Consider the following 108,034-nt stretch of genomic DNA (forward strand, 5'->3'; position numbering starts at 1 on the left):
CGATGGCCAAAAGCGAGCACCTCGCGGACGTCGAGTACCTGCTCGCGCTGCACATCGGCCTCGATCACCCGACCGGCGAGGTGGTCGCGGGGATCGACGACTTCCTCGCAGTGTCACATCTCCACGCGGAGTTCTCGGGCCAGCCCGCCCACGCCGGTGCCGAACCCGATGCCGGCGAGAACGCCGTCCAGGCGATGGCCGCCGCGATCCAGAACCTGTATTCGATCCCCCGACACCACGACGGCGCAACGCGGGTCAATGCGGGCCAGGTCGGCGGGGGTACCGCCTCGAACATCGTTCCCGAGTCGGCCTATATCGAGGGCGAGGTTCGCGGCCAGACGACCGAACTGATGGAGTACATGCGCGAACGCGCCGATCGCGTCCTCGAAGGTGCCGCCGCGATGCACGGCTGTGAGGTCACCGTCGAGACGCGCGGCGAAGCCCCCAGCGCGAGAAGCGACCAGCAGCTCGTCGACGTCGTCTCCAGCGTCGCGCGCACCCGCCCGGGCGTCGAGCGCGTCCTCGAGCGGGACGCACTCGGCGGCAGCGAGGACGCGACCTATCTGATGCAGGAGGTCCAGAAGAACGGTGGGTACGCCTCCTACGTGGGGATCGGTACGGACCACCCCGGCGGCCACCACACCGCGACGTTCGACGTCGACGAGGAAAGTATCGCCATCGGCATCGACGTGATCAGCCGCTCGATCACCGAAATCGCGGCGACCCGCCCCGAGTAGCTACCAGTCGTCGGTCACCGGGTTTTTCGGCTTCTCGCTACTCAGTACGCGTGCGACATCTCCCGAAACCTCGCGAGCGAGGTCCGCGCGGGCGGACTCGGAGTACCAGCCCGCGTGCGGGCTGAGAAAAAAGCGTGATCTGGTGGGTGAGTCGACGACCGTCAGTCGGCCGCGGCGGGCTGGGCCTCGACCCGTTCCAGAACCGCCGAGAGCCACGCGGGCAGGTCGTCAGGATATCGGGCGGTGATCAGGTTCTCGTCGACCACGCACTCCTCGTCGACGAACGTCGCGCCGGCGTTCTCGATGTCGACTTCGATCGGCCAGAAACCGGTGGCCTTTCGACCCGTCAGGATATCGGCGCTGATCAGCAACTGGGCACCGTGACAGACCGATGCGATCGGTTTGTCGCTCGCGTCGAACTCCCGGACGAGCGTGATCGCCTCCTCGGCCTCGATCCGGAGGTCTTCGGGAGCGTTGCCGCCCGGGACGACCAGTAGGTCGTACTCGTCCTCGCTGGCGTCGGCGATGGCGAGATCGGCGTCCATCTCCTCGCCGATCTTGCCCGTGACGCGTTCGCCGTCGGGCGTGGCGAGTGCAACGTCGATTCCGGCCTCCTGCAGGCGGTAGTACGGGTAGGTGAGTTCGCTGTCCTCGAACCCGTCGGTGGTGACGATGAGTGCGTCCATAGCGCTTCCACGTAGGGACGCCAGCCACGAAACGACCGCCGTGGCAGTGGCACCGTCTTTATGACCCCCGCCGAGTCGCCCGTTCGCATCCCTCACTATCACCCTCGTTCATTTCAAAATAGGTATTTATTCCTTGAGTGCATAGCGATTCCGATGGCAGAGCTGGGTAACGCGGCGCGGTCGTACGCGGAGATTCCCGAGGAGCACCGGCCATCGCTCGGACAGGCGCTGGTCCCGGTCGTCGGGATGGTCGTCTTCCTGTTGGTCGGGTCTGTCGGGTTCGGTCTCGACCCGCACATGCCGCTGTTGTGGGGCTGTGTGCTGATCGGGCTGGTGGGGCGATACTGGCTGGGATATACGTGGGACGACCTCTTCGAGGGGGTCTCGGCGGGGCTTTCGATGGGGATCCAGGCGATCCTCATTCTGTTCGTGATCTACATGCTGATCCCCGTCTGGATCGGCGCCGGGACCATTCCGGGCCTGATCTACTACGGGCTGGGGCTGCTCACGCCCGCGGTGTTTCTGCCGGCGACCGCGTTGATCGCGACCGTCTCGGCCTTTTCGATCGGCTCGTCGTGGACGACGGCCGCGACGCTTGGGGTCGCGCTCATGGGAATCGGACAGGGACTCGGGGTTCCGGCCCCGATGACCGCCGGGGCCGTTCTCACCGGCGCGTACACCGGCGATAAGATCACGCCGCTTTCGGATACGACGAACCTCGCGGCGGCGGTCACCGGGACCGATCTGATGGAGCACGTCGACACCATGCGCGTCGGCACCGGCCTCGCACTGGTGATCGCGCTGGTCGCCTACGCCGTCCTCGGATTGCGGATCTCCGGGTCGATCCCCGCAGGGCAGGTCGAGACGATCCGGACGGGGATCCTCGCGGGCTACGAGATCAGCCCGCTGGTCTTCTTACCCCTCCTGATCACGTTCGGGCTGGCGCTGGCGGGCTATCCGGCACTGCCGGCGCTGGTCGCCGGGGTCTTCGCGGGTGTCGGGACGATGCTGCTCGTCCAGGGGGCGGGCTTCGCCGAGGCCTGGTCGGTCGCCCAGGCGGGTACGGCCCCGGAAACGGGCACGGCGCTGGTCGACGACCTGCTCGCGAGCGACGGGTTGAACGGGTCGGCGTGGACCGTCTCGATCGTCGCCGTCGCCCTCTCGCTCGGCGGGCTGCTCGAACGCACGGGTGTGCTCGCGGCGCTCGCGAACTGGATCGAAGAGGCTATCGACAGCGTCGCGGGACTGACCGTCGCCACGGGCGTCTCGGCGTTCGCGATGAACGGGCTCGCGGGCCAGCAGTACATGAGCATCGTCGTTCCCTCGATGACCTTTCGGGGGGTCTACGAGGAGTTCGGCCTCGAGAGCAAGAACCTCTCGCGGGCCGTCGAGGCCGCCGGCACGACCACGAGCGTGCTGATCCCGTGGAACGCCGGCGGGGCCTTTATGACCGCGACCCTCGGGGTCTCGCCGCTCGCCTACGGGCCGTACTACTTCCTCGGGTTCCTCTCGCCGGCGATCCTCTTCGTGATGGGGCTGACGGGTTGGGGGATCAGCTATCGGAACGACCGGTCGCCCGGGGAGGAGGGCCCGTCGCCGAAACGGGCACCCACCGATGGGGACTGAACCGCCACCGCTGGGGCCGTGTCGGATCCTCGAAAGCGGTGTCGATGGCGAAGCCGCCGGCTGTCCGTGAGCACCGGAGTATGAACGGTCTTTTTCCTACCCCGTTTTCGGAGTGAAACCGTGAGTGTCCCTAGTACTTCGCCTCGGCACCGGTCGTCTCGTAGACCCGATCCATGATCGCGTCGCGCTCGCGTTGCCAGCCCGCGAGCGCCGAGGGTCGGTCGGGGTAGCGCTCGTACTGCTCGAGGAGTTCGTCTGCGTGGCGCTTGGTCTTATAGAAGTCGAGGATCGTCCCCCAGTGGCCGAAGCTCCCGATCGCGGCCTGGAGCTTCAGTTTGAGACCGAAGTCGGTGCTGCCCGAGTACAGCGCCTCCGCGAGGTTCTCGCCGGGCAGGGAGACGAGCAGGCTCGTCAGTTCCGAGACGTCGACTGCGGTCGCCATGACGTTGTAGACGTCGAGTGCGGCGTACCGACCGCCGTAGTGGTCCATCACGCGCTCGTTGTAGTCCCAGAGCGCCGCCTCGCTCACGTCGCCGGACTCCAGTGCCCCGATCGCCTGCTCGCCGGCGTACTCCCCGGCGTAGGCCGCCCCCGCGATCCCGCCGCCGGTGGTGGGGTTGACGTGGCCGGCCGAATCGCCGACGGCCATGAACCCGGGGGCGACCGCCGAATCGTAGGGCCGTCTGGTCGGGAGTGCGGCGCCGAGTTTGTCCTCGACGGTGGCGCCCTCGAACTCCGGGCGGGTCGCCAGGTCGCGCTTGAGGTCCTCGACGAGTTTCATCGGCTGTTCGTTCATCTGGAAGCCGAGCCCGGCGTTGATCTCCGTGCCCGTTCGCGGGAAGTACCAGAGGTAGCCCGCCGCGCGCTGGGTCGGCTTGAACACCAGCGCGTCCTTCCACTCGACTTCCTCCTCGACGTGGACGACCTCGCGGTAGGCAGAACAGAACTGCGAGTAGGTGACGTTGGTGTCGAAGGTCGCCGCAGAGAGGTCGGCCTTGTCCTGAAGGATCGAGAGCGCCCCCGCCCCGTCGATCGTGATCTCGGCCTCGACGGTCAAGGGATCTCCCTTTCGTTTCGCCCGGACGCCCGTGATCCGGCCCTCGTCCTGGCGGACGTCCTGGACGACCGTGTCGTAGGAGAACTCCACGCCGGCCTCCTTTGCTCCCCGGATGATCGCCTTCCCGTACTCGAAACGGTCGATGACGGCCAGTTCGCCCGGCACCGGGATCTCGAGAACGGTGTCGTGTTCGGGCAGTTCGAACCGGCCGTGATCCACCTCGGTGTTGGTCATCGCGGGTTCGAGGGTGGACTTCGGGATCGCCCCGGGGAACTCGTCGGCACCTTTCAGGGCGTCCCCGCAGGCGATGTGTCCGGCCTCCTCCTCGGTCTTTCGTTCGAGCACGAGGACGTCGTAGCCCGCCTCGGCGATCGTCGCCCCCGCATAACAGCCCGCCGTGCCGGCCCCTACTATGGCGACGTCAACCTCGCGTGTACTCATACCCGGAGTGGCCGCGCGACCGGCAAAACGTTTTAGGTCGAATTCGGTCGTTCTGTCGGCGACAGGACGGGAAATAAAACGTTTTGGGCGAGTTGACTGTAGGGGTGGCTATGGCCACCTACACCGTCGAGTTCGTCGGCACGGGGGAGACGATCGAGGTCACTGACAAACAGACCATCCTCTCGCGGTGTCTCGAGGAGGGCATCGCTCAGGAGTACTCGTGTCGGGTCGGGATGTGTCTCGCCTGCACCGCCGAGATCGTCGAAGGCGAGGTGACCCAGCCTGCCGCTCGCGGGCTTAGCGAGGCCGAATCCGAGGCGTTCGCCCTGACCTGTATGGCCCGCCCGCAGTCGGATCTGAAACTCGACCGCGGGAAGTACCCCCCGAGCATCGCGGTCGACGAGCGGGCGAACCACACCGTCAACGGGTCGGGTTCGGGGGTCGTCGCCGACGACGACTAATCGCCGTCCTCGCGCCGACGGATCGCCGCGACCGTGTTCTGGACGTACTTGATCGCCGTCGCGATCGCCATCAGCCCCGCCATGAGTTCTTGCTGGCTCGCGCCGTCGGCGTAGATCCGGTGTTCGAACTGGATCGAGTCGAGGGTCGGGAACTCCGTCGAGGTCCCCTCCTCGTCGAGGAAGGTGTAAAATCCGGGTGTCGCGGCGAACACCGGGCCGATACGCGCGAGCAGTTCGTAGCGCTGGTCGGGGTTTTCGATCACCGCCGCGGTTCGCTCGGTGTCGAAGGCGGCCCGCCCGACGATCCGCAACGGGCCCCACGTGTCCTCCTTGATGACGTTCAGCGGGATGTGCGAGAGGCGACACTGGATACTGAACGCCGCGGCGTTCTCCGTCGTGCGCTCGACGTCCCGAACGACGCGGTCGTCGAGCCACTTCTCGACCTGCTCGGCGGTGACGTGATCGACCATACCCATCCCCTTTGCGGGCCGAGCCTAAAGGCCCGGTCCTGCACCTGCCGGTGTCCGGGTGAAGGCTATGGCACCCGAGCCCCTAGCCGACCCATGACACGGGTCAACCAGCTGTTCGTCGCACGCGAGGATTCGGCTCCGATGGAGTCGAAAGAGTACGTCGAGGCCGTCGAGGGCGGACTGGAGGGGGATCGCTACTGTACGGGCAATGGGTATTACTCGCCCTTCGACGTCTGCGAGGTGACACTGGTCGAGGGCGAGGCGATCGAGGAAATAGGAGACGAGTTCGACATCGACCTCACCGACGGGCGACACCGCCGCAACGTCGTCACCCGCGGGGTCGCGGTCCACGACCTGCTGGGGGCGACCTTTTCAGTGGGTGAGGCGGTCCTGCGGGGGACCCGCCCGCGCCCGCCGTGTGCCCACGTCGAGCGGGTCGCTGGCGAGAAGGGGGTTGCCCGCGCACTGAAGAACGGACGCGGCGGGATCTGTGCGTCGGTCGTCGAACCCGGCCGGATCGAAGTGGGCGACGAAATCGAGGTCATAGAGCCCGACGCCCGGACGATGGGCCGGAAGATCGTCGACAGGCTTGGGTTCTAGTAGCAGACGGAAGACACTTTTTTCGTTTAGATCTATTCGTGACACTTGTGGTATGGGCAGCTAAAGGAAATTCCAGTTAAGCCAACAGGTGTCGATAAATCACCTGTACAAATCCAATCGCTGCTATCAACAGAAACCCGAACGCACTGAGCGCTATCCAGATATTACCGTCGCCACTAAGAAGCATAGCTACCATGCTACCTCCAGCGACAACGGCAGCCGTAGTAACGAGGAGGATGCGCTTGGTTGACTCCGTTGTATCGTTCATATCATGGTGAAGATATATACGATGATGAGTCTTGTCCAGTTCGTACAGCGATGAAATGAATCGGTCTATTCGGAATGCTATTACCGACGACTGTTAGTTCTCGGGAAAGATACTCTCGGGGACGTAGGCGGTGACCGTCCAGTTGGGCGCGTCGACCACCTCGCTGATCTTCAGGTCGACCGCCGCCGAACAGAGGATGTACGCCTCCCCGCGGGTGAGGTCGTGCTCGCGTTCGAGGTGGTCGATCATGTGGCGGATCGCTTTTTTCGTCGCCTCCATCAGGTCGTCGCTGATTCCGGTGGTGCCGTACATCGGCTCGTCCTCGCCGGTGGCGGTAAACGGTCCCGTCGTCTCCAACTGAGGCTGGGCGAAGCCGGCGTCCTTTTTCAGACCGAACCGTGCGGTGACGAACATCGGCGCTTCGATCCCGGTGACACAGACCTCGCCGTCGCCCTGTGCGACGTGGCAATCGCCCGTCGAAAAGAGCGCGCCCTCGACCTCGACGGGGAGATACACGGTCGAACCGGCAGTCATCTGCTTGACATCCATGTTCCCGCCGACGTCGCGGGGCGGAAGGGTGTCGTGCTCGCCCGCCTGGGCGGGGGCGTTACCGATCGTCCCCGGGAACATATCCACCGGAATCTCGATGCCGTTGACGAACTCGGCAGTTTCGCCCGCCAGATCCCAGACGTACAGTCCCGCCTCCTCGAACTCCTCGGGCAGGAGTCCGAGCCCCATCTCGCCGGGCATAAATCCCGTAAAGCCCCAGCCCTTGTGCTCGAAATCGAGCAGTTCGACGACCAGCGCGTCACCCGGTTCCGCACCCTCGACCGCGACGGGGCCTGTCAGCGGATGAACCGGGTCGAAACTCGCGTTCGCCAGGTCCTCGACGCCCGAGTCCGGGCCGACCTGTCCGTCGAGGGCGTCCCGGCACTCGAAGCGGACGACCTCGCCGGGCTCGACCGTCAGGACGGGATCGAGCTCGTTGTCCCAGGCGTTGTGGATGTTCTCCTCTTTGTCGCTCAGTTCGTGGTCGATCTCGTAGTCCGCGGTCGTCATGACAATTGGTATCACGTGTTGTCGGGCGATAAAACCGCGTGTGGCGGCGAGGAAAGTCGGATCTTAGATCCGAACGATCCCGTCGTGGCGTAACGAGAGCGATTCGATATATCACAGAGGATCGGTATTTATGTGGCAAGCTGTGTTGAACCAAGGCATGGAACGGGGTACGACCAGACGGCGATTTCTGCAAACAGTAGGAACAACGGCGACGGGAATCGGGTTAGCCGGGACGACAAACGCCTCGGGGGATTCGATGGGAACGGGCGCGCGGTACGCGGCGTTCAACGTGATCGAGCTGGAAACCGAGCAGGTCCAACAGCCGGGCGACGAGCAGGCCGAGGCCGCCGCCCGGATCGTCCAGGAGGTCCGCCCGGACGTGCTCGTCGTCAACGAACTCACCAACAACCTCCAGGAGGGGGAGTACACTGACACCGCGAACATCGATGCGTTCGTCGAGAACTACCTGAGCGTGCCCCAATGTGAACACCTGGAGGGGATCGACTACCCCCATACGCTCCAGCCGGCGAGCAACACGGGCGTGCTGCCCGACGAGGAGTTCGACTTCAACAAGGACGGACGGGCGGGCGAGCGACCGGGCGACGCCTACGGCTTCGGCGAGTACCCCGGCCACTACGCCTTCGCCGTCGCGAGTCGCCATCCCATCGACGAGGACGGCATCAGGAGCTTCCGGGAGTTCCGCTGGGCGGACATGCCGGACAACTTGCTCCCCGTCGAGGGCGACGGCGTCGACGAGGACGGGCTCTACCTGACCGAGGAGGAGACCGAGGTCTATCGGCTCTCCTCGAAGACCCACATCGACATGCCGATCTGCGTCGCGGGCGAGACGGTCCACGGCCTATTCGCCCATCCGACGCCGCCGACGTTCGACGGGGAGAACAACTTCAACGGCCGGTGGAACCACGACGAGGTCCGTTTCTTCGCGGACTACGTCGCCGGCGAGGGATACATCTACGACGACGGCGGCACCGCGGGCGGACTCGCCGATGACGCCTCGTACGTGCTGCTGGGCGACATGAACGCGGCCCCCGACGGGGACCGTCCCCTCGACCCCGCCGGGAAGTTCCTCTTCGAGAACGAGGACTTCACTACCGATCGCCTCCCGACGAGTCCGGGTGGGGCCCAACGAGGCAATCGGTACGCGACGCGGTTCGGCGGCGACATCGAGGGGGTCGTCGAGCAGATCGATTACGTGCTTCCGTCGCCGGACCTCTCAGTTCGGGATTCGGCGGCGGTCTGGCCGAGCGAGGACTCGGACGAACGGGGCCTCCTCTCGGACGTGCGTACCGCCTCCGACCACCGGCTCGTCTGGGCCGACATCGAGGCCTGACCCGCGAGCGACGGCGGGGCCGGATCAGGCAAGCGGGAGCACCGTCGACAGGACCAGGACGATGAGCAGTCCCATGACCGAGACGAGCGTCGTCAGGACGGTCCAAGTCTTGAGCGTCTCGGCCTGGGTCAGTCCGCAGATCTCCTTGACGAGCCAGAACCCGCTGTCGGGGTACCACGAGAAGATGTTCCCGCCCGCGCCGATGACCATCACGAGATACACCGGATTGACCGAGAGGCTGCCCGCCAGCGGCGCCATGATCCCGGCGGTGGTGAGCATGGCGACGGTCGCCGACCCCTGTGCGATCCGGATCGCCGCCGCGATCAGCCACGCGGTGACCAGGAAGCCGATCCCGATCTCCCGGAGCCCGCCCGCGAGGTAATCGCCGATGCCGGCCGTCGCGAGCATCCCGCCGAAGGCGCCGCCAAGACAGGTGATGGCGGCGATGTGCCCACCGTCACGCAGGGCATCGACGATCTCCTCGGCCCACGTCTCGCGCGGGAGGTCGTCGTAGCGATAGAAGGTGTAGGCCGCGACCAGCGCGGCGGCGGTCAGCGCGAGGCTCGGGGCACCGAGAAGCGTCGTGGTGGCGGCGACGGGCCCCGATTCGAGCCCGAGGAGGTTCGAGGTGACCGTCCCGGACATGACCAACAGCACCGCAACGAAGATCGGCAGGGCCGACTCGAGAAAGCCAGGGAGGTGGTCGGACGATCGCTCTGCGACCTCGTTGAGTTCGTCGACGTCGGTTCCCATCGCCTCCCGGAGCGGGATCTCCATCCGACGGTTGATCCACCGACCGTAGCCGACGCCGGCGACCGCGGCCGTGGGGACGGCGACGGTCAACCCGACGGCGATGGTGAGTCCGAGCCCGACGCCGGGGATCTGGCTCGCGACCGCCAGCGGACCGGGCGTCGGCGGGACGAACACGTGGGTCGTCGCCGCGCCGGCACCGACGACGACGATATACAACGGGTAGTTCTTCCCGATGCGCGCACGCATCGAGCGGGCGAGCGGCGCGAGCAGGTAAAAGACGTTGTCGAAAAAGACGGGGATCGCGAGGAAGGAACTGCTTCCCCACAGCGCGATGTCGGCGTTGTCCCGACCCAACACGTCCGTGAACCCGCGGACGATCCGCTGGGCCGCCCCGCTTTCCATCATCGATTTGCCGATCACCGCGGCCATCAGGATCGGGATCCCGATCCCGGCCATCTCCTCGCCGAAGGCCGTGACGATCTGCTCGGGGATCGCGGAGGGAGCGACCCGCGGGGTCACGAGACCGACGGCGAACGAGGCAACTAGCAGGCCGAACACCGCCGGCAGATCGAGATACGCGAGCAGGAAGATCACGACGGCGATACCGACGAGAAACGCCACCAACGGACTGTGTGGATAGGGCATGTCTCCAGTTCCCAGAACCCCGACCGGGGACTTGAGCATTGTGAAGAAAAGTTATTAATGGAAATGATAGGCGTATATTATGAACAAACGTTAATAATTAGGACAGCTATCCACACATATATCGAGATACGTATCGGTAGTCGGGCCGAACGAACTGCAGTTCGAAAGGACGACAGGGATCCCCGGTCCGCTGGGTCGAGGAGGTTACGCTTGGTCGGATACCGTAGAGAGAAACTCCACGGACCTGATGAGACTACCCCTCATCGAACAGCTCCTCGCCCTCGACCATGTGCGCCTCGACGGTATCGAGGTCGAGCGTGAGGCCGAGTCCCGACTCCTCGGGAACCTCGATGGAACCCTGCTCGATGACGCTCTGCTCGACGAGGTCCTCCCACCAGTCCAACTGGTAGGAGTGGTACTCCACCGCCAGCGAGTTGGGGATCGCACTGGCGACGTGGGCGCTGGCCATCGTTGCCACCGGCGAGGAGACGTTGTGCATCGCGATGGGCATGTAGTAGGTGTCAGCGAGGTCGGCGATCTTGCGGGTCTCCCTCATTCCGCCCACCTTCGGGAGGTCGGGCGCGAGGATGTCGACGGCCTGCTGGTCGACCAGACGGCGCTGGCCGTGCTTGCGATAGACGTTCTCGCCGGCGGCGATCGGCGTCGAGGTGTGTTGGGTGACCTCGCGCTGGACGTCGTGGTTCTCCGGGGGAACGGGGTCCTCGAGCCACCAGATGGGGTACTCCTCCAAGCGTGCGGCCAGCCGTTTCGCGCTCCCGCCGGTAAACGACCAGTGACAGTCGAACGCGACGTCCGCCCGGTCGCCGACACGGTCGGTAACCGCCTCGACGATCTCGACCTTGTGCTCGATTTCTCGATCACTCAGGTGGCGGTTCGCGCGGTCCTTCTCCTTGCCGCTCGGTACGTCCAGATCGAACTTCAGGGCGTCGTAGCCGAGTTCCTCGACGACGCGTTCGGCCTCGGCGGCGTTGGAGTCGGGTTCGCTCTCGTCGCCCGCGTGACAGTCACAGTAGACCCGCACCTCGTCACGGTATTTGCCACCGAGAAGCTGGTAGGCCGGCACGTCGAGGATCTTCCCCGCCAGATCGTGCAGCGCGATCTCGATGCCCGCGACGGCGGTGACGGTCACGCCGGCGATCGATCCCTCGCCGGACATCTTCTGGATCAGGTGTTCGTAGAGTCGGTCGATATCCAGCGGGTTCTCGCCGACCAGAAACGGCGTCATCCGGTCGATCAGTTCGGGAACGCCCGCCCCCCAGTAGGCCTCGCCGGTACCGACGATCCCCGCGTCGGTGTAGATCCGAACGAGAGTCCACGGGAAGTTGCCGTCGATCATCGTCGTCTGGACGTCCGTAATCGAAACGTCACGTCCCCCGCCACGCTTGGCGGCAAGTCCCATCGTATCGGCCGAGAGCTCTCGCATCGTGTACTCCGCGTTGGGGTCGTGTAGTTTCCTGTAGTCTCGAACCATATCCTCACTGGTTCACTCATCGCTAAAACAGTAGGGGGTTCGGAGTTACTACTCGGATCGGAGTGAACCGAGTTCCGGTAACTCTGCGAGGAGATGGCGCGGTTTCAAGGCGTCTGCGATACCCGAACGTGATATGGAACTCGTCGAAGACACGCTGGCGGTCGATCTCGACACCTTCCTCGCCCGCCCGCTGTTCTGTTTTCTCGCGACCGCTTCCTCCGAGGGGCCCCGCGTCTCGCCGCTGTGGTACCTCTGGGAGGAGGGGGCGATTTGGATCGCCGTCAATCCCGAACTGAAGAGCTATCCCGGTCGGATCGAGGAGGACCCGCGGACCGCGCTCGCGGTCGTCGACTTCGACGCTTCTCGGGGATTGGTCCAGCACGTCGGCATGCGCGGCGAAGCGAGCATCGAGGCGTTCGACCCCGAGAAGGCGACCCGGCTGTTCGGTCGGTATCTCGGGCCCGAGGAGCGCTGGGACGGGCGCTTTCACGCCGTCTTCGAGCGGAGCGAGCGCTATCGGTTCGTTCGGTTCGAACCCGAGACCGTCGTCGCGCGCGATCAGTCCTACGCGCCGGTGGGACCGGGGTTATAGCAGGTCGAGCGCTTCGAGATCCGTGACCATCGCCCGTTCGTTCTCCTCGTCCATCAGCCGCAGCGGGCTGCGAAGCGGGCCGGCCTCGAAGCCAACGTGGGGCAGCGCGCTCTTGACGCCGGCCATGTACGAACCGTACTTGATCGCGTCGCGAACCTCGTAGACGTCGCTCTGGAGGTCGCGGGCGCGTTCTTCCTCGCCGTTGTCGTAGGCCTCGAAGAGGTCGACGACGAGGTCGGGATAGATGTTCGCGACGGCGCTGACCATGCCCGAACAGCCGATCTCGAGGCCAGGGAACAGAAGCGAGTCGGATCCTGCAAGGAAGGTGAGTTCGGGGTGGGCGTCGATCGCCTGTGCGAGCCACGGCACGTCCTTGCTCGAGTCCTTCACGCCGGCGAGGTTCTCGATCTCCGCGAGCCCTTCCAACGTTTCGAGCGACAGTGCGTTGCCGGTCTTGCTCGGGATGTGGTAGACGTAGATCGGGAGGTCGACCGCCTCCGCAACGCGCCGGTAGTGGTTGATGGCGGCCTCGCCATCCAGTGGGTAGTAGTAGGGCGTAACGACCACGAGGCCGTCGGCGCCGGCCGACTCGGCGTGTTCGGCGTGTTCGACGGTTTCGTAGGTGCTGGGCGCGCCGACGCCGGCGATCACCGGTACTTCGTCTACCTCCTCGACGACGGCCTCGACGACGCCCTTTCGTTCTTCGTCCGTGAGCAAGGGGAACTCGCCGTTGGTTCCGAGCGGGAAGACGCCGTGGGCGCCGCCGTCGACGACGTAGCGCGCGTGGGCCGCAGTGCGTTCGTAGTCGACCGACTCGTCGTCGTCGAAGACGGTGATCGTCGGCGGGATCACGCCGGACAGCGCCAGTGGGTCGTCCGAACCGGTGTGCATACCGAAGCGTCGCCGGCCAGTCCCTTAATGGGTGACGGTCTCCTCGGCGACGGCCAGTCGACGCGAGTCGGGCGGTCGGACGATCTCCTCGGGCGAGAGGGCGCTCTGATCGGCGAGCGCCGAGAGCCACGTCTCGACGTCGTGTACCCGAAGCTTGAGACGCACCGAACAGGGATGGAGTTCGGGCGAGTCGGGCAACAACGAGCGATCGAGGTCGTACTCCTCGTAGACCGAGCGCCGGTCGGGCCACGGGTTGTCGAACGGCGACAGCGGGAGCGGGAGGTTGCGCCGGCAAAACCCCTCGATCTGGTTGAGGATCGAACTCGTCCGCGGGCGATCGGGCGGGCGGTAGCGAAGCACGTTCGGGTCGAGTTGCTGGATCGCGGCGAGGAAGGTCTCGGTGCTTCGGTACTCGGGCGGGGTCGTGAGGTGCCAGTCGATCAGTTCGCTGTCCGCACAGAGAAACGACTCGGTGAACTGATCGGCCAGATGGATCCGGAAGGACTTCGAGGGGAGGTTCTTGATCCCGAAGACGCTGGGGAGGTCGTAGGCGCGCTGTACGCGCCCGCGACAGCGATCCAGTTCGCGTTCGAGGCGCTCTTCGAGGACGGCGTCGGGGTCGTCGACGTACTCCGCGAGCAGGGTCGGACTCTCGGGCATGAGCCCGAGTTTGCGGTCGGTGAGGAAGTCGATGGCGTCGGGTTCCTCGGCCAGCCCCGAGAGCTTGACCGACTTGCCGAAGGCGCCGACGCGCTTTTTCTGGACGAAGAACTCCTTCAACAGCGAGTCGATCGCCCAGCCGTGGTACATCACGTCGACGTCGGCGAGCTGTTCGATGCCCCGTTGGTGGATGTGGATCGACTCGCCGATCCCGTTGGTGTAACGGACCGTGTCGATGTCGGTGACGAAATACGAGCCATCGACCCCCAGCGTCCGGTGGGTCGCGCCGTACTGGTCGGCGAGTTGCTTCGCGACCCGGATCTCCGCGGAGTCCTCGCCGCCGACGGTATAACAGCACTCGATGTCGGGGATCCCCGCAAGCAGCGTCCGGGAGTCGTAGCCCGCCCCCAAGAGCAGTCCCTTCCGTCCCTGCAGGTCCGCCCGCCGCGACAGAGCCCGTTCGAGACGCGCGGCGAGTTCGCCCGCGTAGTCGAACTCCTGTGGACGGTAGACGAACCGGTCGAGTTGTTCGGTCGATGTCGGCCCGAGGACGCCGTCAAAGGGGATTCGGGAGACCTCCTCGAAGAGGGTGCGGTCGTCGAGGACGACGCTGAGGTGGGTGAGTTCGAGCAGCGAGTCGGGGTCGAACGACAGCTCCGGGCGCGCCCGACAAACCCGCGAGGCGTCGGTGCCGAAGGCGCGCGACCCGCCGGCGTCGGTGTAGAAACACTCCCACGAGCGGATCGGGTCGGTGTAGACCGCCGCCTCGGACCCGTCGTCGATCGCGACGAGGTACGAGCCGTTGAGCGCCGAAAGCGCCGCCCGTCCCTCCTCGCGATAGCGTTCGAGCAGCCAGCGGGCCGGTCTAGCGACGCCGTCGGGCGTGTAGACCTCCCCCCAGATCACACAACAGCCCGTCGGGTCCTCGTGGGCCGAACTCCGGTGTGGATCGCCGAGGTCGGGATCCCGGATTCCGACGGTCAGGGACTCGGTCGAACAGATCCGATCGAACGACGCCTCTTCGCGGACGACGCCGAACGCGTCGGCCCCGCCGAACACCCCGAACAGTTCCTTGTTCATCATTGCGGATCCCCCGGTCACCCGCCGCGCCGTAGGCTTTCGTGGAGCGTGTTTCCCGAAGACAGTTAAGTATTCTAGAAACACGATCCGTCCGACCGACCCGGGCTCGCCCTAGGCGTCCGTGCCTCGCGACGGCGATGTCCCCGGTCGGTCGATGCGGGCTCGGTTACGTATCGACACCTATAAATTCCCATACAATATCAAACTACCGATGTCTTCGGAACGGGACCGACCAGCAACGCTATCCGGCACATCGACGTATGTTCCTCTATGGCACGCGAGATCAGCGCCGAGCGCGTCGAGCGAATGCAGCGTGCGGGCGAGGCGTTCACGCTCGTCGACACCCGGCCCGAGGGGAGCTTCGAGGCGTGGCACATGCCGGGGGTGGTCAATTTCACCTTCGGAAAGGACGAATCGCTCGCAGGGGAGCGAGCGGCGACGTTCGAGCGGCAGGTAGACGGGGATCACCCCATCGTCACGGTCTGTGCGAAGGGGATCTCCTCGCAACACTTCGCGGACGAACTCGCCTCGGCGGGCTACGACGACGTCGCGGTGATCGAGGGCGGGATGGAGGCCTGGAGCGCCGTCTACGACGTCGTCCCGATCACCCTCGACGGGGTGGAGATCCTCCAGATCCAACGGCGCGCGAAGGGCTGTCTCGGTTACGTGGTCTGTGATCCGGAGTCGGGGGAGGCGGCGGTCATCGACGCCACCCGCCACACCGACGAGTTCCGCGAGGCCGCCCGCGAGCGCGATTACGAGATCACCGCCGTCCTCGACACCCACGTCCACGCCGACCACGTCTCGGGTGGGCGCGGGCTCGCTTCCGAACTGGGCGTTCCGTACTACCTCGGTGAGCGCGCACGCGATCGCGGGCTGGCCTACGAGTATACGCCCCTCGGGCGGAACGACGTCCTGGAGATCGGCGAAGTAGAGCTCAAGGCGCTCTTCGCACCCGGCCACACCGGCGAGATGGTGAACTATCTCATCGGACGCGAAGCGCTTCTGAGCTCGGACACCTTGTTCGTCGACGGGACGGGGAGAACGGAGTTGGAGTTCAGCGAGGACGCCGGCGAGCGGGGCGCGCGCATGCAGTACGAGTCGATCCACCGAACGCTGCTGGCCGAGCCCGACTCCATCACCCTGCTTCCGGGCCACGTCACCGTCACCAGCGAGGGCGAGTTCGAGGGCGGGACGCCGGGCGAGGCGATCCGCACGACCGTCGGCGAACTCCGCACCGGCCTCGACGTGCTGGCGCTCGACGAGGCGGCGTTCGTCGAACGCAGTCTGGAGACTCTCCCCGAGAAACCGCCGAACTACGAGCGGGTGATCGACATCAACCGAGGTGTGGAGATGGTCGACGATGAGGAGGTCGTGGAGCTCGAACTCGGGCCGAACAACTGCAGCGCGTAGTCCGAAAACGACGGGTAAATGCCCGCTCGGCCCTAGCCAAAAGCCATGACCGAGCCCGTGGTCGGACAGCTTCGGGATCAGGAAACCCTTGTAGCGCGCGTCGAAAGCGGGGCGGCACCCGACTGGGTCGAGGACCACTGGCGGACCTTTCGCGGCGGGCTGTTGGGTGAACGAAACGGCAGCCCGTTCCCCTGCTTTTTCGGTGCCGAATCCGTCCGCGAGGGCGATCCCCTCTACACGGCGATCCCCTCGCTGACCGACAAGGACGCGCTGTTGGGACTGGGTGAGACGCTCATCGAATACCTCGACGTCTACGAGGACCACAACGACCGGGCGTCACTGGTCACGTTCTTCGAGCCGCCCGAGCGCTCGCTGTCCGAACGCGAGTACCACGAGGCGCTCTGGCATATCCTCCAGTTCCTACACGTCCACGATCCCGCGCCCTGGCCCGACGACATCCCGACCGATCCCGACGACCCCCACTGGGAGTTCTGCTTCGGCGGCGAGCCGATGTTCCCGACCTGTCGGGCGCCGTTCTACGAGGATCGAAAGAGCCGCTACTGCCCCATCGGGCTCGAGATCACCTTCCAGCCGCGCGCGCTGTTCGAGGACCTGAACGTCACCGGCGACACCGCAGCCGGCAAACACGCCCGCGAGGTCATTCAAGAGCGCCTCGTCGAGTACGACGGCGTCTGTCCCCACGCCGACCTGGGCGACTGGGGCGTTGCGGGCGACCGCGAGTGGACGCAGTACCTGTTCTCCGAGGACCCCGAGCAGGCACCCGATACGTGCCCGATCACCATCTCACGGGAGCACCCGAAGGCCGCACCGCCGCGACCGACATCCGTACCGAAACCGGAGGCCGCGGATGACTGACGACGCGCCCGTCCTGCTGCTCGTCGACCTCCAAACGGGGCTGGACGATCCGAAATACGGCGAGCGCAGCACGCCAGACGCCGAGTCGAACGCCGCCCGCCTGCTCGAGGTCTGGCGTGAACACGACTACCCACGCGTCCACATCCGCCACGACTCCACCGAGCCGGACTCCCCGCTTCGGGGCGACGGGCCGGGGTTCGCGTGGAAGCCCGAGACCGAGCCACGGGAGGACGAACCGGTGTTCACCAAACGGGTCAACTCGGGGTTCATCGGCACGGGGCTGGAACCGTGGCTCCGTAAGCAGGACTACGACTCGCTCGTCGTCGTCGGTCTCACTACCGACCACTGCGTCTCCACTACCACGAGAATGGCCGAGAACCTCGGGTTCGACGCCACCGTCGTCGCCGACGCCACGGCGACGTTCGAACGTGACGGTCCCGGCGGCGAGCGCTTCTCCGCCGACGAGATGCACCGGACCGCGCTTGCACACCTCGCCGGCGAGTTCGCGACCATCACCACTACCGACGAGGCTCTCGCCGATCTCGACCGCTGCTGACCGATGTTGACTTTCATATTCTCTAGTACTCACTAAGAAAGTGTTCGACAACTAATGCAGAGAATTATAGTGTATTAGAAGGATGTCATGCCGATTTGCTGTTCATACAACACCCCCATCAATTGCTACGGGGACGATATGATACGGCATGACGGATGGAGAAACGAACGATGCCTAATCTACGACCCGTTGTCCCGAACTCGACCAACCGGCGTGTGTGATCGATTCGAACCCGCGACCGCCACGGGTGATGCCCGTCGGCGGTCCTTTTACCTCCCGTGTGTCTAGCGCTTCTAGCCGGCACTACTCGAGTTCTACGAGCCGGTTGAGCGCGTAGACCGTCCGCAGCATATCCGCCGCGCGACCCCGATCGAAGACGAGTTCGTCGGTTTCCCGAACGAACGTGAGGACGTCCGCCGAGGCGTGTTCGGGTGCAGCACCGAGTCCCGAGTCGTTCTCGGCGACCCACTCCATCACTCGCAGGTCGCTTTTCGAATCGCCCATCACGAGCGCGAACGGGTCGTCGACCCCCAGCACGGAGAGAGCGACCTCGACGCCGACGATCTTGTTGAGTTCCAAGGAGCCGACTTCGGCGGCATCGCCCTCGTAGTAGGCGACGTCGATGCGTTCGAACAACGCTTCGATCTCGTCGGGGGGCTCTCCGGGATCGGGGACCGACTCGGTATCTCCCAGAACCCCGCGGATCTCGGGGTCGCTGTCGGCGTAGAACGCCCGTGCGAGTTCGCTGACTCGTTCGGGGTCAGTGTCGGTCTCCGCGACCTCGGCGACGGCCTCGCCCAGCAGGTCGAGTTCGTAGACGAGCGCCTCGTCGATGATCTCGACTGCGTTCTCGGAGCCGATCTCGAAGTTGGGCTTCATCGTGACGTTGAACTCGTTGCCTTGGAGGTGACAGCCCCGCCGGAGTGTCTCGGGGGCCTCCCGGAGCACGCGCGAGCGCACGTAGTCGAACACCGAGACGATCTCCTCGTCGAGGTCCTCGTACAGCAGGTGCTTGGTATCGGCACCGTGACCCGGCGTGAACACCCCCGTCCCGGCCTCGTAGACGATCGAGAGCTCCCCCGAGTGGACGAACTCGCTGCCGAGCCCCTGGATCATGAACCCCTTGACGTTCTCCAAGGTCTGGCCCGTACAGATCACGATCGGAACGCCCGCCTCGTGGAATTCCGTCAGCAACGAGAGGGTCTCCCGGGGGATCTCGTTGTCCGTGTTACCCGCCGATCGTAGCGTCTCGTCGACGTCGAGCACGAAGACGTTCGCCGCCCGGCCGTACTTCGAGTACAGGTCGAGGGCAGTAAAGGCCTGCTGGCGGGTCGCGTGGGCCGCGATCTCGGCGTAGTCCTCACCCGCGTGAAAGTCGGTTTCGATGGCTGCCTTACGCCGGTCGAGCTCCTCGCTCGCGCGCTCCCAGTGTTCGAGCGCGACCCGCGAGTCGACCGGCGGAAACAGATCGACGAGGTCCTGATAGGCCTTCAGCGTGTCGGCGGGGAACTCCTCGTAGAGGCGATACAGCTGGTCGTAGCGTTCCATACCCCTGCTGGTCAGCCGAGTGCCAAAAGCGTAGGTGGGTATCGTCGGCACGCGTCCCGGGCAGGACTGCTCACCCACCGTATAGATATTTACTCGAAAGAGAATAAATGTTTTGTCCCCTCGAATCCTACCGATTTACATGGACGCACTGGTCGTTCGCGAGGGCGAACACGAACCGAGCGTGATCGACGTGCCCGAGCCCGTACCCGAGGCGGGCGAGGTGCTGGTTCGGACCCTCCGGGTGGGGGTCGACGGCACGGACAGGGAGGTCTTGGAGGGGGGCCACGGTGAGTTCCCCGCAGGCGAGGAGTATCTGGTACTCGGTCACGAGGCCGTCGGCGTCGTCGAGGATTCGAACGGCACCGACTACGAGGAGGGCGACGTCGTGGTGCCGACGGTCAGGCGGCCGCCGAACGGCGAGAACAGGTATTTCGATCGGGGCGAACCCGACATGGCCCCCGAGGGACAGTACCACGAGCGCGGCATCGTCGGCGCACACGGGTTCATGGCCGAGTACTTCACGAGCCCCGCCGAGTACCTCGTCGAGATCCCCGCCGAGCAAGCGCCGCTTGGCTTTCTGATCGAGCCCATCAGCATCACCGAGAAGGCCCTCGAACACGCCATCGCCTCGCGTTCGGCCTTCGAGTGGCACCCCGAGAGCGCCGCCGTCCTGGGTAACGGGAGTCTCGGACTACTGACGCTCGCGATGTTCGTCCACACCCATCCCTTCGAGCGCACCTACTGTGTGGGACGGCGCGATCGCCCGGACCCGACCATCGAGATCATCGAGAATCTGGGGGCGACCTACGTCGATTCACGGGAGACGCCCGTCGACGAACTCCCCGCCGAGTACGAGGGGATGGACCTGGTCTACGAGGCGACGGGTTACGCGAAACACGCCTTCCAGACGATCGAGGCGCTCGCGCCCAACGGCGTTGGCGCTCTCTTGGGAGTGCCCGGTCCCTGGGAGTTCGAGATCGATGGGGGGACGCTTCACGAGGAGCTCGTCCTGCACAACAAGGCACTGGTGGGCAGCGTCAACTCGCACGTGAGTCACTTCGAGGCCGCAAGCGATACCCTTGGGTCGCTTCCCGAGGACTTTCTCGACTCACTCGTGACCGGGATCCACGGACTCGACGACTGGGAGCGGGCCTTCGCGGATGACGATACGACTATAAAAACGGCCGTCGAATTCGCCGCGTATGAAGAACGTTGACGACCTGATCGAGAGCGCCGCCGAGTTAGCCGAGGGCGGCCTCTCGAAGGGCGAGATCGCGGACGAACTGAACGTCTCCCGGGAGACGGCGAGCTGGCTGGTCGAGCGAAGCGGCCGCGCCGAGCCGCCGACCGAGCCCGAACCGCGGGGCAAGCCCGCCGACATCCACGTCGACTGGAGCGCGGTCGGTCGCGACAGCGCCCGCCTCTCGTACGTCTCGCGGGCGATGGCCGACCTGCTTCGAAAGCAGGGCGAGGAGATCGACCTCACAGTCGGGATCGAGAAGGCCGGCGCGCCGCTTGCGACGATGGTCGGGCGGGAACTCGATACGGACCTCTGTACGTACGCGCCGCGCAAACACCAGTGGGAGGAGGGTGACATGGCCGACCTCGGCGGGAGCTTCTCCAGGAATTTCGCGGCGATCCGCGACAGGGAGTGTTACGTGATCGACGACACGATCACGAGCGGCACCACGATGAAAGAGACCATCGCGGCGATCCGCGAGCAGGGCGGCGAACCCGTCGCCTGCGTGGTCCTCGTGGACAAGCAGGGCGTCGAGGAGATCGAGGGCGTACCCGTCTACTCGCTGATACAGGTCATCCCCGTCGGCAGCGACGAGTAGGAAAACCGCTTTCCCCGTTCGCTCCCTAGGACGGGTATGACGTTCCAACCGAACCAGGGGCTCTCCCAGGAAGAGGTCACTCGACGCGTCGACAGCGCCATCGAGGACAACGAAGTAGTGCTGTTCATGAAGGGCAACCGGCTGATGCCCCAGTGTGGGTTCTCCCAGCGCGCGCTCGATCTCATCACCCAGTACCGTGAGGACGTCGAGTGTGTCGACACGCTCGAATCGCTCGACGAGTACCGCGCGGCGCTTTCGGAACACAGCGGCTGGGAAACGACGCCCCAGACGTACGTAAACGGCGAGTTCATCGGTGGGAGCGACGTGCTTGCGGAAATGGACGAGCGCGGCGAACTGAGACCCGCACTCGACAGCGAGTAGGCTGACGCGACCGGGAGCGAAGCGACCTGACTGTGCAGCCACCACCTTTTTGTAGGGAAAGGCCATATATGTCTGGAGCGCTTACTGTAACCTGCACGAGCGCGGTTACGGGTCGACAACCACGCGACGAGATTCATCCACCAACAATGTCAGGGCGCGTATATCAACTTCACTCGACGCTGGAACTGCCCCTCGAGGACGTCACCGAATACTTCGAATCGGATCCGGAACTCCCGGAGCAGATCGAAGACATCGACATCACGAGGCGAAACAACACGCTTATCATCAAATCCGTCGCCCGCGAGGGGGCGGTAAGCAAGTACACGCCGACCGCCCAACTCAAGGCGAGCGTGGCCGAAACCCGGGTCTACGAGGAGGAACCCGAGACGGGCCCGGGCGCACCGCCCGCCTGGGGCGAGGAAGAAGAGGAGATCCCCTCGGAACTCGTCGAGTTCGCCGCGTTCAAGGGCGATCGGGAGACCGTCCTCCAGAACACGGCGCTCCAATTCCCGATGTTCGAGGTACTCTGTGCCATCGCCCAACAGGCCGAGAAGGGCACGCTGACCGCCATCGCCGAGCGCGACGGCGAACTCGAGGCCACCAAGATCGTCGACGGTGAGAAACGCCCCGCGACCGTCGAAGTCGTCGAAGGACCCGGCAAGGAGAGTGCGCCGGCCAACGGGATCAACTGGCGGGACAACAAGTTCATCTCCTGATCGAGCACCCTGTCATCACACCTCATGACAGGCCGTAAACCCTTTGTGCGTCCTAATTAAATCTCATTAGCGAACACCATGCCCGAAGGCTTTCCCGACTACTTGGACGTCGATTACAGCGACGGCGAGGGACAGACCCCCGAGGAGTACCCCACCCTCGATACGAAACTCGAGAAGGCGATCGAGGTCACCCGCCGGGGACTCGAACAGTACGAGAACCCCGCGGTGATGTGGACCGGCGGGAAGGACTCGACGCTTACTCTCTACTTCATCAAAGAGGTCGCAGAGCAGTTCGATCTGGAGGTGCCCCCGGCGGTCTTCATCGACCACTACCAGCACTTCGACGAGATCCACGAGTTCGTCGAGAAATGGGCCGACGAGTGGGACCTGGAGGTCATCTACGCGCGTAACGACGACGTCGGTCAGTACGTCGATTCCCATGGTTTGGAGCCCGGCGACGACATCGATATCGGGGAGCTCAACGAGCAGAACCGCCACCACGTGCGTGATCTCCTCGAGTACGAGGAGGAGACCTTCCCGTTCCTGCTCGACACCTACGTCGGCAACCACCTGCTCAAGACGGTGGCGCTGAACAACGCCCTTGAGGAGTACGACATCGACGGCGTCATCTCGGGCGTGCGCTGGGACGAACAGGAGGCCCGCGCCGACGAGACGTTCTTCAGCCCGCGTCACGACCCCGAGATCTACCCGCCCCACGACCGTATCCAGCCCATCCTGCACTTCGACGAGCGCGCCGTCTGGGACGCCTTCTGGTACGTCGTCGTCCCCGAAACCGTCGAGGGCTACCCCGAGGAGGGCTACGTCCCCGAGGGCTACGACGACCTGCCCGAGGGCATCTCTCAAGAGGACATCCCGATCTCGCCGAAGTACTTCGAGGGCTTCCGGTCGCTCGGCAGCGAGATCAGCACGCAGAAATCCACCGACGACCCGGCCTGGCTCCAGGACGTCGAGAACACCGTCGAGCGCGAGGGTCGCGCCCAAGACAAGGAGGACCTGATGGAGCGCCTGCGCGATCTCGGCTACATGTAGGCGCTCAGACGGCTCGGTTCGACGCCCCACGCGCCGTGGCGGCGTCCGTGTGGACTCCCGATGCCGTTCGTTTCGAGTGCTCGCGAACGACGTACCGTAACAGCCGTCTTCGCGGGTCGCGTGTGTGGGTGAAACGTGCCTTAGTGACGTCCTACACCCGTGAGAGGGGCTTTCAGAGAATATATTTACGGAGCCGGTCCCTACCGCACATATGAGACGATCGACCCGTTCGCGGAGCCTGTCGAACCGATTCAGAGATCCCGAAGTGACGATCGCCGCCGGACTGTTCGCCATCGGCGCCGCGATTTACGCGATCGAGACGCTCTCCCCGACGCTGTTGCTTGACGACGGAAACCCCGCCACGTTGGCCGCGAGCTTCGGCGTTCTCGGTGCGTTCTATCTCGCGGTCCTGTTGCTCTCGGCGGCGACCGGCAACACGGGCCGGTCCGTCGGCCGGGAGTGATGATCGGGCGGCGATTCGATCCGGTTCGAGCACGCTCGAGAAGTACCAACATAGATTACGGCCGGACGCGTCGCTGTCGGTGATGGCCCCTTTTCCGACGTACCTGGATGTCGATTACAGCGACGGCGAGGGACAGACCCCCGAGGAGTACCCCACTCTCGATACGAAACTCGAGAAGGCGATCGAGGTCACCCGACGCGGCCTCGAACAGTACGAGAACCCCGCGGTGATGTGGACCGGCGGGAAGGACTCGACGCTCGTACTCTATTTCGTCCGCGAGGTCGCCCGCGAGTTCGATCTGGAGGTGCCCCCCGTGGTGTTCATCGATCACTTCGAGCACTTCCCCGAAGTCCTCAGGTTCGTCGAGCGGTGGGCCGACGAGTGGGGTCTCGATCTACGCTACGCCCGAAACGAGGAGTTCGTCCGCCTGGGCGATCCCGGCGACGAGATCCCGGTGGAGGCCCTCGGCACGGAGAACGAACGGGAACTGCGCGACCGGCTCGGCCACGAGGGCGAGACCTTCGTCTTTAGCGCCGACAGCTACGAGGGTAACCACCTGTTGAAGACCGTCGCCCTCAACTCGATCATCCGCGAGGAGGGGTTCGACGGCGTGTTCTCGGGCGTGCGCTGGGACGAACAGGCCGCGCGCGCCGACGAGACGTTCTTCAGCCCGCGCCACGACCCCGAGAAGTACCCGCCCCACGACCGGATACACTCGATACTGCAGTTCGACGAGGCTGCCGTCTGGGACGCGATGTGGACCCACGTCGTCCCCGACGCGGTCGAAGGCTATCCCGTCGGCCACGTTCCACAGGACTTCGACGACCTCCCCGTCGGAGTCGAACCCGAGGACCTGCCCGTGAGCCCGAAGTATTTCGAGGGGTTTCGCTCGCTGGGCAGCGAGCGGGGATCGGCGAGAAGCGACGACCGCCCCGCGTGGCTCCAGGACCTCGACGGGACGACCGAACGCGCGGGCCGCTCCCAGGACAAAGAAGACCTGATGGGACGCCTGCGCGATCTCGGCTATATGTAGCCCGGACGAGCGACCGCCAGCCGAACGTTCAAGCCACTTGGCCCCCTAAAACGGCCGAATGCGACTCGACGAGTACATCGAGGGGTTCGAGCGCGACGAGGCCGCAGAGCGCCGCCGGCTCGCCCGCGAGAAGTCCTACGGGATCACGCAGTACCTCGACGAGGTCGAGGACCGCTTTTCGGAGGCGCTCTCGGGCGAGTCGCTCGTGGGCTCGACCGCCCCCTCGATCTTCGTCGGTCACTCGAACTATCCCCGAGTCTCGACGGGGCTGCTCTCGCCGGTCGGCGACGAGGACCGTGCCGCCGAGTACGCCACCGACGGCGCGTGGTACCGCCAGGGGCTCTCGATCGACGACGTGGTCCAACTGCGCACCGGACTGCTCAACGCCAACCGCTTTACCGACGTGCGCTCGGCCGGGGGGAACACGGCCGTCCGGGGATCCGGTACTCCCGCGGTTCACGACGTCTGGGACGGCTTTATCGGCACCCAGCGGGAAGTCGCCATCGCCGATCGGCCCGTCGACGTCGAGATCGGGCTCTCGGACTCACGACTTGACTTCGATCTCCCCGACGACGACACCGCCGCGCCACGCGGGCCGCGTACGGGCGCCGAATCCGCGACGCTGACCGAGAACCCCCACGTTCCGCGGGCCGTCGAGAAGACCTTGGAGGACGACGACTGGCGCGCAGAGGGCGCGATGGCCTATCTGTATCGACGGGGGTTCGACGTCTACGAGATCAACCGCATCCTCTCGGCGGGCGCGCTCGGCGAGGCCGAAACCCGCCGACTGGTCCCCACACGCTGGTCGATCACCGCCGTCGACGACACTGTCGGGAAGTTCCTCCGGGGTTCGATCAGGTCGAATCCGAGCGTCGACGAGACGCGGGTCTTTTCGAGCGAGTACATGGGCAACCGGTATTGGGCGATCCTTTCTCCGGGTAACTGGGAGTTCGAACTCGTCGAGATGAAAGCACCCGGCAGCGTCTGGAACCCCGTCGGGTCGGACGTCTGGATCGCAAGCGACCACGAGGGCTACGAGGGCCGAACCAAGTATGTCGACGGCGGGACCGCCGGTGCCTACTATGCGACCCGACTGGCCGCGCTCGAACACCTCGAGGAGATCGGCCGACAGGCGAAGGTGCTCGTTCTCCGGCACGTCTCCGACGAGTACTGGGCGCCGGTAGGCGTGTGGCAGATCAGAGAGAGCGTCCGGGACGCCCTCGGAGGCGAGAGCGGCGTTGCCGAAACCTTCCACGGGGCGGTTCGCGGGATCGAACCGCACCTCCCGATCTCGACGGGCGATCTCCGGCGGTCCTCCGAGCTGGTCGCTGGCGTGCAGGCCTCGCTCGCGGATTTCTCGACCTGATTCGACGCAATTCGACGAACGCGCTCCGGACGGCCACAAGCGCTATCGGAGTCCGTGTACCGATCTGACCATGCTTCTGTTCGGTCCGACTCCTGGCGGTGTCGAGTTCACCGTAATCCTGTTGACGATCTTCATCTTCCTCGCGCCCGTGGTTCTCGCTATCGTGGCGTTCAAACGGTATGTCGGAACCGATCGTGAGCGTCTCAGCGAACTCGAAGAGCTCCGCGAGCGGGTCGAGGAGTGACGGGCGAACGCTTATTCGCTCGTCACACCTACTCGGGATATGGACGTGCTGGTCGCCGCTGGCTCCTTTTCGCCCGTCGAACTCGGCCTGCTCGCGTTGATCGTCATTACGCTCGTTCTCCCGGTCGTACTGGCGCTGGCGCTCGAACGGTTCGTTTACAAGGGGAGGGTGGCGGATCCGGTCGGGTTCGCGGAACTCGAAAACCGGTTCGACAACGGGAAGATGTGGGCCGAACGGCTCCGCGAGGATCGGGAGGACTAACGGGGACTGCCGCCGGCACCTTCCCGTTTGCCGCCCTGCGGGCCGCGTGGTTTCTCGCCGCCCGATCCCTGCGTGTCGAGGTTCGACATCGCCTCCTCGACCAGTTCGCCGGTTTCGGCGACGATCTCCGCCCACTCGTCGTTGTCGGGCGCGAGCGCGACGAGGCGGGCGATCTTCATGATCGAGACGTGATAGACCCGCTGGAGGCCGGGTTCGATCTCCCAGACGACGACGTTACAGGGAAAGATCGCACCGATCTGCTCTGTTACGTCGAGCGCCTTGTCGGCCATTCGCGGGTTACACGCCCCCAGGACGTAGTACGGATCGCGATCGGAGCCGACCTTTTCGCGAAGCAGTTCGGAGGGGGAGAACTCGACGGGGACACCAAAGCCCGCCGCCGTGAACGCCTCGCGGACGTGTTCGACCGCCTCGTCGTGGCCCATCGTGAGGGTGACGCTTCGTTCGCCGACGTCCTCCGCGGTCAACTGCTCGGGATCGATTGGGAGGCTCATGGTCGATCTATCGGACGACGCCCTCAAAAAAGACCCGCCGGCTACAGCGGCAGGGGAAGCCAGGCGAGCCATCGGAGGACCGCCTCGGGCGAGACGAGCGGCTCGTGGAGGACGAGCCAGTCGAGCAACACGAGCCCGCCGCCGTGGGCGACCGTCGAGGGCAGAATCGAATCGGCGTGGTAGTCGACCGCGCCGAACAACACGTCCGTCGGCCCCGAGAGTGCGAGTTCGATCGGCGGCTTGTGGACGTGGAGCAGCGCGTAGACGACGGGACTGATGAAGACACACTTCGCGCCGAGGTCCCGGACCCCGACACAGAGCAACCCCCTGAAGTACGTCTCGGTGGCGAGCGCGAGGACGAACAGCTGGATCGCGTGAGGGACGAACGCCCCCAGTGCGGGCGTGGTCTCCCACAGCGGGTAGAACTCCCGGACGCTCGGGAGGGTCGAGCCGACGAGGTAGAACGGAAGGACGAACGCCGAGAGCACTAAGGTATCGCGGATCGCCCGGCGGTCGACCCGCCAGCCGACGTTCCGGCCGTGGACGAGCCCGAGCCCGAGAGGGACCAGCAGGTACAGCAGGGTGTCGCGAACGACCCGCCCGGTCAGGGTGGTCGTCGACCAGTTGACCCAGACGAGGAGAACGACGCCACCGACCAGGAGCGACTGGTGAACCCACGAGAGCCGTCCCGGGATCGACATCTACTCGGCGCTCGGAACCGGTCCATCCCCGATCACGTCTCGACAGGCATCGACGAACTCCTGGCGGCTCTCGAAGTAGGTGATATCGGTTCCGTCGAGGAGCTCCTCGACCGACGTGGGCCCCTCGGCGGTGCGGACGACCGTCTCGCCTTCCTTTCGCCGGATTTCGCTCCGCTGGACGGGCCAGTACAGGCGGGAGGCCACGCGCGCGATTGGGGCGCCCTCGACCGGCGTTCGGTCGCCGAGTTCGACGAGCGGGGCCTCCTCCTCTTGGGCTTCGTCTTCGTCGCTCATGGGGCTGGATTCGCGAGGGGCGCGATTCAAGCTTTCGATCGCCGTGAAAGGCTTTTACTGCAGGGCGATCCAACTCCGGGTATGTACGTCCGGGGTGCCAAGAAGCGAGAAGAGGTCTGGCTCCTCGACGAGATCGAGCGACTGGGCCTCGACGAGGCCGCGTTTCGCTCCCGCGAGTACGTCATCGCGCTCGACGAGGAGACGGGCGAGAAGGCCGGGTTCGGTCGGCTCAGACTCTACGACGAGGTCTGTGAGATAACGAGCCTCGGCGTCGCCGAAGCGTGGCGCGGGCAGGGCGTCGGCGCACACGTCACCGAGCGCCTCGTCGATCACGCCGGCGACGAGGGGTTCGAGCGGGTCTACGCGCTCGCGCCGGAACCCGACTACCTGCTGCAGTTCGGATTCGAACCGATCGAGCGCTCGGGGCTTCCCGAACCGCTCGGGGAGCGACTCGACGCCAAACGCGAGCACCGCGAGGAGGTGATCGCGACCGCCCTCGCCACCGAATCGTTCTCGATGCCCGAGCGGCTCCGCGAACGCTTCAAAGCGGCCTCGCCGGCACCGACGGGCGACGAAAGCGAGGAGACGCTTCCCCCCGAGGAGTTCGGGATCGATCCCGACACGGCGACCTACAAGTACGACACGGGCCGTCAGTAGTTCTCGTTGTCGCTGACGAAGCCGCTCTTGAACGCGATCCACGTCAGCACGCTCATAAAGAGGATCGGCGGGAGGATCGCAAAGCCCCAGATCGGGTTGAGTCCCCAGCCGATGACGAGGATCACGTCCGCGATCCCCAGCGCGACGAAGGGCAGTGTGTACTTCGCGGCCCGGAGGCGGTCGCTGCGGTCCTCGGTCGGGATCGGCGACCCGTCGCCCTCGTCGGGCGCGACCGGCGTGTCCATACGCCCGTATGGACCCCGGCGGGGAAAAGCGACACGGAGCGAGTTAAGAGCCTGCGCGAGGTAGGGTCTCGCATGTTCGACCAGGAGGATCTCGAATCGATCCGCGAGGGCAAAGAGCGGTGGGGAGAGGAGACGCGCGGCCCGACCGTCGAGCGCTTCGGGGAGCGAAAGGAGACGTTTACGACCGACACAGCCGGCCACGAGATCCAGCCGCTGTACACGCCCGATGACGTCGCCGATCTGGATTACGAGGAAGATCTCGGGTTCCCCGGCGAGGACCCCTACACCAGGGGTGTGTACTCGACGATGTACCGCGGTCGCCTGTGGACGATGCGCCAGTACGCCGGCATGGGCAGCGCCGTCGAGACCAACGAGCGCTATCACTACCTGATGGATCAGGGCCAGACCGGCCTCTCGATGGCGTTCGATCTACCCACGCAGATGGGCTATGATTCGGACGCCGACATGGCCGCCGGCGAGGTCGGCAAATCCGGCGTGGCGATCGACTCGCTCGACGATATGCGGACCGTCTTCAAGGGTATTCCCCTCGACGAAGTCTCGACGAGCATGACGATCAACGCGCCCGCGAGCGTCCTGCTTGCGATGTACATCGCCGTCGGCGACGAGCAGGGCGTCCCCCGCGAAGAACTGCGAGGGACGATCCAGAACGATCTGCTGAAGGAGTACATCGCCCGCAACACCTACATCTACCCGCCGGGGCCCTCTATGAGAATCATCACCGATATCTTCGAGTTCTGCGCCGAGGAGGTGCCGAACTTCAACACGATCTCGATCTCGGGCTATCACATCCGCGAGGCCGGCGCCTCGGCGGCCCAGGAGCTGGCCTTCACCCTCGGAAACGGCATCGAGTACGTCGAGGCCGCCCTCGATGCCGGTCAGGACGTCGACGAGTTCGCCCCACAGCTCTCCTTTTTCTTCAACGCCCACAACGACATCTTCGAGGAGGTCGCCAAATTCAGGGCGGCCCGCCGGATGTGGGCGAGGATCATGGAAGAACGGTTCGACGCCGACACCGAGGCGGCAAAGCAGCTGAAGTTCCACACCCAGACCGCCGGCTCGATGCTGACCGCCCAGCAGATCGAGAACAACGTGGTGCGGGTCGCCTATCAGGCGCTCGCGGCGGTACTGGGCGGGACCCAGAGTCTACACACCAACGGGAAGGACGAGGCGCTTGCGCTCCCGACCGAGAAATCGGTCCGAACGGCTCTCAGGACCCAACAGATCCTCGCCCACGAGTCGGGCGCCGCCGACACCATCGACCCGCTTGCGGGCAGTTACTACGTCGAGGCATTGACCGACGAGCTGGAGGAGGAGGCCTTCGAACTCATCCGCGAGGTCGACGATAGAGGTGGGATGTTGCAAGCCGTCGAGGACCAGTGGGTCCAACGCCAGATCCAGGACGTCGCCTACGAGCGCCAGGAGGAGATCGAGGACGGTCGTAGAGTGATTGTCGGGGTCAACGAGTACGAAGTCGACGAGGAACCCGAGATGGACATCGAGGAGGTCACCGAGGAGGACCAGCAGCGCCAGATCAGCCGGCTGGAAGGGGTCCGCGAGGAGCGCGACGACGGGGCCGTCACCGAGGCGCTGGCGGCGCTCGAGTCGGCCGCAGCGGGCACGGAGAACGTCATGCCGTACATCCTCGATGCGGTGAAAGCCGAGGCGACGACCGGCGAGATCTGTGACGTGCTTCGAGAGACCTTTGACGAGTATCACCCCGGCAGCGCGCTCTGAGCCGGGCTTTCGGAGGCCGACCGACTGGCCGCATCCCGAACGCCTATCCGTCGCTCGCCCCTGTTTCGGGTATGGACTCACCGACCAGTGACGACGTAGCCAGCGTGAACGGAATGCCGATGCTCGGGCTCGGCACCTGGGAGAACGAGGACGAAGAGGAATGTGCAGAAAGCGTTCGAGCGGCCCTCGAGACGGGCTATCGCCACATCGACACCGCCCAGGCCTACGGCAACGAGGAGAGCGTCGGCGAGGGGATCGCCCGCGCGGGCGTCGACCGCGATGAGGTCTTCCTCGCGACGAAGGTCTGGATTGAGAACCTCGCGCCCGAGGACGTGATCGAGAGCACCGAAGAAAGCCTCGAGAAACTCGGCGTCGACTACGTGGATCTGCTGTACATCCACTGGCCCGCAGGCGAGTACGACCCCGAGGAAACGTTCGACGCGCTCTCGACGCTCGTCGCCGACGGGCTCGTTGAGAACGTCGGCGTCTCGAACTTCGAGCCCGAACAGCTCGACGAGGCCCGCGAGGTAAGCGACGTCGAGATCTTCGCCAACCAGGTCGAGTGTCATCCCCTCCTCCCACAGGAGACGCTCCGGGAGTACGCCGACGAACACGACCTCCCGCTGGTGGCCTACTCGCCGCTCGCGCGCGGGGAGGTCTTCGACGTGCCCGAACTCGAAGAGATCGCCGAGAAACACGACGCCAGCGCCGCGCAGGTTAGCCTCGCGTGGCTCCGCGAGAAGGGAATCACCGCGATCCCGAAGGCCACCGGCGAGGAGCACATCCGCGACAACTGGGAGTCCCTGTCGCTGGAACTCGACGCCGAGGACGTCGAGACCATCGACGGAATCGACCGGGAGGAACGGCAGGTCGATCCGAGCTTCGCGCCCTGGTAGGCTATTTGTTGTTGCCGAAACAGTAAAGTAATTTTATACTAATTGAGCGGTATGGCAGTGCGGTCACACCGCTCCGGAACCGTCGGGGCGATCCGTCTCGATCTGAGGCGGTTACACGAGAGTTGGATGGAACTGTTCTTCCCTCGCCAGCGCGGCGGCGCGCACTCGGTGCTGGGAAAGTGGACGCCGAGCACGGCGGGCGGCCGGGTCGCCTACAACGGCTGGGCCGGCGTCGGCGCGCTCGTCGTGGCGCTGTTGTACCCGCTCGTCCTGGTCGGGTTCGCGCTGCGATACTACACCCGTCGCATCGACCGGGCGGCCGCGAGTCTCGGGCTTCTCGGCGTCGTCGGTCTCTCGGCGGTCGTCTGGGGGGGACTGACGATCGTTGCTCACCTGCAGTTCTCCCGACGAGGCTTTATCGCGGTCGCGGCCGCGGCGGTCGTCGCGACGGTGGCGGCGGGCGCTGCCGTCGGGTTCGCACGCGCGGGCGGACGCGGGACGACCATCGTCTTCGCCTATCCCTCGGCGATGACCGCGCTGTTCTTGCCGCCGGTGGTCGCCGCGCTGTTTTCGGTGACGCTCGGGTCGGTGATCCTCCCGGGGAGTACGGAACTCGCGGTCCGGCTGCTCGACGGGCCGCTCGCGACCGCGGGTGCAAGCGAGTTCCTGCGGGAGAACTACACCCTCGAAGGGGCGGCCTACGTGGGGATGTGGTTCGCGATCGCCGTCCCCGTGGGGTGGGTGTTTGGCTGTGTCGTCACGCTCGCGAACCTGGTTCGTCCCACCCGGTGACGAAACCTAACGGTTATTGTGTCCGAGCGAGGAGGAGCGTAGCACCATGATCATCGACACCGTTCGGACCTATCTCGGCGGGACGGACCAGACCGTCTCGGAGTGTCGACACTGCGGGACGACGGTCGAATCGAAAACGGAGCGCTGTCCCGAGTGTGACCACGAGACGATCGTTCGATACCACGTCGGATAGAACGGCCGCGTCGCGGAACCCTTATTCTCGCCGCGACGAAGGGCCACATATGGAGTTCGACTTCCCCAAGACGGCGGCGGTCTTCGCCGCGCTGATCGCTCTGGGCGTCGTCGGCACGACCCCAATGATGGGTACTAGCACCGTGTTGATGATGGTCCTGCCCTCGATGGTCGTCTTCGGCCTCGTGGTCCTTGCGCTGGGCGTCAAACACGGCGAATACCGCGCGACCAGACGATAACCGGGGGGACGGAGCCTCTAGCTGTGGATGCCCATCGCTTCGATCTGTTCCTGATAGCGGTTCCTGATCGTGACCTCCGTCACCTGCGCGACGTCGGCGACCTCGCGCTGGGTTTTCTTCTCGTTACAGAGTAGGGAGGCAGCGTAGATGGCCGCCGCGGCGTAGCCGGTGGGTGATTTGCCCGAGAGCAATCCCTCTTCGGCGGTGGTTTCGATGATCTCGTTGGCCTTCGACTGTACCTCCTCGGAGAGTTCGAGTTCGGAGCAAAAACGGGGAACGTACTTTTTAGGGTCGACGGGGCGCATTTCGAGGCCGAGTTCCTGGGAGATATACCGATAGGTGCGGCCGATCTCCTTTCGCTCGACCCGCGAGACCTCGCTGATCTCCTCCAACGAGCGGGGAATGCCCTCCTTTCGACAGGCGGCGTAGAGCGCCGCGGTGGCGACGCCCTCGATCGAGCGTCCACGGATGAGATCCTCTTTCAGGGCGCGTCGGTAGATCACGCTCGCGACCTCCCGTACCGATCGAGGCACACCGAGCGCGCTTGCCATCCGGTCGATCTCGGAAAGCGCGAACTGCAGGTTGCGCTCGCCGGCGTCCTTCGTACGAATGCGTTCCTGCCATTTGCGCAGTCGGTGCATCTGGCTTCGTTTCTTCGAGGAGATCGAGCGTCCGTAGGCGTCCTTGTCCTTCCAGTCGATGGTGGTCGTCAACCCCTTATCGTGCATCGTCTGGGTCGTCGGCGCGCCCACCCTGGACTTGCTCTGGCGTTCCTGGTGATTGAACGCCCGCCACTCCGGCCCGGGATCGATGTTGCCCTCCTCGACGACCAGACCACAGTCATCGCAGATGAGTTCGCCCCGATCAGAGCTCTTGACGAGGTTGTCTGAGGCACACTCCGGACAGGTGCGTGTCCCTTCTTCCTCCTGAGTTCCCTCGGATCGCTCCGTCTCGTGTTCGCGCTCCCGCTGGCGGGTGGACCGTGTCATCGCACTTAAATAGTAGTGTAACCAACGCACTTAAACCCTTGGTCCGTTCCGGAACCCAATACGTCCGGTCGAGCCGACCGATTCCGGCGAAGAACGGTCGTATCCACCGTTCTCGGGCCGTTCTGCTGATAGTCGGGGATCAGAACGGCTATATCCCAGAATCAGCGAACGTCAGACAATGCCCTCTCTATCCTGCGATCCGGACGAGGCACTCGAAGAACTGAAAGCCGCGGGAGCGAGCGTTTCGGCCGGAAACACCGCCCACGAACGGTGGCGCGCGGAACTCGGCGAGGCCAACGCGATCGCCTACGACGACACCGTCGTCGTCCAGGGCGCGCGCCCCGCCGACATCGAATCAGTCCTTCGAGGGGGTAGCGGGCGGGTCCACCTGTACTTCGACGGGGGCAGCCGCGGCAACCCCGGTCCGGCAGCGATCGGCTGGGTGCTCGTCTCGAGCGACGGGATCGTCGCGGAGGGCAACGAGCGGATCGGCGAGACGACCAACAACCGCGCGGAGTACGAGGCACTCGCCCGCGGGCTCGAGGTCGCCCGCGAGTACGGTTTCGACGCGGTGGAGGTCCGCGGGGACTCCCAGCTCGTCGTCAAGCAGGTCCGCGGCGAGTGGGACGCGAACGATCCGGGGATGCGAGAGCGCCGGGTTCGCGTCCACGAACTGCTCTCTGCGTTCCCGGAGTGGTCGATAGCCCACGTACCGCGGGAGATAAACGAGCGGGCGGACGAACTCGTAAACGAGGCGTTCGAGGATGGCTGAACTACCCGATGAAACGGTGACGGAGGCGACCCGGCTGACGAAACTCGCACGCGAGGCGGTCGACCCCGACGAGGCGGCGGCCTACCGCGAGCACCGGGCGGACCTGCTCGCCGAACACGGGTTCACCGCGCGCGTCCGCGAGGACGACGCCACGGCGACCCTCGTCTTGCATCCCGACGACTGGGTCGAGGACGGGACGATCCGCCCCGAGCGGGTCGCGGACACCGGGCGGGCGGTCGAGGTGCAGGTCGCCGGCCCCGAGAGCCCCGACGACTGGGATACCGTCGAGGAGCACAACCGCGCGGTCGCACGGCGGGTGCGGGCGAACCAGGGGGCGATCCACGGGGCAAACGCCGACGCCTTCGCCGATTTCATGGGGAATCACTACGCGAAACCCGTCGAAGACGCCACCCCCGAGGAGCGCGCGGAGTTCCTCGCGGAGTACTTCGTCCGCAACGCGTGGCCCAGTGAGGACCAGAAAGAAGCGATAGAGCGGTCGCTGGAACACGTCCAGCGGGTGGGGAAAACGATCCGGCGTTAGTGTTGCGCCTCGATCAGACTGCTTACGTCGTCGGCGCGGTCGTCGCCGGTGATGAGCTTCGAGAAGACCCAGTTCAACTGGCCCAGAACCGTCTCGTAGCCGTCGTCGGTGAGCTCGTACTGGTTGGTCCGCTTGTCGAGTTCACTCTTTGCGACCAGCCCGCGCTCGACCAGGTCGTCGAGGTTCGGGTACAGCCGGCCGTGGTTGACCTCGGTCCCGTAGTAGCTCTCTAGTTCGCGTTTGATAGCCAGCCCGTACATCGGCTCCTCGGCGAGGATGACCAGGATGTTGTGCTGAAACGCGGTCAAATCGTGTGCCGTCTGCTGGGTGCCCGGAACTGCTTGTGCCTCTGACATCAGCGTAGAACATGTCATCCGGCTATTTAACAGTTGTCAACCATTCCGTTTGTTTCCGGAGATATAACTGGATAGTATCGACATATCTGACAAATGAAATATGTTATATATGATATTTATTCGATATTTGTGGAGGGAAAGATTCGGGCGGTGTCGAAAGGACTTTTTCCTCGCCCGGTACAGGTCGAGGTGGAATGACGAACCTCTGGGAAGACCTCGAAACCGGACCGAACCCGCCAGAAGAGATCTACGCGGTCGTCGAGTGTCTCAAGGGCGAGCGGAACAAATACGAGTACGACAAGGACGTCCCCGGAGTGGTCCTGGACCGGGTGCTTCACTCGAACGTCCACTACCCCTCGGACTACGGGTTCATCCCCCAGTCGTACTACGACGACGAGGACCCCTTCGACGTGCTCGTGCTCGTCGAGGACCAGACCTTCCCCGGGTGTATCGTCGAGGCCCGCCCCGTCGCGTTGATGAAGATGGACGACGACGGCGAACAGGACGACAAGGTCATCGCCGTGCCGGTCGAGGACCCCCGATACGACCACATCGAGGACGTCGAGGACCTCACCCAACAGACCAAAGACGAGATCGACGAGTTCTTCTCGACGTATAAGAACCTCGAGGAGGGCAAGGAAGTCGAAACGCTCGGCTGGGAGGACCGTCAGACCGCCTACGACGCGATCGAGCACTCCCAGGAACTCTACGAGGAACAGTTCGGCTGATTCCCGGCGGTAATCACACCCTTGACGCAGGATGTTTTATGATTATGGGTAATTATTTGAGAACGGAGAGCGTCGCTACTCGTATGGGAGCACGCACGCCGGCGGTAGGGATCGCCCACCCCACGGTCGTCCCGACGAACTTCGAACCCGACGACGGGGAGGTAGCCGAACCCGAAGAGACCGCCGGCGATCGGTGATCGGGGCGTGAAACGAAGGTTCTTGTAGGGGACGACAGTACAGGGGAGCATGGGTCTCTTCGATCGGATACGTGGCGGCGAAGACCTGCCTCGTGTCGCGTTTATCGGCATCGACGGCGTTCCACATACGCTTCTCGCGGAGCATCCCGAGGAGTTCCCGAACTTCGCCGCGATCGCCGAGGAGGGCACGGCCAGCGCGATCGAGAGCATCGTTCCCCCCGAGTCGAGCGCCTGCTGGCCCTCGTTGACGACCGGTCAGAATCCCGGCGAGACCGGTGTCTACGGCTTCCAGGACCGTGAGAACGGCTCCTATGATACGTACGTTCCGATGGGACGTGACGTCCAGGCGACCCGTCTCTGGGATCGCGTCACCGAGGACAGCCGGAAGGCAACGGTAATGAACGTTCCCGTCACCTTCCCGCCCCAGCGCACGGTACAGCGCATGGTCTCGGGCTTTCTCTCGCCCGGCCTCGATAAGGCGGCCTATCCCGACGAACTCCGCGAGACGCTCTCGGGACTGGACTACCGGATCGACGTCAACGCGAAACTCGGCCACGACGAGGACAAACGCGAGTTCATCGAGGACGCTCATACGACCCTCGATGCGCGCTACGAGGCGTTTTCGCATTACATCGACGAGGACGACTGGGACCTCTTTTTCGGCGTGTTCATGACGACCGACAGGGTGAATCACTTCCTGTTCGAGGACTACGAGAGAGACGGCGAGTACCACGAGGAGTTCATGGACTTTTACCGGAAGCTCGACGGGTACATCGGCGACCTCCGGGAGAGCCTCGCCGACGACGTCACCCTCGTGATCGCGAGCGACCACGGCTTTACCACGCTCGACTACGAGGTCCACTGCAACCAGTGGCTCGAGGAGGAGGGATGGCTCTCCTTCGAGGACGAGGATCACTCCGAGCTCGGCGATATCTCCTCGGAGGCGCGGGCGTACTCGCTGATCCCCGGACGGTTCTACATCAACCTCGAGGACCGCGAACCGCGCGGAAGCGTTCCCGAGGAGGAGTACGAGGCCGTCCGCGACGAGCTCAAAGCCGACCTCGAGGCGCTCGAAGGCCCCGACGGTCGGAAGGTCTGTGAGCGCGTCGTCGAGAAGGAGGACGCCTTCCGTGGCGACCACGCGGACATCGCGCCCGATCTGGTGGCGATTCCCGCTCACGGTTTCGACCTCAAATCCGGCTTCAAGGGCCACGGTGAGGTCTTCGGGAAGGGGCCGCGAAACGGGATGCACAGCTTCGACAACGCGACGCTCCATATCGACGGCGGGGCGACCATCAGCGACGCCAACCTCTTCGACATCGCGCCGACCATCCTCGACCTGATGGAAGTCGAGTACGACCGCGGAGAGTTCGACGGCGCGAGCCTCGTCTGAACGGTCGACCGGAGGCTTTCTTCATCCCGAGCCCGTAGGCCCGGTATGCTCTATCGCGATCTCGACGGCAGCGAAGCCGAGAGTCCGGAGGACCTCCGCGAACAGTACGAAACGGAGCTCGCCGGCGTGGTCGAGGCGGTCGGCGTTGCGGACGCCGCCGACGAAACGGGAATCGACCGGGAGCGACTCGACGCGCTCGTCGCGGGCGAGTCGCCCGAACTCACCGTCGAGGAGGCCTGTGAGATCCTTGCGCTCGAACCCGAGGAACCCGACGCCGAGATCGTCCGCGCGGAGGTCGAAGACCGCCTGCTTTTGGGGATGACGACCGCCGTCCTCGACGTCGATACCATCGCCGCGAACCTCGATGCGGACCTCTCGGGCAAGGAGGTCCACCAGCGCGTCGAGGGCCGCGCGCCGATGACGCTCGCCGAATACGCCGAGATCCACCACTTCATCGGGGAGCGAAAGCGATAATGCGCGTCGCTATCCTCGGCTGTGGCTACGTCGGGCTCGAACTCGGAAGACAGCTCACCGCCCGCGGTCACGAGGTCCGGGGCGTGCGGCGCTCCGACGGAGGGGTCAGGGCGATCGAGGAGGCCGGTTTCCAGAGTGTCCGCGCCGACGTTACCGACCCCGAGGCGCTCTCCCGGGTGCCCGACGTCGACGCGATCGTCTTCGCCGCGAGCTCTGGCGGGCGCGATGCCGACGCCGCCCGCGAGATCTACGTCCGTGGGCTCGAAACCGCGATCGAGCAGTTTGCCGGGCGCGAACATCCACCCGAGCGGCTCGTCTACACCTCGAGTACCGGCGTCTACGGCGATCACGGCGGCGACTGGGTCGACGAGGCGACCCCCACGGAGCCGACCACCGAGAAGACACGCGTGCTCCGGGAGGCAGAAGAGATCGCGCTCGGCTCGCCCATCGAGGGCACTGTCGTCCGCTTTGCCGGGCTGTACGGGCCCGAGCGCTACCGCCTCGAACGCTACCTCGAGGGGCCGGTCACGGAGGGGTATCTGAACATGCTCCATCGGGACGACGCTGCGGGCGTGATCCGCTACCTTCTGGAGGAGGACCTCGCCCGGGGCGAGGTCGTGCTGGCGGTCGACGACGAGCCGGTCGGTAAGTGGGGCTTTGCCGACTGGCTGGCCGAGCAGTGTGGCCTGCCGGCGCCCCCCAAGGAGACCAAGACCGAGCGCCTCTCGGAGCCGAACCTCTCGGAGCCCGCCCGGCGGCGCATCGAGACGAGCAAGCGCTGTTCGAACGCGAAACTCGGAGAACTGGGCTACGAGTTCTCGTATCCGACCTTCCGGGAGGGGTATCGTGAGGCGGTCACAGCTTATTCGAGCCGGTAGGAGCAGACAGTATATTCGCCTCGCGCCGATAGTCACCCCATGGCGACTGCAGACGGCACCTGGGCCTATCGGGACCGCTTCGGGGAGGAGTTCGGTCGAACCTACTTCCGCCGCTTTGGCGACGGCGTGGTCTCCAGTCTGGGGCTGGGGACCTATCTGGGCGAGCCGACCGACGCGGTCGATGCCGAGTACGAGGCGGCGATCACGGCGGCGCTCGAAAATGGCTGTAACGTACTGGATACCGCGATCAACTACCGCCACCAGCGAAGCGAACGAGTCGTCGGACGGGCGCTCGCGGAGACGGACGTCGAGCGCGAAGCGGTACTGGTCGCGACCAAGGGTGGCTTCCTCCCGTTCGACGGCGAGCGCCCCGCCGACCCCGGCGAGTACGTCCGCGAGGAGTACGTCGAGAGCGGGATCGTTTCCCGCGAGGAACTGGTGCGGGGCAGCCACTGTATCGCCCCCGAGTTCATCGACGATCAGTTCGACCGGTCGCTGTCGAACCTCGGCGTCGAGACGATCGATCTCTATTACGTCCACAACCCCGAAACGCAGCTAGAAGAGCGCTCCCGGGAAGCGGTGTACGACCGGCTCGAGGAGACCTTCACCCGCCTCGAGGAGCGCGTCGCCGCGGGCGACCTGCGCTACTACGGGGTCGCGACCTGGGACGCCTTCCGGGTCCACCCCGAACACGCGAAGTACCTCTCGCTGCCGGAGGTCGCCTCGCGAGCGCGGGCAGCGGCCAAAGGGGCTGGAAACACCGCGACTCACCTCCGGGCGATCCAACTGCCCTTCAACGTCCACATGGCCGACGCGTTCACCGTCGAGGCCCACGACGGGGCAGCGGGACCGGAGAGTGCACTCTGGTTCGCCCAGAACGCCGGGCTGAACGTCGTTGCAAGCGCGAGTCTCGGGCAGGGACAACTCGTCGAGGGGGTTCCCGAGTCGATCGCCGAGCGCTTGGAGGGCGAGTCGCCCGTCCAGAAGGCGATCAACTTCGCGCGAAGCGCGCCGGGGGTGACGAGTGCGCTCGTCGGGACGCGCTCGGTCGAACACGTCCGGACGAACCTCGAGGCCTGCGGGTTCGACCCGATGGGTGCCGACGCGTTCGACCGGGTCTTCGAGTGAGTCCGTCGGGGCGATTACGCGAACCGCGAGAGGTCCACGCCCGCGACCCGACCGGCCTCGCACGCCGAGTCGTAGGGACGACCGACGACGACGTCGCCCGCCGTCGACGTCCCGAGCCCCGGGATCGCCGTGAGTTCGTCCATCGTTGCCTCGTTGACGTCGAGCGGGTACGGAACGCCCGTCACCGATCGGTAGCCGTGATCGACGATCGCGACGTCCATCGCGCTCCCGAGTTCGTGCTCGCCGGGCACCCCGATCAGAAGCGAGTAGGTGCCAAGTTGGCGCCCGAAGGTCCGGCCGTTCTCGTGGTACTCCATGTGAACGTCCTCCAAGACGGTTCCTGCGGGCGCGACCCGCTTGAGCATCGGGTTGTCGATCTCCTCGCGCACCTCGCGCTTGTAGGGTTTGAATTGTCGTTTGTGCTCGCGAGCGATGTCCGCCCCCGTCTCGGCCATCTCCGTGCCCGCAAAGGCCATCACCTGCCGGATGTTGATCCGCCGGACCATCAGCCCCTCGTCGTAGACGTCCTTGAGAAACCGCTTGTTGTGCTCGTAGGTCTCGGGTCGCTCGCCCATCAAGCCGTGGACGAGGTTGATCCCCGGAAGCAGCTTGGGGAGGCGGTCGCCCGCCTCCTCGCCGTGGGACGGCCCCAGTACTCGGTCTCGTGGCAGGGCCGCTCGACCGTCCGAGGCGCGTCGCGCCTCGCTTCCCTCGCCCGGTCGCCACCCCCCCTCCTCATTGACCACTCGAACGGCCTCCAAACATTCCTCGGCGCTCACGAGCAGGTTGTTCTCCTCCTGGACGACGGGGTCAGCACTCTCTAATCCAAATGCTGCCGTGTCGCCGGGCGTGTTGTGCTCGGCGATGATCCTAATCCCCTCGCGCGATTTCTCGGGGTACTCGACGATCGTCACGGGGTTCATGTTGTCCAGATGGAGCGTCCCGAGATCCGGCACCGCCTCGCGGATCCCGCCGTAAAGCTCTCTGAGAGCGTCGGGGTTTGGCGCTTCGCCGTCGCCACCGAACGCGAGGATGTCGGCTTGGCGGCCCAGCCGGAAGTGCCGGGCGCCCCGCTCGGAGAGGTTCGAGACCTCGCTTACGACCGACTCTGCGCTACGGAACGTTGGATTGCCGTACAGCGGCTCGGTACAGAACGAACACCGGTAGGCACAGCCTCTCGACGTTTCCATCTCGCAGATGAGGTAGTCGGGGTGGTTGGGGTGCTGTTCGATCACGAACGCGCCCTTCCGGCTCCAGCGGTCGATCTCGCGGTTGTCGCGCATCCGATCGCCAAAGCCCTCCAGTCCGGAGGCGACCAGATCGTGGGCGGCGGCCTCGACGTCGCCCTTCGCGACGAAGTCGTAATCGAGGTCCTTTCGCTCCATGTCCTGGGCGCCGGCGTTCTCCTCACCGACGCCGAACTTCACGGGCCCGCCCATCAGACTCGTTCCGCGAGCGACCCACGCCAGTTTCTTCACCTCGTCGGGCTCGGCGGGCGTGCCCCCGACGTAGTTTCCGGGGACGGTCATCCCGCCGATGTAGACCATGAGGTCCGCCTCCTCGATGTCGCGCCATTTCGCCTTGTCCTCGCGCAGTTCGTCGATCGTGTGGTAGGTGACGTTTTCGAGGGAGACGCCCGCGTCGACGAGCGCGCCCGCGGTGTACCGGGGGTACGTCGAGATGTAGGGCGGCACGCCGAAGTGCGCCGGCTCGTCGACGTAGCCGTCGACGAGCGTCACCGAGAGTTCGGAGGGGTCGGTCATATCCGTCCTAGCCACCCGAGCGACAAAAGCCGTTACACCCGACGGAACTCGAGTTCGTCCGCCGCGGTGTCGACGATCGCCACCGTCCGGTGCTCGTCGGGGACGGTCGGAAAGTGCGCGCCGGGGTTGATCACAGTCGTCTCGCCGACCGGCCGCTCCTCGCGCTCGTGGTGGTGACCGTAACAGACGTAGTCGTACTCGCCCGACTCGGCGTAGTCTTCGATCTCCGCCTTCGATTCGCCGTGGAGCATTGCGAAACGCTTCCCGCCGAGTTCGAGGGCGGCAAACCGGCCGTGGAGTTCGCCCCCGATCGCCTCGAAGCCCGCCTCGAGACCCGCGACCTCGCCGTCGTTGTTCCCGAGCACGCCGTGAATCGAAAACCCCTCGAAAAAGGGGAGCACGGGCGGGGCAACGAAGTCTCCACAGTGAAGCAGCGTCTCGACACCTGCCTCGCGAAACAGGGCGGTCATGCGCTCTACGGCCGCGACGTTGTCGTGGGTATCGGCAATGATCCCGACTCGCATACCGACCGATCGGCCCGCGGCGACTTATGCCCTACCCACGGCATTGATAATCGCGGCGACCCTACACGCTTGCATGCCCGCGACCCTCGAAGTCGTCTGCACCGACGACGACTGCGAACTCGACATGTTCGAACTCCACTACACCTACGACATGCCCGACGACGTCGGCGTCGGGGACTTCGCGTGTCCGTACTGCGGCGGGGTCGACTGTCTCGAAGCCGTCGAACTATGAGCATGAAGGTCTGGGAGATCGGTAAGTCGGTCGGCAACCACGTTGCAGAAAGTGTCGGGCGGGTCTCGAGTCGCATCCAGGAGTCCCGGCCACTCGCGGCCGACCTCCTCGAGAGCGACGAGGCCTACCTCGCCGTCTTCGACGCACCGGGGGTCTCCAGTGGCGACGTCCAGGTCCGGTTCTCGAACGGCGAGGTGCTCGTCCGACTCGAGCGCTTTCGCGAGTTCCACGACGGGTTCGAGATGCGCCTGCCCGGCCGGGGGCTCTCGCTCGACGGCAGCGTCCGGCTCCCCGAGGGCGCCGCCATCGACGCTGAGGCCGCTACCGCGACGCTGAAGGAAAACGGCACACTCCACGTGCGCATCCCCAAGGGCGAAAGCGACGCCACGACGGTCACGATCGAGGACACCGAATCGATCGACGCCGAACCCGACGGGCGAAGCGACGACACCCCGGTCTAGAGGACCATCCCCTCGACGATCGGGAACTCCTCCTCGCCGGTAAAGCGCGTCGGATCGAACGCCTCGATCCCGGGACCGCCACGCACCTCGCGAGCGATGAGCTCTCCGAGTGCCGGCGCGCGCATGAACCCGTGGCCCTGCCAGCCGGTCGCGACGTACAGGTCCTCGGCGAGCCAGCCGAGTAGGGGATCTCCGTCGGGCGTGGCGGTACACAGCCCCGCCCACGCCCGCGCGACGCTCAGCTCCCTTTCGAATCGCTCGCTCGCCCGTTCGAGCGCCGACGAGACGAACGTCCCGTCGGCCTCGCGGGTCCACTCGTCGGGATCGCTCTCGACATCCTCGGTGCCGTCGCCAACGAGCAGCCCGTCGGGATGGGGGCGGAAATAAAACCCCGCGCTCGCGTCGTAGCCCATCGACGTCTCGACGGTCTCGGCGGTCGTCAGCGCCTGCACCCGGTAGGGCTTCATCGCGATCCGGTGGCCGGCGTTTTCGAGGACCCGTTTCGTGTATGCGCCCGCCGCGACGACCACCGTTTCGAAGCGCTCGCGCCCGCCGTCGGCCCGTATCCCGCCTTCCGCGAGTGCCGCGGGCGTGTCCGTCCTGATCTCGGCACCCGCCGCGCGTGCCGTTGTGGCCATCGCCTCGGCGTAGGTCGACGGGTCCGTCCAGCCCGCGTTCCGGGCGATGGCGGCCACGCCGACGTCCTCGGTCGCGATGGCCGGGGCGAGGGCCGCGAGGGCCGTCCGGTCGAGCAGCCGGGCGTCGATCCCGTGCGAGCGCATCCCGGCGACCTGCTCGCGGATCGCCTCGGCCCGCCGGTCGTCGTCCGCGCGGGCGAACCAGACGTAGGGGGTCTCGTGGAACGCGAAGCCGCGCTCGCCCGAAAACGCTCGAAAGCGCTCGATCGCCCGCCGCCCGATCCGCGCGTCGACGTCCTCGGCATAGGCGTCGTACAGTACGCCCGCCGCCCGGCCCGTACTTCCCGACCCGACCTCGCCGCGCTCGAAAACGGTCACGTCCTCGCCGGCACTCGCGAGGTCGGCCGCGGCCGTGAGTCCGACCGCCCCGCCGCCGATCACCGCGATCCGTTCCATGGGCCCCGTCCGCACGCCGGGTACTTGACTCTCGTCCCGACGGATTACAGGAACGTACCGATCCCGCGGGCGGGATAGCCGACGACCGTGTCCGCGCCCGCCTCCCGCAGGGTCGCGACCTGCTCGGCGACCGCTTCGGGGGTACCGACGAGCGCGAAGTCGCCGCTGGCCGCGAGCAACACCTCGCGGGCGCGGCCGGGTCGCGCTCGCGTCCGTCGGCGCACCCTCGGGCAGCGCGCGGGCGACCGGCCGCCTACGGGCGACGTAGGCACCCAGCGCGTCGAGCACCGCCTCAGGGGCGTCGGTCAACACGGTCGGGGCGTAGACGGCGATCTCCCCCGAGAAGCCCGCGGCCCGGAGCGCCCGGATGTCGTGGGTCGTCGAACGGCCCAGCAGTTCGAACTGGGTCGCGCCGGTCGCCAGCGCGAGGCGCTCGACGCCCTCGGTGCCGACCCACGCCCCCGACGCTCCCTCGACGGCCGCGCCGAGTCGTGGTGCGAGCGCTTTGTTCCGTTCGTCCTCGCTCAGATAGGCACCGTGGCCCGCGACGAGCACCCGGTCGACACCCTCGGGGATCCCGTCGAGCAGCGAGTCGTCGCCAAGCGGGTCGAACCCGTCGGCCCGGACTGGCGTCGTGAGGTAGACCTCCTTTTCGCTTGCGAGCGTTTCGAGCACGTCCGAATCGGGGAGGTGCTCGCGCCCCTCGTAGTCGATCACGACCGTCCCGACGGGGAGATCGAGCCCGCGGGCGGGGTCGCACTCGGCGGGCTTGAGTGCGGCGGCGTCGAGGCCCGTCGCGTCCACCGGCGTTCCGGTCAGCATCGCCTCCTCCGAGACCCCGTTCACGGTCGGAGGGAACCGCGATTCCCCGCGGCCCGCGCGGGTCGTCGTGTCGGCGTCGGTGCGGTCATATCCGCTCGTAGGGAGACTGGGCCGCAAAAGCGTGTCGTTCGCTCTATCCGTAGGATTCGGGATCGAGGCGCTCGGGTGCGCGCCAGTCGGTGACGAGTTCGAGAAACTGGACGACGATCCGTCCGGTTGCCCCCCAGACGGTGTAGCCACCGACGCGGAAGTAGTGGATGACGATCTCGCCGTAGTAGGGGTGCTCGCGGCGTTCGAGTTCGTGGTTCGCGTCGTTGACGAGCCCCGCGATCGGGAGGACGGCGATCTCCGCGACCTCGCGGTCGTTGGGCTCGTAGGTCCGGTCGGGAATCTCGACGACGAAGGGCGTGATCGAGAACTCCGTTACGGTGCGGATGTCGTCAAGTTGGCCGACGTACCCGACCTCCTCCTCGCGAAGGCCGATCTCCTCGTGTCCCTCCCGCAGCGCGGTCGCGTAGATGTCCGCGTCGTACGTTTCGCGTCCGCCACCGGGAAAGCTCATCTGGCCCGGGTGATCCGAGAGGTCCTCGGCCCGTTTGGTAAACAGCACGTGTGGTCCCTCGGCCCGACGGACAACCGGAACGAGCACCGCCGCCTCGCGCTCCTCGCCCGTGACCCGTCGCGGCTCCCGTCCGGCGACCCGACTGAGGTCCATTGGTGGTTCTATCGGCTCGTGGATTATAGCCGTTCTTGCTCGCCTTCACGGACCGCACTCGCGTCGACCGGCGCCCACGCCTCCAGATCGTAGCTCACCTCCCGTGCCAGCTCGGTGTCCTCCTCGGCCGCCAGCGCCGCCAGCACCGCCTCGCCTGCCGCCTCGCGGTCGACCTCGCGGTCGGGAGCCTCGAGGATGTGCGGCAGGTCGCTTGCACCCTCGGGCAGCGTCGGGAACGCGGCGGGTCCCGCAAGCACCAGCCCGTCGTGTTCGACCAGTGCGTACGTCGAAAGCGCCGCCTCGATGCGCCCCTCGGGACCGGCTTCCTCGTCGCGCCGGAAGGCCAGTTCCGAGCGTGCGCGAGCCAGTTCCTCGCGCGTCAGTGCCCCGAAGAGGTCACAGATCCCCGCGAGTTCGTCGTCCGTGAGCATGGGCCGCCTATCGAGCGCCGCGGTGAAGAACCCCCGACACAACGGCTTTGTTCCCCTCGTCCCTGTCCCCGCTATGGACGACACCGCACTCCTGGCCGCGCTCGGCGAGGTCGAACCCGCGAGCGCCGGGCGGATCGCCGCCGTCCTCGGGGCCGAACACGCCGCGGTCGCCGGACGCCTCGAGGACCTCGAGCGCGCGGGGCGGGTCAGACGCGAGGATGGAGAGTGGCGCCTCGCCGAGGATCCGCGCCTCGATTCGAGCGCCGAGCAGATGGCCGATCGCCTCGGGCGCGAGCGCCGGTAGCCCGCTCAGAGCGCGTCGATCGCCCGTCCGCTCGCGTCCAGTACGGCTCCGGGATCGAGATCGGCGTCGGCCCACGCGGGGAGTCGGTCGTCGCCCTCGGCGGGGGAGATCGCCTCGGCGTAGGCGTCGACCTGCGAGCGTTCTGCCGCCCGGTCGTACGCCAGCCCGTTGAACGCGGCGTCGGCGGCGTAGCCCGCGAGAAATCGCTCCGCGACCTCCCGATAGCGTTCGGCGAGCGTCTCGAACTCGGGGTCGATCCCCCGCTCGTCGAGCACGCGAAACAGCGCGCCGGCGACGTGCTCGCTCATCCCCGCCAGGCCCGTCTCGCCGCTGACCGCGCGGTGGTCGTGTTCGTGGACCCCGAGATCGACCTGGACGGTGCCCCCGAATCCGGCGGTCCCGAAGGCCTCCCCGAGCAGGCCGGTTTCGAGCCCCCAGGCGGGTTCGGGGCGGAGCCGGCGGGCGACCGTCGAGGTGAACCCCATTTCGCCGGCCAGTGCGTAACGAAACGCGCCCAGGTATTCGAGGATCGGCTCTGGGTGGCGCACGGCGAGGGCGGCGACCAGCGGCTCGTAGAACAGCCGGAACAGTCGCCCGTAGAGCCGGTCGTTCTCGACGCGGGCGTAGTAGCCCTTCGCGAAGTCGAACTCCTCGAGCGGCGCGAGCAACCGGGGGACCTGCGAGGCGTCGTAGTTCTTCACGTCGGCGTCGTGGAGCGCGACGAACTCCTCGCGGGCGGCCGGCCCCAGCCCGAGCCAGACGTCCCGTCCCTTGCCCGCCGGAGCGTCGATCCCGGCCCCGTCGAGGAGCGCCTCGACGGCCGGTGCGTTACACCACAGCGGGGTCAGCGGAAGGTCGAACCCCGAGAGCCACGCGACGAACGACTCGACGCGGTCGGCGGGCGCGCGGATCGGGACGATCACGCGGGCGGGGTCGACGTCCTCGAGCGCCGAGAGCGTGCGCTCGGGAGCCAGCCCGGCGTACTCGCGGTCGGTCATGGGGACGACGACGGCCGCCCGGTCGACGGGCGCGTCGGGGACGCGACCGGTGAGGTCGTGGACCGTCGCAATCCGCTCTTGGACGTACTCCATCGAGCGACCCTTCGGGCGAGCGGGTAAAAGCGGGCCGTTACGCGATCGCGACGGGGAGGCGACCCGCGAGTCCCAGCACGGTGAACGCGAACAGGAGGACCCCGAGTCCGAGCGCGAGCCCCTGGAAGAGCACGTCGTAGGCGATCCCGTACTCGACGAGCGCCCCGACGAACCAGCTTCCCAGCGCCTGCCCGAACATCATCCCGCCGCTGAAGGTGGCGTACGCGCCCCCGCGGTGTTCGTCGGGAAACGACGACAGCAGGAAGGTATCGGCCGCGGGGAACATGCTGTGGATGACGTAGCCGATCAGCGCACTGAGGACGACGATACCCAGAAGCCCCTCGGTCAGCGTCAACAGGAACACGCCCGCGGCGAACGAGGCGATGACGGCGAGCAGGTACGGTACCGTCGGCAGGCGGTCGACGAGCCGGCCGCTGATCCAGAAGGCGGGCACGCCGGCGGCGAAGGCCACCGTCAGCAGGTTTCTTGCCAGTTCCGGATCGAACCCACGGGCGGTCTCCATGTAGGAGGGATAGAAGTTGAACAGCCCCTGCCAGAGGAAGCTCGTCGCGCCGAAGACCAACACCCCGAGCGCGATGAGGCGCCACTGGGCCCGGATCGCACCGACGAAATCGCGGTCGACGCCGCTGGCGGCGGGGAACTCGGTCCGTCTCGCGATCCGGTAGAGCACGGCGGTCGCGCCGAGTGCCGCGATCCCGACAAGCGCGAAGACGACCCGCCAGGAGACCAGCAGCGAGAGGCTCACCAGCGGTGCGGCGATCACCGCCGCCAGCTGGGTCGCGGTGCCGTGGATCCCAAGCATCCGGCCGACCTGCCCGGCATAGAGTTCGCTGATCAGCGGGTTCGCGGCGACGAAGTAGCCGCTGGTGGCGGTACCGATCAGGAAGGTGCCGACCGCGAGCGTGAGAATCGAGTCCGCGAACGTCGCCAACAGCGACGACCCCGTCAGGGTCGCCCCCGCCAGCAGGACGACCCGGTGACGGGGGACGATGGTCAGCAGGTAGCCGATCGGGATCCGGGGCAGCGCGCTACCGGTCCAGACGAGCGTCACCAGCAGGCCGACGGTGCCCGGGCCCACCGAGAAGGCCGCCTGCAGGGGTTCGACCAGGGGCGCGTAGACGACGCGCACGAGGTTGATGAGAAACGCCATCGAGCACAGCGAGACGAACAGGCGGGTCGGTGCCACTGTCGCTACGGAGACGGGGATGGGGGGCAACCCTTTCGGAACGCGCCGGAGTTGCCGGGGAACCGGTCCCCACAATGGGGACCGACCGGGTAGGTGTTAGATCGATTCCTCGATGATCTCGCCGACCGCGAAGTTCGACTTGACCTCGCTGATCTCGACTTTCACTTGCTCGCCGATCTCGGCACCGGGGACGATGATGACGTACCCGCGCTCGACGCGGGCGATCCCGTCACCCTGCTTGCCGATGTCCTCGATTTCGACGTAGCGGATCTCGCCCTCCTCGACGGGGGGTTGGGGTTCGCTCGAGGGGCGCCGTTTCGTGGAGGTATCGGTCCCCTCGCGTTCGGTCTCGCGGGAGATGAGCGCGACGCGGTAGGTCTCGCCGGGTTCGATCGACCCGGTTTCGACCTCGCTTTCGGGGATCCGGACGACGTACTCGTCGTCGCGTTCGGCGAGTTCGGCGTTGAACAGACACAGGAGTTTATCAGAGATTTGCATGGAGAGATCTCCACGCTAATCGTGGGTGTCGCCCCTATTAGTAGTGTCGGCACCGACGGCGCTTCCATCCGGTCGTTTCGGCCCTTCCGAATCGTAGACCACCGTCGATCCCTCCACGGGCCGATAGTTCTCGCGGACCCCGATGGCCTCCTCGAGTTCGCGGACCGCCCGCTCTTTGAGCGCACGCGCCAGCTCCTCGGCCTCCTCACGCGAGATGTCACGGCCCAGCCCCTCACACTCGTGGGCACGGACCATTCCCTCCCCGTCCACGGCCTCGCCCATCGGCTGGCTGGTCCCGCCGAGCGCGACGCTGAAGGGATACGTCCGACAGATCAGCGGCCGATCCCCGTGGACGGTACAGGCACCGACCCCGGCCTCGTCCTCGGCGTAGAAGGTACAGTCCCCACAGCCGTCGGTTTGCAGCGCCCACTCGAAGGTCTCGCCCTCGCCGTCGTCGAGCCCGTAGGGCATGGGTCGGGCGACGTCGCGCCAGTCTCGCGATCGCTGTGAGCGAGCGTCAGGAGCGGGCTCGTCGCTTCGTGACTCCGTCGCGTCCCGTAGCTCTCGTACCTCGTCGGGGAACACCGTCGCGGTGTGGGGCTCGTCGGCCTCACTCGTACAGCAGGCCCCACACCGGGTACACTCGAAGCCGATCGACTCGATGGCGTCCGCGAGCTCGCCGACCTCGAGGTCGCGGGCGCGTTCGAGTTCCGATTCCAGCGATTCCACGGTGAGTCCTCGTTCCGATGGCCCAAAAGCCCGTCGTCAGGGCCGGGTTCGGGCGCGCTCGCCGTCCCACTCGATGTTACCCTCGGCGGTGAGCTTCTCTAGATGGGCTTCGACGGTCAGCGTCGCGAGGTCCTCGACGCCCGCGAGGTCCTTCTCATAGGCCGCCTCGCGGATCGTTTCGATCCCGTGGTTTCCGGCCTCGATCGCCCGCAGAACTCGGCGTTCGCGCTCCAGACGGTGCTCGATCAGCCAGTCGATCCGTCGCGCCGGCGCGTCGATCACCTCGCCGTGGCCCGGATAGAGGGTTCGCGGGTCGCGGTCGCGAAGCCGTCKGAGCGAGTCGAGATACCGCGTCATGTCGGCGCCGTCGCCGCCGACGAAGGTGCTCCCCTCGGCCATCGCCAGGTCGCCACAGACGATCGCCCCGTCGATCACGAAGGCGACGTGATCGGGGGCGTGCCCGGGGGTCTCGAGGACGGTCAGGCCGGCGAGACGATCGCCCGCCGAGAACGTCGCGTCGGGGGCGACGCCGGTTGCCTCCTCGAAGCGCGCCTCGTGGCCCGACAGAACCCATACCGTCCGCGAGTCGGCGTACTCGGCGATCGCCCCGACGTGGTCCGGGTGGGTGTGGGTCACGGCGACGTGGCTCGCCGACTCGGCGGCGGCGTCGAGGGCGTCGGTGCGGGTCGCGGGGTCGATCAGGAGATCGCCCACCCGGTAGGCGTTGGTCGTCCCGGTCGGCGCGCGCGTGGGCGTCGGGACCGAGAACCGGTCGAGGTCCATACACGGAGTTGGTCGCGCCGGATCGAGAACCTACCGGCGCAGGAAGTAGACCTGTTTTCTCGCGTCCCGGAAGCTATAGCGCGAGGCGACGATGTCGACTTCCTCCAGCCGGTTCAGCGCGTAGCGGACGGTTCGGTCGGGCAACAGCGATTCCTCGGCGAGTCGGCCCTGTGAAAGCGGCGCGTCCGTCTCGAGGACCTTCGCGACGAGTTTGGCACTCGGCGGCAGTTCGACGAGCCGTTCGGTGTACTCCTCCTCCGAAAGAACCGCTTCCGTCCCGCTCAGGCCGTCCGCGCGTGTACTCATGGGCGACTATCGCGCGGGACCCGTGGTAAACATTGGCTATAGTTATATGAAAACAATATAGACACACTAAGGAGTATAATTGTCATATTGAGGAACGGCTTTCGGCCCGTCGGTCCAATCGGGGGTATGGCATCGATCCCCGAGGAGTACGAGGGGCTGTTCGGCCGGAAGACGTTCGCACACGTCGCGACGCTCATGGACGACGGCACCCCGCAGGTGACGCCGGTCTGGGTCGACTACGACGGCGAGTACGTCCTGATCAACACGGTGCGGGGCCGCCAAAAGGAACGCAACCTGACGCGCGATCCGAAGGTCGGCCTCTCGATCCTCGACCCCGAGGACCCCTACACGTACCTCTCGATCCGGGGGGAAGTCGCGGAGGTGACCGAGGACGGCGCCGTCGAGCACATCGACTCGCTGGCCCGCCGGTACATGGACGTCGAGGAGTACCCCTATCACGACGCCGAGGACGAGCCGCGCGTCATCGTCAAGATCCGCCCCGAGCGGGTGGTCACGGGCCAGTGATTCAGTAGGATTTTATCCCCCGACCGAAGTAGTGAAACCGTGAAGGGCAAGGAGTGGTACCAGACGGCCGAGGTCGCCGAGGAGTACGAAGACAAGCGGTTCTCCAGGGGCGGCCGGCTGATCGACCGCCGCGAGAAGGAGGCGGTCAGCTCCGCGCTTGGCGATCTGGAAGGCAAGAAGGTCCTCGAGATCGCCTGTGGGACCGGTCGGTTCACCGCGATGCTCGCCGCCCGCGGTGCGGAGGTCGTCGGCCTCGACATCTCGGACGCGATGCTCTCTCAGGGGCGCGAGAAGGCGCGGGTGGCGGGTCTCTCCGAACGCGTCGAGTTCGTCCGAGGTGACGCCGCCCGCCTACCGTTTCCGGACGGTCACTTCGACGCGGTGCTGGCGATGCGGTTTTTCCACCTCATCCCGAACCCGGATCGGTACCTCCGGGAGATCCGTCGGGTAACCGATGGACGACTCGTCTTCGATACGTTCAACACGCCGAGTACGCGCTCGATCTACAACTGGCTGTTGCCGATGGGATCGCGGCTGTACGCCGACGAGGACGTCCACGCGATGCTCGACCGGACGGGCTATAAACTGGCCGACTCCAGTCACGATTTCCTGTTGCCCTACGGGTTGTACCGGGCGATCCCGCGCGCGCTGGCCGACGGGTTCTACCGGATCGAGTCGGAGCTTCGCGCCACCGAGTTCCTCGGGGAGTTCCCGTCCGTTTCCTACTGGAGCGCTCGTGTCAGCTAGCTATCTATAGTTCGACAGGTGTCGGTCCACCGTATTTTTAGTGTTCGGGCGCGGTATCCGGTGGTATGGAGTTGTCCGTCGTGGTTCCGACATTGAACGGTCGGCGACAGCTCGTGGGCTGTCTCGACGCGCTCCGCGAGCGCCTGCCGGCCGTCGAGACCATCGTCGTCAACGGACCCTCGACGGACGGCACGAGCGGCATGGTCCACGAGCGCCCCGACGTGGACGTACTCGTGGAGATCGCCGACCGGAACATCAACGTCGCGCGAAACGCCGGCCTGGAGGTCGCGAGCGGCGAGGTGGTGGCGCTGCTCGATCAGGACCACCGTATCGAGGACGGCTGGGCGGGGGCGATCGAGGCCGGGATCGCCGGCAACGACATCGACGCCGTCACCGGCCCGACCCACCGGCCGATCCGCGGGGGCCACACCACCGAAGCCCGGGAACGCCGGACCATCGCCGGGCGGGAGGTCACCTACTTCAACGGCGGGAACGTCGCGCTGACCCGGGCGGTCCTCGACGAGTTGGACGGGTTCGACGAGTACCTCGAGACCGGCGGGGCACGCGATCTGGCCCACCGGCTCGCGGGTCAGGGCCGGGCCGTGAGCTGGCAGTCGGCAATGGGCGTCCGCGAGGGGGTCGAAACCGACGGCGGGGACGACACCGACCCACGGATCGTCCACCGGGCCAGCAGCTTCATCGGCAGCGAGGCCAGCCAGCGCTGGGGACTCAAGTACCGGGCGTTGGCCTACCGGCTCGCGAAGAACTACGGTCCGCGACCGACGGTGCTTCGGCGGCTGGTCGGCCATACGGCCGCCGACGGCGTCACCTCCGCACGGAGCGTTCTCCGAGGAAGCGTGCGGCCCACCGCGTGGGTCGGCGGCGGGAGCGCGGTGACGGCAAACACGCTCGTCGGGCTGAAAGACGGCCTGCGGGCACGCGTGAGTGACCGAACGCCGCGGCGAAACCCCCACGGGATCTCCGGGCGACGCGATCGGGCGATCGAACGGTACGACTGGCGATAACCCCGCCGGAGGGGATTGTCACGTCCTATCAGGGATGTAAAGAATAGAAACTATTATATAGAACCGCTAACGACCCCTATCTGAGGAGTACATATGTCACAAGCATCACAGCGGCGCATGGGCGGACAGCCGGTCTTCATTCTCAACGACGACAGCTCCCGGACGCAGGGCAAGGACGCACAGTCCTCGAACATCGCGGCGGGCAAGGCCGTCGCCGAGGCCGTACGCACGACGCTCGGCCCGCGCGGGATGGACAAGATGCTCGTCGACAGTTCGGGCGAGGTCGTCATCACCAACGACGGGGCAACGATCCTGAACGAGATGGACATCGAGCACCCCGCGGCCCAGATGATCGTCGAGGTCGCCCAGACCCAGGAGGACGAGGTCGGCGACGGGACGACGACGGCCGCGGTGCTCGCCGGCGAACTGCTCGCACAGGCCGAGGACCTCTTCGAGGACGACGTCCACCCGACGACGATCGTCGAGGGGTATCACGAGGCCGCCCGCATCGCCCAGGAGGCGATCGAGGAGATCACCGTCGAGGGCGAACTCGATGACGAGCACCTCCGCGCGGTCGCTGAATCCAGCATGACCGGCAAGGGCACCGGCGACATCGGCGCCGAACGGCTCGCGGAGATCGTCGTGGAGACGGTCAAGCAGGTCCGAACCGACGAGGGCATCGCGCGTGACGAGATCCGCGTCCAGCCCCAGGTCGGCGGCTCGTCGAGCGCGACGAAACTCGTCGAGGGCGTCATCGTCGACGAGGAGCCCGCAAACGACAACATGCCCCGCTCGGTCGAGGACGCGACCGTTGCGGTGCTCGACATGGAACTCGGCGTCCGAGAAGCAAGCATCGACGCCGAGTACAACATCACCGATATCGACCAGCTCAACGCCGCCATCGAGGCAGAAGAGGGCGAGCTTCGGGGCTACACCGAGAAACTCTCGGCGGCGGGCGTCGACGTCGCCTTCGTTACCGACGACATCGAGGACCGCGTCGCGAGCGCGCTCGCGGAGGCCGGCATTCTGGCCTTCGAGAACGTCGGCAACAAGGACGCCCGCGCGATCGCGCGAGCGGTCGGCGCGAAACGGATCGGTAGCCTCGAGGACCTCGACAGCGAGGACTTCGGGCACGCCGAATCGACCGCCGTCGAGAAGTACGGCGACGATGAGCTCGCGTTCGTCGAGGGTGGTGCCGAGGCCGAGGCCGTCACGCTGTTCCTCCGTGGGGGCACCGAACACGTCGTCGACGAGCTCGAACGCGCGCTCGACGACGCGCTCGACGTCGTGACCGCCGCGCTCGATTCGGGCGGGATCGTCCCCGGCGCGGGCGCGACCGAGATCGCCATCGCCGAACGAGTCCGCAGCGAGGCCGCCGGCATCTCCGGGCGCAAACAGCTCGCCGTCGAGGCCTTCGCCGACGCCGTCGAAGTCCTGCCCCGGACGCTGGCGCGCAACACCGGCATGGATCCCATCGACGCGCTGGTCGACCTGCGCGCCGAGTACGATTCTAGCGGTCGGGCGGGGATCATCTCGAAGGGTCAGACCGGCGAGGTCGCAGACCCCATCGAGGAGGGCGTCTTCGACCCCGCCGCCGTCAAGCGCGAGGCCGTCGAGAGCGCCACCGAGTCCGCGACGATGATCGTCCGCATCGACGACATCATCGCCGCCGACTGAGCGCACGCACTTTTTTACACTTCGGGTGTCCTCACACGCTTCGCGTGCTTCGGACACCACTCGGTGCAAAAACCTGCACTAAAAAAGCCGCTCGCGCCTGCGCCGCTCACGGGTGCAACGGAGGACCGCTACACCGTCGGCAGCCGCCAGCCCCGACGCAGCGCGAGCAGGCGAAGGACGAGAGCCGCCCCGGCACAGCCGAGCGTCGCGGTTCCGACGGGGATAGCGATCGAGACGGCGATCCAGAAGACCACGCCGCCGACGACGGCGGGCGTCGCATAGAAGTCCTCGCGGAGGACGACCGGGACACGGGTGAGTAAGAGATCACAGAGGCTGCCGCCGCCGACGGCGGTCAGCGTGGCGAGGACGACGATCCCGAAGGGGGTAAGGCCGGCCTCGTAGCCGACCGAGGCGCCGGTCGCGGCGAACGCGGCGAGTCCGACCGCATCGGGAAGCACCACGAGCGGGTGCTCGCGGAGGTCGCCGAACCGTCGGATGAGGACGAGCGCGAGCGCGACGCCGAGGAGCACAACCAGCACGTCGGTCGTCGCGCGGAGCGCGAGGGGGACCCGCCCGACGAGCGTATCGCGGACGATCCCGCCACCGAGCGCGGTTAGAACCCCGAGGACTGCGACCCCGAACAGATCGAGATCGGCCTCCGCGCCCTTGAGCGAGCCGACGATCGCGAAGGCGAGCAGCCCGATCACGTTCATCAGCGCGAAGGCGTCGCTCATGCAGTCGGTGTCGAATCGGCCCCGCGTAATCACCCGTTCGGTACGAACTGACCACCCGAGGCGAGCGCCCGATCACGAATCCACCCCGGTCATCCGCCAGCCGGCGAGGGCGATGGGCGAAAGCCCGGGGACGACCGAGCCCGTGGGCTCTAAACGCACCGGTAGCGGCGATCCGAATGAGCCTTCCATCGCAACGAACACCCTCAACAGCGAACCAGGAGTATCGCGGGTCATGACCAGTCAGGAAGCCCGCGAGAAGGCAGCGGCGATCGAGGCCCAGGAACAGGACCGCCAGCCCGGCCTCGAAAGCGAGATGCAACCGCCCGCGGAGTTCATCCGCGAGGACTACGAGGGCAGCGGCAAACTCGAAGGGAACGTCGCGATCGTCACCGGCGGGGACAGCGGGATCGGTCGCGCGGCCGCGGTGCATTTCGCCCGAGAGGGGGCTGACGTCGCCGTGCTGTACCTCGACGAGGAGGCCGACGCCGAGACGACCGCTGAAATGGTCGAGGACGAGGGCCAAGAGAGCCTGACGATCGCGGGCGACGTCCGCGACAGCGCGTTCTGCCAGGTGGCCGTCGAGGAGGTCGTCGAGGAGCTCGGTGATCTGAACGTCCTGGTGAACAACGCGGCGGTCCAGGTCGTGAAGACCGATCTGACCGACATCACCGACGAGCAGTGGGAGGAAACGTTCGCAACGAACATCCACGGCTACTTCTACATGACCAAGGCGGCGCTGCCCCACCTGCAGGACGGCGATACGATCGTCAACACGACCTCGATAAACGCGTTCAAGGGCAACGACACCCTGGTCGACTACTCGACGACCAAGGGTGCGATCGTCGCCTTTACCCGCTCGCTCTCCCAGCAACTCGCGGGCGAAGGGGTTCGCGTCAATCAGGTCGCACCGGGGCCGATTTGGACGCCGCTCATCCCGGCGACGATCGGCCAGTTCGACCCCGAGGCGGTCGCCGAGTTCGGCCGGGACGTCCCGATGGGCCGGCCGGGCCAGCCGAGCGAACTCGGCCCGGCGTACGTCTATCTGGCCTGCGAGGATTCGTCCTATATGAGCGGCCAGACGCTCCACATAAACGGCGGGTCGATCATCGGCGGGTAAGTGAGTAAGCGAAACGCTTCGCTCAGAACGAGATCGTCACGTCGGAGCCGACGCCAACACCGAAGGCGTCGTCGCCGCGGCCGACGTTGACCGCGAGCTCGACGTTGCCGTGGCTGCCGACGGTGACCAGCCGGTGGCCGGGTTCGACACCCGCGTAGCTCCGCTCTGCGGGGACGGCGGTGCCGTTGACGGCGACCTCATCGCCGAAACGGTCCTCCAGAAGGCTCCCGGGGATGTTGGTGATCGCGTTCCCGAAACGATCGGTGACCAGTACCTCACCGCTCGCCTCCCGGCCCCGGAGGTCGGGTTCGGGGAAGCGAAGCTCCTCGGGGTCGTCGAGCGCCGAGAGCCACCCGAGTCCCTCCAACTCGTCGACGCCGGTTTCGTGGACCGCCGCGACAGCAGGTGCAAAAACGTCCCGGCCGTCGAAGGTGCTCCCCTCGCCGCCGGTGGCGGGGAATTCCCCGTGGTGGGGGTCGATCGCGAACACCTCAGGCTCGCCGAGTTCGCGTGCTGCGGGCATGAGGACGCCGTTGTCCGGTCCCACGAGGGCGCTCTCGCCGGCCCGGACGACGAGCGCCGCCCGGTCGGTTCCGACGCCGGGGTCGATCACCGCGAGGTGGACCGCCGGGGGAAACCACGGCAGGGTTTCACGGAGCCAGAAGGCGGCGGTGCGGGGCTCCTGTCGAGGGAGGTTGTGGGCGACGTCGACCAGTTGGGCGTCGGTGCGCGAGAGCAGGACGCCCTTCATCGCCGCGGGGTACGGCTCACCGAAATCGGAGGCGAGCGTGATCATATCCCGTTGGCGTCGGTCTCGCTGACCCGCTGGATGCGCTCGATGCCGTCGGTCTCGGAGATCACGTCGGTGACGGGTCCGGGAACGAGACTCTCCCAGTCCTCGTCCTCGATCATGCGTTCTCGCACCTCCGTCCCTTCGAGTTCCTCGCGGTTGAACATCGGGGACTGGCGGACCTCGACGCCCGCCTCCTCGAAGAGTTGAATCACGAGGGGGTTGTTCGAGTAGGCGACCTCGAAGTCGGGGCTCATGCTCTGGACGTGACTGACCCAGACGGAGTTGCGATCGAGGTCCTCGATGGGGACGGCGTAGGTCACCAGATCGTACTCGACGAGCGACTTGGTGATCATCATGATGCGCTCGCCGGCGGTAAAGGGATCGTGCCTGGAGTGTGAATCGCCGGCACTGCCGATCCCGAGGACGAGTTCGTCGACCTCGCTCGCGATTCGGTCGACCATGCGGTGGTGACCGTTGTGGTACGGCTGGAACCGACCGATATAGAACCCCCGTGTCATCGTCCTGTCGAACCCGACAGGACGTGCCACCAAAAGCGTAGCGAGTCCGCCCAACGGCAGGGAGAAAGTATATCAGTTGCGCAACCTTCGTTTTCATCAGCGACCAGATTCTATGAGCAACGAGAGAGACACCGAAGATCGCCCCGTAGACGGGGCGAGCGAGTCGTCGGACCACGACCCCGGGCCCGACGACGTCGAGGAGGAGTCCACGCCCGAGGACTCGGGTGGCGGGTTCGGCAGCGACGTCGATGTCGAGTTCGACGCCGAGATCTCCGAGGACGACGACGACTTGCTGGGTGGGTTGCGAGTCGAGTCGACCGAGGACATCAAGGTCCCCGAAAAGCTGGTCGATCAGGTGATCGGCCAAGATCACGCCCAGGAGATCGTCCGCAAGGCCGCCAAACAGCGCCGACACATCCTGATGATCGGCTCGCCCGGGACGGGCAAGTCGATGCTGGCGAAAGCGATGACCCAGCTCCTCCCGAACGAGGACCTCCAGGACGTCCTGATCTACCACAATCCCGACGACGGCAACGAGCCGAAGGTCAGGACAGTGCCCGCCGGAAAGGGCGATCAGATCGTCGACGCCCACAAGGAGGAAGCCCGCAAGCGAAACACGATGCGGACGATCCTCATGTGGCTGATCATCATCGTCATTCTCGGATATTCGCTGTTCATCGGGAACATCCTGCTTGGGATCATCGCCGCCGCGATCATTTACCTCGCGTTCAAGTACGCGAACCGCGGCAGCGACGCGATGATCCCGAACCTCCTGATCAACAACGCCGACCGCACCACCGCGCCCTTCGAGGACGTAACGGGTGCCCACGCCGGCGCACTGCTGGGCGACGTCCGTCACGACCCGTTCCAGTCGGGCGGGATGGAGACGCCGAGTCACGATCGCGTGGAAGCGGGTGGGATCCACAAGTCCCACCGCGGCGTGCTGTTCATCGACGAGATCAACACGCTCGACGTCCGCAGCCAGCAACACCTGATGACCGCGATCCAGGAGGGCGAGTTCTCCATTACTGGCCAGTCCGAGCGCTCCTCGGGTGCGATGGTCCAGACCGAGCCGGTCCCGTGTGACTTCATCATGGTCGCAGCCGGGAACCGCGACGCACTGGAGAACATGCATCCTGCACTGCGGTCGCGGATCAAGGGCTACGGCTACGAGGTGTTCATGGACGACACCATCGAGGACACCCCCGAGATGCGCCGCAAATATGCGAGGTTCGTCGCCCAAGAGGTCGAAAACGACGGGCGGCTGCCCCACTTCACGCGCGAGGCCGTCGAGGAGGTCATCCTCGAGGCCAAGCGCCGGTCGGGGCGCAAGGGTCACCTGACGCTTCTCTTTCGGAGCCTCGGCGGGCTGGTTCGGGTCGCAGGCGACATCGCCCGGGCGGAGGACGCGGAGTTCACCACCCGTGATCACGTCCTGCAGGCGAAGAAACGCTCGCGCTCGATCGAACAGCAACTCGCCGACACGTACATCGAGCGCTACAGCGACTACGACATGACGATGAACGAGGGCGGCGTCGTCGGCCGCGTCAACGGCCTTGCGGTGATGGGCGACGACAGCGGCATCGTCAAGCCGATCATGGCCGAGGTCACCCAGGGCCACGGCGAGGTCATCGCGACCGGGAAGCTCCAGGAGATCGCCCAGGAGTCGGTTCAGAACGTCTCGGCGATCATCAAGAAGTTCACCAACCAGGACATCAACGAACTGGACGTTCACATCCAGTTCCTCCAGAGCTACGAGGGCGTCGAGGGCGACTCGGCGTCGATCTCGATCGCCACAGCAGTGATCAGCGCTTTGGAGGAAATCCCGATCGCCCAGGACGTCGCGATGACCGGCTCGCTGTCGGTCCGGGGCGACGTCCTGCCCGTCGGCGGCGTCACCCACAAGATCGAGGCCGCCGCGAAGGCCGGTATCGATACGGTGATCATTCCCAAATCCAACGAACAGGACGTGATGATCGAGGACGAATACGAAGAACAGGTCGAGGTCGTCCCCGTCAGCCACATCAGCGAGGTGCTCGAGATCGCACTGGTCGGCGAACCCGAAAAGGACGGGCTGGTCGACCGCCTGAAGAACATCACGACCGCGCTCGAACGGGATCGGCAGGTCCCGAGCGGCTCGCCGACGCCGCAGTAGCGTGCCCGAGTGGGCGACGTTCGTCGGACTGTCGGGCGTCGTCACCGGTTTACTTCTCGCGCTGTCGCGAACGTCCCAGTCGACACTCGAAGAGCCCGACCCCGATGTCGAACTCACGAGCGGACTCATGCTGGCGAACGTCGCGCTCTCACAGGGACTCTTTCTGTGTCTGTTGCTCGTGGCCGCTTGGTACACGCAGATACCACTCGAAGCACTCGGTATCGGGACGAGCACGGCGAGGACGACGCTTTCGGTCGGTGTGGGACTCGGGGTCGTCCTCTATCTGGCGTCGGAACTCGGTGGCGCGACGGCCGAGCGACTGGGAGGCGAGTACGACGAGGGGTTGCGCGAACTGCTGGCACCCGGTTCGGCCGGCGGGTGGGTCGTCCTGCTCGGGGTCGTCCTCCCGGTGATCGCCGTCTTCGAGGAGTTCCTGTTTCGGGGCGTGCTGATCGGCGTCGTCTGGGCTGGCTACGGCGTCTCGCCGTGGCTGCTTGCCGTTCCGTCTTCGGTCCTCTTTGCGGCCGGTCACAGCGCACAGGGAATCACGGGTGTCCTCGTTACGGGACTGCTGGGGCTCGCCCTCGCGGTGGCGTTCGTCCTCACGGAGAGCCTTCTAGCCGTGGTCCTCGCCCACTACCTCGTGAACGCCCTCGAATTCGTGATTCACGAAGGGCTCGGCGTCGAGTGGACCTAACCGCCCGCTTCGATCGCTCGGAGTCCGCGGTCGAGACCGCCGGGGAGAACGTCGGGTCCGTCGACGATCCGGTGGCTCGGAATCAGGATCGGAACGGGGTTCGCCTCCAGTGCGGTTCTGACGGCGTTCTCGTCGTCCTCGTCGAACCCCGGCGTTCGTCGGGCGAGGCTCGCCACGTCGGTCGTTTCGCCGTACGGTATCTCGCACACCCGTTCGAGGACCGCCCGGTGGTCGGTCGGGACGGTGAGCGCGATCGGGACGTCCTCGAAGTCATCGGGTTCGCCGTCAATGTAGTCCTCGATCCGATCGAGTAGCGCGTGCTCTCGCGTCGCCTCCTCGGAGGGGGCGTCGGGTATCGAGAGGCTAATCACCCGACCGGAGGCGATCCCGATCTGTACGACCCCCACGTCACCGACCTCGCGGGCGTAGATCCCTGTCTCGCTTTCGTCCATATCCGACACAAGTCGGAGGGAGACTTCAACCCCGGGTCGCAAGTCTTATGTGCAAATCAGTACGTTATCGTACAGTAATGAACACTAGCGAGCCGATCGCGCCGACCGTCGAGTCCATCCTCGCGGCGGCGTGCGAACGCGAAGGGGGCAAAGAGCGCCTCTCGGTCGAGGCCCGATCGTTCCCCGAGGCGGTCGCGGAGGCCGAGAAGGACGGACGAACGCCGGTGATCGCCGAGGTCAAACCGACCAGCCCGACGACCAAGGGCGTCCGCGAGGACGATCCAGTAGAACTGGCCCGGGAGATGGTCGCTGGCGGGGCAACGGCGCTGTCAGTACTCACCGAACCCGAGCATTTCGGGGGATCGCCCGAGACTCTACGGCGGGTTCGTGAGGCGGTGGACGTCCCGGTGCTGCGCAAGGACTTCCTGCTGCGCGGGGAGCAACTCGACGTCGTCGAGGCCGACCTGGTCCTCCTGATCGCCCGGTTCGTCGACGACCTCGCGGGGCTCGTCTCGGCGGCCAAGGAGCGGGGGTTCCAGCCGCTCGTCGAGGTCCACACCGCGGCGGAGCTCGGGGAAGCGATCGAGGCCGGCGCCGACGTCGTCGGGATCAACAACCGGGATCTCGCCCAGCTGGAGGTCGACCTCGCCACCTTCGAATCGGTCGCGAGCGAGGCGCCCGAGGACGTGCTGTTGGTCGCCGAAAGCGGGATCGGCTCGAAAAAGGACGTCCGTCGGATGCGCGAGGCGGGCGCGGACGCGCTGTTGATCGGCACTGCCATCATGGACGGCGACGTACGCGAGAACACGAGGGAGTTCACCACGACATGAGCCAGAGCAAGTTCGGACGCTACGGCGGCCAGTACGTACCCGAGGCGCTGATGCCCGCGATCGAGGAACTGGAGGACGCATATCAGAGGTATATCCTCGAGAACGAGGACGGGTTCATGGACGACTTCCGCACCCGGCTGCGCGATTTCGGGGGGCGGCCCACGCCGCTCCAGCACGCGGAGGCCCTCTCCGCGCGCTACGACCGGGAGGTGTATCTCAAGCGCGAGGACCTCCTTCATGGGGGTGCGCACAAGCTGAACAACGCGCTGGGCCAGGCCCTACTGGCGAAGTACATGGGCAAAGAACGGATCATCGCCGAGACCGGCGCCGGGCAACACGGCACCGCCACCGCGATGGCGTGTGCTCACTTGGGGCTCGACTGTGAGATCTACATGGGCGAGCGCGATATTAACCGCCAGCGACCCAACGTCTTCCGGATGCGCCTCAACGGTGCCGCGGTCAACCCCGTGACGACGGGCCGGGGAACGCTCAAGGAGGCGATCAGCGAGACGATGCGCGACTGGGCTACCTCGGTCGAGGACACCCACTACGTGATCGGCAGCGTGGTCGGCCCGCATCCGTTCCCGCGAATGGTCCGGGACTTTCAGGCGGTGATCAGCGAGGAGGCCCGCGGGCAGGTGATCGAGAAGACCGGGGGACTCCCAGACAGCGTGCTCGCGTGTGCAGGCGGGGGCTCGAACACGATGGGGGCGTTCCACCAGTTCGTCGGCGAGGAGGGGGTGGAACTGTACGCCGTCGAGGCCGGCGGGAGTAGTTTAGAGGTCGACGAGGACGGTGGCGTCGCGCCCAACTCCGCGTCGCTTTCGACTGGCTCGGAGGGAGTCCTCCACGGCGCACGAACCAAACTGCTTCAGGATTCCGACGGTCAGATCATGGAATCCCATTCCGTTTCCTCGGGGCTCGATTACGCCGGGGTGGGTCCGGAACTCGCCTACCTCGTCGACGAGGGTCGGGTCACGCCGGTGAACGTCGACGACGACGGGGCCCTAGAGAGCTTTCATCGCCTCTCACAGCTGGAGGGGATCATCCCCGCACTGGAGACGGCCCACGCCTTCGCCTTCCTCGAAGAGGAGTACGAGACCCTCGGCGAGGTCGTGATCGTCAACGTCTCCGGGCGGGGCGATAAGGACCTCGAATCGGTGATCGAAGAAACCGCGGAACGCGACATCGAGAACGCGCCCGAAATGGACGTGTTCCGGGGTGGACTATGAGCGGGAGTCGCATCGACGAGGCCCTGCGGGGGGAACCGGCGTTCATCCCGTATCTCGCTGCGGGCGACCCGGACGTCGAATCGACCAAAGAGTACGTCCGCGCGCTGGTCCGGGGCGGGGCCGATATCGTCGAACTGGGGCTTCCCTTCTCGGAACCGATCGCCGAGGGCTCGACAATCCAGAACGCGATCGTCCGGTCGCTGGACGGCGGGATGACTCCCGACGCCTACTTCGATCTGGTCGAGGATCTGGACGTGGAGGTGCCGATCGTCTGCATGACCTACTACAACCTGATCTATCGGTATGGTTCGGAGGAAGGGCCCGAGTCGTTCGTGCGCCGGGCCGCGGAGGCCGGGATCGACGGCTTCGTCGTCCCCGACCTGCCCGCCGAGGAATCGGACCCGCTCCGGGAGGCCTGTGATTCCTATGGGTTAGACCTGGTCTTCATCGTCGCGCCGACGACGCGCGGCGACCGCCTGAAACGGATCATGGACCAGGTCTCGGGCTACGTCTACGTCCAAGCGCGCCTCGGGACCACGGGTGCACGGACCGACGTGAGCGAGCAGACCGACATGAGCCTCGGACGGCTAGAAGAGTGGGACGTTCCGAAGGCCGTGGGCTTCGGGATCAGCGAGCGTGAACACGCAGAACGCATCGTCGCGGGCGGGGCCGACGGGATCATCGTTGGGAGCGCGCTCGTCGATATAGTAGCCGAGGGCGATACGGACGACGGAACGGTCGCCGAGCGCCTTGAACGAAAAGCGAGGGAACTGAAGGAAGGCGCACTCGCGGGTGCGGAAAGCCGGCCGCAACCGGAACGTCCATAACCGCTCCATGCCGGAGTGTCTCATACTATGACCGCGGGATTCGACGCACGACTCGACAGGATCGGCACCGACGGGAACTACCTCATCGTCCCGATGGACCACGGGATCACCATGGGCGCGGTGAAGGGCCTAAAGGACATCGAGGGGACGATCGACGCCGTAACTCGGGGCGGGGCCGACTGTGTACTCACCCAGAAGGGGATCGCCCCGCGGGTCCACCCCAACACCAACGGCGCGGGCTACGTCGTCCACGTCAACGGCTCGACCACCATCGGCCCCGACGAGAACGACAAGCGGGTGACCTGCACCATCGAGGAGGCGATCCGCGCGGGCGCGGACGCCGTCTCGTTCCATATCAACGTCGGCTCCGACTACGAGCCGAAACAGATCGAGGGACTCGCGGAGTTGACCGGGGAGGCAGAACGCTTTGGCATCCCCGTACTGGCGATGGCCTACGCGCGCGGGCCAGGGATCGACAGCGCCGACCCCGAGGCGCTGGGCCACGCGGTTCGGCTGGCGGAGGAACTTGGTGCGGACGTCGTCAAGACGGGCTACTCGGGCGACGCCGAGAGCTTCCAGCACGTCGTCGAATCGACCCGACTGCCCGTCGTGATCGCCGGCGGCGCGCGCGGGACCGACCGGGCGACCCTGGAGAAGGTCCGCGGGGCGGTCGACGCCGGCGGCGCGGGCATCTCGATGGGCCGGTCGATCTTCCAGCACGACGACCCCGAGGCGATCACCAGAGCGGTGTCGGCGGTCATCCACGAGGACGCGAGCGCCGAGGAGGCCATCGAGGAGGCGGGGCTCGCGGTCGAAGCCTGAGACGACGACTGCAGGCACAACGCCTAACGCGGGCGGCGGCGAACCGCCGTCCATGCCGCGCGAACTCCGTCCCGGTGGAGAGCCACCGCTCGACGAAGAGTTTCCGAACCTCGCAGTCCTCTCGAAATCGCCCGAGAACGCCGAGGTCGCATCCCGATCGGACCTCGACGGGCTGTTGACGCCCGCGGGGACCCACTACATCCGCAACCACTACCCGACCCCCGAGACCGACGCCGCGGGGTGGGAGATATCGTTAACGGGACTGGTCGACGGAAGCGGGGAGACGGGACCGGACGCCGAGGGCCCCACCGTCGGGTTCGAGGAGCTGCGCGAGGACTATCCTACGGAATCGGTCGTCCACACCATGGAGTGTTCGGGCAACGGGCGGGCCTCCTTCGAACCGGACGCGGAGGGCCATCAGTGGACCGACGGGGCGGTGAGCACCGCCGTCTGGACAGGCACGCCCGTGCGGGCGCTGCTGGAGGAGTACGGGGCGACCGACGAGGGCTGGGTTGCGGTCGTGGGCGGGGACGCCCCCGAGGGCGAGGAGGTCTTCTGTCGGTCCCTGCCGATAGGGAAAGTGAGGGAGGACTGCGTGCTCGCCTACGAGATGAACGGCGGGCCGCTGCCGCCCGATCACGGCCATCCGGTGCGCCTGCTGGTGCCGGGCTGGTTCGGCAACAACAGCGTCAAGTGGGTCGACCGGATCCACGTGGCCGATTCGATGCCCACGGGCGAGGAGTGGGAAGGGTATACCAAATACCAGCAGCTGGAGTACCGTCTGCGCTTCGACGACGATGACGAGCCCGAAGAACTCGACTCGGTCGAGACGACGGACACCGACGAGCAGATGGCGGCCGAGGAGCCACGCCACGCCTACTTCTTCGACCAACTCCCAAAGTCGCTGATCACCGCCCCCACCGACGGCACGAGCCTGTCGGCCGACGAGACCGTCGAGATCCGGGGGCTAGCGTGGGCCGGCGAGACCCCCGTCGAGCGCGTCGGGCTCTCCGTCGACGGCGGCGAGACGTGGACCGACACGGACCTCGGGGAGCCGGCGCTGGGCCGGTACGCCTGGCGGCGCTTCCGGACCGAGTGGTACCCCGAGGCGGGCGAGTACCGCCTGCTCGCGCGGGCGACCGACGCGAAGGGGCGAACCCAGCCGGCGCGGATCGCCGACCCCGACCCCGAGCAGACTGGGATCGCCGGGGACGCCTACCCGTGGAACACCCAGGGCTACGGCAACAACGCCCACGAGCCGCTGGGGGTCTCGGTGCGCGTCGGGCTCGACGGCGTGTGATCTCGACTGCAGGCACAACCGATTTGCCCGACGAACGAGGTCCCGCTAGCATGGGCGACGTACACTTCGACTTCGCCGACGAGACGGTGATCGTTACAGGAGGGTCCTCGGGTATCGGCCGGGCGATCGCGCTCGGGTTCGGAAACGCGGGGGCGACCGTGATCGTCGCGGATCAGCGCGAAGAACCGAAGGACCCCGACGCACAGCTCCCGACCCACGAAGCCATTGAGGAATCGGGAGGGGAAGCCGAGTTCGTCGAGACTGACGTCGCCGACCCCGAGCAGGTGCGCTCGGTGGTCGAGGCTGCACGCGATTATGGCGGCGTGGACGTGATGGCCAACAACGCCGGCGTGTTCGTCGGCGGCTCCTTCGTTGACTACGACTCGAAGGATCTGGATACGGGCTACGAGGTCAACGTCCGAGGAATGTTCGTCGGCACGCAGGCCGCCGCAAGCGACATGATCGAGCGCGGAGTCGAGGGTTCGATCGTCAACACCGCCTCGATCAGTTCGAACCTCGCCCAGCACGGCCAGGTCGCCTACGACACGACCAAGGGCGCACTGCGGATGCTCACACGGGGCGCAGCGCTCGAACTCGCTTCCGAGGGGATCAGGGTCAACGCCACCGCGCCGGGGCAGATCGCCACCGAGTTCACCGAGAACGGCACCGAGAGCACGCAGGAACGCGCCGGCGACGGGGAGTTCTTGAAACCGATCCCAATGGGGCGGGCGGGCTTTCCCGAGGACGTCGCCGACGCCACGCTCTATCTCGCGAGCGACGCCGCCGGCTACACGACCGGCGAGTTGCTCTCGGTCGACGGTGGCTGGCAGATCGCATAGGGACCGTTTTACTCCTCGGATACGCTCGCCCCGTTTGCGTACCCCTCGAAGCAAAAGCCTCCTCGAAAAACCCGGTGCGGCGGAGCCACACCGGTCCCGCTATCGCAGCCGACCCCAAACCGCTATAATTCCAACCGTTCAGCGATCCGCTCCAAGGACTCGACTCCGTGGACCTCGCCGGTCTCGTCGGGGACAGTCACGATCTCGAACGCCGGGAACGTCTCGTGGATCTCCGCGAGGCGCTTTCGGTGCTGGTCGCGCCGAGTGCGACAGCGCGAACAGCCCTCGTCGACGTCCTCTAGGACCTTGTTCACGACGAGCGTCTCGACGGGCATCTCGACCTCGTGCAGGCGCTCGACTAAGCGCTCGGTCTCGGCGATCGCCATGCGCTCGGGGATGAGGACGGCGCGAAACGCCGTGCGCTCGGGGTCCCGAAGCACCTCGCGGGCGCGCTCCATTCGCGCTTTCAGTTCGGCGAGTTCGTCCTCGCCGCCCTCGCGCCCGAAGTAGGCGGCGGGGCCCATCAGCATGCTCCGGGTCGAGGTCGCCATCCGGTGGAGCTGGCCCCGCACGGAGTCGGTGGTTTCGAGCGCGGCGTCGAGCACGTCGGGCAGTTCGAGCAGCCGAAGGGTATGCCCCGTCGGCGCGGTATCGAAGACGATCCGGCCCCAGTCGCCCGAGTCGACGTACTCGGCGAGCACGTCGAGGGCGGCGGCCTCATCACCTCCCGCAGGAATGCCCGAGCCGAACAGGCGCTCGACCTCGTCCTCCGAGAGGCTGATCCCCACGGCCCGGAGATCGCTCGCGATCGCCGAGACGATCGACTGGTAGCGGTCCGCGCGGCTCTCGGGGTCGATCTCGACCGCGAAGAGGTTCTCTCGAACGGCGCTCGGCTCCCCGTCGAGGGCGAGTTCGAACGAGTCCGAAAGCGAGTGGGCCGGGTCCGTCGAGACGACGAGGGTGCGCTCGCCGCGCTTTGCGGATGCCAGCCCGGTCGCGGCGGCCATCGTCGTCTTTCCCACCCCGCCCTTCCCGCCGTAGAGGACGTGTTCTGTCACGCACACGCTACGGGCCCCAGCGCTAAAGCTCCCACCCGGCGCCGAAAAGGTTGGTTTCAAGCCCGCCCCGTACGAGCGACGAGACATGACACGATCCGTCTGGCTGAAGGCCGACGACGCGGTCGGCGACTGGGACGCGCGCAGACGACGAATCACCGCCGGTCTGGAGGCCGGCGTCGACTGGGTGCTCGTCGACGAGGCCGACGTCGAACGGGTGCGCGAACTCGGCAGCGTGAACGTCGCCGCCTTCCGCTCCGGCGGCGACGTCCACGTCATGGACGCCGAGGAACCCGAAACCGACGCCGAGCCGGATGCGGTCGTCGTCGGCAAGAAAGGCGAGGGCGACGGCACCGTGGACCTCCCACAGGACTTCTCGGGCTCGGCGGACCTCTCGGCGCTGCGCCGGGAGGAGGAGGCCGAAACGGGCGCCTATATCAGGATCCTCGACGAGTACTACGAGGCGTTCGCCGAGCAGGCGGCCGATGAGGCCGACTACACCATCGTGATCGGCGAGGACTGGACGATCATTCCCCTCGAAAACCTGATCGCGAGGATCGGCGAGGAGACCGACCTGATCGCCGGCGTGCAGAGTGCGGAGGAGGCCCGCACCGCCTTCGAGACGCTCGAACTGGGTGCCGATGCCGTCCTGCTCGATTCGGACGATCCCGATACGATCCGCGAGACGGTTGCCGTACGCGACAGCGCCGAGCGCGAACAGCTCGATCTGGAGTGGGCGACGGTCACCGAGATCGCCCAGACGGGGAGTGCGGATCGAGTCTGTGTCGACACGGGCAGCCTGATGGAGCACGACGAGGGGATGCTCGTGGGCTCGATGAGCCGAGGCCTGTTTTTCGTCCACGCCGAGACCGCAGAATCGCCATACGTCGCCTCCCGGCCCTTCCGGGTGAACGCCGGGGCGGTCCACGCCTACGTGCGCACGCCAGACGGCGGCACGAAGTACCTCTCGGAGCTCGAAAGCGGCGACGAGGTCCAGCTCGTGAACACGGACGGACAGACCCGCGAGGCGATCGTCGGCCGGGTGAAGATCGAGAGCCGGCCGATGTTCCGCGTCGAGGCCGAAACCGAAAGCGGGGATCGCGTCGCGACGCTGCTCCAGAACGCAGAGACGATCAAGGTCCGCACCCGCGAGGGGCGGAAAGCGATAACGGAGCTCGAAGCGGGCGACGAGGTGTTGTTGTACTACGAGACGGTGGCTCGCCACTTCGGCGAGGCCGTCGAGGAGCGGATCATCGAGAAGTAGCGTCGTCCCCGGCCAGCGGTTCGGTACACCAGTGACAGAACTCCAGATCGAGCTCGTCGACCTCGCGCCCGCAGTTCGGACAGCGCCGACCCGTCTCGTGGCCCGCCGTCCGGTCGGCCTGCCAGTAGGCGTCGGCGGCGCTGAAGGCGATCACGACGAACAGGGCGATTTGGGCCTCGAAGGGCAGGTCGGCCGAGACCGCCATCGCGTCGCCGATCGAGGTGACGCCCTCGACGAGGTCCTCGGGGACGAACAGGACCGCCGAGAGGACGACCATCCAGAACCAAAGCAGGGCTCGCATCCAGGCATGGAGGTAAACGTGGCCGAGACCGGGGAACGCGATCGACAGAAAGGCCGCGAGCCACGGTCGCTTGTGCGAACCCTCGCTCATGGGGCGGACCTCGGACCCAGGGGTACTTAACCGACGCGGTCTCAGCGCCCGAGCACACGCAAGAGGACGCCCAGACCGACCACGAGCAACCCGAGTCCGATCCCGATGCCGGGGATAGGAACGGGAAGCAGGCCGATACCGAGAACGATGCCGACGACGATCACGACCGTCGAGATCCGGACCATGGTCGGTGGTTCCGCGCAACGTCCAAAGGGCTTGGGCCGGCGAGTGCGCCGGCGGCGCTCAGTAGCCGGCTTTCCACGCGAGGGCGCCGGCGACCGTCACCAGCAGCCCGAACAGGAGGCCGGTCCCTGGAAGCGGGACGATCCCGAACAGCACGCCGACGATACCGACCGGAACGAGCACCGCAGAAGCCTTGACCATGCACGACCCATCCGGCGGCAGCCCAAAGGCGTTTGCCCGGCGACTGCAGGATCACCACCGCTAAGTACCACAGCATCATTGCTGGACCCATGAGCGATCTGGGCAAGGTAGACCGCGCCTTTTTCGACGAGCACATCTACCCGAACCTCGGCGCCGATCGGGAGGACGTGCGACTCGCACCACAGCACGGCGTCGATTTCGGGGTGATCGACGCCGGCGAGCAGGTCCTCGCGCTGGCGACCGACCCCGTGTTCGTCATGCCCTCGCTGGGGTTCGACCGGGCGGCGTGGTTCGCGTTTCACATCCTGATGAGCGACGTCGCGGTCTCCGGACTCCGGCCGACGCACCTCTCGATCGACCTGAACCTCCCCGCCGAGATCACCGACGAGCAGTTCGCGACCGTCTGGGAGCGAATGCACGAGGAGGCCGAGGAACTGGGCGTCTCGGTCGTAACCGGCCACACCGGTCGGTATGCGGGCTGTAACTACCCGATGGTCGGCGGCGGCACCGCGCTCGCGGTCGGTGACCCCGACGCGCTGGTGCGCCCGGACGGCGCGCGCGCGGGCGACGCGGTGATCGTCACCAAGGGGCCCGCGATCGAGGCGACCGGGCTTCTCTCGATCCAGTTCGAGGACCTGCTCGACGGGGAGGACCTCGCGGCGGCCAAAGAGCGCTTTTACGACATGAGCCCGGTGCGTGACGCGCTCGTAGCCTCGGCGGCCGGGCCCGTGAGCGCGATGCACGACGCCACCGAGGGCGGGGTCTACGGCGGCCTCCACGAGATAGCCCGGGCCGGCGAGGTGCGCATCGACGTCGAGCGCGAGGCGGTGCCGGTCATGGACGGGGTCGAGGAGACGTGTGCGGCCTTCGACATCGACCCGTGGATCTCGATCAGCGAGGGGACCCTGCTCCTGACCGTCGAGAGCGACGGCGCCGAGGCCGTGCTCTCGGCGCTCGAATCGGAGGACATTCCGGCGGCGGTCGTCGGCGAGGCCTCGGCGGGCGAGGGCGTCTACTTCGACGGCGAGCCCGTCGAGCGCCCCGAACGCGACCCGTTCTGGGCGGCCTTCGAGAAGGGGATGGCAGAGCTGGAGGAGGCGCGATGAGCCGCCAGCCGGCACCCCAGTCCCGGCCCGTGGCGCTCACCGTCGCGGGCAGCGACTCGGGCGGCGGGGCGGGCGTGCAGGCCGACATCAAGACCATGGAGGCCCACGGCGTCTTCGCGACGAGCGCGCTCACTGCGGTGACCGCCCAGAACACCCGTGGGGTCGAGCGCTCGCACGTCCTCCCCACGGCGGAGATCGACGCCCAGATCGACGCGGTGCTCGACGATTTCGAGGTGGGCGCGATCAAGACCGGCATGCTCGCGACGGGCGAGGTGGTCGAACTGGTCGCCGACCGACTCGCGGCCTACGACGGATCCATCGTAATCGACCCGGTGATGGTCGCGACGAGCGGGGATCGTCTGCTCGAACCCGAGGCCGAGGCGGCCTACGAGGCGCTGATCGGGGAGGCCACCGTGGTGACGCCCAACGCCGACGAGGCCGCCGTCCTGACCGGAACCGACCCCGAAGACGCAGACGACGCCCGCGAGGCCGGCGAGGCGCTCGTGGGGATGGGCGCCGAGGCGGCGCTACTCAAGGGCGGGCACCTGCCGACCGAGGACGTACAGGACGTACTGGTGACCGACGCGGGGAGTCGGGTCTTCGAGCACGCGCGGGTCGATACCGAGGCGACCCACGGTTCGGGCTGTACGCTGGGCTCGGCGATCGCCGCCCGCCTCGCACGCGGCGAGGCGCTCGACGGAGCGGTCGCGGGCGCGCTCGATTTCATGGAGCGGGCCGTCAGGTATCCGCTTGCCGTCGGCGAGGGGCCGGGCTCGATCCACCACCTCGCTGCGCTCCGAAACCGCGCGGCACGCGAACCGACGGCCGAGGAAGTACAGGAGATCGTCGAGCGGTTCGTCGCGGCGGACCTCCGAGGACTCGTCCCCGAGGTGGGCCTGAACGTCGTCGGAGCGACCCCCTACGCCGAGGGAGTGAGCGAGACCGCCGCCGTCGAGGGACGGATCACCAAAACGATGTCGGGGATCGCACCCAACAGAGGCGTGCGCTTCGGCGCGTCGAGTCACGTCGCACGCTTCCTGCTGTCGGCCCGCGAGTTCGCGCCCGACCTCCGATACGCGGTGAACTGCCGGTTCGACGAGGACGTGGAAGGGGCACTCGACGCGCTCGACGCCCCGGTCACGGAGTTCGACCGCGCGGCGGAACCCGAGGACGTCAAAGCAAAGGAGGGCAGCACGATGGGCTGGGGTGCCCGCCAAGCCTTCGACGTCGCGGAGACGCCCGCGGCGGTGATCGACCGCGGCGAGGTGGGCAAGGAGGCCATCGTCAAACTGGTCGCGCCCGACCCCGAGACGCTGATCGAGCGGACGCTTACGGTTCACGGAGCGCTCGACGAAACGGTGTGACTGAGAGCCTCAAGGATTTTTTGTCGGAATAACGAGTGGGGATCGTGGAGATACGCTACGAACGACAGTTTCAGTTGGTCGCGGTGGTGCTGCTCGCAGTTCTCGGGCTGATCGCGCTGGGGTTCGCCGGCGTGGTCTCTGAAGCGACTGTTCGCGGAGTCCTCGTTCCGGCCAGCACCGTCGCGGTCGTCGTGTGGCTCGGCGCGTGGCTCTGGAGTCGGTTCGGATAACAGGCGAGTCAGGACTCGATCACACCCAGTACGGGAATCTCGTCGATCCGCTCCTTGGAGAGCGCGCTCCAGTCGATCCCGGTCGGTTTCTCCCCGGCCTCGGTTCGGACCACCCCCTCGGGCGAGACCACGAGGTCCATGGGCACGTCGTGGGCGTCGGGGTCGGGGGCCTCGGGGACCATCTGGATCCCGTGAACGGTCGTCGCCGTCGGTGTCTCGTCGCCCACCAGATCGAACTCCCGGAGGACCGCGAATTCGAGGTCGGAGTAGCCCTCGCCCTTGCCGATGCGGGTTCCCTCGGCGGTGACGGCCACGCTACCCGAGACGATCAGGTCTATTTCGGGTATCCCGTCGGGGCCCACCGGGACGCCGTGTTTGGAGACCCCCGAGACGGTCGTCGCCTCGTCGATGTCGCGCACCTCGGCGGGATCGAGCTCGAGGAAGGGTTTCTCGCTTTTGAGCCGGGGCTGGGCCATATAGAGGGTCTTTCCCTCGCGAAGCGCCTTCCGACGCACGGGGAGCTGTGGCGCGTCGGGATTGGCCTTGATCGTTTCCGCTTGCCGCCACTCGGGCGTTTCGGCCAACCGGTCTGCGGCGTCGTCGGCTCCGGCGAAGTTGGGGATCCGACCGTGGGGCGGGAACGGAAAGCGCGCGATCCCCTCCGATTCGAGCGCGTCCCAGATCCGCTCGCGCAGGTCCTGTTTGTCCATGCGGGCGATAGAGGGATGGGGGCCAAAACGCCGCCGGTCGCCGCCGGAGTTTTTTAGTGCCGGGCCGCGACTGATCGGCGTATGTCCGACGGCTACAGCGCTATCGACATCACCGACGCGGACCGAACCCCCTCGGCCTCGTCGGGGACCGACAACGTGGACCTCGTCTCAGAGCTCGGCTGTACGGAGATGCGCCCGCGGGTCTGGGAACTGGCGCCGGGCGACGCGATGAGCTATCACCGCCAGCGCGAACAGGAGGAGTTCTACTACGTCCTCTCGGGGCCCGCCCGGCTCCGGATCGGTGACGAGCGCCTCGACGTCCCCGAGGGAACCGCGCTCAGGATCCCGCCCGAGACGCCGCGACAGGTGTTCAACGACACCGAACACGATCACCAGTGGCTGATCGTCGGGGCGCCGCCAGCCGAGGACGACGGCGTGGTGCTGGAGGACTGAATGGACCGGCGCTGTCCCGATTGTGGCGTGACGATGGACGCCGGAACGCTCGTCAGTGCGGTCGACCGCGAGGCGGTGAAGCTCCGGACCGAGGAGTCGGCCGGCGGCGTGCTCGGGAAACTGGGGATGCGCGAGACGCTGCCGGTCGAGGCGCGGGCCTGTCCGGAGTGCGGGCTGGTTCGACTCTACGCCGAGTCCGAGTAACACGAACCCGACACGGTTTTGGCCCCCACGGACGTTCCTCGGATATGACAGAGGGCGGAATCGTCGGGGAGTTCCTCGGGCTGAAGGAGGAAACCGACGCCGATCTGCTGGCGATGCAGTGTGGGGACTTCTACGAGTTCTTCGCCGACGACGCCGAACTGGTGGCGGAGGAACTCGACCTCAGGGTGTCGGAGAAGTCCTCCCATGGCTCCTCGTATCCGATGGCCGGGGTTCCCCTCTCGGAGCTCACGCCCTATCTGAAGGCGCTGGTCGAGCGGGGGTATCGGGTAGCTGTCGCGGAGCAGTACGATACCGAAGACGGCCACGCCCGCGAGATCGTCCGGGTGGCGACGCCGGGCACCCTCATCGAGACCGCAGCGGAGGACGCCCGATATCTCGCGGGGATCGTCCGCGTCGCTGAGGACTGCTACGGGCTCGCGTTCGCCGAGGTCACGACCGGGCGCTTTCTGGTCACCCGGATCGAGGGCGAGGACGCCGCCGCCCGCGCGATCACCGAGTGTTACCGCTACGATCCCGTCGAGATCCTGCCGGGGCCCGACCTCCGCGAGGACGAGGCGTTTCTCAGTTCGCTCGCCGAGCGTACCGACGCCGAAGTGACCCGCCACGAGGCAAACGCCTTCGCGCCCGGCGCGGCGACCCACACGACGAGGGAGCAGTTCGGCCGCGAGACGCTATCGAGCCTCGGGCTCGAACCCGAGGGCCCGGCGGTTCGGGCGGCCGGTGCGGTGCTCTCGTACGTCGCCGAGACCGGCCTCGGCGTGCTGCCCTCGATGACGCGGCTCCAACCCTACGGCGCCGACGACTTCGCCTCCTGTGACGTGACCACCCAGCGCAACCTCGAGATCACCGAGACGATGACCGGCGCGGGTCAGTCGCTCTTTGCGACGGTCGATCACACCGTCACGAGTGCGGGCGGACGGCTCCTGAAGGAGTGGCTCGGTCGCCCGCGGCGCTCGCTCGGCGAACTCCGCCGTCGTCAGGAGTGCGTGACAGCACTTTCCGAGCGTGCGCTCGCCCGCGAGGACCTCCGGGAGATCCTCGGGGAGGCCTCCGACCTCGAACGGCTCGCGAGTCGCACGACCCACGGCAGCGCCGACGCGGGCGCTCTGCTGAGAGCGCGCGACAGCCTCGCGCTCGTCCCCGAACTCGCGGACCTGATCGCGGGCGACGACCGGCTCGCGGACTCGCCCCTATCGAAGGTCGTCGAGCGCCCCGATCGCGAGGCGACGGTTGACCTCCGGGAGGCGCTCGACGAGGGGCTGGCCAACGACCCACCCAAGACCCTGCGGGAGGGCGGGCTGATTGAACGAGGCTACGACGCCAACCTCGACGAGCTGGTCGAGCGCCACGAGGAAGCGCTGGAGTGGATCGAGGAACTCGGCCCCCGCGAGAAGGACGCACACGGGTTCGCCCACCTGCAGGTCGACCGCAACAAGACCGACGGCTACTACATCCAGATCGGAAAAAGCGAGGCCGAGGACGTCCCCGATAGCTACCGGCAGGTCAAGACGCTGAAGAACTCGGTGCGCTTCAGCACCGACGCGCTGGAGGAGCGCGAACGCGAGATCCTCCGGCTGGAAGAACAGCGCGGCGAACTCGAGTACGACCTGTTCTGCGAACTCCGCGAGCGGGTAGCAAAGCGCGCGACCCTGCTACAGGACGTCGGGCGCGCGATCGCAGAACTCGACGCCCTGGCGAGTTTCGCGACCCACGCCGTCGAGAACCGCTGGCGTCGCCCCGAACTCGAGGAGTCGCGCGCGCTCGACATCGAGGCGGGGCGCCACCCGGTCGTCGAGCAGAGTACGGAGTTCGTCCCCAACGACCTCTCGCTAACCGACGAGCGGGAGTTTTTGATCGTCACCGGCCCGAATATGAGCGGCAAATCCACGTATATGCGCCAGGTCGCGCTGATCGTTTTGCTGGCCCAGGTCGGCAGCTTCGTCCCCGCCGAGCGCGCGCGGGTCGGGCTGGTCGACGGCATCTATACGCGTGTGGGCGCGCTCGACGAACTCGCACAGGGGCGCTCGACGTTCATGGTCGAGATGAGCGAACTCTCGAACATCCTCCACTCGGCCACGGAGGACTCGCTGGTGATCCTCGACGAGGTGGGTCGGGGCACGGCGACCTACGACGGGATCAGTATCGCGTGGGCGACCACGGAGTACCTCCACAACGAGGTCCGCGCGAAAACGCTCTTTGCGACCCACTACCACGAGCTGACGGCGCTCGCGGAGCACCTCCCGCGTGTCGAGAACGTCCACGTCGCGGTGGACGACAGCGGCGACGGGGTGACGTTCCTGCGGACGATCCGCGAGGGGCCGACCGACCGCTCCTACGGCGTGCACGTCGCCGAACTCGCTGGCGTGCCCGGTCCCGTCGTCTCGCGGTCGGACGAGGTGCTCGAACGCCTGCGCGCGGAGAAGGCGATCGAGGCGAAAGGCGGGGGCGGGGATAGGAAGTCGAGTGGGGAGTCCGGCACCCAGCAGGTGGTCTTCGACGTCGGGTCGGGCGAGATGCGGACCGCCTCCGCCGACGGAGGGAACGATCCCGGACCGGAGCCAGACGGCGAGGACCCGCTCGATCCCGAGACCGAGGCCGTCCTCACGGAGCTCTCGGAACTGGAGCTCGCAAGCCTCTCGCCGGTCGAGTTGATGGGACGGGTTCAGGAGTGGCAGGGGTGGATCGACGAATGAGCCCCGAGAGAACCGAGATCCGCGCGCTCGATCCCGAGACGGTCGATAAGATCGCCGCGGGCGAGGTGGTAGAGAGGCCCGCCTCGGTCGTCAAGGAACTCGTCGAGAACAGCCTCGACGCCGGGGCGACGGGGATCACCGTCGCGGTCGGTTCGGGAGGACGCGATCGGATCCGCGTCGCGGACGACGGGGTTGGCATGAACGAGGGGAGCGTTCGGAAGGCCGTCGAACAACACACCACGAGCAAACTCCGGGACGTTGCGGATCTGGAGCGGGGCGTTTCGACGCTTGGCTTCCGGGGCGAGGCGCTCTATACCATCGGCGCGGTCTCCCGACTGGCGATCACGACCAAACCCCGCGGGTCGGAGACGGGGACGAAACTCGTCCTCGCGGGCGGCGAGGTCGAGTCGGTCGAGCCGGCGGGCTGTCCCGAGGGGACCGCCGTCGAAGTGACCGACCTCTTTTACAACACGCCCGCGCGCAAGAAGTACCTCAAGCGCGAGGCGACCGAGTTCGACCACGTCAACACCGTCGTCACGCGCTACGCGCTTGCCAATCCCGGCGTGCGGTTCGCGCTCGAACACGACGGCCGGGAGGTGTTCTCGACGACGGGCCAGGGAGACCTGCAGGCGACGGTCCTCTCGGTCTACGGTCGGGAGGTCGCCCGCGCGATGGTGCCCATCGAGGGGCTCGCGGCGGGACCCTTGGAGGGGCTCTCGGGCTACGTAAGCGACCCCGAGACGACCCGGTCGAGCCCTGCCTACGTCTCGACGTACGTCAACGGCCGGTATGTGCGCTCGAAACCGATCAGATCGGCCGTCGTCGGGGCGTACGGCACCCAGCTGGCACCCGATCGGTATCCCTTTGCCGTCCTCGACCTCGACGTCTCTCCCGGGACGGTCGACGTAAACGTCCATCCTCGGAAGATGGAGGTCCGTTTCGGGGACGGGGAGGCGATCGAGGCCCAGATCGAGAAAACGGTGAGAGAAACGCTGCTCGATCACGGGCTGATCCGATCGTCGGCCCCCCGCGGGCGCTCGACGCCCGAAGAGACCGAGATCGCCCCGTCGGCGGACGGGACCGACGGAACCGACGGGGCGGCCGGATCGAACGACACCCCCGAACCGGGCTCCGGGGCGGGCGGCGACCGGCCAACGGGCGCAAGTCGGCAGGCGGGCGAGGCCCTCAAGCGATCCAACGATGCTGCCGACGGGGCGAACGATACCCCGCGTTCGGCCGCGTCGTCTCCGCCGGTCGAACGCGAGGAAAGTACAGAAAAACGATTCTCGTCCCTGACCCGACAGGCAACGTTCGGAGAGCCCGACGAACCCAACTACGAGCGCCTGCCCGACCTGCGGGTGCTCGGGCAGATACAGGACACCTACGTGCTCTGTGCGGCCCCAAAGGGACTCCTCGTCGTCGATCAGCACGCCGCCGACGAACGGGTCCACTACGAGCGCCTGCGGGCGGAACTCGCGGGCGAGACGACCACACAGACGCTCGTCGAGCCGGTCGAACTCGAACTCACCGCCCGCGAGGCCGAACTGTTCGACGCCCACGAGGGGGCACTCGCTCGGGTGGGGTTCGCCGCGACCCGGGAGGGCCGAACGGTGCGGATCGGGGCGGTTCCGGCGGCCTTCGACGCGACGCTTTCACCCGAACTCCTGCGGGACGCGCTGTCGGCGTGTCTCTCGGGTGACCCCGGCGAGACCGTCGAGGCCACCGTCGACGAACTGCTCGGGGACCTCGCCTGTTATCCCGCCGTCACGGGCAACACCTCGTTGAGGGAGGGATCGGTCGTCGACCTGCTTGGGGCACTCGACGGATGTGAGAACCCCTACGCCTGCCCGCACGGCCGGCCGACGGTGATCCGGATCGACCGCGAGGAACTCGCCGAGCGTTTCGAGCGCGACTACCCGGGCCACGCGGGACGCCGGGAGCCCTAGGAGAGCGTCTCGCGAACGTAGGCGTCCTCGGCGCGGGCCGACCGGCGCTGGAGACGATCGAGCAGGCGATGCTCGCGGTAGGCCTGGAGCCCCAACAGGGGGACGGCCCCGCCGAACAGTGCCACCGCGACGGGAACGTCGAGCAGCGCCGCACCGGCCGTTCCGAGCGCGCTACCCGCACAGAGGCCGGCCCCGACGTACAGCCGCCGGCGGGTCCGCTCGATCGCCCCTCGTTCGTGCTCGGTGCCGTCGATCGGGAACATGGCCCCTAGTAGGCGCGCGACCGTTAAGAGACCCCGCCAAGCGGAGCGAAAGTGAAACCGCGGGACTCGCTCGGGGTCGCTTCGGGACGGCGGGATGACGGAGATTTTTAGCGTGGCGCGAGAAGGACGGTCATGACCGACCTCGTGACCGTCGGCGAGACGATGTTGCGCCTCTCGCCGCCGGACAACGAACGCCTCGAAACGGCGACCGAACTCGAACTCCGGGCGGCGGGCGCCGAGAGCAACGTCGCGGTCGCGGCCACCCGACTGGGTACCGACGCGGTCTGGACCTCGAAGCTGCCCGACTCGCCGCTCGGTCGGCGGGTCACGAGCGAACTCGAGAGCTACGGGCTCGAAACCGCCCCCGTCTGGAGCGACGAGGGCCGTCAGGGCACCTACTACATCGAGTTCGCGGGCGAGCCCCGTGGAACCGACGTGATCTACGACCGGGCGAACGCGGCGGTGACGAGCGCCCGCGCCGAGGAACTGCCCACCGGGCGCATCAGGGAAAGCGAGTGGTTCTACACCAGCGGGATCACGCCCGCACTCTCCGACACCCTCGAAGAGACCACCGAGACCCTGCTGTGGACGGCCACAGACGCCGGGACCAAGACCGCCTTCGACCTGAACTACCGGAGCAAGCTCTGGTCGCCCGAGGCGGCCCGCGAGACGCTGACCGACCTGTTCGAGCACGTCGACGTGCTCGTGACCGCGGTGCGCGACGCAGAGAACGTACTCGGAGTCGAGGGCAGCGACGAAGCCATCGCGCGCGAACTGGCCCGAACGTGGGAGTTCGAGACGGTCGTGTTGACGCTCGGCGCCGAGGGCGCACTCGCACACCACGACGGGGAGATCACCCGTCAGCCGGCCTTCGAGACCGAGACCCACGATCCGATCGGCACCGGCGACGCCTTCGTCGGGGCCTTCCTCGCAGAGCGGATCGCCGGTGGGGACGTCGCGTCGGCCCTCGAATACGGGGCAGCGACGGCGGCGCTCAAACGGACGATCCCGGGCGACATCGCCATCGTCACGCCCGACGAAGTCGCGGGCGTGATCGACGCGGAGGGAAGCGGGATCTCGCGGTAGGGCGCGAGCGGGACACGAGCGGGCAACGGATAAACCGAACGCGGCCGAAAGGGAGGTATGACACACGTCGCAATCGTCGGGGCGTACGGGAGCGCGGGCGTGGCAGTCGCCGAGTCGCTTGCGGACGCCGAGGAGGACGTCGAACTGACGCTGATCGACGACGGCGACCCCGGCGGCGGCCTCTGTATCCTCAGAGGGTGTATGCCCTCGAAGGCGGTGCTCTCGGCGGGCGCCCACCGGTTTCAGGCTCGCCACGACGACCGCCTCTCGGGGGTTCCGGAGGTCGACCTGTCGAGCGTGGTCGAGACGAAAGACGAGCAGGTGCTCGGCTTTGCGGAACACCGTCGGGCGGCGGTCCACGACCTCGCAGAGCGCGAGGACGTCGAGTTCCTCCACGAGACCGCCCGCTTTACCGGCCCGCACACGCTGGCGGTCGGCGACCGGGAGATCGAGGCCGACTACGTCGTGATAGCGACGGGGTCGACGCTAAACGTCCCCGATCTGCCCGGGATCGAGGAGGTCGATCCCATGGGTAGCGCCGAGGTGCTCGATACGACGGCCTTCCCCGACTCGGGGATCGTCATGGGATTCGGTTACGTCGGGCTCGAGCTCGCACCCTATCTCGCCGAAGCGGCCGGCATGGACCTCACCGTGATCGAACACGACGAGCGCCCGATCGACGAGGCTCCACCCGAGTACGGCGACGCCGTCCTAGAGCTCTATCGCGAGGCGTTCGGGATCGAGGTCCTGACGAACGCGCGCGAGCGCTCGGTCGAGGCGACCGCCGAGGGCGGCGTCCGGATGGAACTCGACTGCGAAGGGGAGCGAGAAACGATCGAGGCCGACCAGCTCTTTACGTTCACGGGTCGAAAGCCGAACCTCGATCGGCTAGGCATCGAGACCACCGAGCTCTCGCCGGAGGCGGGCTGGGTCGAGGAGACGATGCAGGCCCGGGACGACCCTCGTACGTTCGTCGTCGGGGACGTCAACGGCCACGAACCGATCCTTCACGTCGCAAAGGAGCAGGGCGTTCGGGCCGCAGAGAACGTCCTCGCACACAGCGAGGGCCGCGACCTCGAACCCTACGAGAACGTCCACCACCACGTGATCTTCAGCGGGCTGGGCGTCTATCCGTTCGCCCGCGTGGGCCACACCGCCGAGAGCGCCCGGGAGGCGGGCTACGACCCGATCGAGGTGAGCCGGCAGGCGAGTGACGACGGCGTGTTCAAAGTGAAGAACGTCCCCGAGGGGCTCGCGACGCTCGTGGTCGCCCGCGACGGGACCGTACTCGGCTATCAGGGACTGCACCACCACGCCGACTCGATGGCCAAGACGATGCAGATCGTCGTCGAACTCGGCCTCGACGTGCGCGAGCTCCCGGACCGAGCGTATCACCCGACGCTTCCCGAGATCCTCGACGGGCTGTTCCGGGAAGCGAGTGCCGAGGTCCGCGAATAGGGGAAGAGAACGGAAAGCGGTGCGGTGGCCGGTACGAACGTGGGCGGCACTTTCGCCGCCCGCGTTCGTAGGGCGGGGAAAGGCTGGTCCCGGAAGTGCCGTGTAATCGCATGGCACGACTGCAGGCCTGGTGGTCATAAAAAGGGCGAGGGCTGGCTGCCAAGCCAGCCCGAGGGGTTTTCAGCCGAAGTTCTCGACTTTCGCGTCGTCGAGATCGCCGCCCGCCTCTTCGAGGGCTTCTAGGGCCTCGGTGACGAAGTCCTGAAAGCCGTAGACGAAGACCTGCCCCCCGTCGTAGTAGCTCGCGACGTGGTCTTCGAGTTCGTCGGTGACAACCACGGTCACATCCTCGTCTCTGAGCGCGTTCAGACGCTCCTCGTGGACCGGCTCGTCGTCACAGTAGACGATCGTTACCGTGTTACCGTCCGCGAGCGCGCGCTCGCCGATCCCGACCGCGGGGCCGACGCCGGGCCCACCGGCCAGTATCAGCGAGTCGTCCTCGTCTTCGTAGTAGGCACTTCCATATGGGCCCTCGACGGTGACGGTTGCGCCCTCGGCGTCGGCGATCCACGGGCCGAGTTCCCCCTCGGGATCGATCCCGATGGTGATCTCGATGGTCCCGTCCACGTCTGGCGAGGAGAGGGTGTAGAATCGCGAGACGTGCTCGCCGTCGATGGTGGTCGAGAGCTTGAGGAACTGGCCGGGCTGGGCGTCGAACCCGTCGGGCGTTTCGAGATCGACGGCGACGGTGTCGGCACCCACCTCGCGGACGGCGGTGATCGTGGTCCGTGTCGGCTCCATGGAGGGGGTACTCGCCGGCGAGGAAAAGCCCTTGCTCTTGGCGACGGATCCCCGGCTGTAGGTGGTTACGCAAGGCTTTTTGTCCGCGGCGGGACTATCTCGACACCACATGCCTGAGGACCTAAACTGGGCCGTCGGCGGGGAAGCCGGCGACGGGATCGATTCGACGGGGAAGATCTTCGCCCAGGCTCTCTCACGGGCTGGACGGCACGTCTTCACATCCAAGGACTTCGCCTCGCGGATCCGCGGCGGGTACACCGCCTACAAGATCCGCACGTCGGTGGACGAACTCAACAGTGTCGTCGACCGGCTCGACATTCTCGTTGCGCTGACCCAGCGTACCATCGACGAGAACCTCGACGAACTCCACGAGGACAGCGTCGTCATCTACGACGGCGAGCGCTCGTGGGACGCGGAGGTCCCCGACGAACAGATCGACCTCGACGTCCCCCTGAAATCGCTCGCCGAGGACGCCGGCGGGGCGATCATGCAGAACGTCGTCGCGCTCGGGGCGGCCTGCGAGGTCGCGGGCTTCCCGATCGAACACTTAGACAGCGCCCTAGAGAAGCGCTTCGGCGACAAGGGCCAGAAGCTCGTCGACAACAACCAAGAGGCTGCCCGGAAGGGGCGCGATTACGTCCAGGAGAACTACGATCACGACTTCGGCTACAGCCTCGACACCACCGACAACGACTACGTCCTGCTCAACGGCGACGAGGCGATCGGCATGGGTGCGCTCGTCGGTGGCTGTCGTTTTTATGCAGGGTATCCCATCACGCCCGCGACGAACGTAATGGAGTACCTCACCGGTCGGATCGACAACTACGGCGGCACCGTCGTGCAGGCCGAGGACGAACTCTCCGCGATCAACATGGCGCTGGGCGCCGCGCGCGCGGGGGCCCGGTCGATGACCGCGACCTCGGGTCCGGGGATCGACCTGATGACCGAGACGTTCGGGTTGATCGCCACCAGCGAGACCCCGATCGTCATCGCCGACGTGATGCGCTCGGGCCCCTCGACGGGGATGCCGACGAAACAAGAACAGGGCGACCTGAACATGACGCTGTACGGTGGCCACGGCGAGATTCCGCGGTTCGTCCTCGCACCGACTACCATCGCCGAGTGTTTCCACAAGACCATCGAAGCGTTCAACCTCGCCGAGAAGTACCAGACCCCCGTCTACCTCGTTTCTGACCTGGCGATGGCCGTCACCGAGCAGACGTTCTCGCCCGAGGAGTTCGACATGGACGAAGTCGAGATCGACCGCGGTAAGGTCGTCGACGAGGACTCCATCGACCAGTACCTCGACGAACAGGGCCGATTCCAGCCCCACTACGACGCCGCCGACGGCGTCAGTCCCCGGGCGTTCCCCGGCACCGAGCAGGGCGCACACATGACCACCGGCCTCGAACACGACGAACTGGGCCGGCGCACAGAGGACACCGACGAGCGGGTCCAGCAGGTCGACAAACGGAACCGGAAGGTCGAAACCGCCCAGAACGAGGAGGATTGGTCGCCCCGGGAGTTCGGCGACGAAGACGCCGAGAACCTCGTGTTGACGTGGGGTTCGAACGAGGGTGCAATCAGGGAAGCGATGCAGGACCTCGACGTCGACGTGCGGCTCATCTCGGTGCCGTACATGTTCCCGCGGCCGGACCTGACCGAGGCGGTCGAGGCGGCCGAAAAGACCGTGGTCGTCGAGTGTAACGCGACCGGGCAGTTCGCCGACGTCGTCGAGCGCGACACCCTTACACGGGTCGAGCGCATCAACAAGTACAACGGGGTTCGGTTCAACGCGGACGAACTCGCAGAGCGGATCACGGAGACGTTCGCGGCCGAATCGGAGGCGAAAGCATGAGCTCTCAGGCACACTTCACCGACTTCAAGTCGGACAAGCAACCCACGTGGTGTCCCGGCTGTGGCGACTTCGGGACGATGAACGGCATGATGAAGGCGCTCGCGAACACGGGCAACACCCCCGACGACACCTTCATCTGCGCCGGTATCGGCTGCTCGGGCAAGATCGGCACGTACATGCACTCGTATGCGCTCCACGGCGTCCACGGGCGAGCGCTGCCGGTCGGAACGGGAGTGAAGCTCGCCAACCCCGACCTCGAAGTGATGGTCGCGGGTGGGGACGGCGACGGTTACTCCATCGGCGCGGGTCACTTCATCCACGCCGTGCGCCGGAACGTCGACATGACCTACGTCGTCATGGACAACCGGATCTACGGGCTGACGAAAGGCCAGTTCTCGCCGACGAGCCGCGAGGAGTTCGAGACCTCGACCTCACCCGAGGGGACCAAACAGTCGCCGGTTCACCCGCTGGCGCTGGCGATGGCCGCCGGCGGCAGTTTCATCGCCCAGTCCTTCTCCTCGGACGCGATGCGTCACACCGAGATCATCGAGCAGGCCATCGAACACGACGGCTTCTCGCTGGTCAACACCTACAGCCCCTGCGTGACGTTCAACGACGTCGACACCTACGACTTCTTCCGGGATTCGCTGGTCGACCTCGACGAGGAGGACCACGACCCCACCGACTACGATCAGGCACGCCAGAAGATCATGGACTTCGATAACATCTATCAGGGTGTGCTCTATCAGGACGACGACAGCGTCGGCTATGAGAAGCGCCTCGGTATCGAGGAGCCGATGAATGAGATCCCCGAGGGCGCCCCCGAGGGTGCGATGGACCTCGTCCGCGAGTTCTACTAAGTACTCAAGGCGGGTCGGTGGCGGGAAGAGCGCGATCGGCTCGCGCGGGGCGTGTCCGTCGCCCGCCATTCCGTCGTCTCCGTCAGGTCGTGTCCGGGACGTGTCAACGCAAGTATTACCACCCATTTTTATGAGACCGTCGTCTAGCCGGTGGCATGAGCGAATCGTACGACATCGTCGTCGTCGGGGGCGGCACCGCGGGTGCGTTCGCCGCCGCGACGGCCGCTGGCAACGGTCTCTCGACGGTCCTCATCGAGCGTAAATCTCGAGAGGAGGCGGGCCACATCGCCTGCGGGGACGCCATCAAGGGAAAGAGCACGTTCCCGGACGTGATGGATCTGGAGTACCTGCGCGAGGAGTCCTTTACGAACCAGAACATCCGGCGGGCACGCTTCGAGAACCCCCGCGGCGGGGAGATCGACATCGAGTTCGACCAGGCGGGGTCGGTACTGGACCGCAAACGCTACGGCGAGGTCATCCTCGAAGAGGCCGAACGCATCGGCGCGGAGATCCACTACGACACGGTCGTCCAGGACGTCCGTCAGGACGAGGGCCGGATCACGGGCGTCCGGGCGAAACGAAAGGGCGAGGTCCGCGAGTACGACGCCGAGATCACGGTCGACGGGGCGGGGGCGCTCTCGATCCTCCAGGACAAGGCCGACCTCTCTGCGGCGACCTTCGACACCAACGTCACCTACTCGCAGTTCTGTTCTGCCTACCGCGAGATCGTCCACGTCGAAGAAGAAGTCGAGTGGAAGGACGCGATCGTCTTCAAGCCGACCGAGGAACTGGGTTATCTCTGGTACTTCCCGCGATCGGGCACCGAGATCAACGTGGGACTGGGCTTTCAGATGAACAAGCCCCCGATGGAACTCGTCGAGGTCCTCAAACGGGATATGGCGACCCGCCCGGAGTTCGAAGGCGCCACCGTCGAGGACAAACTCGGCGCCGCACTCCCGACCAGACGGCCCTACGATTCGGCGGTCGCCCCCGGGTTCATGGCCGTCGGCGATTCGGCCGGCCACGTCAACCCCACCACCGGTGGCGGGATCCCCGGGGCGGCAAAGGCGGGGTACTGGGCCGCCCAGCAGGCCATCGAGGCCATCGGCGAGGGCGATACGGGCGAGGCGGCACTCTGGGAGTACAATCGAAAGGTGATGACCGACTTCGGCAAGCGCTTTGCCGCGATCGATCTGTACAACATCTGGGGTGGCGCCCACGAGGTCGGGGAGCTCGTCGACGTCGTCTCGTCGATTCCGGGCCAGCAACTCGCCGACGCGATCGGGAAAAGCGGCACCTCCTCGATGGACATCGGGCTAAAGGTGAAGACGCTTATCAAGACGTTCGGTCACTGGGATCTACTGTACGAACTGTATCGCGTCCAGGACCGTGCGGCGACGCTCAGGGACCACTACGACGCCTATCCGAGCACGCCGGTGGCCTTCGAAGGGTGGCGCTCCCAGCGCGATCGCGTCCTCGATGAGGTCTACGAGATCAGCGGCGCACAGCCGAAGTACTAGTAGCGGGTGCCGGGCCACTCCCCGTCCCGCTTCCGCCGGTGGCCCGGACGAGGGCGACCGGATCATACTACACCGCCGAGTGCATAGGGGGCCCATGCGCTTCGATCACGCCGGCATCGCGACCGACGACGCCGAGGGGTTGATGGACGTATTCGAGACCGCCTTCGACGCGTCACTCGTCCACGAAGAGACCTTCGAGGGGATGGACGTGCGATTTCTCGATCTGGGAAACGGCTTTTTCGAACTACTGGAGCCCCGAGACGACGGGCCGATCGGGACGTACCTCGAGCGAAACGGACCGGGAATCCACCACCTCGCACTCGAAACCGACGACGCCGAACGCGCACTCGAGCGTGCCCGCGAGGCCGATATCGACCCCATCGACGAGGAACCACGGCAGGGGGCGTGGGGCCACGACGTGGCCTTCCTGCACCCGAAATCGACGGGCGGCGTACTGATCGAGTTCGTCGAGCACTGATCAGTCGACGTCCTTGAGGACCCGCGCCGGATTCCCGCCGACGAGCGCGCCCGCCGGTACGTCCTCGGTGACGACCGCGCCCGAGGCGATCACCGACCCGTCGCCGACACTTACACCCGAATTGAGCACCGCCCGTCCGCCGATCCAGACGTCGTCCCCGACCGTGACCGGCGCGCCGGATTCGAGACCGGCGGCGCGCTCCTCGGCGTCGAGCGGGTGGGTCGCGGTGTAGACGTGGACGCCCGGCCCGAGCAGGCACCTCGTCCCGAACTCGACCCGGCGGACGTCCAGGATCACGCAGTCGAAGTTCGCGTAGAAGTTCTCGCCGACGTGGACGTTGTAGCCGTAGTCGCAGCGAATGGGCGGCTCGACGGTGGCGTCCTCGACGGAGCCGAACAGCTCCTCCAAGAGCCGCTCGCGCCGGTCGGACTCGGTCGCCGTGGTCCGGTTGTACTTGCGGGTGAGTTCGCGGGCGTGCTGGCGCTCGGCGACGAGTTCGGAGTCGCTCGCGTCGTAGGGCTCACCCCGAAGCATCCGCTCCTTCTCGCTGGTCATGGCTTTTCATCGAGCGCTCGCCCGAATACGAGTTGCTGTTCGAGCTATCGTCGGGCGGCTTTTTCGAGGGAGATTCTGGCAGGGTTCGAGCGAATGCAGTGAACGAGAACCCCTGTGAAAAGGTCCGCGTCTAGAAGTAGTCGATCGACTCGGGCAGTTCGAGCTTCATGCCCTTTCGCTCGCGGATCTCCATGATCGTCTCGCGCTGGAGACTGTCGGACATCACGCGGAAGCCGGCGTTCTCGGTGTTCCACGAGGCGCGACCCTCGGTCGCGCTGCGGATGTCCGAGGAGAAGCCGATCATCTCGTCAACGGGGGCGATCCCCTCGATGACCATCAGATCGCCCTCCTGGTACATGTCGTCGACGCGACCACGGCGACCCTGGATCTCGCCGCTTGCCGAGCCCATGTGTTCGCTGGGAACGTCGATGCGGACGTCCTGGATGGGTTCGAGCAGCGCGACCTGGCCGGCGATGAGCGAGCGGTGGACCGCACGGCGCACCGCGGGGATGACCTGTGCGGGGCCGCGGTGGATGGTGTCCTCGTGGAGTCGAGCGTCGTTCAGGCGCAGCAACGTACCCTGAACGGGCTCGCCCGCAAGCGGCCCCTCGTCGAGGGCCTCTTCGAGACCCTCGATAACGAGCTCCATCGTCTCGTTGAGGTGCTGAATCCCTTTCGTGTCGTCGATGAGGACGTTGGTGCCGAAGATGTGCTCGACGTTCTGGGAGGTGTCCTTGTCCATGCCCGCCTCCTGGAGGGCCTCACGGCGCTCCTGTTCGGGCATGTCCATCGAGACCTCGCCCAGACGGATCTGGTCGACGATGTCCTCCGAGAGGGGTTCGGCGGTGAGGTAGAACCGGTTGTGGCGGTTCGGCGAGATACCTTCGACGGTGTCGGTCGCCCCGCGGATCGCCTCGCGGTAGACGACGATCGGCTCACCGGTGTTGACCGGGATCCCCTGGTTGCGCTCGATGCGCTGGGTGATCACTTCGAGGTGGAGTTCGCCCTGCCCCGAGATGAGGTGCTCGCCGGTGTCCTCGTTGATCGTGATCTGGATCGTGGGGTCCTCCTTCGAGACCTGCCGGAGCGTCTCGATGAGTTTGGGCAGATCGTCCATGCTCTTTGCCTCCACGCTCTTGGTGATGACGGGCTCGGAGATGTGCTCGATCGACTCGAAGGGCGTCATCTCCACGCCGGAGACCGTCGAACCGGCGATGGCGTCGCGAAGCCCGGTGACGGCGGCGATGTTCCCGGCGGGAACGCGCTCGACTTCCTCTCGCTCGCCGCCCATGAACAGGCCGACGTTCTGGATGCGGTTCTTACCCGCAGTTCCCGAAACGTACAGCTCCTGGCCCTTCTCGAGCGTGCCCGAGAACAGCCGCCCGGTGGCGATCTCCCCGGCGTGGGGATCCATCGAGATGTCCGTGACCATGAAGACGACCTCGCCGTCGGGGTCGACCAGCCGCATCCCTTCCGCGAGCTCGCTCTCGTCGTCGCCACGCCAGATTCGCGGTACGCGGCGGGGCTGGGCGTTGAGCGGGTTCGGGAAGTGCTCACAGACCATGTCCAGCACGACGTCCGACAGGGGCGTCCGGTCGTGGAGCTCCTGGCGGTTGTCGTTGCGTTCGAGTTCGATGATGTCGCCGAAGTCGATGCCGGTCGCCTGCATCGAGGGCATCGAGACGCCCCACCGATACAGCGCCGAGCCGAAGGCGACGGTTCCGTCCTCGACCGAGACCGTCCAGTCCTCGTCGATGTCGTCCATGTCATCGGTCATCCCGCGGATCAGTTCGTTGACGTCGCCGATGACCGACATGAGACGCTGTTGCATCTCCTCGGGACCTTCCTGAAGCTCGGAGATGAGCCGGTCGACCTTGTTGATGAACAGCGTCGGCTTGACGCCCTCGCGCAGCGCCTGTCGGACGACTGTTTCGGTCTGGGGCATCGCGCCCTCGACGGCGTCGACGACGACCATCGCACCGTCGACCGCGCGCATCGCGCGCGTGACGTCGCCACCGAAGTCGACGTGGCCCGGTGTGTCGATGAGGTTGATGAGATGGTTGGTGTCCTCGTACTCGTGGGTCATCGAGACGTTCGCCGCGTCGATGGTGATCCCGCGCTCCTGTTCGTCCTCTTCCGTGTCCATCATCAGCCGGGTGGCTTCGCCCTCGTCGGCGATCATGCCCGCACCGGCCAGCAGGTTGTCGGTCAGCGTCGTCTTGCCGTGATCGACGTGTGCGGCGATGGCGATGTTCCGAATGTGATCCGGGTTGTCCATCAACCGTTCACACTCCTGAACGATCTTCTTTCGTCGGCCCATTACCGTCTCCTACCGGCAGCGGGGTGAAAAGGGTAGTGTTTCGCGCGAGCGACTGCGAGCACAAAGCGGGGAGAGAGCCGCGAGCGAACGACGTGAGCGAACGGGAGCGCGTGCTCCACCCGGAGGGTTCCCCGTCGGGATCTATTTCACACGAACCGCTCCGGGCAAACCCCCTCGGAAAAGCCGCCTCGTCGGGGCTACGCCTCGCTGCCCTGCCACGGTCAGTCGAGGGCTGGCCGGGGCAACAGTCATACCCCTCGAACCCGTGGTACTGACAGACATGGACCTTCGAGTGACAGGTTCCGCCTCACCCTCCCCGTTTCTGAGTGCCCGCGACCGCTTCGAGACCGAATACGACCTCTCGCTTCCGGTGCGGGTCCGGATCCGCGAGGACCCCGACGAGCGAACCTGGACCGCCCACCCCGGCGAGTATCACGTGCTCAACATCTCCCGGCAGGCCGCCACGAGCGCGATGGCCCGCGAACTCGCCCTCCACGAGTTCGCCCATATGCTTCGCAACGAGGGGGGCCACCCTTCACATACCCAGTCGACCGAGGAGGCACTCTTCCTCGCGCTCTCGGGGCGCACAGTCGAGCGCCGAAAGCTCGCACACTGCTATCAGATCGCGAACCACATGAAGGACATCTACGCCGACGACATCACCCTGACGCTCGGCCCGACTGACAAGCTCGTTTCCTTTCTCGAATCCGGGCTGGCGACGGCGCTTGCCGACCGTCCTGCCCCCCCGCGACCGGGGTTCGAACGGATCTCCCCGGGTTCGGATCCCGAGATCACGGTCGTCAATGCCGCCTTCGCGCTCGCGCTGGTCGAACGCCACGGCCTCGCGGACGAGGACCACCGCCTCTACGATCTGGCATACGCCGCGGCCCGCGACGCGCCGGGGGTCGGTTTCGAGTCGTTCAAGCGGCGGTTTCGGGACCTCGCGGACGACCCCGACGAGAGCGAGTACCGCAAGACGCTCGTGTCGGCGACCCGCACGTACGCTGTCGGGGATCCCACCGCGGCGGCCGACTAGTCGGTCGTTCGCTCACGGATGGATGCGTTTTAGTGGTTGCGTGACGAACATGTCCCATGTCTGTCCACATGAACACGGTGAATCGTCCAGCAAGGGGTTTATCACGAAGGGCGTCCCAGAACTGCTACTAGAGGTGGGTAGGGATGATGACGTACACAACCATACCGTCGGGGAGCCCCCGCTGGACGCACGGCATCCTCGATAACGACACGGCGAGACCCGCACGGGCGCGATCGATCCTAATACGAGACGGCACGGACGGGCGGGCTGGCGAATGAGCCGCACGGTAAGCGTCGTCCTGCCGGCGTACAACGAGGAGGCGACGATCGAGGAGACCGTCGAGACCACGATCCGGACACTGGAGGGGTTCCTGTCCGCCGAGGACTTCGAGGTCATCGTCGCGGAGGACGGCTGTTCGGACCGGACCCCCGAGATCGCGAGCCGACTCGCCGAAAAGGACCCGCGGGTGCGCCACTTCCATGGCGAGCAGCGCCTCGGGCGCGGCGGGGCGGTCGAACAGGCCTTCCGCGTCTCGGAAGGCGAGGTGCTGGTCTTTTTCGATACGGATCTGGCGACCGACATGCGCCACCTCGAGGAGCTCGTCGAGAGCGTCCGCACCGAGGGCTACGACGTCGCGACCGGTTCACGGTGGATGCCCGATCGGAAGGCCGACCGACCGCTGAAACGCGGCGGTGCGAGCCGCGTGTTCAACGGGCTGGTCCGGCTGGCGTTGCCCTCAGAGCTTCGGGATCACCAGTGTGGATTCAAGGCGTTCGACCGCGAGACGGCCTTTGAGTTGTTCGACGCCGTCGAGGACGACCACTGGTACTGGGACACCGAGGTGCTCGTGCGCGCCCAGAACATGGGCTATCGCGTCAAGGAATTCCCGGTCGAGTGGACCTCCAAGGGCGACTCGACGGTCGACTTCTCGCGCGACGTCCTCGACATGGGCGGCGGGGTCGGGCGGATGTGGTGGGAGTACTCGGTCGACCCCCGCATCACCCAGCGGACGACGATCGCGGGCGGGGTGGTGTTCACCTTGCTTCTGATCGTCTTCGGCGCGCAGTTCTTCGACCCCGCGGAGGTGCTCGCCCGCATGAGCGAGGCCGACCCGCTGTTGATCGCGCTGTCGGCGCTGGTCTACGTGGTCTCGTTGCCCCTGATGGGGGTGCGCTATCGGGACATCCTCGCTGAATTGGGCTTTCACGAGAAGGTCGGGTTCCTGACCGGCGCGATCTTCATCAGTCAGACCGGCAACGTCGTCTTCCCGGCACGGCTGGGCGATCCGATCCGGGCGTACGTCGTCAAGGCCCGCCGGAACGTCCCCTACCCATCGGGATTCGCCTCGCTGGCCATTGAACGGGTGTTTGACCTGTTGATGGTCACGGCGCTCGCGGGAACGGTGTTCCTGGGGCTCGCGGCCACCGGCGCGACGAGCGTCGGGGGGCTCTACACCGACATCGTCGGCAGCAACGTCCCGGGGGGCGGCCGGGCGACGATGATCGCCGCCGCCACGGTCGGGCTGGCCGCGTTCGGGGCGATCGGGATGATCGTTCTGAGCGTGCGGACCGATCGCAACTACGTGCGCGCGGTCGGGAACCGACTGGGGTCGGGCGCCTCAGCGGAGTTCATCACGGAGATCGCAGAGCGATTCGTCGGCGACATCCAGCTCGTTGCGGGCAACCGGCGGGCCTCTGCCCGGATCGCCGCCAGCAGCTTCGCCATCTGGAGCATCGACGTGCTCGCGGCCATCCTCGTCCTGCTCGCGTTCGGGGTCGAGATCTCGCCCGCGGCGCTGCTTTCGGTCGGCTTCTTCGCGGTCAGCGTCGGCAACCTCGCGAAGGTCCTTCCCCTCTCGCCGGGGGGGATCGGGATGTACGAAGGTGCCTTTACGGTGCTGGTCGTCGCACTCACGCCTATCGGTGCGAGCGTCGCGCTGGGTGCGGCGATCGTCGATCACGCGATCAAAAACGGCGTGACGGTGCTTGGCGGTGCGGGCTCGATGCTCGCGCTCAACGTCTCGCTGACGACCGCCGTCGAGGAGAGCCGCGAGGCTCGCGAAGTCGCGACCGAGTCGGATTAAACAACTACTCATATGACACGAACTGATGCGGACACCGTCGGGATCGTCGGCGGCGGCATCGCCGGACTGGCCGCGGCCTATCGACTGCAAAATCGGGGCCACGACGTGCAAGTCTTCGAGGCCAGCGACTCCATCGGTGGGCTGGCCGCGACCTACGAAACCGCGGGCGACCCCATCGAGAAGTTCTATCACCACCTCTCGAAGTCCGAACACACTATCGTCGAGCTCGCCTCGGAACTGGGACTCGGGCCCGATCTAGAGTGGCGCGTCGGAGAGAACGCCTACTACGTCGACGGCGATGTCCACCCGCTGGATACGCCCCTCGAAATCCTCGCGTACCCCCACATGAGTCTCTACGATAAGGTCCGACTGGCCGCACTCACGAAGGAGATCGACCTCCGGGGGCCGATCCCGCGCCTCGACACCTACGAGGACATCGAGGCCTTCGAGGAGGTGCCCGTAAAGGAGTTCCTGCTCGAACACACCACCCGCGGGATCTACGAGAACTTCTTCGAGCCGCTGTTGGACGCGAAGTTCGGCTCCCGAAAGGAGGAGGTCAGCGCGGCGTGGCTGCTCGGTCGGGTGAAGTTCCGCGGCGAACGGGACCTCCGTCGGGGAGAGATCCTCGGGTACTTCGACGGCGGGTTCGCCCGACTGATCGACGCGCTGATCGGGACGATCGGCCGCGAGACCATCACCACCGGCGCGAGCGTGACCGACGTCGAACTCTCGGACGGGCGGGTCGATCGACTGGTCGTCGAGCGCGACGGAAACGAGACACGCCACGAGGTCGATAGCGTGATCGTCGCCGCGATGCCGAACGTCCTGGAGGAACTGACGGGCTACGAGTGTGATATCGAGTTCCAGGGGACGGTCTGTTCGGTGGTGAGCCTCGAGGAGTCGCTCATGGACACCTACTGGCTCAACATCGCCGACGAGGCACCGTTCGGGGCCTTGCTCGAACACACGAACTTCGTGCCCCGATCGCGCTACGGCGGCGAACACCTGCTGTACGCCGCGAGCTACATCCAGAGCCCCGAGGAGGACCTCTGGAAGATGGACGACGCGGAGGTCGAGGAGACGTGGCTCTCGGGTATCGAGTCGCTCTTCCCGGAGTTCGATCGCGAGAACGTCAACTGGATTCGGACGGCCAGAAACCCACGCAGCGCGCCGGTCTACGAGCGGGGCTACCTCGACATGGTCGTGCCCTACGACCTCTCGTCGGCCGTCGGTGAGGGGGTCTACTACGCCGGAATGGCGAGTCGCGCCCAGTATCCCGAGCGCAGTCTCAACGGCGCGATCGAGGCCGGGTACGCGTGTGCGGATCTGATCGAGCGGGCGGATCGTCGCCAGCCCATCGCGGGATACGCGGAATAGATGGCAGACGAGTACGCCCGGAGCGAGCGCGAGGAATCTGGGACGCTCACCGTCGGATCGATCCTCGACGAGGAGCGCTTCTGGCTCGTCGTCGCGGTGCTTGCGGGGAGTCTCGTCGTCGCGGGCTACTTCCTCAGCAAGCCCTATCCCGCCTACGCGACGGCGCTGTTTCCCCACATGGCCGAGGTCCTGATCGAGAACGGCTATCGCAGACCCGAAATGATCCCGCTGTACACCGCCGAGGGCCTCCCGTTTGCGTACCCGCCGCTGATGTTTTACGTCATGGCGGTGCTGATCGACGTCGGGATCGACCCGCTGTTGATCGTCCGCTTGCTACCGGGGGTCGCGTTCGTCCTCCTGTTGGTTCCGTACTTCTATCTGTCCCGGGAGTTCCTCCCGGTCAGACAGGCCGGGATCGCGACCGTCGTCTTCGCGACCGCCCCGCAGATCACGCGTTGGCACATCTCCGGGGGCGGGACGGTCCGGTCCCCGGCCGTGTTGTTCCTCCTGATCGGACTCTACGTCGGCGTGCGCCTGTTCAAGACCGGCGATCGACGCTGGGTCCTCCCTGGCGCGCTCTTGTACGGTCTGACGATGTTGACCCACCCAGTCCAGATGGCGTACTTCGGGATCTCTTATCTGGTCTTGTTCGTCGCCTTCGATCGCTCCGTTCGCGGACTGCTCCACGGAGCGGGCGTCGCCGTCGGCGGTGCGATCGTCGGCGCGCCGTGGTGGCTCTACGTGGTCCGGACCTACGGCGCCGGGACGATCCTCAGTGCCTCGAACACGCACGGTGGGCTGGGAATAACGGAACTGGATGCGGTCCTCGAAGCCGTGGTGCTGTTCAACGACGCCGGGTTCCCCTCGGAGATACTCATCGCGTCGGTGGCGCTGGCCGGTGCCGTCTACGCGCTCACGAAGCACCGGTACGTCCTGCCGGCGTGGTTCGTCGTCACGATCCTCACCATCACGCAGGTACGTTTCGCCTACATCCCCGGCGCGATGCTGATCGGGATGGCGGTCGCCGGCGCGGTCGTCCCGTGGCTCGCCGAGGTCGTTCCGCGTCGCCTCGGGCGAGCCGACGGCGAGACCGTCACGACCGTCGCGCTCGCGGCGCTGATCCTCTCGACGACGTGGTTCGGCGCGCTCTACGTGACCGGCGACCCGCCGTTCGAACAACGGAACTCGCTGGGAGCGTACGTCGACGACGACGACATCGAGGCCATGGAGTGGGCCGCACGCGAGACGCCGCCGGACGCACAGTTCGTCGTCCTCGACAACGCCGCGGAGTGGTTCCCCTTCGTCGCCGACCGAACCAGCCTGACCGTCTGGTGGGGCGCCGAGTGGACCACACAGGAGCGATACGAACGACAGCACGCGCTTCATGACGATCTGGCCGCCTGTAACAATGCGACCTGTGTGAACGAAACTACAGCGGAATACGACATCGACCCCGACTACGTCTACGTCGACAACGACCGGTTCGACGACCGAGGGTCGATGGTCGACCACGAGCGCTACGAACTCGCGTACGCGAACGACGACGTGACGGTCTATCGGGTAACCGACTGACGTCGTCTGCGGATCGACCGTATCGTCGGCGGTGCGGTCGCTGGTCGATTGCGAATTGCGAGGCGTCCGGACTCGTAAACGAGTACGAGAAAGACCCCGAAACGGGAGAAGCGACTTTAGCGGGCGGCTGCGGCGACGCGCTCTTTTTCCTCTTTCTGGTTGATCGCGTACGTCTGGACGTCGTAGTCCGCCGCGCCGATCAACTGCTGTGCGAGCGCCTCGCTTGCGTCCGTCGACGTCTTGAACGAGGCGTTGTACGCACCCTCGGCGAGGAACTTAAGCGACTGGTCGACGCGGCGCTGGGGGCCGACGTCGACGGCCTTGGGGACCGAGATTCCGCCGTATTTCAGGCGGACGGTCTCCTCGCGGGGCCCGGCGTTCTCGACGGCGTGGACGAGCACCTGAACCGGGTTCTCCTCGGTGCGTTCGTGGACCGTCTCGAAGGCGTCACGGACGATGCCGAGTGCCTGCTGTTTCTTGCCGGTGTTCTCCTCGGTCTGCATCAGGCGGTTGATCAGTCGCTCGACGATGCTGATCTCGCTTTTCTGGAACTGCTTGCCGGCGTGACGGCCCATCGTGTGTGCGATGGGCGTCACCGTGATGTAGCGCTTGGTGCTCGGGTCGGCGTACTCGATCTCGCCGGTTTCCCAGCGCCCAAAGAGCAGCGCGTCGGTGTCGACCTCGTCGGAGCCGGCTGGTTGCTCCGGCTCGGGGGCTTCGCTTTCGGACATTATCGCACCGGTTTCTCGGCGTTCCCTCGAACGAGCTCGATCAGGCTGACGCCGTTTACTTTGTCGACTTTGTAGTTCACACCCGAGAGGTCGCCCATCGCACGACCCTTCGCGCCGCCGATCCCTGCAATGGTGACCTCGTCGTGCTCGTCGATGAAGCTGATCGCGCCGTCACCGGGACAGAAGGCGGTGACCTGCTTCCCGTTTTTGATCAGCTGGACCCGAACGCACTTTCGGATCGCCGAGTTGGGCTGTTTGGCCTCGATGCCGACCTTCTCGAGGACGATGCCCCGACCCTGGGGTGCGCCCTCAAGGGGGTCGGATTTCTTCTTGAGACCGCGCTCCCGGCGGGCGTACTCCGAATCGGACCACCGGTGGTTCTGGCGGTCGCGCTTGAGTTTACGCGCCGCGTACTTGCCGTTTCCCATAGTACCGTTTTCTACCCCATCGAGCCACTTAAGACTCGCCTTTTGGGGCGATCCGCTCGACAGATCGGGCCTCGCCGTGTGACCGGTGCGCACAGCACCGCCGATCGACCATCTCCATGGTACTTGATAGCTCATCTCTGCTCGAACGGAGGAGTATTTAGTCTTGGATACGATAGTATAGCACTGTGATGGGTTGTGTAACCGCTCGAACAGGACCCCGGTTACGGTCCTGTTCACTTGGGAGAAGTCCGAAGCCCCGCGATATCGGGGCTTCGGCCGAGAACGCGCGCGCGCATTCGACAGAGGAGGACCGATGGACCTGATTACCATCCTCCTGATCGTTGTGGGCGGAGTGCTCGTGATGACCATGGCGGCCAGCGTCATCGTGATCGGGTTCGACTCCATCAGCAAGGCCCGCACCGAGCTACGCCATCAGATCCGTGAATCCGGCCCGTATCTCGTCGGGCTCGGCGTCGTCTATCTACTCAACAAGCTCGCCCACCACCTGACCACGACGCTGTCCGGGATAATCGGCGTCAACATCACCGACACCTTGGTGGCCATCGAGGGCGGGCTCGTCGGGCAGCTACAGGCGTTGCTCCCCATGCAGGCGGCCGTCTGGTACTTCACGTTCGCCTACGTGTTCGGGTTCGCGTTCGTACTGGTCTTCCCGATCATCGCGTACCTGCTGTTGCCGACCCAGCGACATCTCAAGGAGCTGTTGGTCGCGTATATGATCAACTACGGGGCCGGGACCGTCTTCTACACGCTCTTTATCGCGTACGGTCCCCGGCGAGCGCTCCCGACGGAGGTCGGCCAGCCGATGTTCGAGCAGTTCCCCGAGATCATGACGCTCACGGCGGCGATCAACACGAGTTCGAACGTCTTCCCGTCGCTACACACGTCGATGGCGATCACCGTCCTGCTGTTTGCGTGGTGGACCCGCGAGGAGTACCCCCGCTGGCTCTGGATCAGTGCGGTGTTCGTCCTCAGCATCGTCGTCTCGACGATGTATTTGGGGATCCACTGGCTGATAGACGTCGTCGCCGGCGTGATCCTCGCGGTCGCAAGCGTCTATTTCGCCCGGTGGTTCGTGGCGTGGGCCGACAACCGGAACGTCCCCAACCCACACACCAGTCTGGAAACCGAAACCCAGGACTAATCCGTTTTTCGCGTCCGATCGAGAATTGTCCCGCTGGCGGCCGAAATCCGAAACGAGCAAACGAGCGTCTCCGCCCGACTCAGGTCAACTGGATGTCGTCCAGATCGAAGTGTCGTTTCGCCAGCGTGCGGGCCGTTTCGATGTTCTTCCCGCCGGTCCCGATCGCGACGCCGCGGTCGTCCTCTGCGACCTCCGCGTAGGCCACGAGGGTGTCGTTCTCGCTGATCGTGACGTGATAGACCGCCGCCGGCGAGAGCGCGTTCGCGACGAACGCCTCGGGGGTGTCCGCGTCCTCGACGAGGTCGACGGTCGCATTCAGTCGCTCCTCGAGTCGAGAGACGGTCTTCCCGCCGGGACCGATCGCTTGTCCCATCTCGCCGACGCTCACGACGAACACCAGCCGATCCCCGTCGATCACGCAGTCGATCGCGCTCGCGCCGGTCACGTCCTCGAAGGCGGCGATATACCGACGGGCGTCGTCCGAGAGGGTCCGGGCCATCTAATCCGAACTGGTCGGCGACGAGATCGAACCCATCCGCAGGTCGACGTCGCCGGTCCCGAGCTTGATCGGCTTGCCGACGATGACGTTCTCGATGACGCCGTTCAAGTCGTCGACTTCGCCGTGGATCGCCGCGTCGAGCAGGTGGTTGACGGTAACCTCGTAGGCCGCCCGCGCCAGCACGCTGTCCTTGTTGCCGGAGATGCCGTGGCGACCGATCGACTCGATCGTGCCACGGGTGGTCATGATGTCCGAAACGAGCATCAGGTGTCGGACGTTCACGTCGTCGAGACCCTGCTCTCGCAGAGTGTCCATCGTCTCGTTGATGATGGTCTCACGGGCCGCCTCGACGCCCAGACTGCTATAGATCTCGTGGATGTTGTTACAGGTCGTCCGTGAAGCGTCGACGCCCTCGATCGCGAGGGCGTCGCCGAACTCCGAGCCCTCGGTGTAGAGGACGAACTCCTCGTCCTCACGCTCGTCGGTGTCCTCCTTGCGGACGACGACCCGTGAGACCTCCTCGATCCCCTTGAAGACGATCTCGCGAAGCTCCTCGACGAGCTGGAGGAGGTCGCGATAGCTCGGCTGTTCAGGGCCGAACTGGATGGCCGTCCCCTGCTGGACCGTCGACACTCCCAAGGAGTCCTCGATGATCTCGGCGACCTCCTCGGGTGTGAGCAGGCGCTCGGCGAGGGTGTCCTCGTTCAAGTCGATCTGGACGTTCATGTCCGCGACGTTCGTCGAGACGTCCCCCAGCGCGAGAATGCGGGTGGCCTCGATGTTCCAGACGACCTCGTGGGCTTTCTCGCGGTCGGTCGCGTACTCGTCTTCGAGATACACCGTCATCATCGGCGTGTCGGGGGTCTTGCGGGCGTCGACCAGCTCGATGAGTCTGGGAAGTCCCTGCGTGACGTCGATCTCCGCGACGCCCGCGTAGTGGAACGTGTTCATCGTCATCTGGGTCCCGGGCTCGCCGATCGATTGGGCGCTGACGGTGCCGACGGGGTCAAGCGGGTCCACGCGGGTGTCGAGATACCGGCTCTCGACCCCGCGGGCGATCTCGTCGGCCTGCTCGGTGCTCGCCCCTTGGGCCTCGACGACCTCGTAGACCCGTTCTTTGAGCCGCCGGGGCAGATCGGTGTCCTCGACGACCGCCTCGACGTCGTCGCTGACGTCGTAGTCAGTCATCCGAGCTCACCCCCTCGATGGGGCTGTCCATCCGACGCGCGTCGGCGTGTTCCGAGAGGTTCGTCGTCGGCTCGCGCCGACCGAGGAACGCCCGTTTTTCCTCCTCCGAGGCGAACTCCTCGTCGAGGACGCGACTGGCGATCCCCTCGACGTCGATCGGGTTGTCCTCGTCGGAGGACACCCGCACCGGCGAGGTGCCGTCCTCGCCGAACTCGAACTGGACGATCTTATCGGACGTATCGCGTACCGTACCGTCGTACTGCGTCTCGAGCTCCGAAAGAGCGTTGATAAGCCGGCGCTGGAGATACCCGGACTTCGAGGTCCGGACCGCGGTGTCGACCAGCCCCTCGCGGCCGCCCATCGCGTGGAAGAAGAACTCCCGCGGGGTAAGCCCCGCTCGATAGGAGTTCTCGACGAACCCGTGGGCTTCCGCCGAGAGGTCGCCTTCCTGGTAGTGGCTCAGGGTTCGACCCTCGTAGCCGCGGTTGATCCGCTCGCCGCGCACCGCCTGCTGGCCGACACAGCCGGCCATCTGCGTGAGGTTCAAAAGCGAACCACGCGCGCCGGACTCGGCCATGATCACCGCGGGGTTGTCGTCCGCGAAGTGGTCCTCCGCGATGTCCCCGGCGCTGTCTCTGGCCTTCCCGAGCGTCTGCATGATCTTCATCTCGAGGGTCTCGTCGACGGTGCGACCCGGGAGCGATTCGAGATCGCCGTTCTCGTAGGTCTCGATGAGCTCTTGGACCCGGTCGTAGGCGTTCTGAATGGCTTCGTCGATCTGCTCGCCCGCGGCGTCCGGGATCGACTCGTCGTCGATCCCGATCGAGAAGCCAAAGTGCATGATCGCCCGCATCGCCAGCGAGGCGACCTCGTTGATGAAGACGCGGGCGCGCGTCTCGCTGTGGTCCTTGACGAGCTGGTCGACGATCTCCCCGCCGAACGCGCCGACGCCGTCCTCGTCGACGGTCCCCTCGAGGAGGGTTCCGTCCTCGATGGTGACGGCGTCGCCCGCCGAGGAGGTGAACTCGAGGTCGAACCCGTCCGGGAGCAACTGGGAGAAGATCGTCCGTCCGGTCCAGTACTCGCCGCTCTCGTCTTCGCCGTCGGGTTCCGGCAGTCCGTCGACGCTCGTCCCGCGAAGCAGGTCGAGCGCCTGGGTTTCGTTGAACTGCGGGTTCTCGTGGGTCAGCAAGTAGAGCCCCGAGATGTGGTCCTGAATCGCCCCGATGATGTTCTCGCCGAAACGCGGCGAGAGGATCTGCTCTTGGACGCGCATCAACACGCGGGCCTCGGCGCGAGCCTCCTCGCTCTGCAGTGCGTGGAGGTTCATCTCGTCGCCGTCGAAGTCGGCGTTGTACGGCGGACAGACGACGGTGTTCAGTCGGAACGTCTTATAGGGCATCACGACCACCTCGTGGGCCATGATACTCATCCGGTGCAGCGAGGGCTGGCGGTTGAAGATCACGATGTCCCCGTCGACCAAGTGGCGGTTGACCTCCCACCCGGGCGCGAGACTCTGGATCTCCGCGGCCTCGTCGTCGAGGCCGGCGAGCGCCTCGCAGTTCTTCTCGGTGATCTTGAGGCGACGCCCGTCGGGCCGCCGGACGTAGTTCGCGCCGGGGTGTTCGTTGGGCCCGTTGGCGACGTACCGACGGGCCTGTTCGATGTTTCGCTCGGTGACGACCATCGTCTGGGTCATCTCGTTTGCGACGTGTTTCGGGATGCCGACCTCGTTGAGCGAGAGGGTCGGGTCCGGCGAGATGACGGTTCGGGCCGAGAAGTTCACGCGCTTGCCCGAAAGGGAGTTCCGGAACCGCCCGTCCTTGCCCTTCAGGCGCTGGGAAAGCGTTTTGAGGGGCCGTCCGGAGCGGTGACGGGCCGGGGGCGTCCCCGAAATTTCGTTGTCCATGAACGTGGTGACGTGGTACTGCAACAGCTCCCAGAGGTCCTCGATGATCAGTTGGGGCGCGCCGGCCTCACGGTTCTCCATAAAGCGCTGGTTGATCCGGATGATGTCGACCAGTTTGTGGGTCAGGTCGTCCTCGCTTCGCTGGCCGTTATCGAGCGTGATCGAGGGCCGGGCCGTGACCGGCGGCACGGGCAGCACGGTCAGGATCATCCACTCGGGGCGGGATTTCTCGGGGTTCATCCCGAGCACCTCGATGTCCTCGTCGGGGATGTCCTCGAACCAGTCGCGGATGTCGCTTGGCATCAGCTTGTTGAGGTCCTCCTCGGTCAGGTCGATCCCAAGGGCCTTTTCGATGGCCTCCCGGTCCGCGCGGCGGGGTCGGAACTCCCCCGAGAGGATCTGGTTGATCCGCGAGACGTCGATGTCGGTTTCATCCGCGAGTTCCGGCGGCGTCGTCGCCTCGTCGTCCTCGTCCTCCCCGGGCTGCATCGCCCCCGCGATCTGCTCGGAGTACTCGCTGGTCAGGACCTGCTGGACCTCGTAATAGGTCGTCGGCTTCTCGTGTTGAATGTCGAACTGGACCTCGCCGCAGTGGGGACAGGAATCGGCCTTCCTGGCCTGCCGGATGGCCGCCTTCGTCACGTCGTTCGCGTCGTCACCGAGTTCGCGCGTTCGGACGAGCGACTCGCGGAACTCCTCCTTTTCGTCCTCCGTGAGCAACAGTCGCGAACACTCCCGACAGGTCCCTCTGAGGAGACGGCGGATGAGCTTCGTGAAGCCGACATGGATCACTGGAGCAGCGAGTTCGATGTTGCCGAAGTGGCCGTTGCAGGCCCCCGAGTGCTTCCCGCAGGTCTTACATTCCAGACCGGGATCGATCACGCCCAGTCGGGGGTCCATCAGCCCCATGTCGATGGGGAACCCGTCGTCGTCGTAGGTGTCGGCGGTGATGATCTTCGTCGCGCTCATCTCCCGGTACTCCTCGGGGTCCATCAGCCCGAAGTCGATACGGTCGATCTGTTTGGGTGTCGTTTGTTGTGGCATATGTTGGGGTGTACGGGGCTTCAGACGGCCTCCGACAGTTCGAGTCGCGGTGCGATGCCAAGGGCCTTCATCTCGTCGAGCAGCAGGTTGAAGGCGTAGCTCATCTCGATTTCGTGGATGTCGGTTTCCTCGCCGCAGTTCGGACAGTAGACGCGCTGTTGCTGGACGTTCTCGACGGCGGTCATCCCACAGTTCCCACAGACGTCGATGTACTCCCGGTCCGAGGAGTCGAGCAAGCGCTCTTTGAGCACCATCGCCGCCCCGTGTCCGATGACGGTGTCACGTTCCATCTCACCCACCCGGAGCCCACCCTCGCGAGCGCGGCCCTCGGTTGGCTGGCGGGTCAGCACCTGCACCGGCCCGCGCGAGCGGGCGTGCAGTTTGTTCGAGACCATGTGGTACAGCTTGTGATAGAGGATGGTCCCGACGAAGATCTCGGCCTCGATCTTCTCCCCGGAGACGCCCGAGTACATGACCTCCTTGCCCGAGGACATGAACCCGCGCTCCTCGAGCGAGTCGCGCAGTTCGTCCTCGTCCCGGCCCGAAAACGGCGTCCCGTCGACACGCTGGCCTTCGAGTGCGCCGACCTTCCCGCCCAGCATCTCTAAAACGTGGCCGACCGTCATCCGCGAGGGCAGCGCGTGGGGGTTGATGACCAAGTCGGGGACGACCCCCTCCTGGGTGAAGGGCATGTCCTCTTGGGGTGCGAGGTGGCCAACGACGCCCTTCTGGCCGTGCCGTGAGGCGAACTTATCGCCCAGTTCGGGGATGCGCTCGTCGCGCACCTTCACCTTCGAGAGCTTCGATCCGTCCTCGCCCTCCATCAGGGTGACGGTATCGACGATCCCCGACTCACCGCTTCGCATCGTCACGCTCGTCTCGCGGCGCTTCTGGACGCCCATCCCACCCATGTCGTCGGGCTCCTCCAGGAACTTCGGTGGGGAGGTCTTGCCGAGGAGGACGGAGTTCTCCCCGACGTTCGTCTCGGGGTTGACCAACCCGTCCTCGTCGAGGTGCGTGTAGGCCTCCTCGCCGCGGCCCCCGCGAACCTCGTCGTTCGGGATCTCGAAGCGGTCCTCCTGACCGCCCGGATAGCGGCGTTCTTCGCCCTCGTAGGTCCGGAAGAAGTGCGACCGGGCGAGTCCGCGGTCGACCGAGCCGCCGTTCATCACGAGCGCGTCCTCGATGTTGAACCCCTCGTAGCTCATGACCGCGACGACGAAGTTCTGGGCGGCGGGCCGTTCGTCGAAGCCGATCTGTTCTGTGGTCTGGGTCTTGACCATCGAGAGCTGCGGGTAGTGCAGCAGGTGCTGGCGCGTATCGGGGCGGATCCGGTAGTTGGCGCTCGGGAGACCGAGCGACTGTTTCATCATCCCTGCACCCATCGTGATCCGCGGGCTGGCGTTGTGCTCGGGATACGGGATCATCCCCGCACCGATCCCGAAGATAAGCTGTGGGTCGATTTCGAGGTGGGTGTGGTCCTCGGAGACCTCCTCGCGGTCGACCGCGACGTAGACGTCCTCCTCTTCCTCGGCGTCGATGAACTCGACGTAGCCGTGCTCGACGAGCGTCTCGAACTCGATCTCGCCGCTTTCGAGCGCCTCGACCGCCTCGTCGGTGATCAGGGGTTCGCCGTCCTCGACGACCAACAGTGGCCGTCGGGCCCGACCGGCGTCGGCGTTGATCACGACCTCGCGGGTGCGGTCTTTCACCGAGACATTGACCATCTCGCTGACCTCGCCGCGGCGTCGTGCTTCGCGTACCTGTTCTGCGAGCTGTTCGGGGTCGGGGTGGGTGCCGACCAGACTGCCGTTGACGTAGACTTTCGCGTCTCGTGCCTGTGCCATGATATTAGTCGTCCGCGGGCGTTCGTGTGGTCGAATCGAGGCCCGGGATGCCCTCGACGCCCATCGACGCCAGTTCTCGTTTGAGTCCCTGTTCGTCTTCGATGTTCTGGGTCAGCTCCATCGACTGTGCGAAATTCTTCACCAGTCCACAGTTCGGTCCCTCCGGGGTCTCGGAGGGACAGATCCGACCCCACTGCGTTGCGTGCAGGTCACGCGCCTCGAAGTGGGGCTGGCTCCGCGAGAGCGGGCTGCGCAGCCGCCGGAGGTGACTGAGTACACCCATGAAGTCGGTGCGGTCGACCAGCTGGCTCACACCCGAGCGCCCGCCGACCCAGTTGCCCGTCGCGATGGGGTGTTCGAGTCGCTCGGTCAGCACGTCCGAGCGCACGACCGTGTTGACCGAGAGCTGGCGGTTTCGCATGTTCGCGCGTTCGAGCTGGTACTTCACGTCGCGTGCGAGCTTGTTCAGCGCCGTCCTGAAGAGGTCGGTCATCAGGTCGCCGGACACTTTCAGGCGCTTGTTCGCGTAGTGGTCCTTGTCGTCCGATTCCCGGCGCTGTAAGGCGAGTTCGAAACACGCTTCCGCCATCCGACAGAGGTAAAACGCCTTGTTGATCCGGACGTCCTCGTCGGGAATCCCGTCCTCGTGGAGGTGCGGAAGCAGGTACCGGTCGATGACGTAGTTCGCCCGCTTGAGCTGGTAGTTCTTGCCCTGGCCCGAGGCGACGCGTTTCCCGAGCGTCTCGATGGCCTCCTCTGTCGTCTGGACGTCCGCTTCCTCCAGGTTTTCGAGCATGTACTTGACGATCTCGGGGTCGTCCGAGACCCGATGGACGATCTCCTCGTCGGATTCGAGCCCGAGCGCCCGCACGAGCGTGACGAAGTTGATCGAACCCGACACGGAGGGGAACGAGACCTCGAGCAGGCCGTCGCGGCCGCGCTCACAGAGCACGAGCGCGCGATAGCCACGGCGCTGGGAGAACGTTTTGGCGACCTGGATCTCGTCACCGTACTTGCTGTCGTATTCGGCGAGGATCTTGTTGGGCGCCAGGTCCTCGCTTGTCATCAGCACGCGCTCGGAGCCGTTGACGAGGAAGTACCCGCCGGGATCGGCCGGATCCTCGCCGATATCGATCAGCTCTTCGTCGGTGAAGCCATCGATGTTACACTTCTCGGAGCCGACCATGATCGGCATTCGGCCGACTTTCGTCTCGGTCGTGTCGACGACCCGCTCTTCTTCCTCCTCGCCGCCCTTGACGATCGACATCTCCATGAAGACGGGCGCCGAGTAGGTGATGTTGCGGAGGCGGGCTTCCTGTGGGTAGAGCAGTTCTTCCGAGCCGTCGGCCTCCCGAACGCGGGGCGTAACGACACGAACGTCACCGAGTTCGACGTAGACCGGCTCTTGGCCCTCCTTGTCGCCGATGTCGGTGTCGATCGTCTCCTTCTCGTCGACGACCTGTTGCATCCCCCTGTTCAAGAAGTCGTTGAACGATCGGAAGTGGTGTTCGGCGAGTCGTTCCTTCGAGAAGTACTCCTCGGAGATCGTCCGTCGGTGTGTATGGTCTATCATTCGATCACCAGTCGATAGACGACCGCTCGGTCGGCCGTCCGCGATTCCCGGACGATCTTGACGACGTTCCCGACCTCGGCTTCGTCCGGTAGCGCGGGGTCGGCCCGTTTGATCTTCGGGAGATCTGTGCGCTTGATATCGTACTCCGCGAGCACCGTCTCGAGTTCGTCCTCGTCCATGAGACTGTGCTCGGGTACCAGGGTGTGTTCACTTACGTCCATGTGTGTGGTCTGTCTGCCGGCCGGCTGGCGAGAGAAGCGGCTGTCACGAGATACTACAGGCAGGTAATGGGGGCGGGCAGTTAAGCGTTTCCAAACGGAAGAGAGCGTCCGCTGAGCGACCCGCGGCCGCGGCGGGCGCGACGAGTACCGGTCGCTGCGATCCGGGGCGAATACGACCCGGTACGCGAGCGACGAAAATGAGTGTTTTGGGTAGACGGCACACGGGTCGATCGTTTGGAAAGCCTTAAGTCTGCAAGCCGGAAAGGAGGAGATGCGTTCGCCCGGATGGTGTAGTGGCCCATCATACGACCCTGTCACGGTCGTGACGCGGGTTCAAATCCCGCTCCGGGCGCTTTCTCGAACTCTCATCCCTGAGCGGCCGGCTTGCCGTGTTGTGCGGTTCTGGTTTCGAGAAACGCCGACAGAGGATTCGAAACAGGAAGTGCCGTGAGCGCCAGCGGACGGACCGACTGTGGTTCGAATCGGACTCCGAGCGGGGCCCGGTTTCGCGTCCGCGGGCGGTCGGTTTTCGGGTGCGAGCGAATGCACCGATCAGAAGAAACGTTAGCCATCGGGACGGACGCCCGGCTCGTCGAACCGATACTCCGAGAGCGGAAGGTCCTCGTCCTCCCATGCTCGGATCCCGCCCCGAAGGTGGTGGATCTCCGTATAGCCCATCTCTTGGAGGGTTCCGGTGACCTCCTGGCTCATTCCGTCGCTGCGACAGTACACCGCGATCGG

Annotated in this window: 115 protein-coding genes, 1 tRNA gene and 1 pseudogene (2 of these 117 running past the window's edge); 68 read left to right on the forward strand and 49 right to left on the reverse strand. The window is 66.1% G+C overall.

The features are described from left to right. Positions 1-737, forward strand: the 3' portion of a protein-coding gene (locus HACJB3_RS13460) for an amidohydrolase (RefSeq protein WP_008416178.1). The gene continues 538 nt to the left of window position 1, outside the view; 737 of the gene's 1,275 nt are visible here — the last part of the coding sequence; its start codon lies off the left edge, out of view; it ends in the stop codon at positions 735-737. A gap of 161 nt (positions 738-898) precedes the next feature. Here the strand turns inward: HACJB3_RS13460 and HACJB3_RS13465 are convergent, their stop codons facing one another. Next, the gene (locus tag HACJB3_RS13465; protein ID WP_008416180.1) at positions 899-1,423 is read right to left on the reverse strand and encodes a type 1 glutamine amidotransferase domain-containing protein; all 525 of its coding nucleotides are present in this window, start codon (positions 1,421-1,423) and stop codon (positions 899-901) included. A gap of 153 nt (positions 1,424-1,576) precedes the next feature. Here HACJB3_RS13465 and arcD point away from each other — a divergent pair, with 153 nt between their 5' ends. Then, positions 1,577-3,049 (forward strand): arginine/ornithine antiporter ArcD, encoded by a 1,473-nt coding sequence (gene arcD / locus HACJB3_RS13470; RefSeq protein ID WP_008416181.1) that lies wholly within the window; start codon positions 1,577-1,579, stop codon positions 3,047-3,049. Positions 3,050-3,179: 130 nt separating this feature from the next. On the opposite strand, the gene HACJB3_RS13475 is transcribed toward arcD, so the two are convergent. Continuing rightward, positions 3,180-4,547: a geranylgeranyl reductase family protein gene (locus tag HACJB3_RS13475; protein WP_013199537.1), complete on the reverse strand. Its 1,368-nt coding sequence runs from the start codon at positions 4,545-4,547 to the stop codon at positions 3,180-3,182. 110 nt (positions 4,548-4,657) lie between these two features. On the opposite strand from HACJB3_RS13475, the gene HACJB3_RS13480 reads away from it, so the two are divergent. After that, positions 4,658-5,008: a 2Fe-2S iron-sulfur cluster-binding protein gene (locus HACJB3_RS13480; protein ID WP_008416183.1), complete on the forward strand. Its 351-nt coding sequence runs from the start codon at positions 4,658-4,660 to the stop codon at positions 5,006-5,008. On the opposite strand, the gene HACJB3_RS13485 is transcribed toward HACJB3_RS13480, so the two are convergent. Beyond that, a complete protein-coding gene (locus HACJB3_RS13485) occupies positions 5,005-5,478 on the reverse strand; it encodes a hypothetical protein (protein ID WP_008416184.1) in 474 nt (157 codons plus the stop codon). The genes HACJB3_RS13480 and HACJB3_RS13485 overlap by 4 nt on opposite strands. Before the next feature lie 93 nt (positions 5,479-5,571). Here HACJB3_RS13485 and HACJB3_RS13490 point away from each other — a divergent pair, with 93 nt between their 5' ends. Further along, positions 5,572-6,078 carry an MOSC domain-containing protein gene (locus tag HACJB3_RS13490; RefSeq protein ID WP_008416185.1) on the forward strand — a complete coding sequence of 169 codons (507 nt, stop codon included), beginning with the start codon at positions 5,572-5,574 and terminating at the stop codon, positions 6,076-6,078. A 361-nt stretch (positions 6,079-6,439) separates the two neighbouring features. Here HACJB3_RS13490 and HACJB3_RS13500 read toward each other — a convergent pair whose 3' ends face one another. Beyond that, complete coding sequence (locus tag HACJB3_RS13500) at positions 6,440-7,405, reverse strand: acetamidase/formamidase family protein (protein ID WP_008416189.1); 966 nt, start codon at positions 7,403-7,405, stop codon at positions 6,440-6,442. Between the two features lie 256 nt (positions 7,406-7,661). Between HACJB3_RS13500 and HACJB3_RS13505 the strand changes: the two genes are divergently transcribed. Next, on the forward strand, positions 7,662-8,756 hold the full coding sequence (locus tag HACJB3_RS13505) for an endonuclease/exonuclease/phosphatase family protein (RefSeq protein WP_008416190.1): 1,095 nt from the start codon (positions 7,662-7,664) through the stop codon (positions 8,754-8,756). 24 nt (positions 8,757-8,780) lie between these two features. On the opposite strand, the gene HACJB3_RS13510 is transcribed toward HACJB3_RS13505, so the two are convergent. Together HACJB3_RS13510 and HACJB3_RS13515 are read right to left on the reverse strand one after the other, a co-directional pair. Next, on the reverse strand, positions 8,781-10,154 hold the full coding sequence (locus HACJB3_RS13510; RefSeq protein ID WP_008416192.1) for a GntP family permease: 1,374 nt from the start codon (positions 10,152-10,154) through the stop codon (positions 8,781-8,783). A gap of 253 nt (positions 10,155-10,407) precedes the next feature. After that, on the reverse strand, positions 10,408-11,646 hold the full coding sequence (locus HACJB3_RS13515) for a mandelate racemase/muconate lactonizing enzyme family protein (RefSeq protein ID WP_008416194.1): 1,239 nt from the start codon (positions 11,644-11,646) through the stop codon (positions 10,408-10,410). Between the two features lie 133 nt (positions 11,647-11,779). Here HACJB3_RS13515 and HACJB3_RS13520 point away from each other — a divergent pair, with 133 nt between their 5' ends. Then, on the forward strand, positions 11,780-12,238 hold the full coding sequence (locus HACJB3_RS13520; protein ID WP_008416196.1) for a pyridoxamine 5'-phosphate oxidase family protein: 459 nt from the start codon (positions 11,780-11,782) through the stop codon (positions 12,236-12,238). On the opposite strand, the gene HACJB3_RS13525 is transcribed toward HACJB3_RS13520, so the two are convergent. After that, complete coding sequence (locus HACJB3_RS13525) at positions 12,233-13,129, reverse strand: dihydrodipicolinate synthase family protein (protein WP_008416197.1); 897 nt, start codon at positions 13,127-13,129, stop codon at positions 12,233-12,235. The genes HACJB3_RS13520 and HACJB3_RS13525 overlap by 6 nt on opposite strands. A 24-nt stretch (positions 13,130-13,153) precedes the next feature. Then, the gene (locus HACJB3_RS13530; RefSeq protein ID WP_238532766.1) at positions 13,154-14,869 is read right to left on the reverse strand and encodes a hypothetical protein; all 1,716 of its coding nucleotides are present in this window, start codon (positions 14,867-14,869) and stop codon (positions 13,154-13,156) included. Positions 14,870-15,139: 270 nt separating this feature from the next. On the opposite strand from HACJB3_RS13530, the gene HACJB3_RS13535 reads away from it, so the two are divergent. From HACJB3_RS13535 to HACJB3_RS13545, 3 genes are read left to right on the forward strand one after another with little or no spacing between them, the layout of a single operon-like run. Then, positions 15,140-16,282, forward strand: a complete 1,143-nt coding sequence (locus tag HACJB3_RS13535; protein WP_008416201.1) for an MBL fold metallo-hydrolase — start codon at positions 15,140-15,142, stop codon at positions 16,280-16,282. Positions 16,283-16,327: 45 nt separating this feature from the next. Then, positions 16,328-17,158, forward strand: coding sequence for a YqcI/YcgG family protein (locus HACJB3_RS13540; RefSeq protein ID WP_008416203.1), 831 nt, complete (start codon positions 16,328-16,330; stop codon positions 17,156-17,158). Next, positions 17,151-17,714 carry a cysteine hydrolase family protein gene (locus tag HACJB3_RS13545; RefSeq protein WP_008416205.1) on the forward strand — a complete coding sequence of 188 codons (564 nt, stop codon included), beginning with the start codon at positions 17,151-17,153 and terminating at the stop codon, positions 17,712-17,714. The genes HACJB3_RS13540 and HACJB3_RS13545 overlap by 8 nt, the downstream gene beginning before the upstream one ends. A 303-nt stretch (positions 17,715-18,017) precedes the next feature. On the opposite strand, the gene HACJB3_RS13550 is transcribed toward HACJB3_RS13545, so the two are convergent. Beyond that, positions 18,018-19,262, reverse strand: coding sequence for an HAD family hydrolase (locus tag HACJB3_RS13550; RefSeq protein ID WP_008416207.1), 1,245 nt, complete (start codon positions 19,260-19,262; stop codon positions 18,018-18,020). Between the two features lie 139 nt (positions 19,263-19,401). On the opposite strand from HACJB3_RS13550, the gene HACJB3_RS13555 reads away from it, so the two are divergent. The 10 genes from HACJB3_RS13555 to HACJB3_RS13595 all read left to right on the forward strand — a co-directional run bounded on the left by HACJB3_RS13555 (position 19,402) and on the right by HACJB3_RS13595 (position 26,614). Then, positions 19,402-20,478 (forward strand): glucose 1-dehydrogenase, encoded by a 1,077-nt coding sequence (locus HACJB3_RS13555; RefSeq protein WP_008416209.1) that lies wholly within the window; start codon positions 19,402-19,404, stop codon positions 20,476-20,478. Continuing rightward, a complete protein-coding gene (gfcR, locus tag HACJB3_RS13560; RefSeq protein ID WP_008416210.1) occupies positions 20,465-21,100 on the forward strand; it encodes a transcriptional regulator GfcR in 636 nt (211 codons plus the stop codon). The genes HACJB3_RS13555 and gfcR overlap by 14 nt, the downstream gene beginning before the upstream one ends. Before the next feature lie 36 nt (positions 21,101-21,136). Continuing rightward, complete coding sequence (locus tag HACJB3_RS13565) at positions 21,137-21,481, forward strand: glutaredoxin family protein (RefSeq protein ID WP_008416212.1); 345 nt, start codon at positions 21,137-21,139, stop codon at positions 21,479-21,481. Between the two features lie 146 nt (positions 21,482-21,627). Continuing rightward, on the forward strand, positions 21,628-22,197 hold the full coding sequence (locus HACJB3_RS13570) for a DUF7110 family protein (protein WP_008416213.1): 570 nt from the start codon (positions 21,628-21,630) through the stop codon (positions 22,195-22,197). Positions 22,198-22,275: 78 nt separating this feature from the next. Continuing rightward, positions 22,276-23,247, forward strand: coding sequence for a phosphoadenosine phosphosulfate reductase family protein (locus HACJB3_RS13575; protein WP_008416215.1), 972 nt, complete (start codon positions 22,276-22,278; stop codon positions 23,245-23,247). Positions 23,248-23,458: 211 nt separating this feature from the next. Then, positions 23,459-23,710 carry a hypothetical protein gene (locus HACJB3_RS13580; protein WP_238532767.1) on the forward strand — a complete coding sequence of 84 codons (252 nt, stop codon included), beginning with the start codon at positions 23,459-23,461 and terminating at the stop codon, positions 23,708-23,710. Between the two features lie 82 nt (positions 23,711-23,792). Further along, complete coding sequence (locus HACJB3_RS13585; RefSeq protein ID WP_008416217.1) at positions 23,793-24,743, forward strand: phosphoadenosine phosphosulfate reductase family protein; 951 nt, start codon at positions 23,793-23,795, stop codon at positions 24,741-24,743. Between the two features lie 58 nt (positions 24,744-24,801). After that, positions 24,802-26,109, forward strand: a complete 1,308-nt coding sequence (gene nreA / locus HACJB3_RS13590; protein ID WP_008416219.1) for a DNA repair protein NreA — start codon at positions 24,802-24,804, stop codon at positions 26,107-26,109. Positions 26,110-26,179: 70 nt separating this feature from the next. Next, positions 26,180-26,353, forward strand: coding sequence for a hypothetical protein (locus HACJB3_RS20280; protein WP_008416221.1), 174 nt, complete (start codon positions 26,180-26,182; stop codon positions 26,351-26,353). Positions 26,354-26,392: 39 nt separating this feature from the next. Continuing rightward, entirely contained in the window at positions 26,393-26,614 is a 222-nt protein-coding gene (locus HACJB3_RS13595; protein WP_008416223.1) for a hypothetical protein, read from the forward strand. Here HACJB3_RS13595 and HACJB3_RS13600 read toward each other — a convergent pair. Genes HACJB3_RS13600 through HACJB3_RS13610 form a run of 3 tightly spaced genes read right to left on the reverse strand, consistent with a single transcriptional unit; the run spans position 26,611 to position 28,121 of the window. After that, the gene (locus HACJB3_RS13600; protein WP_008416225.1) at positions 26,611-27,126 is read right to left on the reverse strand and encodes a DUF302 domain-containing protein; all 516 of its coding nucleotides are present in this window, start codon (positions 27,124-27,126) and stop codon (positions 26,611-26,613) included. The two genes, HACJB3_RS13595 and HACJB3_RS13600, sit on opposite strands and share 4 nt — an antisense overlap. A 41-nt stretch (positions 27,127-27,167) precedes the next feature. Next, positions 27,168-27,827, reverse strand: a complete 660-nt coding sequence (locus tag HACJB3_RS13605; RefSeq protein WP_008416227.1) for a CPBP family intramembrane glutamic endopeptidase — start codon at positions 27,825-27,827, stop codon at positions 27,168-27,170. Beyond that, on the reverse strand, positions 27,828-28,121 hold the full coding sequence (locus tag HACJB3_RS13610; protein WP_008416228.1) for a DUF5789 family protein: 294 nt from the start codon (positions 28,119-28,121) through the stop codon (positions 27,828-27,830). A gap of 81 nt (positions 28,122-28,202) precedes the next feature. On the opposite strand from HACJB3_RS13610, the gene HACJB3_RS13615 reads away from it, so the two are divergent. Further along, the gene (locus HACJB3_RS13615; RefSeq protein WP_008416230.1) at positions 28,203-28,778 is read left to right on the forward strand and encodes a GNAT family N-acetyltransferase; all 576 of its coding nucleotides are present in this window, start codon (positions 28,203-28,205) and stop codon (positions 28,776-28,778) included. Here HACJB3_RS13615 and HACJB3_RS13620 read toward each other — a convergent pair. Then, the gene (locus HACJB3_RS13620; RefSeq protein ID WP_008416231.1) at positions 28,772-29,023 is read right to left on the reverse strand and encodes a hypothetical protein; all 252 of its coding nucleotides are present in this window, start codon (positions 29,021-29,023) and stop codon (positions 28,772-28,774) included. The genes HACJB3_RS13615 and HACJB3_RS13620 overlap by 7 nt on opposite strands. Before the next feature lie 72 nt (positions 29,024-29,095). On the opposite strand from HACJB3_RS13620, the gene HACJB3_RS13625 reads away from it, so the two are divergent. From HACJB3_RS13625 to HACJB3_RS13640, 5 genes are all read left to right on the forward strand, one after another. Further along, on the forward strand, positions 29,096-30,778 hold the full coding sequence (locus HACJB3_RS13625; RefSeq protein WP_008416233.1) for an acyl-CoA mutase large subunit family protein: 1,683 nt from the start codon (positions 29,096-29,098) through the stop codon (positions 30,776-30,778). Between the two features lie 71 nt (positions 30,779-30,849). After that, positions 30,850-31,674: an aldo/keto reductase gene (locus HACJB3_RS13630; protein WP_008416235.1), complete on the forward strand. Its 825-nt coding sequence runs from the start codon at positions 30,850-30,852 to the stop codon at positions 31,672-31,674. Between the two features lie 51 nt (positions 31,675-31,725). Continuing rightward, on the forward strand, positions 31,726-32,466 hold the full coding sequence (locus HACJB3_RS13635; protein ID WP_049934481.1) for a hypothetical protein: 741 nt from the start codon (positions 31,726-31,728) through the stop codon (positions 32,464-32,466). 46 nt (positions 32,467-32,512) lie between these two features. After that, positions 32,513-32,659, forward strand: coding sequence for a hypothetical protein (locus tag HACJB3_RS20285; RefSeq protein ID WP_008416239.1), 147 nt, complete (start codon positions 32,513-32,515; stop codon positions 32,657-32,659). Between the two features lie 49 nt (positions 32,660-32,708). After that, on the forward strand, positions 32,709-32,897 hold the full coding sequence (locus HACJB3_RS13640) for a DUF7333 family protein (RefSeq protein WP_008416241.1): 189 nt from the start codon (positions 32,709-32,711) through the stop codon (positions 32,895-32,897). A gap of 17 nt (positions 32,898-32,914) precedes the next feature. On the opposite strand, the gene HACJB3_RS13645 is transcribed toward HACJB3_RS13640, so the two are convergent. Then, a complete protein-coding gene (locus HACJB3_RS13645; RefSeq protein WP_008416242.1) occupies positions 32,915-33,886 on the reverse strand; it encodes a transcription initiation factor IIB in 972 nt (323 codons plus the stop codon). Between the two features lie 178 nt (positions 33,887-34,064). Between HACJB3_RS13645 and rnhA the strand changes: the two genes are divergently transcribed. Further along, positions 34,065-34,658 (forward strand): ribonuclease HI, encoded by a 594-nt coding sequence (gene rnhA, locus HACJB3_RS13650; RefSeq protein WP_008416244.1) that lies wholly within the window; start codon positions 34,065-34,067, stop codon positions 34,656-34,658. Beyond that, positions 34,651-35,199, forward strand: coding sequence for a DUF7108 family protein (locus HACJB3_RS13655; RefSeq protein WP_008416246.1), 549 nt, complete (start codon positions 34,651-34,653; stop codon positions 35,197-35,199). The genes rnhA and HACJB3_RS13655 overlap by 8 nt, the downstream gene beginning before the upstream one ends. Here the strand turns inward: HACJB3_RS13655 and HACJB3_RS13660 are convergent. Beyond that, positions 35,196-35,555: a PadR family transcriptional regulator gene (locus HACJB3_RS13660; protein WP_008416248.1), complete on the reverse strand. Its 360-nt coding sequence runs from the start codon at positions 35,553-35,555 to the stop codon at positions 35,196-35,198. The two genes, HACJB3_RS13655 and HACJB3_RS13660, sit on opposite strands and share 4 nt — an antisense overlap. A 194-nt stretch (positions 35,556-35,749) precedes the next feature. Here HACJB3_RS13660 and HACJB3_RS13665 point away from each other — a divergent pair, with 194 nt between their 5' ends. The 5 genes from HACJB3_RS13665 to HACJB3_RS13685 all read left to right on the forward strand — a co-directional run bounded on the left by HACJB3_RS13665 (position 35,750) and on the right by HACJB3_RS13685 (position 40,353). Further along, positions 35,750-36,283, forward strand: a complete 534-nt coding sequence (locus HACJB3_RS13665; protein WP_008416250.1) for an inorganic diphosphatase — start codon at positions 35,750-35,752, stop codon at positions 36,281-36,283. 246 nt (positions 36,284-36,529) lie between these two features. Further along, positions 36,530-37,873: an alkaline phosphatase family protein gene (locus tag HACJB3_RS13670; protein WP_008416252.1), complete on the forward strand. Its 1,344-nt coding sequence runs from the start codon at positions 36,530-36,532 to the stop codon at positions 37,871-37,873. Between the two features lie 45 nt (positions 37,874-37,918). Then, positions 37,919-38,347, forward strand: a complete 429-nt coding sequence (locus tag HACJB3_RS13675) for a DUF5791 family protein (RefSeq protein ID WP_008416253.1) — start codon at positions 37,919-37,921, stop codon at positions 38,345-38,347. After that, on the forward strand, positions 38,347-39,225 hold the full coding sequence (locus HACJB3_RS13680) for an SDR family oxidoreductase (RefSeq protein WP_013199538.1): 879 nt from the start codon (positions 38,347-38,349) through the stop codon (positions 39,223-39,225). Before HACJB3_RS13675 ends, HACJB3_RS13680 begins: the two co-directional genes overlap by 1 nt. Positions 39,226-39,264: 39 nt before the next feature. Beyond that, entirely contained in the window at positions 39,265-40,353 is a 1,089-nt protein-coding gene (locus tag HACJB3_RS13685) for an aldo/keto reductase (protein WP_008416258.1), read from the forward strand. 14 nt (positions 40,354-40,367) lie between these two features. On the opposite strand, the gene HACJB3_RS13690 is transcribed toward HACJB3_RS13685, so the two are convergent. Together HACJB3_RS13690 and HACJB3_RS13695 are read right to left on the reverse strand one after the other, a co-directional pair. Continuing rightward, positions 40,368-42,116 carry a radical SAM protein gene (locus tag HACJB3_RS13690; protein WP_008416259.1) on the reverse strand — a complete coding sequence of 583 codons (1,749 nt, stop codon included), beginning with the start codon at positions 42,114-42,116 and terminating at the stop codon, positions 40,368-40,370. Positions 42,117-42,148: 32 nt separating this feature from the next. Beyond that, entirely contained in the window at positions 42,149-42,640 is a 492-nt protein-coding gene (locus tag HACJB3_RS13695; protein ID WP_008416260.1) for a metallophosphoesterase, read from the reverse strand. 73 nt (positions 42,641-42,713) lie between these two features. Here HACJB3_RS13695 and HACJB3_RS20290 point away from each other — a divergent pair, with 73 nt between their 5' ends. Together HACJB3_RS20290 and HACJB3_RS13700 are read left to right on the forward strand one after the other, a co-directional pair. Beyond that, the gene (locus tag HACJB3_RS20290; protein ID WP_008416261.1) at positions 42,714-42,872 is read left to right on the forward strand and encodes a DUF7559 family protein; all 159 of its coding nucleotides are present in this window, start codon (positions 42,714-42,716) and stop codon (positions 42,870-42,872) included. Further along, positions 42,869-43,333 (forward strand): Hsp20/alpha crystallin family protein, encoded by a 465-nt coding sequence (locus HACJB3_RS13700; protein ID WP_008416263.1) that lies wholly within the window; start codon positions 42,869-42,871, stop codon positions 43,331-43,333. Before HACJB3_RS20290 ends, HACJB3_RS13700 begins: the two co-directional genes overlap by 4 nt. Here the strand turns inward: HACJB3_RS13700 and HACJB3_RS13705 are convergent. The 4 genes and pseudogenes from HACJB3_RS13705 to HACJB3_RS13715 form a co-directional block, all read right to left on the reverse strand. Further along, on the reverse strand, positions 43,330-44,427 hold the full coding sequence (locus tag HACJB3_RS13705; RefSeq protein ID WP_008416265.1) for an NAD(P)/FAD-dependent oxidoreductase: 1,098 nt from the start codon (positions 44,425-44,427) through the stop codon (positions 43,330-43,332). The two genes, HACJB3_RS13700 and HACJB3_RS13705, sit on opposite strands and share 4 nt — an antisense overlap. A 44-nt stretch (positions 44,428-44,471) precedes the next feature. Further along, a pseudogene (locus HACJB3_RS18825) lies at positions 44,472-45,249 on the reverse strand (DUF7388 family protein). Between the two features lie 133 nt (positions 45,250-45,382). After that, positions 45,383-45,964, reverse strand: a complete 582-nt coding sequence (locus HACJB3_RS13710) for an NUDIX hydrolase (protein ID WP_008416269.1) — start codon at positions 45,962-45,964, stop codon at positions 45,383-45,385. A 23-nt stretch (positions 45,965-45,987) separates the two neighbouring features. Further along, entirely contained in the window at positions 45,988-46,395 is a 408-nt protein-coding gene (locus HACJB3_RS13715; protein ID WP_008416271.1) for a DUF7109 family protein, read from the reverse strand. A 73-nt stretch (positions 46,396-46,468) separates the two neighbouring features. Between HACJB3_RS13715 and HACJB3_RS13720 the strand changes: the two genes are divergently transcribed. Then, positions 46,469-46,699, forward strand: coding sequence for a MarR family transcriptional regulator (locus HACJB3_RS13720; protein ID WP_008416273.1), 231 nt, complete (start codon positions 46,469-46,471; stop codon positions 46,697-46,699). A 5-nt stretch (positions 46,700-46,704) separates the two neighbouring features. On the opposite strand, the gene HACJB3_RS13725 is transcribed toward HACJB3_RS13720, so the two are convergent. The 6 genes from HACJB3_RS13725 to HACJB3_RS13750 all read right to left on the reverse strand — a co-directional run bounded on the left by HACJB3_RS13725 (position 46,705) and on the right by HACJB3_RS13750 (position 51,313). Continuing rightward, positions 46,705-47,790: a glycosyl transferase family 2 gene (locus HACJB3_RS13725; RefSeq protein WP_008416274.1), complete on the reverse strand. Its 1,086-nt coding sequence runs from the start codon at positions 47,788-47,790 to the stop codon at positions 46,705-46,707. Positions 47,791-47,827: 37 nt separating this feature from the next. Further along, positions 47,828-48,997, reverse strand: coding sequence for an MFS transporter (locus HACJB3_RS13730; RefSeq protein WP_008416275.1), 1,170 nt, complete (start codon positions 48,995-48,997; stop codon positions 47,828-47,830). Between the two features lie 96 nt (positions 48,998-49,093). Continuing rightward, positions 49,094-49,495, reverse strand: a complete 402-nt coding sequence (locus tag HACJB3_RS13735) for a TRAM domain-containing protein (RefSeq protein ID WP_008416276.1) — start codon at positions 49,493-49,495, stop codon at positions 49,094-49,096. Positions 49,496-49,510: 15 nt separating this feature from the next. Beyond that, positions 49,511-50,224: a YkgJ family cysteine cluster protein gene (locus tag HACJB3_RS13740; protein ID WP_008416277.1), complete on the reverse strand. Its 714-nt coding sequence runs from the start codon at positions 50,222-50,224 to the stop codon at positions 49,511-49,513. A gap of 36 nt (positions 50,225-50,260) precedes the next feature. After that, positions 50,261-51,007 (reverse strand): MBL fold metallo-hydrolase, encoded by a 747-nt coding sequence (locus HACJB3_RS13745; protein WP_008416278.1) that lies wholly within the window; start codon positions 51,005-51,007, stop codon positions 50,261-50,263. 30 nt (positions 51,008-51,037) lie between these two features. After that, positions 51,038-51,313, reverse strand: a complete 276-nt coding sequence (locus HACJB3_RS13750; RefSeq protein WP_008416279.1) for a MarR family transcriptional regulator — start codon at positions 51,311-51,313, stop codon at positions 51,038-51,040. A gap of 126 nt (positions 51,314-51,439) precedes the next feature. On the opposite strand from HACJB3_RS13750, the gene HACJB3_RS13755 reads away from it, so the two are divergent. The 4 genes from HACJB3_RS13755 (at position 51,440) to thsA (ending at position 55,287) form a co-directional block, all read left to right on the forward strand. Then, a complete protein-coding gene (locus HACJB3_RS13755) occupies positions 51,440-51,838 on the forward strand; it encodes a PPOX class F420-dependent oxidoreductase (RefSeq protein WP_008416280.1) in 399 nt (132 codons plus the stop codon). Positions 51,839-51,877: 39 nt separating this feature from the next. Continuing rightward, positions 51,878-52,585: a class I SAM-dependent methyltransferase gene (locus tag HACJB3_RS13760; protein ID WP_008416281.1), complete on the forward strand. Its 708-nt coding sequence runs from the start codon at positions 51,878-51,880 to the stop codon at positions 52,583-52,585. Between the two features lie 65 nt (positions 52,586-52,650). Continuing rightward, a complete protein-coding gene (locus HACJB3_RS13765; protein ID WP_008416283.1) occupies positions 52,651-53,610 on the forward strand; it encodes a glycosyltransferase family 2 protein in 960 nt (319 codons plus the stop codon). 117 nt (positions 53,611-53,727) lie between these two features. Continuing rightward, positions 53,728-55,287: a thermosome subunit alpha gene (gene thsA, locus HACJB3_RS13770; protein WP_008416284.1), complete on the forward strand. Its 1,560-nt coding sequence runs from the start codon at positions 53,728-53,730 to the stop codon at positions 55,285-55,287. Positions 55,288-55,415: 128 nt separating this feature from the next. Here the strand turns inward: thsA and HACJB3_RS13775 are convergent, their stop codons facing one another. Further along, positions 55,416-56,021 (reverse strand): trimeric intracellular cation channel family protein, encoded by a 606-nt coding sequence (locus HACJB3_RS13775; protein WP_008416285.1) that lies wholly within the window; start codon positions 56,019-56,021, stop codon positions 55,416-55,418. Positions 56,022-56,253: 232 nt separating this feature from the next. On the opposite strand from HACJB3_RS13775, the gene HACJB3_RS13780 reads away from it, so the two are divergent. Continuing rightward, positions 56,254-57,138, forward strand: a complete 885-nt coding sequence (locus HACJB3_RS13780) for an SDR family oxidoreductase (RefSeq protein ID WP_008416287.1) — start codon at positions 56,254-56,256, stop codon at positions 57,136-57,138. 22 nt (positions 57,139-57,160) lie between these two features. On the opposite strand, the gene HACJB3_RS13785 is transcribed toward HACJB3_RS13780, so the two are convergent. Both HACJB3_RS13785 and HACJB3_RS13790 read right to left on the reverse strand, forming a co-directional pair. Next, positions 57,161-57,934 carry an SAM hydrolase/SAM-dependent halogenase family protein gene (locus tag HACJB3_RS13785; protein ID WP_008416289.1) on the reverse strand — a complete coding sequence of 258 codons (774 nt, stop codon included), beginning with the start codon at positions 57,932-57,934 and terminating at the stop codon, positions 57,161-57,163. After that, the gene (locus HACJB3_RS13790) at positions 57,931-58,449 is read right to left on the reverse strand and encodes a nicotinamide-nucleotide adenylyltransferase (RefSeq protein ID WP_008416291.1); all 519 of its coding nucleotides are present in this window, start codon (positions 58,447-58,449) and stop codon (positions 57,931-57,933) included. The genes HACJB3_RS13785 and HACJB3_RS13790 overlap by 4 nt, the downstream gene beginning before the upstream one ends. A gap of 112 nt (positions 58,450-58,561) precedes the next feature. On the opposite strand from HACJB3_RS13790, the gene lonB reads away from it, so the two are divergent. Together lonB and HACJB3_RS13800 are read left to right on the forward strand one after the other, a co-directional pair. After that, complete coding sequence (lonB, locus tag HACJB3_RS13795; protein ID WP_008416292.1) at positions 58,562-60,604, forward strand: ATP-dependent protease LonB; 2,043 nt, start codon at positions 58,562-58,564, stop codon at positions 60,602-60,604. Position 60,605: 1 nt separating this feature from the next. After that, positions 60,606-61,301 carry a CPBP family intramembrane glutamic endopeptidase gene (locus HACJB3_RS13800; protein ID WP_013199540.1) on the forward strand — a complete coding sequence of 232 codons (696 nt, stop codon included), beginning with the start codon at positions 60,606-60,608 and terminating at the stop codon, positions 61,299-61,301. On the opposite strand, the gene HACJB3_RS13805 is transcribed toward HACJB3_RS13800, so the two are convergent. Next, positions 61,298-61,753, reverse strand: coding sequence for an MGMT family protein (locus HACJB3_RS13805; RefSeq protein WP_008416297.1), 456 nt, complete (start codon positions 61,751-61,753; stop codon positions 61,298-61,300). The two genes, HACJB3_RS13800 and HACJB3_RS13805, sit on opposite strands and share 4 nt — an antisense overlap. A 77-nt stretch (positions 61,754-61,830) precedes the next feature. Here HACJB3_RS13805 and trpC point away from each other — a divergent pair, with 77 nt between their 5' ends. Genes trpC through HACJB3_RS13835 form a run of 6 tightly spaced genes read left to right on the forward strand, consistent with a single transcriptional unit; the run spans position 61,831 to position 67,603 of the window. Beyond that, entirely contained in the window at positions 61,831-62,583 is a 753-nt protein-coding gene (gene trpC, locus HACJB3_RS13810) for an indole-3-glycerol phosphate synthase (RefSeq protein ID WP_008416298.1), read from the forward strand. Then, positions 62,580-63,815 carry a tryptophan synthase subunit beta gene (gene trpB / locus HACJB3_RS13815; RefSeq protein WP_008416299.1) on the forward strand — a complete coding sequence of 412 codons (1,236 nt, stop codon included), beginning with the start codon at positions 62,580-62,582 and terminating at the stop codon, positions 63,813-63,815. Before trpC ends, trpB begins: the two co-directional genes overlap by 4 nt. Then, the gene (trpA, locus tag HACJB3_RS13820; protein WP_008416300.1) at positions 63,812-64,642 is read left to right on the forward strand and encodes a tryptophan synthase subunit alpha; all 831 of its coding nucleotides are present in this window, start codon (positions 63,812-63,814) and stop codon (positions 64,640-64,642) included. The genes trpB and trpA overlap by 4 nt, the downstream gene beginning before the upstream one ends. 27 nt (positions 64,643-64,669) lie before the next feature. Then, positions 64,670-65,464 carry a 2-amino-3,7-dideoxy-D-threo-hept-6-ulosonate synthase gene (locus HACJB3_RS13825; RefSeq protein WP_008416301.1) on the forward strand — a complete coding sequence of 265 codons (795 nt, stop codon included), beginning with the start codon at positions 64,670-64,672 and terminating at the stop codon, positions 65,462-65,464. Positions 65,465-65,516: 52 nt separating this feature from the next. Next, positions 65,517-66,764: a sulfite oxidase gene (locus HACJB3_RS13830; RefSeq protein ID WP_008416302.1), complete on the forward strand. Its 1,248-nt coding sequence runs from the start codon at positions 65,517-65,519 to the stop codon at positions 66,762-66,764. 50 nt (positions 66,765-66,814) lie between these two features. After that, complete coding sequence (locus HACJB3_RS13835) at positions 66,815-67,603, forward strand: SDR family NAD(P)-dependent oxidoreductase (RefSeq protein WP_008416303.1); 789 nt, start codon at positions 66,815-66,817, stop codon at positions 67,601-67,603. Between the two features lie 122 nt (positions 67,604-67,725). Here HACJB3_RS13835 and HACJB3_RS13840 read toward each other — a convergent pair whose 3' ends face one another. Next, complete coding sequence (locus HACJB3_RS13840; protein WP_008416304.1) at positions 67,726-68,661, reverse strand: ArsA family ATPase; 936 nt, start codon at positions 68,659-68,661, stop codon at positions 67,726-67,728. A gap of 85 nt (positions 68,662-68,746) precedes the next feature. Here HACJB3_RS13840 and HACJB3_RS13845 point away from each other — a divergent pair, with 85 nt between their 5' ends. Continuing rightward, the gene (locus HACJB3_RS13845; RefSeq protein ID WP_008416305.1) at positions 68,747-69,922 is read left to right on the forward strand and encodes a 3-dehydroquinate synthase II; all 1,176 of its coding nucleotides are present in this window, start codon (positions 68,747-68,749) and stop codon (positions 69,920-69,922) included. Here the strand turns inward: HACJB3_RS13845 and HACJB3_RS13850 are convergent. The 3 genes from HACJB3_RS13850 to HACJB3_RS20300 are packed head-to-tail and all read right to left on the reverse strand — an operon-like array spanning position 69,909 to position 70,697. Continuing rightward, positions 69,909-70,313, reverse strand: a complete 405-nt coding sequence (locus HACJB3_RS13850) for a zinc ribbon domain-containing protein (RefSeq protein WP_008416306.1) — start codon at positions 70,311-70,313, stop codon at positions 69,909-69,911. The genes HACJB3_RS13845 and HACJB3_RS13850 overlap by 14 nt on opposite strands. A 41-nt stretch (positions 70,314-70,354) precedes the next feature. Next, entirely contained in the window at positions 70,355-70,498 is a 144-nt protein-coding gene (locus HACJB3_RS20295; RefSeq protein ID WP_008416307.1) for a hypothetical protein, read from the reverse strand. 58 nt (positions 70,499-70,556) lie between these two features. Further along, on the reverse strand, positions 70,557-70,697 hold the full coding sequence (locus tag HACJB3_RS20300) for a hypothetical protein (RefSeq protein ID WP_008416308.1): 141 nt from the start codon (positions 70,695-70,697) through the stop codon (positions 70,557-70,559). Positions 70,698-70,786: 89 nt separating this feature from the next. Here HACJB3_RS20300 and HACJB3_RS13855 point away from each other — a divergent pair, with 89 nt between their 5' ends. Genes HACJB3_RS13855 through HACJB3_RS13865 form a run of 3 tightly spaced genes read left to right on the forward strand, consistent with a single transcriptional unit; the run spans position 70,787 to position 73,397 of the window. After that, entirely contained in the window at positions 70,787-71,803 is a 1,017-nt protein-coding gene (locus tag HACJB3_RS13855) for an AIR synthase family protein (protein ID WP_008416309.1), read from the forward strand. Beyond that, positions 71,800-73,167 (forward strand): bifunctional hydroxymethylpyrimidine kinase/phosphomethylpyrimidine kinase, encoded by a 1,368-nt coding sequence (thiD, locus tag HACJB3_RS13860; protein WP_049934485.1) that lies wholly within the window; start codon positions 71,800-71,802, stop codon positions 73,165-73,167. Before HACJB3_RS13855 ends, thiD begins: the two co-directional genes overlap by 4 nt. A 44-nt stretch (positions 73,168-73,211) precedes the next feature. Next, a complete protein-coding gene (locus HACJB3_RS13865) occupies positions 73,212-73,397 on the forward strand; it encodes a hypothetical protein (protein WP_238532768.1) in 186 nt (61 codons plus the stop codon). Positions 73,398-73,405: 8 nt separating this feature from the next. Here HACJB3_RS13865 and HACJB3_RS13870 read toward each other — a convergent pair whose 3' ends face one another. After that, the gene (locus HACJB3_RS13870; RefSeq protein ID WP_008416314.1) at positions 73,406-74,107 is read right to left on the reverse strand and encodes a 5-formyltetrahydrofolate cyclo-ligase; all 702 of its coding nucleotides are present in this window, start codon (positions 74,105-74,107) and stop codon (positions 73,406-73,408) included. A gap of 81 nt (positions 74,108-74,188) precedes the next feature. Between HACJB3_RS13870 and HACJB3_RS13875 the strand changes: the two genes are divergently transcribed. The 4 genes from HACJB3_RS13875 to mutL are packed head-to-tail and all read left to right on the forward strand — an operon-like array spanning position 74,189 to position 79,424. Further along, a complete protein-coding gene (locus tag HACJB3_RS13875; protein ID WP_008416315.1) occupies positions 74,189-74,560 on the forward strand; it encodes a cupin domain-containing protein in 372 nt (123 codons plus the stop codon). After that, positions 74,561-74,764 (forward strand): hypothetical protein, encoded by a 204-nt coding sequence (locus HACJB3_RS13880; RefSeq protein ID WP_008416316.1) that lies wholly within the window; start codon positions 74,561-74,563, stop codon positions 74,762-74,764. A gap of 44 nt (positions 74,765-74,808) precedes the next feature. Then, positions 74,809-77,478: a DNA mismatch repair protein MutS gene (gene mutS / locus HACJB3_RS13885; protein WP_008416317.1), complete on the forward strand. Its 2,670-nt coding sequence runs from the start codon at positions 74,809-74,811 to the stop codon at positions 77,476-77,478. Next, positions 77,475-79,424: a DNA mismatch repair endonuclease MutL gene (gene mutL, locus HACJB3_RS13890; protein ID WP_008416318.1), complete on the forward strand. Its 1,950-nt coding sequence runs from the start codon at positions 77,475-77,477 to the stop codon at positions 79,422-79,424. Before mutS ends, mutL begins: the two co-directional genes overlap by 4 nt. On the opposite strand, the gene HACJB3_RS13895 is transcribed toward mutL, so the two are convergent. After that, entirely contained in the window at positions 79,421-79,687 is a 267-nt protein-coding gene (locus HACJB3_RS13895; RefSeq protein WP_008416319.1) for a hypothetical protein, read from the reverse strand. The genes mutL and HACJB3_RS13895 overlap by 4 nt on opposite strands. Positions 79,688-79,819: 132 nt before the next feature. Between HACJB3_RS13895 and kdgK1 the strand changes: the two genes are divergently transcribed. After that, entirely contained in the window at positions 79,820-80,773 is a 954-nt protein-coding gene (kdgK1, locus tag HACJB3_RS13900) for a bifunctional 2-dehydro-3-deoxygluconokinase/2-dehydro-3-deoxygalactonokinase (RefSeq protein WP_008416320.1), read from the forward strand. Between the two features lie 57 nt (positions 80,774-80,830). Beyond that, positions 80,831-82,231 carry a dihydrolipoyl dehydrogenase family protein gene (locus HACJB3_RS13905; protein WP_008416322.1) on the forward strand — a complete coding sequence of 467 codons (1,401 nt, stop codon included), beginning with the start codon at positions 80,831-80,833 and terminating at the stop codon, positions 82,229-82,231. Positions 82,232-82,411: 180 nt separating this feature from the next. Here the strand turns inward: HACJB3_RS13905 and HACJB3_RS13910 are convergent, their stop codons facing one another. Next, positions 82,412-83,032, reverse strand: a complete 621-nt coding sequence (locus tag HACJB3_RS13910) for a ferredoxin--NADP reductase (RefSeq protein ID WP_008416325.1) — start codon at positions 83,030-83,032, stop codon at positions 82,412-82,414. Between the two features lie 109 nt (positions 83,033-83,141). Between HACJB3_RS13910 and HACJB3_RS13915 the strand changes: the two genes are divergently transcribed. From HACJB3_RS13915 to mce, 4 genes are all read left to right on the forward strand, one after another. Then, complete coding sequence (locus HACJB3_RS13915; protein WP_008416326.1) at positions 83,142-84,890, forward strand: 2-oxoacid:acceptor oxidoreductase subunit alpha; 1,749 nt, start codon at positions 83,142-83,144, stop codon at positions 84,888-84,890. Next, positions 84,887-85,750 (forward strand): 2-oxoacid:ferredoxin oxidoreductase subunit beta, encoded by an 864-nt coding sequence (locus HACJB3_RS13920; RefSeq protein WP_008416327.1) that lies wholly within the window; start codon positions 84,887-84,889, stop codon positions 85,748-85,750. Before HACJB3_RS13915 ends, HACJB3_RS13920 begins: the two co-directional genes overlap by 4 nt. Before the next feature lie 155 nt (positions 85,751-85,905). Then, complete coding sequence (locus HACJB3_RS13925) at positions 85,906-87,270, forward strand: geranylgeranyl reductase family protein (RefSeq protein ID WP_013199541.1); 1,365 nt, start codon at positions 85,906-85,908, stop codon at positions 87,268-87,270. A 94-nt stretch (positions 87,271-87,364) separates the two neighbouring features. Next, entirely contained in the window at positions 87,365-87,748 is a 384-nt protein-coding gene (gene mce / locus HACJB3_RS13930; RefSeq protein ID WP_008416328.1) for a methylmalonyl-CoA epimerase, read from the forward strand. On the opposite strand, the gene HACJB3_RS13935 is transcribed toward mce, so the two are convergent. Continuing rightward, positions 87,749-88,303 (reverse strand): sugar O-acetyltransferase, encoded by a 555-nt coding sequence (locus tag HACJB3_RS13935; RefSeq protein ID WP_008416329.1) that lies wholly within the window; start codon positions 88,301-88,303, stop codon positions 87,749-87,751. A 130-nt stretch (positions 88,304-88,433) separates the two neighbouring features. Next, positions 88,434-90,623: an elongation factor EF-2 gene (locus HACJB3_RS13940; protein ID WP_008416330.1), complete on the reverse strand. Its 2,190-nt coding sequence runs from the start codon at positions 90,621-90,623 to the stop codon at positions 88,434-88,436. Between the two features lie 280 nt (positions 90,624-90,903). On the opposite strand from HACJB3_RS13940, the gene HACJB3_RS13945 reads away from it, so the two are divergent. The 4 genes from HACJB3_RS13945 (at position 90,904) to HACJB3_RS13960 (ending at position 96,691) form a co-directional block, all read left to right on the forward strand. Then, positions 90,904-91,659, forward strand: coding sequence for a DUF5781 family protein (locus tag HACJB3_RS13945; protein WP_008416331.1), 756 nt, complete (start codon positions 90,904-90,906; stop codon positions 91,657-91,659). 274 nt (positions 91,660-91,933) lie between these two features. Next, positions 91,934-93,742 carry a lysylphosphatidylglycerol synthase domain-containing protein gene (locus HACJB3_RS13950; RefSeq protein ID WP_008416332.1) on the forward strand — a complete coding sequence of 603 codons (1,809 nt, stop codon included), beginning with the start codon at positions 91,934-91,936 and terminating at the stop codon, positions 93,740-93,742. A 12-nt stretch (positions 93,743-93,754) separates the two neighbouring features. After that, on the forward strand, positions 93,755-95,119 hold the full coding sequence (locus HACJB3_RS13955) for an NAD(P)/FAD-dependent oxidoreductase (protein WP_008416333.1): 1,365 nt from the start codon (positions 93,755-93,757) through the stop codon (positions 95,117-95,119). Then, positions 95,120-96,691: an ArnT family glycosyltransferase gene (locus tag HACJB3_RS13960; protein WP_008416334.1), complete on the forward strand. Its 1,572-nt coding sequence runs from the start codon at positions 95,120-95,122 to the stop codon at positions 96,689-96,691. Between the two features lie 116 nt (positions 96,692-96,807). On the opposite strand, the gene HACJB3_RS13965 is transcribed toward HACJB3_RS13960, so the two are convergent. Continuing rightward, entirely contained in the window at positions 96,808-97,422 is a 615-nt protein-coding gene (locus HACJB3_RS13965) for a 30S ribosomal protein S7 (protein ID WP_008416335.1), read from the reverse strand. After that, positions 97,422-97,850: a 30S ribosomal protein S12 gene (locus HACJB3_RS13970; RefSeq protein WP_008416337.1), complete on the reverse strand. Its 429-nt coding sequence runs from the start codon at positions 97,848-97,850 to the stop codon at positions 97,422-97,424. The genes HACJB3_RS13965 and HACJB3_RS13970 overlap by 1 nt, the downstream gene beginning before the upstream one ends. Positions 97,851-98,163: 313 nt before the next feature. On the opposite strand from HACJB3_RS13970, the gene HACJB3_RS13975 reads away from it, so the two are divergent. After that, the gene (locus HACJB3_RS13975; RefSeq protein ID WP_008416338.1) at positions 98,164-99,012 is read left to right on the forward strand and encodes a phosphatase PAP2 family protein; all 849 of its coding nucleotides are present in this window, start codon (positions 98,164-98,166) and stop codon (positions 99,010-99,012) included. Between the two features lie 79 nt (positions 99,013-99,091). Here HACJB3_RS13975 and HACJB3_RS13980 read toward each other — a convergent pair whose 3' ends face one another. The 6 genes from HACJB3_RS13980 to HACJB3_RS14005 are packed head-to-tail and all read right to left on the reverse strand — an operon-like array spanning position 99,092 to position 107,251. Next, positions 99,092-99,511 (reverse strand): NusA-like transcription termination signal-binding factor, encoded by a 420-nt coding sequence (locus HACJB3_RS13980; protein ID WP_008416340.1) that lies wholly within the window; start codon positions 99,509-99,511, stop codon positions 99,092-99,094. Next, a complete protein-coding gene (gene rpoA2 / locus HACJB3_RS13985) occupies positions 99,512-100,699 on the reverse strand; it encodes a DNA-directed RNA polymerase subunit A'' (protein ID WP_008416341.1) in 1,188 nt (395 codons plus the stop codon). It abuts the gene before it with no gap. Then, positions 100,692-103,652, reverse strand: a complete 2,961-nt coding sequence (locus HACJB3_RS13990) for a DNA-directed RNA polymerase subunit A' (RefSeq protein ID WP_008416343.1) — start codon at positions 103,650-103,652, stop codon at positions 100,692-100,694. Before HACJB3_RS13990 ends, rpoA2 begins: the two co-directional genes overlap by 8 nt. Positions 103,653-103,672: 20 nt before the next feature. Further along, the gene (gene rpoB / locus HACJB3_RS13995) at positions 103,673-105,499 is read right to left on the reverse strand and encodes a DNA-directed RNA polymerase subunit B (protein WP_008416346.1); all 1,827 of its coding nucleotides are present in this window, start codon (positions 105,497-105,499) and stop codon (positions 103,673-103,675) included. A gap of 4 nt (positions 105,500-105,503) precedes the next feature. After that, on the reverse strand, positions 105,504-107,072 hold the full coding sequence (locus HACJB3_RS14000) for a DNA-directed RNA polymerase subunit B'' (protein ID WP_008416347.1): 1,569 nt from the start codon (positions 107,070-107,072) through the stop codon (positions 105,504-105,506). Further along, on the reverse strand, positions 107,069-107,251 hold the full coding sequence (locus HACJB3_RS14005; RefSeq protein ID WP_008416348.1) for a DNA-directed RNA polymerase subunit H: 183 nt from the start codon (positions 107,249-107,251) through the stop codon (positions 107,069-107,071). Before HACJB3_RS14005 ends, HACJB3_RS14000 begins: the two co-directional genes overlap by 4 nt. A 321-nt stretch (positions 107,252-107,572) precedes the next feature. On the opposite strand from HACJB3_RS14005, the gene HACJB3_RS14010 reads away from it, so the two are divergent. After that, positions 107,573-107,645: transfer RNA gene (locus HACJB3_RS14010), tRNA-Asp, on the forward strand. Positions 107,646-107,857: 212 nt separating this feature from the next. Here HACJB3_RS14010 and HACJB3_RS14015 read toward each other — a convergent pair. Next, a protein-coding gene (locus tag HACJB3_RS14015) for a rhodanese-like domain-containing protein (protein WP_008416349.1) crosses the window boundary here: on the reverse strand, positions 107,858-108,034 show its 3' portion. 207 nt of this gene lie beyond the right edge of the window; 177 of the gene's 384 nt are visible here — the last part of the coding sequence; its start codon lies off the right edge, out of view; its stop codon occupies positions 107,858-107,860.

The sequence above is a fragment of the Halalkalicoccus jeotgali B3 genome (genome assembly GCF_000196895.1).
Taxonomy (GTDB): Archaea; Halobacteriota; Halobacteria; order Halobacteriales; family Halalkalicoccaceae; genus Halalkalicoccus; species Halalkalicoccus jeotgali.

What these genes read in the sequence shown, in the direction of transcription:
- HACJB3_RS13905 (WP_008416322.1), top strand. Translation starts at nt 80,831, where the DNA reads ATGACACACGTCGCAATCGTCGGGGCGTACGGGAGCGCGGGCGTGGCA.
- HACJB3_RS20300 (WP_008416308.1), bottom strand. Translation starts at nt 70,697, where the DNA reads ATGGTCAAGGCTTCTGCGGTGCTCGTTCCGGTCGGTATCGTCGGCGTG.
- HACJB3_RS13895 (WP_008416319.1), bottom strand. Translation starts at nt 79,687, where the DNA reads ATGTTCCCGATCGACGGCACCGAGCACGAACGAGGGGCGATCGAGCGG.
- HACJB3_RS13595 (WP_008416223.1), top strand. Translation starts at nt 26,393, where the DNA reads ATGGACGTGCTGGTCGCCGCTGGCTCCTTTTCGCCCGTCGAACTCGGC.
- HACJB3_RS13850 (WP_008416306.1), bottom strand. Translation starts at nt 70,313, where the DNA reads ATGAGCGAGGGTTCGCACAAGCGACCGTGGCTCGCGGCCTTTCTGTCG.
- HACJB3_RS13640 (WP_008416241.1), top strand. Translation starts at nt 32,709, where the DNA reads ATGGAGTTCGACTTCCCCAAGACGGCGGCGGTCTTCGCCGCGCTGATC.
- HACJB3_RS13755 (WP_008416280.1), top strand. Translation starts at nt 51,440, where the DNA reads ATGGCATCGATCCCCGAGGAGTACGAGGGGCTGTTCGGCCGGAAGACG.
- HACJB3_RS13605 (WP_008416227.1), bottom strand. Translation starts at nt 27,827, where the DNA reads ATGTCGATCCCGGGACGGCTCTCGTGGGTTCACCAGTCGCTCCTGGTC.
- HACJB3_RS13915 (WP_008416326.1), top strand. Translation starts at nt 83,142, where the DNA reads ATGCCTGAGGACCTAAACTGGGCCGTCGGCGGGGAAGCCGGCGACGGG.
- mutL (WP_008416318.1), top strand. Translation starts at nt 77,475, where the DNA reads ATGAGCCCCGAGAGAACCGAGATCCGCGCGCTCGATCCCGAGACGGTC.
- trpB (WP_008416299.1), top strand. Translation starts at nt 62,580, where the DNA reads ATGAGCCAGAGCAAGTTCGGACGCTACGGCGGCCAGTACGTACCCGAG.
- HACJB3_RS13715 (WP_008416271.1), bottom strand. Translation starts at nt 46,395, where the DNA reads ATGCTCACGGACGACGAACTCGCGGGGATCTGTGACCTCTTCGGGGCA.
- HACJB3_RS13955 (WP_008416333.1), top strand. Translation starts at nt 93,755, where the DNA reads ATGACACGAACTGATGCGGACACCGTCGGGATCGTCGGCGGCGGCATC.
- HACJB3_RS13970 (WP_008416337.1), bottom strand. Translation starts at nt 97,850, where the DNA reads ATGGGAAACGGCAAGTACGCGGCGCGTAAACTCAAGCGCGACCGCCAG.
- mutS (WP_008416317.1), top strand. Translation starts at nt 74,809, where the DNA reads ATGACAGAGGGCGGAATCGTCGGGGAGTTCCTCGGGCTGAAGGAGGAA.
- HACJB3_RS13530 (WP_238532766.1), bottom strand. Translation starts at nt 14,869, where the DNA reads ATGAACAAGGAACTGTTCGGGGTGTTCGGCGGGGCCGACGCGTTCGGC.
- HACJB3_RS13910 (WP_008416325.1), bottom strand. Translation starts at nt 83,032, where the DNA reads ATGGAGCCGACACGGACCACGATCACCGCCGTCCGCGAGGTGGGTGCC.
- HACJB3_RS13835 (WP_008416303.1), top strand. Translation starts at nt 66,815, where the DNA reads ATGGGCGACGTACACTTCGACTTCGCCGACGAGACGGTGATCGTTACA.
- HACJB3_RS13825 (WP_008416301.1), top strand. Translation starts at nt 64,670, where the DNA reads ATGACCGCGGGATTCGACGCACGACTCGACAGGATCGGCACCGACGGG.
- HACJB3_RS20295 (WP_008416307.1), bottom strand. Translation starts at nt 70,498, where the DNA reads ATGGTCCGGATCTCGACGGTCGTGATCGTCGTCGGCATCGTTCTCGGT.
- HACJB3_RS13565 (WP_008416212.1), top strand. Translation starts at nt 21,137, where the DNA reads ATGACGTTCCAACCGAACCAGGGGCTCTCCCAGGAAGAGGTCACTCGA.
- HACJB3_RS13630 (WP_008416235.1), top strand. Translation starts at nt 30,850, where the DNA reads ATGGACTCACCGACCAGTGACGACGTAGCCAGCGTGAACGGAATGCCG.
- HACJB3_RS13480 (WP_008416183.1), top strand. Translation starts at nt 4,658, where the DNA reads ATGGCCACCTACACCGTCGAGTTCGTCGGCACGGGGGAGACGATCGAG.
- HACJB3_RS13465 (WP_008416180.1), bottom strand. Translation starts at nt 1,423, where the DNA reads ATGGACGCACTCATCGTCACCACCGACGGGTTCGAGGACAGCGAACTC.
- HACJB3_RS13975 (WP_008416338.1), top strand. Translation starts at nt 98,164, where the DNA reads ATGGACCTGATTACCATCCTCCTGATCGTTGTGGGCGGAGTGCTCGTG.
- HACJB3_RS13545 (WP_008416205.1), top strand. Translation starts at nt 17,151, where the DNA reads ATGACTGACGACGCGCCCGTCCTGCTGCTCGTCGACCTCCAAACGGGG.
- HACJB3_RS13775 (WP_008416285.1), bottom strand. Translation starts at nt 56,021, where the DNA reads ATGAGCGACGCCTTCGCGCTGATGAACGTGATCGGGCTGCTCGCCTTC.
- HACJB3_RS14000 (WP_008416347.1), bottom strand. Translation starts at nt 107,072, where the DNA reads ATGATAGACCATACACACCGACGGACGATCTCCGAGGAGTACTTCTCG.
- HACJB3_RS13490 (WP_008416185.1), top strand. Translation starts at nt 5,572, where the DNA reads ATGACACGGGTCAACCAGCTGTTCGTCGCACGCGAGGATTCGGCTCCG.
- HACJB3_RS13615 (WP_008416230.1), top strand. Translation starts at nt 28,203, where the DNA reads ATGTACGTCCGGGGTGCCAAGAAGCGAGAAGAGGTCTGGCTCCTCGAC.
- HACJB3_RS13625 (WP_008416233.1), top strand. Translation starts at nt 29,096, where the DNA reads ATGTTCGACCAGGAGGATCTCGAATCGATCCGCGAGGGCAAAGAGCGG.
- HACJB3_RS13570 (WP_008416213.1), top strand. Translation starts at nt 21,628, where the DNA reads ATGTCAGGGCGCGTATATCAACTTCACTCGACGCTGGAACTGCCCCTC.
- HACJB3_RS13575 (WP_008416215.1), top strand. Translation starts at nt 22,276, where the DNA reads ATGCCCGAAGGCTTTCCCGACTACTTGGACGTCGATTACAGCGACGGC.
- HACJB3_RS13725 (WP_008416274.1), bottom strand. Translation starts at nt 47,790, where the DNA reads ATGGAGTACGTCCAAGAGCGGATTGCGACGGTCCACGACCTCACCGGT.
- HACJB3_RS13735 (WP_008416276.1), bottom strand. Translation starts at nt 49,495, where the DNA reads ATGCAAATCTCTGATAAACTCCTGTGTCTGTTCAACGCCGAACTCGCC.
- HACJB3_RS13690 (WP_008416259.1), bottom strand. Translation starts at nt 42,116, where the DNA reads ATGACCGACCCCTCCGAACTCTCGGTGACGCTCGTCGACGGCTACGTC.
- HACJB3_RS13990 (WP_008416343.1), bottom strand. Translation starts at nt 103,652, where the DNA reads ATGCCACAACAAACGACACCCAAACAGATCGACCGTATCGACTTCGGG.
- HACJB3_RS13670 (WP_008416252.1), top strand. Translation starts at nt 36,530, where the DNA reads ATGGGTCTCTTCGATCGGATACGTGGCGGCGAAGACCTGCCTCGTGTC.
- HACJB3_RS13700 (WP_008416263.1), top strand. Translation starts at nt 42,869, where the DNA reads ATGAGCATGAAGGTCTGGGAGATCGGTAAGTCGGTCGGCAACCACGTT.
- HACJB3_RS13805 (WP_008416297.1), bottom strand. Translation starts at nt 61,753, where the DNA reads ATGGACGAAAGCGAGACAGGGATCTACGCCCGCGAGGTCGGTGACGTG.
- HACJB3_RS13695 (WP_008416260.1), bottom strand. Translation starts at nt 42,640, where the DNA reads ATGCGAGTCGGGATCATTGCCGATACCCACGACAACGTCGCGGCCGTA.
- HACJB3_RS20290 (WP_008416261.1), top strand. Translation starts at nt 42,714, where the DNA reads ATGCCCGCGACCCTCGAAGTCGTCTGCACCGACGACGACTGCGAACTC.
- HACJB3_RS14005 (WP_008416348.1), bottom strand. Translation starts at nt 107,251, where the DNA reads ATGGACGAGGACGAACTCGAGACGGTGCTCGCGGAGTACGATATCAAG.
- HACJB3_RS13845 (WP_008416305.1), top strand. Translation starts at nt 68,747, where the DNA reads ATGACACGATCCGTCTGGCTGAAGGCCGACGACGCGGTCGGCGACTGG.
- HACJB3_RS13510 (WP_008416192.1), bottom strand. Translation starts at nt 10,154, where the DNA reads ATGCCCTATCCACACAGTCCGTTGGTGGCGTTTCTCGTCGGTATCGCC.
- mce (WP_008416328.1), top strand. Translation starts at nt 87,365, where the DNA reads ATGCGCTTCGATCACGCCGGCATCGCGACCGACGACGCCGAGGGGTTG.
- HACJB3_RS13635 (WP_049934481.1), top strand. Translation starts at nt 31,726, where the DNA reads ATGGCAGTGCGGTCACACCGCTCCGGAACCGTCGGGGCGATCCGTCTC.
- HACJB3_RS13780 (WP_008416287.1), top strand. Translation starts at nt 56,254, where the DNA reads ATGACCAGTCAGGAAGCCCGCGAGAAGGCAGCGGCGATCGAGGCCCAG.
- rpoA2 (WP_008416341.1), bottom strand. Translation starts at nt 100,699, where the DNA reads ATGACTGACTACGACGTCAGCGACGACGTCGAGGCGGTCGTCGAGGAC.
- HACJB3_RS13750 (WP_008416279.1), bottom strand. Translation starts at nt 51,313, where the DNA reads ATGAGTACACGCGCGGACGGCCTGAGCGGGACGGAAGCGGTTCTTTCG.
- HACJB3_RS13620 (WP_008416231.1), bottom strand. Translation starts at nt 29,023, where the DNA reads ATGGACACGCCGGTCGCGCCCGACGAGGGCGACGGGTCGCCGATCCCG.
- thsA (WP_008416284.1), top strand. Translation starts at nt 53,728, where the DNA reads ATGGGCGGACAGCCGGTCTTCATTCTCAACGACGACAGCTCCCGGACG.
- rnhA (WP_008416244.1), top strand. Translation starts at nt 34,065, where the DNA reads ATGCCCTCTCTATCCTGCGATCCGGACGAGGCACTCGAAGAACTGAAA.
- HACJB3_RS13645 (WP_008416242.1), bottom strand. Translation starts at nt 33,886, where the DNA reads ATGACACGGTCCACCCGCCAGCGGGAGCGCGAACACGAGACGGAGCGA.
- HACJB3_RS13880 (WP_008416316.1), top strand. Translation starts at nt 74,561, where the DNA reads ATGGACCGGCGCTGTCCCGATTGTGGCGTGACGATGGACGCCGGAACG.
- HACJB3_RS13855 (WP_008416309.1), top strand. Translation starts at nt 70,787, where the DNA reads ATGAGCGATCTGGGCAAGGTAGACCGCGCCTTTTTCGACGAGCACATC.
- HACJB3_RS13765 (WP_008416283.1), top strand. Translation starts at nt 52,651, where the DNA reads ATGGAGTTGTCCGTCGTGGTTCCGACATTGAACGGTCGGCGACAGCTC.
- HACJB3_RS13585 (WP_008416217.1), top strand. Translation starts at nt 23,793, where the DNA reads ATGGCCCCTTTTCCGACGTACCTGGATGTCGATTACAGCGACGGCGAG.
- arcD (WP_008416181.1), top strand. Translation starts at nt 1,577, where the DNA reads ATGGCAGAGCTGGGTAACGCGGCGCGGTCGTACGCGGAGATTCCCGAG.
- HACJB3_RS13660 (WP_008416248.1), bottom strand. Translation starts at nt 35,555, where the DNA reads ATGTCAGAGGCACAAGCAGTTCCGGGCACCCAGCAGACGGCACACGAT.
- HACJB3_RS13940 (WP_008416330.1), bottom strand. Translation starts at nt 90,623, where the DNA reads ATGGGCCGACGAAAGAAGATCGTTCAGGAGTGTGAACGGTTGATGGAC.
- HACJB3_RS13500 (WP_008416189.1), bottom strand. Translation starts at nt 7,405, where the DNA reads ATGACGACCGCGGACTACGAGATCGACCACGAACTGAGCGACAAAGAG.
- HACJB3_RS13600 (WP_008416225.1), bottom strand. Translation starts at nt 27,126, where the DNA reads ATGAGCCTCCCAATCGATCCCGAGCAGTTGACCGCGGAGGACGTCGGC.
- HACJB3_RS13475 (WP_013199537.1), bottom strand. Translation starts at nt 4,547, where the DNA reads ATGAGTACACGCGAGGTTGACGTCGCCATAGTAGGGGCCGGCACGGCG.
- HACJB3_RS13550 (WP_008416207.1), bottom strand. Translation starts at nt 19,262, where the DNA reads ATGGAACGCTACGACCAGCTGTATCGCCTCTACGAGGAGTTCCCCGCC.
- HACJB3_RS13925 (WP_013199541.1), top strand. Translation starts at nt 85,906, where the DNA reads ATGAGCGAATCGTACGACATCGTCGTCGTCGGGGGCGGCACCGCGGGT.
- HACJB3_RS13655 (WP_008416246.1), top strand. Translation starts at nt 34,651, where the DNA reads ATGGCTGAACTACCCGATGAAACGGTGACGGAGGCGACCCGGCTGACG.
- HACJB3_RS13875 (WP_008416315.1), top strand. Translation starts at nt 74,189, where the DNA reads ATGTCCGACGGCTACAGCGCTATCGACATCACCGACGCGGACCGAACC.
- HACJB3_RS13870 (WP_008416314.1), bottom strand. Translation starts at nt 74,107, where the DNA reads ATGGACAAACAGGACCTGCGCGAGCGGATCTGGGACGCGCTCGAATCG.
- HACJB3_RS13945 (WP_008416331.1), top strand. Translation starts at nt 90,904, where the DNA reads ATGGACCTTCGAGTGACAGGTTCCGCCTCACCCTCCCCGTTTCTGAGT.
- HACJB3_RS13960 (WP_008416334.1), top strand. Translation starts at nt 95,120, where the DNA reads ATGGCAGACGAGTACGCCCGGAGCGAGCGCGAGGAATCTGGGACGCTC.
- HACJB3_RS13785 (WP_008416289.1), bottom strand. Translation starts at nt 57,934, where the DNA reads ATGATCACGCTCGCCTCCGATTTCGGTGAGCCGTACCCCGCGGCGATG.
- HACJB3_RS13980 (WP_008416340.1), bottom strand. Translation starts at nt 99,511, where the DNA reads ATGGCCCGGACCCTCTCGGACGACGCCCGTCGGTATATCGCCGCCTTC.
- HACJB3_RS13935 (WP_008416329.1), bottom strand. Translation starts at nt 88,303, where the DNA reads ATGACCAGCGAGAAGGAGCGGATGCTTCGGGGTGAGCCCTACGACGCG.
- HACJB3_RS13950 (WP_008416332.1), top strand. Translation starts at nt 91,934, where the DNA reads ATGAGCCGCACGGTAAGCGTCGTCCTGCCGGCGTACAACGAGGAGGCG.
- HACJB3_RS13535 (WP_008416201.1), top strand. Translation starts at nt 15,140, where the DNA reads ATGGCACGCGAGATCAGCGCCGAGCGCGTCGAGCGAATGCAGCGTGCG.
- HACJB3_RS13580 (WP_238532767.1), top strand. Translation starts at nt 23,459, where the DNA reads ATGAGACGATCGACCCGTTCGCGGAGCCTGTCGAACCGATTCAGAGAT.
- kdgK1 (WP_008416320.1), top strand. Translation starts at nt 79,820, where the DNA reads ATGACCGACCTCGTGACCGTCGGCGAGACGATGTTGCGCCTCTCGCCG.
- HACJB3_RS13505 (WP_008416190.1), top strand. Translation starts at nt 7,662, where the DNA reads ATGGGAACGGGCGCGCGGTACGCGGCGTTCAACGTGATCGAGCTGGAA.
- rpoB (WP_008416346.1), bottom strand. Translation starts at nt 105,499, where the DNA reads ATGGCACAGGCACGAGACGCGAAAGTCTACGTCAACGGCAGTCTGGTC.
- trpC (WP_008416298.1), top strand. Translation starts at nt 61,831, where the DNA reads ATGAACACTAGCGAGCCGATCGCGCCGACCGTCGAGTCCATCCTCGCG.
- nreA (WP_008416219.1), top strand. Translation starts at nt 24,802, where the DNA reads ATGCGACTCGACGAGTACATCGAGGGGTTCGAGCGCGACGAGGCCGCA.
- HACJB3_RS13610 (WP_008416228.1), bottom strand. Translation starts at nt 28,121, where the DNA reads ATGAGCGACGAAGACGAAGCCCAAGAGGAGGAGGCCCCGCTCGTCGAA.
- HACJB3_RS13830 (WP_008416302.1), top strand. Translation starts at nt 65,517, where the DNA reads ATGCCGCGCGAACTCCGTCCCGGTGGAGAGCCACCGCTCGACGAAGAG.
- HACJB3_RS13675 (WP_008416253.1), top strand. Translation starts at nt 37,919, where the DNA reads ATGCTCTATCGCGATCTCGACGGCAGCGAAGCCGAGAGTCCGGAGGAC.
- HACJB3_RS13680 (WP_013199538.1), top strand. Translation starts at nt 38,347, where the DNA reads ATGCGCGTCGCTATCCTCGGCTGTGGCTACGTCGGGCTCGAACTCGGA.
- HACJB3_RS13720 (WP_008416273.1), top strand. Translation starts at nt 46,469, where the DNA reads ATGGACGACACCGCACTCCTGGCCGCGCTCGGCGAGGTCGAACCCGCG.
- HACJB3_RS13665 (WP_008416250.1), top strand. Translation starts at nt 35,750, where the DNA reads ATGACGAACCTCTGGGAAGACCTCGAAACCGGACCGAACCCGCCAGAA.
- HACJB3_RS20280 (WP_008416221.1), top strand. Translation starts at nt 26,180, where the DNA reads ATGCTTCTGTTCGGTCCGACTCCTGGCGGTGTCGAGTTCACCGTAATC.
- HACJB3_RS13965 (WP_008416335.1), bottom strand. Translation starts at nt 97,422, where the DNA reads ATGTCCGAAAGCGAAGCCCCCGAGCCGGAGCAACCAGCCGGCTCCGAC.
- HACJB3_RS13540 (WP_008416203.1), top strand. Translation starts at nt 16,328, where the DNA reads ATGACCGAGCCCGTGGTCGGACAGCTTCGGGATCAGGAAACCCTTGTA.
- HACJB3_RS13920 (WP_008416327.1), top strand. Translation starts at nt 84,887, where the DNA reads ATGAGCTCTCAGGCACACTTCACCGACTTCAAGTCGGACAAGCAACCC.
- gfcR (WP_008416210.1), top strand. Translation starts at nt 20,465, where the DNA reads ATGAAGAACGTTGACGACCTGATCGAGAGCGCCGCCGAGTTAGCCGAG.
- thiD (WP_049934485.1), top strand. Translation starts at nt 71,800, where the DNA reads ATGAGCCGCCAGCCGGCACCCCAGTCCCGGCCCGTGGCGCTCACCGTC.
- HACJB3_RS13705 (WP_008416265.1), bottom strand. Translation starts at nt 44,427, where the DNA reads ATGGAACGGATCGCGGTGATCGGCGGCGGGGCGGTCGGACTCACGGCC.
- HACJB3_RS20285 (WP_008416239.1), top strand. Translation starts at nt 32,513, where the DNA reads ATGATCATCGACACCGTTCGGACCTATCTCGGCGGGACGGACCAGACC.
- trpA (WP_008416300.1), top strand. Translation starts at nt 63,812, where the DNA reads ATGAGCGGGAGTCGCATCGACGAGGCCCTGCGGGGGGAACCGGCGTTC.
- HACJB3_RS13515 (WP_008416194.1), bottom strand. Translation starts at nt 11,646, where the DNA reads ATGGTTCGAGACTACAGGAAACTACACGACCCCAACGCGGAGTACACG.
- HACJB3_RS13710 (WP_008416269.1), bottom strand. Translation starts at nt 45,964, where the DNA reads ATGGACCTCAGTCGGGTCGCCGGACGGGAGCCGCGACGGGTCACGGGC.
- HACJB3_RS13685 (WP_008416258.1), top strand. Translation starts at nt 39,265, where the DNA reads ATGGCGACTGCAGACGGCACCTGGGCCTATCGGGACCGCTTCGGGGAG.
- lonB (WP_008416292.1), top strand. Translation starts at nt 58,562, where the DNA reads ATGAGCAACGAGAGAGACACCGAAGATCGCCCCGTAGACGGGGCGAGC.
- HACJB3_RS13790 (WP_008416291.1), bottom strand. Translation starts at nt 58,449, where the DNA reads ATGACACGGGGGTTCTATATCGGTCGGTTCCAGCCGTACCACAACGGT.
- HACJB3_RS13520 (WP_008416196.1), top strand. Translation starts at nt 11,780, where the DNA reads ATGGAACTCGTCGAAGACACGCTGGCGGTCGATCTCGACACCTTCCTC.
- HACJB3_RS13485 (WP_008416184.1), bottom strand. Translation starts at nt 5,478, where the DNA reads ATGGTCGATCACGTCACCGCCGAGCAGGTCGAGAAGTGGCTCGACGAC.
- HACJB3_RS13555 (WP_008416209.1), top strand. Translation starts at nt 19,402, where the DNA reads ATGGACGCACTGGTCGTTCGCGAGGGCGAACACGAACCGAGCGTGATC.
- HACJB3_RS13525 (WP_008416197.1), bottom strand. Translation starts at nt 13,129, where the DNA reads ATGCACACCGGTTCGGACGACCCACTGGCGCTGTCCGGCGTGATCCCG.